Here is a 115,074-nt window from a genome sequence, read left to right as displayed (position 1 = left end):
CTGCGGACGCTGACCGGCCGCCCGGCCCCCGACCCCGGCCCGGCCCCGCTGGCCGAGGCCGTGCAGGGGCATCCGAGGGACACCCGGCTGGTCCCGGTGACCTTCCGGCAGGACGCGGCCGTGCCGCTGCGCTTCAACGGCCCGGCGATGCTGCGCGGCATCGCGGCGGCCGACGGCCTCGCCGTGATCCCGCCCGGCGGGGCGAAGCGCGGCACGGAGGTCGACGTATTGGATCTCCCGTGGTCGGCGAGCGCGGCAGAGCAACCGAGCCATGCGGACCAAGCACGCCAACGCACGGCACAGGCGGCCGATGGCGAGGACATATCCCCCCAGGAGGGCCCGGCGTGAAGCTGCCCAGCCATGACGCGGCCGCCCGCACCCCCGGGGACGGCGGCCACCGCGTCCATCTGCCCCACTTCCCCGCGGGCCCGCTGCGCCAGGTCGGCCGCCGGCTGCTGCTGGCGCTGCTGGTGCTGGTGCTGACGGTGGCCATCGTCTACGTCGACCGCGCGGGTTACCACGACAACGCTGACGACCAGGTCGACTTCCTCGACTCCGTCTACTACTCGACCGTCACGCTGTCCACGACCGGATACGGCGACATCGTGCCGTACAGCGACAGCGCGCGGCTCAGTAACATCCTGCTGGTCACGCCGCTGCGCGTGCTCTTTCTGATCATCCTGGTCGGCACCACCCTGGAAGTCCTGGCCGAGCGCACCCGCGAGCAGTACCGACTGAACCGCTGGAGGTCAGCGTTGCGTGATCACACCGTCGTAGTGGGCTTCGGCACGAAGGGGCGGTCCGCGGTGGAGACCCTTTGCGCGACGGGGCTGCCCAAGAACCGGGTGGTCGTGGTCGACCCCAACCACAAGGTGATCGAGGCGGCCAACGCGGAGGGGTTCGCCGGGGTGGTCGGCGACGCGACCCGCAGCGATGTGCTGTTGCGGGCGGAGGCGCAGCGCGCCCGCCAGTTCGTGATCGCCACCCAGCGCGATGACACCGCCGTCCTGGTCACGCTGACGGCCCGGCAGCTCAACCGGGGCGCCAACATCGTGGCGGCGGTGCGCGAGGAGGAGAACGCGCCGCTGCTGCGCCAGTCCGGGGCCGACGCGGTGATCACCAGCGCCAGCGCGGCGGGCCGCCTGCTGGGCATGAGCGTGCAGAGCCCGACGGCCGGTGCGGTGATCGAGGATCTGATTCAGCAGGGCACGGGCCTGGACCTGGTGGAGCGCACGGTGGTGAAGGCCGAGGTGGGCAAGTCGGTGCGGGACACGGAGGACCTCGTGGTGTCCGTGCTGCGCGGCCATCGCCTCCTCGCGTACGACGATCCCGACGCCAGTCCGCTGCAGGCGGCCGACCGCTTGATCACGATCGTTCGCGCGCCGATGGTCCAGGAGTAGCCTCGCGCCCATGCATGCGATCACGATTCCCGAACCCGGCGGCCCCGAAGCCCTGGTATGGGCGGAGGTCCCCGATCCCGTGCCCGGTGAGGGCGAGGTCCTGGTCGACGTGGCGGCCGCCGGCGTCAACCGCGCGGATGTGCTCCAGCGCCAGGGCCACTATCCGCCGCCGCCCGGAGCCTCGCCCTACGCCGGTCTGGAGTGCTCGGGCCGGATCTCGGCGCTCGGCACCGGCGTCACCGGCTGGGCCGTGGGCGACGAGGTGTGCGCCCTGCTCGCGGGCGGTGGATACGCCGAGAAGGTGGCGGTTCCGTCGGGGCAGCTGCTGCCCCTTCCCGAGGGCGTGGACCTGGTCAGGGCCGCGGCGCTGCCCGAAGTGACCGCCACCGTATGGTCCAACGTCTTCATGATCTCCCATCTCCGGCCGGGCGAGACGCTGTTGGTGCACGGCGGATCGAGCGGTATCGGCACCATGGCGATCCAGCTAGCGAAGGCGGTCGGGGCGCGGGTCGCGGTGACCGCGGGCGGCCCGGAGAAGCTGGCCGCCTGCCAGGAGCTGGGCGCCGACATCCTGATCGACTACCGCGAGCAGGACTTCGTCGAGGAGATCCGCCGGGCCACCGACGGTGCGGGCGCGGACGTCATCCTGGACATCGTCGGCGCGAAGTACCTCGCCCGGAATCTGGAGTCGCTCGCCCTCAACGGACGGCTGGCGATCATCGGGCTTCAGGGCGGTGTGAAGGCCGAGCTGAACCTGGCCACCCTGCTGTCCAAGAGCGCCGCCGTGACGGCCACCGGGCTGCGGGGCCGCTCGCTGGCGCAGAAGTCGGCGATCATCGCGGCGGTACGGGAGCATGTCTGGCCGCTGATCGGCGGCGGCCGGGTCCGCCCGATCGTCGACAGCACCGTCCCGATGCGGGAGGCCCCGGAGGCCCACCGGCTGCTGGAGTCCAGCACGCATGTGGGCAAGATCCTGCTGACGACCTGAGGGCCGCGGCCGGGTCCGTACGGCGGCGCCGCCGCGATCCTCACGGCGCCGCCACGGCCCTTGCAGCCACGGCCCTTACAGCGCCCTCACGGCCCTTACAGCGCCCCCACGGCCGCCCTTACGGCGCTGTCGCGGTCCTTACGGCGGGCGCCGCGGTCCTTACGGTCGTATCGGAGTCCGTACGGCGGCGTTCAGGATGCCCGGTTCCTGCCCTCATGTGACGCTGATCCCGTTACGCAACGGTTCGGCACGGGAGGGTGACCACCGTGAACCCTGCGACGCTTCGCACGCTCCCCGCGGCGGCCCTGCTGGCGGGCACCGCCCTGGCCGCGGCCCCCGCCGCGTCCGCCGCCGCCCCCGCCCCCGCTCCCGCCGACGACGGCGGCGGGCTGGCGGGCACCCGCGCGGGCGAGGGCCGTGCGCACCCCGGCCGCACCGGGACGCCGACCCCCTCGTCGCCGGACGGGGACCCCTCGGCCGACACGGGGGACGACGAGGGCACCGGGCGGTTCTCGGTGGTGCCCGAGTGGACGCCGTCCTCCCTCCCCGTCCCGCAGCGGCCGGACCGGCACCAGGCGCGCGAATCGCTCCCGTCCGGACAGCCTTACGGCGCTCAGCGGACCGCCGCCGAGCCGAGCGGGCGGGCGATGCGGGTGCTGCCGCTGGGCACCGGTCTCGCGCTCACCGGCCTCGGCCTCGGCCTGGCGTTCTTCGGCCTGCGACTGCGCCGCCGCTGATCACCGCGACCGCTCTGATGGCCGCCGCTGACAGCCGTCGCCGGTGATCGTCGCCGAAACCTCGACCCTCGCCCGTCGTACCGGGTGCCGGTGCGGAACAATAGGGGTATGAACCAGCCGATGAACGAACGAGCGCAGGAGAGCCCGCACGTCCTGGTCGTCGGTCCGGACGGCATGGCACTCGGCGGCGTCGCTCCTGCTTCTGGCGAGGGCAGTGGTGACGACGAGTCGCGCGAGGTTCCCGTGACGGACATGGTCGAACAGCCGGCGAAGGTCATGCGGATCGGCAGCATGATCAAGCAGCTTCTGGAGGAGGTCCGCGCCGCACCTCTCGACGAGGCCAGCCGGGTCCGGCTCAAGGAGATCCACTCCAGCTCGGTGAAGGAGCTGGAGGACGGGCTGGCCCCCGAGCTGATCGGGGAGCTGGAGCGGCTGTCGCTGCCCTTCACGGACGATGCGGTGCCCACCGAGGCGGAACTGCGCATCGCTCAGGCTCAGTTGGTCGGCTGGCTGGAGGGGCTGTTCCACGGCATCCAGACCACCCTGTTCGCCCAGCAGATGGCGGCGCGCGCCCAGCTGGAGCAGATGCGCCGGGCGCTGCCGCCAGGGATCGGCGGGGGCGAGGAGGACGAGGACATGCCCAAGCCGGGCGGCGCCCGCTCGGGGCCGTACCTCTGAGCCGCTGAGCCGCTGAGCCGCTGAGCTTCTGAGCCGCTCCCCGAGCCACGCGCCGGACGCGCCCCGGGCACAACGACCGGACACGCAGCGGACACAACGACCGGACACGCGCCGGACACAACGAAACGACGCCGCGGGCCTCACCTTCAGATGAGGCCCGCGGCGTCGTCGGGCTGGAAGCGGAGCGAGCGGGAGCCGCCCTTACCCCGGGTTGCCGGTGGAGACGGTCAGCTCGATGGTGTCCGTCTTGGGGTTGTACGGCTCGTAGTTCCGGTACGTGTAATTGAGGACGGTGCCCTTGCCCCACAGATTCTCGTCCTGGGGCACCACGCGGTACTTCCAGCCCGCCGCGCGGATGCACTTCTTCACCGAGTCGATGTAGAGGTTCTGGAAGTCGGGCACCGAGTACGTGCCCTTCTCGTCAGTGTCCTCGTACGCGTCGGTGCACTTCTTCGCCTCGATGGTCTTGGTCTTGTCGCCCATGCGGAAGCCCGCGGCGTTGTCGGAGGCCGTCGGCGACACCGGCTTGGCGCGGCCGCCCTTCTTGCTCTCGTCCTTGGAGCCGCCGTCGCTTTGGAGCGCGATGACCAGGATCACGGCGATGACCGCGATCGCCGCGACGACGGCCGAGCCTATGATCACGCGCTTGTTTCCGCTGCCGCCGCTGCCGCGGCTCCCGGAGGGCGAGGGCGAGATGTTGTACGGCGGCGGGGTGCTGGGGCCCTGGTACGACGGCGCCGGGGTCTGGTACCCCGCCTGCCCCAGCGGTGTCGTGGACGGCCCCTGGCCGACCGGCGGCGGCGGGGTGGACGGGCCGAAGGCGCCGAACTGCCCGGGGGTGTGCTGCGGCTGGTACGGCGTCTGGACGCTGCCGGGGCCGGGGGCGGGCGTCTGCTGGTCGATCGGCGGGAAGACCGCCGAGCCGACTCCGGAGCCGCTGCGGGCCGGGGGGCCGCCGCTGATGATGATCGGGGAGGCGCCGGTCTGCCCGGTACGGGCGACTCGTGCGCATTCGTCGCGCATGGCCTCGGCGGTCGGGAAGCGCTCGTTCGGGTTCTTCTTCAGGGCGCGGGCGACCAGCGCGTCCACCGCCGGAGGGATGGACTGGTTGATCGAGGAGGGCGCGACCGGCTCCTCCTGGACGTGCGCGTACGCGATGGCCAGCGGCGAGTCCGCGTCGAAGGGCAGCCGGCCGGTCAGCAGCTCGAAAAGCATGATGCCGACCGAGTACAGGTCGCTGCGGGCGTCCACGCCGCGGCCCAGCGCCTGCTCGGGGGAGAGGTACTGCGGAGTGCCGACGACCATGCCGGTCTGAGTCATGGAGGTGACCCCGGACTGCATGGCGCGGGCGATGCCGAAGTCCATGACTTTGACCACATTACGCTTGGTCATCATCACGTTACCTGGCTTGATGTCGCGGTGGACCAGCCCCATCTCATGGCTGATTTCCAGCGCCGCCAGCACATCGCTGGTGATCTTCAATGCCTTTTCGGTCGGCATCGCGCCGTATTGCCGGACATCGCCGTCCAGAACCGAGCGCAGCGGCTGACCTTCGACGTACTCCATGACGATGTACGGCATCAGCGAGCCGTCCATGGCGTCCTCGCCGGTGTCAAAGACCGAGACGATATTGGTGTGCGTGAGTTTCGCCACCGCCTGGGCCTCGCGGCGGAACCGCTCGCGGAAGGACTGCTCGCGTCCCAGCTCGGTGTGGAGCGTCTTGATGGCGACCTGGCGGTCCAGCACGGTGTCATAAGCCAGGTGGACGGAGGCCATGCCGCCCTCGCCCAGCAGGTCACGCAGCTGATATCGGCCGTTCGCCAGAGATTGGCCTTGATACCTGCCCGATGCGCCGTACTGGCTCATTTCGTACTTCCCCCTTGGCGCACTCACTACTCTGACGCGCACGTTTCGACGCATTGATCTTGATGTTCTGGATATCGTGGCCAAGTCTGCCCCAGGCCACGGACACGTCAAGCCGCGTTGCCCGTTCCGTGACCGGATGCGCAAGAACCCGTCACGCGATTTGCATCGCTTCACCGTCAACAGGTTTGATGGCCGGTCCATCACCAACCGATACACGGCGCGAAGGCTGTAGCGTGCCTAGCGGGAACCGTACCGCCCGTGGGCGGGGCGATCTCGACCCCACCCCCACCGAGAACGAGACGGCGAGGACCGATGGCACAGACCCAGGGCGCCCAGGGGCCCTCCGAACCTGACGCCAGTGGGTCCGGAATGCCGGATATGCCCGAGGTGTGGGGTAACGGGGGACTTGTTGGCGATGGTCGATATCGGCTTACCGGTCGACTCGGCCGCGGCGGTATGGCGGAGGTGTTCGCCGCCGAGGACCTCCGGCTCGGCCGTACGGTCGCGGTGAAGCTGCTCCGCGCCGATCTGGCCGAGGACCCGGTGTCCAAGGCCCGCTTCACCCGCGAGGCACAGTCCGTGGCGGGGCTGAACCACCACGCCGTGGTGGCCGTCTACGACTCCGGCGAGGACACGGTCGGCCAGAACACCGTGCCGTACATCGTCATGGAGCTGGTCGAGGGCCGGACCATCCGCGATCTGCTGCTCAACGCCGAGGCCCCGCCGCCGGACCAGGCGCTGATCATCGTCTCCGGGGTGCTGGAGGCGCTCGCCTACAGCCATCAGCACGGCATCGTGCACCGTGACATCAAGCCCGCCAACGTGATCATCACCCACAGCGGCGCGGTCAAGGTCATGGACTTCGGCATCGCCCGCGCCCTGCACGGCGCGCAGTCCACGATGACCCAGACCGGCATGGTCATGGGCACACCGCAGTACCTCTCGCCGGAGCAGGCCCTCGGCAAGGCCGTGGACCACCGCTCCGACCTCTACGCCACCGGCTGCCTGCTCTACGAGCTGCTGGCGCTGCGCCCGCCGTTCACCGGGGAGACCCCGCTGTCGGTGGTGTACCAGCACGTCCAGGACATCCCGGTGCCCCCGTCGGAGACCTCCGGAACCGTGCCGCCGGAGCTGGACGGCCTGGTCATGCGCTCCCTCGCCAAGGACCCGGACGACCGGTTCCAGAGCGCCGAGGAGATGCGCGGACTGGTCCAGTACGCGCTCCAGATGCTCCACGAGGCCGGCGGCCACACCGGTATGTGGAACACCGGCCCGGTCACCCAGCACCTGGGCGCCGCCACCCCCGCCATGGGCATGCCCGGCGTCGGGGCCACCACCGCGCTGCCGCACCCGGGCCACGGCGAGACCTCCCAGCAGCCGATCGTCACCGGCCCCGGTGGCGGGGGCGGCGGCTACCACGGCGGTTCCGGCCGCCGTAAGGGCCGCGGCAGGATGTGGCTGATCGCGGTGCTCGCGTTGATCGCGGTCGCGACGGGGGTCGCCTTCGCCCTCCAGATGGGCGACAAGGACGGCGGGAAGGAGCCGAGTAAGCACCAGACGTCGGTCACCCAGGACAAGACGAAGAAGCCGACCGACAAGCCGAGCGACAACTCGAACGACGAGACGGCCTCGAGCGACGATCAGAACAACTCCGGGGACACGGGCAGCGACTACACCCCGACCACGGATCCGACGCCGACGTACCAGGACAACCCCACGGACGAGCCGACGGACCCGGAGACGGACCCCGGCACCGGCGAGCCGACCGGCGAGCAGACCACCCCGGGCGGCGGCCAGGAGACCACCACGCCGACGGACCCGGAGACGGACCCGGGCACCACCGAGCCCACCGGTGGCACGGCGGGTGCCACGGACGGTGGCGCCGGAACCCCCTGACGGCCGGGGGCGCCCCACGGCGCCCCCGTCACCCGCAGAAGGCGGCCCTGTCATCCGCAGAAGGCGGCCCCGACTCCCGCAGAAGGCGCTCCCGTCACCCGCAGAAGGCGTCGCGGACCGCGTCGTACTCCCGGGTCCACCACACCACCAGCGCGGCGGCCGCCGGGAACTGCGGATCGGCGCGCCCGTCCCCGCGCTGGTAGCGCCAGCGCAGCATCCAGAAGTCGTTGAGCCGCTCCCACCACACCCGGTGCACGGCCGCGGCCATCTCGGAGGTCCCGGCCCCCGCCGCGCAGCGGTACGCCCGCGCGTAGGACCGCACCTTGGTGAGTTCCAGGGTGCCGTCGGGCCGTACGAAGAAGATCGCGGCGGCGCGGACCGCCTCCTCGGCGCGCGGCTGTACCCCGAGCCGGTCCCAGTCGACGATGGCGGCCGGTTCCGTGTCGCGGTAGAGCAGGTTCAGCGGGTGGAAGTCGCCGTGCACCCAGCCGGCGACCGGGACGGCGTCCGCCTCCGGGCGGCGGTGGGCGTGCCGCTCCACCAGCGTCCGCCGCTCGACCAGCCGGTGCTCGGCGAGTTCGTCGAAGCTGTCGCGGTTCCGGCGTCCCCGGATCAGCGTGAGCAGCTCGTCGATGACGGCGAAGGTGTCCTCGGGGTCGGCGGCGGCCTCCACGGGCGGCCTGCGGTCGCCCGTACGGGCCCGCATGACGCGCTCCAGACAGGTGTGGACGAGCCCGAGCAGCCCGCCAAGACGCCAGCACTGCGGGGCGGTCAGCTCACCGCCGTCGCGGTGCCGCCCGTCGATCCAGGGGTGTAACGCGTAGCAGCGGCCGCCGATGACGGCGACCGTACGGCCGTCGGCGTCGGGGACCGGCGGGGCGACGGGCACCCCGAGCGCCTCCAGCCGCTGGGTGACGCGGTGCTGGCGGGCGATGGCGGTGCGGTCGCCGTCGAGGTGGTGTTTGAGGAAGAACCGGCCGCGGGTGGTGGCGAGGCGGTAGCCCCGGTTGAGCAGCCCCTGGGTGAGCGGTTCGCAGGAGACGGCTTCACCGGCGGTGTCATAGCGGCGGAGCAAGGCGCTCAGGGTTTCCCCGTCGGGAGCGGCCTCGGCGGAGTGTACATGTGAGCGCGGCACCTGCCAGATGTTAGATCACCGGGCATCACCGCCACGGCGCGCGAGGACGACGCATGGCCCCCCGGGGCACGGCCGGTTGACCGGGACGGGGCTGATGCGGCTCGGCGCCTGCGGCGGGCTGTTCCCCTACCCGCCCCTTCCCGAAACTGGGGCTCCGCCCCAGACCCCATGCGGGGGCTCCGCCCCAGCCCCCGTGCCGGGGCCCCGCCCCAGACCCCGGGGTCCAGGGGCGAAGCCCCTGGTAACGGGGAGTGGCGCCGCCAGGCCCCGCCACCCTTGCGCGCCGGCGTGCCAGGAGGAGCCGCGATATGCGGCTCCGCCGCGTGGTCCGCCGGACACCTCGTAGCGCTTCCCGGGCCTGCGCCGCGCCTCCTCGCCCGCCAGGGGGCAGCGCTTCCGGGCCTCGTCGCCTACGCGAAGGGGCGCGGGGCTGTGTCGATGTGCGGCTCCGCCGCGTGGGCGCGACCAGCCACGACGGCGCTGCGGTCGGCCGACGACGCATCGCGACACTTCCAGCGCCAAGCGCCAAGCGCCAGCGCTACCGCTTCTGCGCCTGCGTCGCCTGCGTCGCCTGCATCCGGGCGACGTACGCCGCCGCCTGCGAGCGGCGTTCCATGCCCAGCTTGGAGAGCAGGCTGGAGACATAGTTCTTGATCGTCTTCTCGGCGAGATGCAGCCGCTCGCCGATCCCCCGATTGGTGAGCCCCTCCCCGATCAGCAGCAGGATCCGGCGCTCCTGCTCGGTGAGGGCGGCGAGCTGGTCGTCCGGTTGGGCCGCCGTCTGGCCGCGCAGCCGTTCCAGCACCCGGGCGGTGGCCACCGGGTCGAGCAGTGACCGGCCCGCGGCCACGTCCCGGACCGCGGCGAGCAGTTCGTCGCCGCGGATGTCCTTCAGGACATAGCCGGAGGCGCCCGCGATGATGGCGTCGAAGAGCGCCTCGTCGTCGGCGAAGGAGGTGAGCATCATGCAGCGGACGCTCTCGTCCCGGGTGCGGATCTCCCGGCAGACCTCGACCCCGCTGCGGTCGGGCAGCCGGATGTCCAGGACGGCGACGTCCGGGCGGACGGCCGGGATGCGCGCCAGGGCGTCGGCCGCGGTGCCCGCCTCGCCGACCACTTCCATGTCCGGCTCGCCCGCGAGCAGGTCTCGTACGCCGCGTCGGACGACTTCATGGTCGTCGACCAGGAAAATCCTTATTTTTCCTTCTTCGCGCACGGATCCAGTCTCACACACGAAGTCTTCCCGCGTCGTTGCCCAGCGGGATACCGTGCGCTTGTCCGGCGGCCTGCGGGGCTGTGACCAGTGGAAGTTTCCCCACGCACGCGATTTACTTGGAAATCCAAGCAAAATTGCAGGTCAGGTGGGGTTTCGCAGACATGCGACGCACTGGGTAACGTGCCTTGTGCAGGGCCAGCCGCCGGGAACCTGTCACGCCCGGCCATGCTCCGGCGCACCCACCCCGTGCGCCGTGGCGGAACGGGCGAGCCGCAACTGGCCGCCGGCGGATCCCGGGGGCCGGACAGACGGAGGAGCACACGTGACCGTGGAGAGCACTGCCGCGCGCAAGCCGCGCCGCAGCGGAGCCAAGCGCAGCACCAGCGCGCGGGACACCAAGAAGCAGCCTGCGGGCCAGACCGAACTCGTACAGCTGCTGACCCCCGAGGGCGAGCGTGTCGAGCACCCCGAGTACGCCATCGACCCCACCCCGGAGGAGCTGCGCGGTCTGTACCGGGACATGGTGCTGACACGGCGGTTCGACGGCGAGGCCACCACCCTGCAGCGCCAGGGCGAACTGGGCCTGTGGGCCTCGTTGCTCGGCCAGGAGGCGGCGCAGATCGGCTCCGGCCGGGCGCTGAACGACGCCGACTACGTCTTCCCCACCTACCGCGAGCACGGTGTGGCGTGGTGCCGGGGCGTCGACCCGACCAATCTGCTGGGGATGTTCCGTGGGGTGAACCACGGCGGCTGGGACCCGAACAGCAACAACTTCCACCTGTACACCATCGTGATCGGCTCGCAGACGCTGCACGCGACCGGCTACGCGATGGGCGTGGCCAAGGACGGCGCGGACGCCGCGGTCCTGGCCTACTTCGGTGACGGCGCCTCCAGCCAGGGCGATGTCGCCGAATCGTTCACCTTCTCCGCGGTCTACAACGCCCCGGTCGTCTTCTTCTGCCAGAACAACCAGTGGGCCATCTCCGAGCCCACCGAGAAGCAGACCCGGGTGCCGCTCTACCAGCGTGCCCAGGGCTTCGGCTTCCCCGGGGTGCGGGTGGACGGCAATGACGTGCTCGCCTGTCTGGCCGTCACCAAGGCCGCGCTGGAGCGGGCGCGCACCGGGCAGGGCCCGATGCTCATCGAGGCGTTCACCTACCGCATGGGCGCCCACACCACCTCCGACGACCCCACGCGCTACCGCTCGCCCGAGGAGCGGGAGCTGTGGGAGACCAAGGACCCGATCCTGCGGCTGCGCACCCTGCTGACCCGCGAGGGCCTGGCGGACGACGCGTACTTCGCCGACCTCGAGCGGGAGAGCGACGCGCTGGCCAAGCGGGTTCGGGACGCGGTACGGGCCATGCCCGACCCCGAGGACATGGCGATGTTCGAGCACATCTACGCCGACGGGCACGCCCTCGTCGACGAGGAGCGGGCGCAGTTCGCCGAGTACCAGGCTTCGTTCGTCACCGCTGAGGAAGGCATCTGACATGGCCGCCGAGAAGATGTCGCTCTCCAAGGCGATCAACGCGTCCCTGCGGACTGCCCTGGAGACCGACCCCAAGGTCCTGATCATGGGCGAGGACGTCGGCAAGCTGGGAGGCGTCTTCCGCGTCACCGACGGGCTCCAGAAGGACTTCGGCGAGGACCGGGTCATCGACACCCCGCTCGCCGAGTCCGGCATCGTGGGCACCGCGATCGGGCTGGCGCTGCGCGGCTACCGCCCGGTGGTGGAGATCCAGTTCGACGGTTTCGTCTTTCCCGCCTACGACCAGATCGTCACCCAGCTCGCCAAGATGCACGCACGCTCGCTCGGCAAGGTGAAGCTGCCGGTCGTCGTCCGCATTCCGTACGGCGGCGGCATCGGCGCGGTGGAGCACCACAGCGAGTCGCCGGAGGCGCTGTTCGCGCATGTGGCGGGGTTGAAGGTGGTCTCGCCGGCCAACGCCTCCGACGCCTACTGGATGCTGCAGCAGGCCATCGACAGCGATGACCCGGTGATCTACTTCGAGCCCAAGCGCCGCTACCACGACAAGTCCGAGGTCGACACCGCCGCGATCCCCGGCCCGCTGCACGCCGCCCGGGTGGTGCGGCCGGGGGCGGACCTGACGCTCGCGGCCTACGGCCCGATGGTGAAGGTCGCCCTGGACGCCGCCGCGGCCGCCGCCGAGGAGGGCAAGTCGATCGAGGTCCTGGACCTGCGGTCGATGTCGCCGATCGACTTCGACTCGATCCAGCGTTCCGTGGAGCGGACGGGGCGGCTGGTCGTCGTCCACGAGGCACCGGTATTCCTGGGTACCGGGTCGGAGATCGCCGCGCGCATCACCGAGAGGTGCTTCTATCACCTCCAGGCGCCGGTGCTGCGGGTCGGCGGCTTCCACTCGCCGTACCCGCCGTCACGGCTCGAGGACGAGTACCTTCCGGGGCTGGACCGGGTGCTCGACGCCGTAGATCGCGCGTTGGCGTACTGAAGGGCTTGAGGAGATCGTGACGATGACCGCAGTCGAACAGCGCTTCCGTGAGTTCAAGATGCCCGATGTGGGCGAGGGGCTGACCGAGGCCGAGATCCTCAAGTGGTTCGTGGCACCGGGCGACACCGTGACCGACGGACAGGTGGTGTGCGAGGTCGAGACCGCCAAGGCCGCCGTCGAGCTGCCCATCCCCTTCGACGGCGTGGTGCACGAACTGCGTTTCGACGAGGGCAGCACCGTGGACGTGGGCACGCCCATCATCTCGGTGGACACCGACCCCGGAGCGGGGGAGGCGGCGCCCCAGGCCGCTCCCGCCGAGGCCGCCGCCGAGCAGCCGGCCGCCGCCGAGCCCGAGGAGAAGGCGGGCCGCCAGGCCAATCTGGTCGGCTACGGGGCGGCGCCCGCCTCCACCAAGCGCCGTCCGCGCAAGCCGCTGCCGGGCCTCCAGCGGTCCGCGCCCGCCCCCTCCGCCGGGGCCGCGCCCCAGGAGCCCGCCCCCGCGCCCGCGCGCCCCGCGCCCGCGCCTTCGTCTTCGCCCGCGCCCTCGCCCGAGCTGAACGGCAGCGGCCGGACCGCGCGGCCGCTGGCCAAGCCCCCGGTCCGCAAGCTGGCCAAGGACCTGGGCATCGACCTGGAGACGGTCACCCCGAGCGGGCCGGACGGGATCATCACCCGCGAGGACGTCCACGCGGCCGCCGAGGCCGTCCAGGCGGCCCGGGAGACGCCCGTGGCGGCCCCGTCCACGGCCGTCAAGGCCGTCGCGGGCCGGGAGCGCCGGGTGCCCGTGAAGGGCGTACGGAAGGCCACGGCGCAGGCGATGGTCCACAGCGCGTTCACCGCCCCGCATGTGACCGAGTTCGTGACGGTCGACGTGACCCGCACGATGAAGCTCGTGGCCGACCTCAAGCAGGACCCGGAGCTGTCCGGGCTGCGGGTCAACCCGCTGCTGCTGGTCGCCAAGGCCCTGCTGGTGGCCATCCGGCGCAATCCGGACATCAATGCCACCTGGGACGAGGACAACCAGGAGATCGTCTACAAGGACTACGTCAACCTGGGCATCGCGGCGGCGACACCGCGCGGGCTGATCGTCCCCAACATCAAGGACGCCGACGCCAAGACCCTGCCCGAACTGGCGTCCGCCCTGGGTGAGCTGGTCACCACCGCCCGTGAGGGCAAGACCACCCCGGCGGCGATGTCCGGCGGCACGATCACCATCACCAACGTCGGCGTCTTCGGCATCGACGCGGGCACCCCGATCATCAACCCCGGGGAGTCGGCGATCCTCGCCTTCGGCGCGGTCAAGCTCCAGCCGTGGGTCCACAAGGGCGAGGTCAAGCCGCGCCAGGTGACCACGCTGGCGCTCTCCTTCGACCACCGGCTGGTCGACGGCGAACTGGGCTCCAAGGTGCTCGCGGACGTCGCGGCCGTCCTGGAGCGTCCCAAGCGCCTGATCACGTGGGCCTGATCACGTGGGCCTGATCACATGGGTCTGAGCACATGGGCCTGACCACGTGGGCCTGATCACCTTCTGATACTCATCCCCCGTCCGCATCGCGGACGGGGGATGAGTGCGCATGCATCTTGTATCTATGATGTGCGCATCATGAGTCCCGCCGATACGGCCACCAAGCCGCCGCCTGCCGCCGAACGCGTCTACCACCACGTCAAACAAGCCGTCCTCGACCGCCGCTACGAGGGCGGCACACTGCTGAGCGAGGGCGAACTCGCGGACGCCGTCGGGGTCTCCCGCACCCCCGTCCGGGAGGCGCTGCTGCGCCTGGAGGCCGAGGGGCTGCTCAAGCTCTATCCGAAGAAGGGCGCCCTGGTGCTGCCGGTCTCCTCCCAGGAGATCGCGGACGTGGTCGAGACCCGGCTGCTGGTGGAGCAGCACGCGGTCGCCAAGGTCGTCCCGGCCGGTGGGCGGCTGCTGGCCCGGCTCGAGGAGATCCTGGAGGAGCAGCGGGTGCACGCCGCGGCCGGGGACCTGGCCGCCTTCGCCGCCGCCGACCGCTGCTTCCACGCGGCGATCGTCCGGGCGGCGGGAAACGCCATCCTGGCGCAGCTGTACGACCAGTTGAGGGACCGCCAGCTGCGGATGGGCGTGGCCACCATGCACGCCGAGCCCGACCGCATCGCCAAGAACATCACCGAGCACACGGAGATCCTCCAGGCCTTGCGCGCCGGGGACGCCGGGTTCGCGTCCGGTCTGGTGCAGCGCCACATCAGCTGGGTGAACAACCTCGCCCGGGGTGAGGCGCGATGACCTCGGCCCAGTTGCCCGGTGATCCACCCGGCGGACGTCGTGCCGTCGCCGTATGGAGCCTGGGCGTCGCCGTCTACTTCGTCGCCATCACCTATCGCACCAGCCTCGGTGTCGCCGGTATCGACGCCGCCGAGCGCTTCCACATCAACTCCTCGGCGCTGTCGACCTTCTCCATCCTCCAGGTGCTGGTCTACGCCGGGATGCAGATACCGGTCGGGCTCATGGTCGACCGTCTCGGCACCCGTAAGGTGCTCATGCTCGGCGTGGTGCTCTTCACGCTGGGGCAGTTCGGCTTCGCGCTCTCCCACTCGTACCTGATGGCGCTGGTCTCCCGGGCGCTGCTCGGCTGCGGTGACGCGATGACCTTCATCAGCGTGCTGCGACTCGGCTCGCGCTGGTTCCCGGCCCGCCGGGGGCCGATGATCGCCCAGGTCGCGGCGCTCTTCGGGATGGCGGGCAACCTGATCTCCACGCTGGTGATCGCCCGCGCGCTGCACAGCGCGGGCTGGACCACGACCTTCGCGGGCAGCGCGCTCGGCGGGGTGGCCGTCTTCGTCCTGGTGCTGCTCTTCCTCAAGGACCACCCGAAGGGCTTCGAGCCCGCGCCCGCCTCCCATATGGGCGCCGACTACGTCCGCTGGCAGATCGCGGACGCCTGGCGCGAGCCCGGCACCCGGCTGGGCATGTGGGTGCACTTCACCACCCAGTTCCCGGCGATGGTGTTCCTGCTGCTGTGGGGGATGCCGTTCCTGGTCGAGGCCGAGGGGCTGTCCCGGGCGACCGCGGGTCAGCTGCTGACCCTGGTGGTGCTGTCCAACATGGCGGTCGGCCTGGTCTACGGGCAGGTCATCGCCCGGCACCACGCCGCCCGCGCCCCGCTGGCCCTCGGTACGGTCGGCGCCACCGCGCTGCTGTGGGGCACCGTGCTGTTCTGGCCGTCCGCCCACGCGCCCATGTGGCTGCTGATCGTCCTGTGTGCGGTGCTCGGCGCCTGCGGGCCCGCGTCGATGATCGGCTTCGACTTCGCCCGGCCCGCGAATCCGCCCGAGCGGACCGGCACCGCCTCGGGAATCGTCAACATGGGCGGCTTCACGGCCTCGATGACCACGCTGCTGGCCGTCGGCGTCCTGCTGGACCTGACCGGCGAGAACTTCCGGATCGCGTTCGCCTCGGTGTTCGTGCTGCAGGCGCTCGGCGTCATCCAGATCCTGCGGCTGCGCGGACGGGCGCACCGCCGGGAGCGCGAGCGCGTGGTCGCGAGCCGCGTCGAGGCGGTGCACGTACCGGCGTGACGCCGTGGCCCTCCGGTCCCCGGAGCGCTACGGCGTGACCGCGAAGTGCTGGAGGATCGCGTCCGCCAGCTGCTGGTCGCCCTCGATCTTCAGCCGCTCCGAGACCGCCTCGGGCCGCACCCGCCCACAGGCCAGCCGGACGTAGGTCTCCCAGTCCAGGGTGAGGGTCACCGTCGGCCCCAGCGAGACGCTGCCGTCGATGCTGCCCCGGCCGTCCGCGTCGACCCGGACCGTCCGCATGAACTCCATCGGGCCGTGCACATCGAAGACGGCGGCCGACTGGGGCGCCGCGCCCGCGTCCTTGGCGACCACCTTCGGCAGCCCCGACAGCAGCAGATCACGGGTGATCGTGGCGCCCGGCGAGTCGAGGTTGCCCGGCTTGTTCAGGGCCCGGCGCAGATCCTGTTCGTGCACCCAGATGTCGAAGGCCCGCCGCGTCAGGGCCTCCGCCAGCGCCACCTCGGTGCCGCCGGGCCAGCGCACCATGGCGTCCGGCTCGCGCTTCTCGTTCCGCAGCTGGCGGCCCCGCCGGATGACGGTGTACTCCAGCTCGGAGGTCATCTCGGGCGCGGTGTGGCAGCGCCGTACGTCGACCTGGACCTCCATGTACCGCGACAGCTCGTTGGTGACGTGGTAGAGGTCGCGCGGCAGGGTGTGGATGGGGCGGGGATCGCCGAGCATCTCGCATTCGAGGCCGATCACATGCGAAACGACGTCCCGCACGGACCATCCCGGGCACTCGGTGGCGCGGTTCCACTCGCTCTCCGCTAGCGGGTTGACCAACTCCGTTATCGCGTCGATGGAGTGCGTCCAGGCGTCGATGGAGGTCTGAAGGCTGGGATGGACGGTCACGGGACCCCTCGGGCGGTTGGTGCGCGGGCTGGGTGCTGGTGTGTGCGTTCAAGTTACGCTGCCCACGAGCGCACGGGCAGTGCTTTCCGGTCTGATCGTAGGCCCGGATCGGCGGCTCGCGGCCTGCCCGCGATGGTAGTCTGCGCCCGCCCCGGCCTTAACTCCGGACGTACCCGTACGCATCGGTGGAAAGCCGCCGGGGGCGGGGGAATGGCACGACCGGGACTGCTGTTTCATACGGATATGGCTTCACGTGCACGCGTCCGCGCCCCCGAGCTGATCGGCCGGGGCGGCTGGCTCAACACCGGCGGTACCGACCTCGCCCTCACCGACCTGCGAGGACGCATCGTCATCCTCGACTTCTGGACGTTCTGCTGTGTGAACTGCCTGCATGTCCTGGACGAACTTCGCGAGCTGGAGGAGAAGCACCGCGACACCGTGGTGATCGTCGGGGTGCACTCGCCGAAGTTCGTCCACGAGGCCGAGCACCAGGCGGTCGTGGACGCGGTCGAGCGCTACGAGGTGCACCACCCGGTCCTCGACGACCCCGAGCTGGCCACCTGGAAGCAGTACGCGGTACGGGCCTGGCCCACCCTCGTCGTCATCGACCCCGAGGGCTATGTGGTCGCCCAGCACGCGGGCGAGGGCCATGCCCACGCCCTGGAGACCCTCGTGGGGCAGCTGGAGACCGAGCACGCCGCCAAGGGCACCCTGCGGCGCGGCGACGGCCCCTATGTGCCCCCGGAGCCGGTCCCCACCGAGCTCCGCTTCCCCGGTAAGGCGCTGCCGCTGCCCGGCGGCACCTTCCTCGTCTCGGACACCACCCGCCATCAGCTGGTGGAGCTCGCGGCGGACGGCGAGAGCGTGGTGCGGCGGATCGGCGCGGGCGAGCGCGGCCTTACCGATGGCACGGGCGAGCGGGCCCGGTTCAGCGAGCCCCAGGGGCTCGCCCTGCTCCCCGACGGCACCGTGGCCGTCGCCGACACCGTGAACCACGCGCTGCGCCGCTACGACCCGGCCACCGGCGAGGTCACCACGCTCGCCGGGACCGGCCGCCAGTGGTGGCAGGGGTCGCCCACCGAGGGGCCCGCCCGCGAGGTCGACCTGTCCTCCCCCTGGGACGTGGCCTGGTTCGCCGGCCGGCTGTGGATCGCCATGGCGGGCGTCCACCAGCTGTGGACCTACGACCCGGAGACCGGGACCGTACGGGCCGCCGCCGGGACCACCAACGAGGGCCTGGTCGACGGCCCGGCCGAGGAGGCGTGGTTCGCCCAGCCCTCCGGGCTCGCCGCGACCGAGGACCGGCTGTGGATCGCGGACTCCGAGACCTCCGCGGTGCGCTACGTCGAGCGCGACGGTAAGGGCTTCACGGTCCGTACGGCCGTCGGCACCGGGCTCTTCGACTTCGGCCACCGGGACGGCGCCGCCGATCAGGCGCTGCTCCAGCATCCGCTGGGCGTCACCGCGCTGCCCGACGGCTCGGTGGCGATCTCGGACACCTACAACCACGCGCTGCGCCGCTACGACCCGGCCAGTGGCGAGGTCTCCACGCTCGCCACGGATCTGCGCGAGCCCTCCGGCGCGGTCCTGGCCGACGGGGACATCGTCGTGGTGGAGTCCGCCCGGCACCGGCTGACCCGGCTGCGGCTGCCGGAGGAGGCCGTAAGGGTCGAGGCGGTGGCCCACCGCACCCGGCGCGCCGCGACCGACATCGCCCCGGGGACGCTCCGTCTTGACGTGGTCTTCCAGGCGCCCGAGGGGCAGAAGCTGGACACCCGCTACGGCCCCTCCACCCGGCTGCTGGTCAGCTCCACCCCGCCGGAGCTGCTGGCCGGGGGCGACGGCGCGGGAACGGATCTGAACCGTGAGCTCGTCCTTACGGAGGGCGTGACCGAGGGCGTGCTGCACGTCTCGGCGATGGCCGCCTCCTGTGACGACACTGATTCCCATGGCGGCTCCGCCGCGGGTGCGAACGAGTACCCGGCGTGCCATGTGCACCAGCAGGACTGGGGCGTCCCGGTGCGGATCACCGAGGGCGGCGCGAACCGGCTGCCGCTGGTGCTCGCCGGAATGGACGACTGAGACCTGACCCGTGGTCAGTCCGGGCAGTTGGGCAGCGTGGAGTACTGCACCTGGTCCTGGCGGATCCGGATGCCCGGCACCCACATCCGCTTGCCGTCCTTGGCGACGCGGAACCACATGCTGCTGTGCCCGCCCGCCTCGTCGGTCACCGTGACGCCGTTGGCGATGCGGCAGTCGGCGCGCAGCGCATCGCCGTGCCAGGCCCGGCCCACGATGTTCGACGGGCGGTAGGCCTGGTACGGATCCCCGGCCAGGCCCAGGGAGCACTCGCGGACGCGCTTGTGCCGGCAGGTCTTCTCGGCGTTGTAGACGGTGATCTTGGCGTTGCCCAGGTGCGAGGAGCCCGCCGCGCCGCCCGGGGACGAGTCGTCGCCGGACGACCGTAAGGCGATCACGCCGGCCGTGGCCCCGCCGATGACGACGACGGTGCCCACCGCCGCGAGCGTGAGCCGCAGCCGGCGCCGGGACGGCCGGCCCCCCGGGGATCCCTCCCGGGTCTCCTCCCGAGCCGGCGGGGCGGCGCCGGACGCCATCGGCCCGTCGGCGGCCTCAACGGCGGCCTCGGCCTCGGTGGCCCGGTGCAGCAGGGTCACCAGCTCGGGCAGCCGGTCCTCGGCGGTGAAGGAGAGCTTGCCCCACTGGATCAGGAGCCGCTCGTCGGGGAGGCTCTGGCCGCGCAGATAGCGGGAGAGGGAGGACCGGCTCGCGGGCAGCCGCCCCTCCAGTTCCTTGAGGCTGAGTCCCAGTTCGCCGTGCATCCGGCGCAGTGCGGTCACGAATTCCCGTACCGGGCCGGAGAGTTCCTCGGGCAGCGGGGCGAGTGGCTTTCGTCGTGGGTTCTCTGGGCGATTCGGATGCGCTGGCACGTACACCATTGCAGCACGTGGATCATGAACATGCCGAGCGACACGTCCACACCCCCGAGGTGGACGTGCCGCTCGTTACCGGAACCGGATCAGGAACGCGTCAGTCCGTGAACTTCAGCGGCCGGTAGGGCTTGTACTCGCTGCCCGGCTCCAGTCCATAGCGACGGGTCGCGTGATCCGTCCCGAAGTCGCCGCGCTGCTCGTAGGAGGTGTACGAGGTGTGGGCGGCGTCGTTCCACTTCTCGAACATCACGACGTGCCGGGTGTTGTTGTTCCCCGAGGCGTCGATCAGCAGGTCGCCCGGCCGGAGGTCGTTGACGGCGATCGGCTTGGTGATGCTGGAGCCGGTGAGGCCCACGGTGTTGGTGCCGGGCGCCTGGAGGCCCAGCGCCATGGAGACATAGCCCGAGCAGTCCTGGCGGTAGCCGTCCTTCCAGACCTTGGCCTGGCTGTAGGGCACCCGGCCGCCGTTGTCGGCGGTCAGCCAGGTGGCGGCCCGCTGGAGCGCCTCGGCGCGGCTGCCGCCGGGCTGCGGCGGCCGCGGCGGCTCACCGCCCCCGTTCTGCACCGGGACGCCGGGGAGGGAGTCCTGCGGGATGTCCACCGCGACGACGCTCACGAAGCCGTTGACCGGCCCGGTGATATGGGCCATGTAGGTCGAGCAGGCCCCGTCCTCGCAGACCTTCTTCCCCGTGTCGACCTGGAAGTCGGCGGTGATGCGGTCCTGGCCCGGGGCGGTCTTGTTGAGCATGCCCACGGACGGGGAACTGGTGTCGGCGGTCTGGTGGACCACCCAGCGGGTGCCCCAGGTGGGGAAGTCGGCGGTGGCCGCGGCCTTGGTGCCGAACTCGCCCGTGGTCGTCTTCAGCTTGAGCGCGGCGCCCCCGCCCCTGTCCGAGCTCTTGGCCGAGGTGTCGCGGCTCGTCGCGCCCTTCTCGGCGACCTTCCCGGCCTTCGCCGCCTTGTCGGTGTCATGGCCCGCGGTGCCGTCCCCGCCCGAGCAGCCGACGAGCCCGGTGGCGCCGATGCCCGCCGCGGCGATCGCGGGGAGCACCTTGCGCAGCAGGGTCCGGCGGTTGCGGCTGATGGAGTGTGTCATGTCTGGATTCCCCCTAGGTGAGCGTGCCGACCGGGTGTCGGCACCGCTCGGTCGAGGCCGCGGCGGCCGTCCGCCGCGGCGACGGGAACCACTCTGGGCCGCGCGGCGGCGTATTCCGGGGGCCGAGCCGTCCTTTGGGACGTCCCATCCGGACCCACCCCTGACGACCTGCCAAAACGCCCACGGAGACGGCCAGGTGCGGGACGGGGGAGGCCATGCCGTGGGACATGACGAGACGGCCCCCGCCGGAGCGGGGGCCGTCCGGGGCAGGTAGCCGGGGGGAGGCGGCTACCTGTCCGGCTGGGGGGCTCGGAGTCGAGCGGTCACCGGAGCGGAAGGGCGGGGGCGGTCACCGGACGGGGGCGGTCACCGGACGGGGGGCCGTCACCGGACGGGGGGCCGTCACCGGACGGGGGGCCGTCACCGGACGGGCGGTCACCAGAGCAGGGCGTCGGACGCGTCGCTCTGCCAGTAGCCGACCTCCGCCCCGCGGCCGACCTCCACCGAGTCGCCGGGGAGGTCGACGGAGCGGCGGCCGTCCTCGCCGGGGAGGGAGACGGTCAGCCCGGTGGCCTTACGGCTGTCGGCCGGGTCGTCCGCCGCGGAGGTCGTGAGGCCCGCGTAGCCGCTCTCGCCGGGGGCCAGCGTGACGACCGTCTGGGGCCGGGTGTCCGCGGCCTCCGGCACGGCCGGGCTCGCGGCGCCGAACCGCACCGAGGGGAAGCCGGTGAGACGGCAGGTCGTGCCGGACTGGTTGGTGACCTCCAGCAGGAGGTGGTTGACCGGGCGGGGGACGGAGGTGACGCCCACCGACATCGTGTCGAGGCGGCAGACCCCGGCCTCCCTCTCGGCGCCGCTGTCGGCCCGCAGACCGCCCTGGGCCCCGGCGTCGGCCCCGCCCGCCGCCGTGTCCCCCGCGGCCCGCTGGGCGCCGTCCTGGAGGCCATCCTCATGGGCGGCGGGGACGGCGGGGACGGCCGGGGCGATGCTCTCCGCCGCGCCGGCCGTCCGTACGCCCGACGCGTCGGCGGTGCCGCACGCCGCGAGGGTGATGCCCGCGGCGACGACCGTCAGTCCGGCAGCGACCGAGCGCAGGGTGCCGGCGCGGTGGGCGAGGCGGGCGGTGGTGAGCGGCATGGCGGGGTCTCCCCTCAGCGGGCGTTCGGGCGTTTTCCGGTACGGCTCAAGCCTGTCCGGACCCGCTGCCGTTCGGCTGGTGAACGGCTGCCGCCCGCTAACGCCTCGCTAACGCCCCGCTGTTCGCCACTGCTCAGCCCCCTTGTGACGGCCCTTGTGACGGCCCTTGTGACGGCCCGCCAGGGGATCCGCCAGGGGCTCCGCCGGCCGCTCCGCCGGATGCCTCGCCCGGGGACTCGCGGTCGCTGCCGTCGCCCTGGGCGAAGAGCTTCACCAGGTCGCTCATCACGTAGCGGTTGGTGGCCTCCTCGTCCAGCAGGTGCATCTCCGCCAGCCGCTCCAGGGAGTCCTGGATCAGCTCGGGGTCCGCGCCCGACAGCGCGGCCGCCTCGGCGGTGTTGACCTCCCGCGCGAAACCGGCGCCCAGGGCCCGCAGCAGCTGTGCGTCGTCCGCCGAGAGCCGGGCCACCGAATTGCGCAGCGCGGCGGCCACTCCGGTGTCCTCCGCCGACAGCAGCGCGAGCCGGCGGCGCTCGTCGCGCAGCGCGGTGGCCAGCCGGGCCAGCCGCCAGCGGGGCCGGGCCATCAGCTGGGCGGAGGCGGCGCGCAGCGCCAGCGGCAGCCCGTCGCACAGGGCCACCAGCTCCCGCGCGGCCTCCGGGTCCTCGGCGACCCGGGCGGGCCCCAGCAGCGTGCCCAGCAGGCCCACTCCGTCCTCGGGGCCGAGGGCGTGCAGCCGTACCGGGCGGGCGGCGTCGGTGGCGATCAGCCCGTCCAGCCTGCTGCGGCTGGTGACCAGCGTGGCGCAGTGGGGTCCGCCGGGCAGCAGCGGGCGCACCTGGGCGGAGCTGCCCGCGTTGTCCAGCACCACCAGCAGCCTGCGGCGGGCGGCCAGCGAGCGGTACAGCGCGGACGCGGCCTCGGTCGAGGTGGGGATCTGCTCGGCCGGGGTGCCGAGGGCCAGCAGGAACTCGCGCAGCACCTCGGCGGGCACCACCGCCTCGCCGCCGCTGAAGCCGCGCAGATCCGCGAAGAGCCGTCCGTCGGGGAAGGCGGCGGCGCGGGCATGGCCCCAGTGGACCGCCAGACCGGTCTTGCCGACCCCGGCGGGCCCGGTGAGCAGCGCGATACCGCCCGCCTGGGGGTAGCCGCCGGACTCGCCCGAGGCGCCGCCCTGGGCCGGTTCGGCGGTGCCCAGGGTCAGCCGGGTCAGCTCGGCCAGCTCCGCGCCCCGGCCGTGGAAGCCCGCCGGGGGCCGGGGGAGCAGCTCGGGCGCGGGGGCCGGGGCGGCCGCGGACAGCGGATGCTGCGGGGTGGCCGCCGACGGCTGTGCGCCCGGCTGCTGTCCGGCGGCCTCGGCGCCGCCCCGCGGTCCGTCCGCCGTGGGGGCCGCCGTCAGGATCTCCTGGTACGCGGCGCTCAGCCGCTGGCCCGGGTCGACCCCCAGGTCGTCGTCGAGCAGCTGCCGGGTGCGGTGGAACCAGGCGATCGCGTCGGACTGCCGTCCGGAGCGGTACAGCGCCAGCATCAGGGCGGCGATCAGCCCCTCGCGCAGCGGGTTGGCGACGGCGGCGGGGTGCAGGGCGCGCACCGCCTGCTCATACTCGCCCAGGCCCTCGTGGGCCCGCGCCAGGGCCTCCACGGCGCTCAGCCGCCGCTCCTCCAGGGCGTGCGCGGCCGCCGCGAACGGCGGGCTGGCCACGGTCCCGGTGAGCGCCGGGCCGCGCCACAGACCGAGCGCCTGCCGGAGCAGCTGGACGGCCTCGCCGGGGGCGGACTCCGGGCTGGCCTGGGCGGTCAGCTGGTCGAAGCGCTGGGTGTCGATCAGGGAATCGGGGATGCGCAGCAGATAGGCGGAGCTGTGGGTGGCCAGCTCGACGCCGTGGTCCTCGGCGCCGCCCTCGGCCAGGGCCGCGCGGAGCCGGGAGACATGGCCCTGGATGACGGTCCGGGCGTGGGCGGGCGGCTCGTCCTCCCACAGGCTGGATATCAACTGCTCCACGGACACCGTCGCGTTGGGCCGCAGCAGCAGCATCGCCAGCACGCTGCGCCGTTTGGCGGGCCCCAGCGGAAGCTCGACGGGTGCTGCTCGCGGGCCGGCGGTGACAGTTACCGGACCCAGCAGGGAGAAGTCCAACTCAAGCCCCCAGAAAGGCGTTCAGTGCCTTGGCCAGCAGCCGCGGGTCCTGTGCTCCGCACAGCTCCCGGGCCGAGTGCATGGAAAGGATCGCGATGCCGATGTCGACGGTGGCGATACCGTGCCGGGCGGCGGTGATCGGTCCGATCGTGGTGCCGCACGGCATCGAGTTGTGGGAGACGAAGCTCTGCCAGGGGACGCCGGCGCGCTCGCAGGCGGCGGCGAAGACGGCTCTCCCGGCGCCGTCGGTGGCATATCTCTGATTGACGTTCACCTTCAGGATCGGGCCGCCGTTGGGCCGCGGGTGGTGGCCCGGCTCATGGCGCTCCGCGTAGTTGGGGTGGACGGCGTGGCCGGTGTCGGAGGACAGGCAGATGGTGCCCGCGAAGGCCCGCGCCCGCTCCTCGTACCCCCCGCCGCGGGCGAAGACCGAGCGCTCCAGCACCGTGCCGAGCAGCGGGCCGTCGGCGCCGGTGTCGGACTGGCTGCCGTTCTCCTCGTGGTCGAAGGCGGCCAGCACGGGGATGTACGGCGGCTCCTGCTGGGCGGCGGCGATGAGCGCGGCCGTACCGGCGTGCACGGAGACAAGGTTGTCCATCCGGGGCCCGGCGACCAGCTCGCGGTCCCGGCCGAGGTAGGCGGGCGGCTCGACGCTGTGGGTCATCAGGTCCCAGCCGGCGATCTCCTCGGCCGCGACCCCGGTCTCCTCGGCGACGAAGCGGATCAGGTCGCCCTCCTCGACGCCGCCGAGCCCCCAGATGGGCGTCATATGGCGCTGCTTGTCGAGCTTGAGGCCCTCGGCGTTGACCGATCTGTCGAGGTGCACGGCGAGCTGAGGGACGCGCATCAACGGCCGGTCGACGGTGACGAGATGGTGGGAGCCGTCCCTGAGGGTGATCCGGCCGGAGAGCCCGAGGTCGCGGTCGAGCCAGGTGTTGAGCAGCGCCCCGCCGTAGATCTCGACGGCGATCTGCCGCCAGCCGTGCGCACCGGTGTCGGGAATGGGCTTCACGCGCAAATTGGGAGAGTCGGTGTGAGCGCCCACAATCCGGTACGGAGTAGCGGCCTCCGCCCCCTCCGGGACGTACCAGGCGATGATCGCGCCACCGCGCAGCACGAACCGCCCGCCGGCCGTCCCGTCCCAGGGTGCGGTCTCCTCGATCCGGCGGAACCCGGCCTTCTCCAGCCGCTCCGCGGCGCTCGCCACGGCGTGGTACGGCGAGGGGCTGGCGCGAAGGAAGGACATCAGGTCATCGGTGTGGCCGCGGTCGATGCCGGGTTGTGCGCTCATGTGCTCAGCATAGATTCGCCGGGGGCCGGCTCGCCCTGGTACGGGAGCGGCGGCCATCCGTGGGGTCACATTGATCCAATCTGATGAAAGCACGTCAGCTAAGGCGAGAAGTCCGGCGAATCGGTCGATATTCCCCGTGATCAAGCAACGTCGCACTGAGTCGTTACTCGAGGGGATACCGGATGCGCGTTCTTCGACACCTGCTTGTCGTCCTGGGGTCGCTGCTGCTGCTGTGTGCCGGCGGACCGGCCATGGCGAAGCCCGTCACGGACTTCACCGCGGGGCTGGCCCCCGTGGCGTCTCCGGAGCCGGCGGCGCCCGCACCCGGCCCGCGGCCGGGAGGCGGCGGGGACGGCGAAGGCAAGGGTCACCCTCCCTGTCCCAGCACGAACCGCATCGGGGGGACCAACACCGCACCGAATCCTCCGCTCGACCGCTACTACCAGGGCGACTGGCGGCTCGGACCCGCTCAGCTCCCCCGCTACGGCGCGATCGGGCGCATGCTCGAAGGCTATGAACGACTCGACGACTTCCCCACCGCCTACTCGTTCCTCAACTGTTATTGGAATGAGCAGACGAACGGCTGGTGGTTCCCCTACCCCGACGGCTGGGTCCTGCTCAACGGTTCGCCCCTGCACACCACGGTCCGGCTGAAGGTCGGTCAGAAGGTCGACCTGTTCGGGAGCGGTTTCGGCCACTTCCTCGCCCCGGCGGGCACGCCCTACGCGGATCGCGCGCTGCCGCCCAGCAACCTCAACACCCTCGACCCGGCCTATCCGTACGGCTATCACCTCTACGAGGTCACCGAACCCTTCCTGGTCGAGGGCGGCCCCATCCGGCCCTGGTTCGGCCAACCCGGTTTCGGACTCCAGTATCTGACCGGGCCTTCGATCCCCCAACTCGTCGCGGCCGGTAATCTCCGCCCGCTCAACTGAGGGCGGATCCTGGACCGGTGGACAGAACGGAACTCGTCCGGACCCTCCGCGACGAGCAGGTGCCGGAGGCGCTGTACGACATCCCGGGCGTGCGGGACATCCCGGTGCAGCCGGACGCGTACTACTACCTGCGGCCCGCTCCGGACGGCGGCTGGGAGACCGGCCTGCGCGAGCGGTCCCTGGACCGGGACACCAGCCGGTTCGCCACCGAGGACGAGGCGTGCCGGGATCTGCTGGAGAAGCTGAGGGCCCGCCCGCGCCCGCCGGAGGGCGGTGGCGAGTCGATCGACGAGCTCCTCGCACAGGGCGAGGAGCTCAGGCGGTGGGCCCGCGAGGAGGTCGAACGGGCGCTGCGGGAACGGCGGTCCGATGACGACGAGCGGTGACGATGACGACGTGAGCGCGCACAGCCCAGAGGGCCGGCCGCCCCGCTGGAGGATGGGACGGCCGACCCCCTGGTCGCTGTGAGGGAAGCCCTTAGAACGCGGCCTCGTCCAGGTCCATCAGACCCTTGTCGACCGACTCGGCCAGCGAGCGCTGCACCGAGACGCCCGGCAGCATCTCGTGGGCGAAGAACTTCGCGACCGCGATCTTGCCCTCGTAGAAGGACCGGTCCTTGGTGGAAGCCGTGCCCAGCTTCTCGGCGGCCACGGCCGCGCCCTTGAGCAGCAGATAGCCGATGATCACGTCACCGGAGGCCAGCAGCAGCCGGGTCGAGTTGAGCCCGACCTTGTAGATCGAGCTGACGTCCTGCTCGGTGGCGGCCAGGTCGGTGAGCATCGCGCCGACGATCGCCTCCAGGTCCACCGCGGCCTGGGCGAGCTGGTCGCGGGCGACCTCCAGGTCCTCGCCCCCGGCGGCCTCGGCCAGGAACTTCTTGATCTCCTCCGAGACGACGGTCAGCGCCTGGCCCTGGTCCCGGACGATCTTGCGGAAGAAGTAGTCCTGGCCCTGGATGGCGGTGGTGCCCTCGTACAGGGTGTCGATCTTGGCGTCCCGGATGTACTGCTCCAGCGGGTACTCCTGGAGGTAGCCGGAGCCGCCGATGGTCTGCAGGGACTGCGCCAGCTGCTCGTACGCCTTCTCCGAGCCGTAGCCCTTGACGATGGGCAGCAGCAGGTCGTTGAGGCGGTTCACGGCGGAGGTGTCCTCGCCCGCGGCCTCCTTGATCAGGACCTCGTCCTGGACCGAGGCGGTGTAGAGCACCAGCGCGCGCAGGCCCTCCGCGTACGCCTTCTGCGTCATCAGCGAGCGGCGCACATCCGGGTGGTGGGTGATGCTCACCCGCGGCGCGGTCTTGTCGGTGAAGGCCGCCAGGTCCGGACCCTGCACCCGCTCCTTGGCGTACTCCAGCGCGTTGAGGTAGCCGGTCGACAGGGTGGCCATGGCCTTGGTGCCGACCATCATCCGGGCGAACTCGATGATCTTGAACATCTGGCGGATGCCGTCGTGCTTCTCGCCCAGCAGCCAGCCCTTGGCCGGGTGGTCGGCGCCGAAGGTCAGCTCGCAGGTGTTGGAGACCCGCAGACCCATCTTGTGCTCGACGTTGGTGGCGTACACGCCGTTGTGCTCGCCGAGTTCACCGGTCTCCCAGTCGAAGTCGTACTTGGGGACGACGAACAGCGACAGCCCCTTGGTGCCGGGCCCCGCGCCCTCGCGGCGGGCCAGCACGAAGTGGATGATGTTGTCCGAGAGGTCGTGCTCACCGGAGGTGATGAACCGCTTCACACCCTCGATGTGCCAGCTGCCGTCCTCCTGCTGGGTCGCCTTGGTGCGGCCCGCGCCGACGTCGGAGCCGGCGTCCGGCTCGGTCAGCACCATGGTGGAGCCCCACTGCTTGTCCACCATCAGTTGGGCGATCTTCAGCTGCTCCTCGGTGCCCTCGTCGTGGAGCACCCCCGCGAAGGCCGGGCCGGAGGCGTACATCCAGATCGGGGCGTTCGAGCCGAGGATGGTCTCGGCCGAGCCCCACAGCAGCGAACGGGGGCAGGCGGTGCCGCCGAGCGACTCCGGGACGCCCAGCCGCCACCACTCGGCCTCCATGTAGGCCCGGTAGCTCTTCTTGAACGACTCGGGGAGCGGCGCCGTGTGGGTCTTGGGGTCGTAGACGGGCGGGTTCCGGTCGGAGTCGGCGTAGCTTTCGGCCAGCTCGTGCTCGGAGAGCCGGGATATCTCGGCGAGCACGCTCTTGGCGGTGTCGACGTCCATCTCCGCGAACGGGCCGGTGCCGTACACCGTGTCGCGCCCGAGCACCTCGAAGAGGTTGAACTCGATGTCGCGGAGATTCGACTTGTAGTGCCCCATGGCGACGGCTCCGTAGGGATCGGGAGGCCAGGACCTCTGCGTTGACGCGTATCAGATCAGCTGATGCCATGATGCTACCCGTGGGTAATAAAGGGCAACCCTCAACCGGGTAACTGTGACTCAGTACGCTTCTGCGCATGTACGGCTACGACCAGAACGCGAGCGCAGGGCAGGGCTACGCCGCCCCGCCACCTCCGCCGCAACAGCAGCCGCATGCGTCACATCACGCGGCGGGTGCGGGGTACGGCCAGCAGCCGCTCTACCCGGAGCCCTCCCCGCCGTCGCTCGCCGACGCGGTGCGGGCCTTCACCACCGGATCGATGTCGGCCGAGGACTTCCAGCAGATCTTCGCCGGGTCGAAGGTCTACTGCCCGCGCGGTGACAACCCCGGCTTCCTGGCGCTGCACAACACCCAGCAGCCGGTGATCCCCATGTTCACCTCGCTCAAGGAGCTGCGGAGGTACGCGGGCAAGGAGTCCAAGTACTTCGTGATCACCGGCGCCGAGGTGATCGACCTGCTGCCCACCGGCTACGGCTTCGTCCTCGACATGGAGGGCGAGCACCGGATCGTCTTCGACGCGAAGGCGGTGGAGCAGATGGTGGACTTCGCCATGCGCCGCATGTACGGCTAGATCCGCATACGTCCGGATATCACCGGGTTGTCCCAATGGGGTGCCCGGGTGGAAATAAAGACCCTCTTGCGGGTTGTTCAGCGTTCAATTAAGTTGAATGGTGAACGACCGAGGAGGCCGTCATGCCCGCAGTGACCGTAGAGAACCCGCTGACCCTGCCGCGCGTCGCGGCACCCGCCGAGGCACGACAGCGCCCCGTGCTCGCCGTCACGACCGCTCCCAGCGGTTTCGAGGGTGAGGGCTTCCCGGTGCGGCGCGCCTTCGCGGGCATCGACTACAAGCACCTGGACCCGTTCATCATGATGGACCAGATGGGCGAGGTGGACTATCAGCCCGGGGAGCCGAAGGGGACCCCCTGGCACCCGCACCGCGGCTTCGAGACCGTCACGTACATCATCGACGGGATCTTCGACCACCAGGACTCCAACGGCGGTGGCGGCACCATCACCAACGGTGACACCCAGTGGATGACGGCCGGGTCCGGTCTGCTCCACATCGAGGCGCCGCCGGAGCACCTGGTCGTGTCCGGCGGTCTCTTCCACGGCCTCCAGCTGTGGGTGAACCTGCCGAAGCAGGACAAGATGATGCCGCCGCGCTACCAGGACATCCGCGGTGGCCAGGTCCAGCTGCTCACCTCCCCGGACGGCGGCGCGCTGCTGCGGGTCATCGCCGGTGAGCTGGACGGTCACGAGGGTCCCGGCGTCACGCATACGCCGATCACGATGATCCACGCGACGCTGGCGCCGGGTGCGGAGATCACCCTGCCGTGGCGCGAGGACTTCAACGGCCTCGCGTATGTGCTCGCGGGCCGCGGTGCGGTCGGCGCCGAGCGGCGTCCGGTCCACCTGGGCCAGACCGCCGTCTTCGGAGCCGGTTCCGCGCTGACCGTGCGCGCGGACGAGAAGCAGGACGCGAACACGCCGGACCTGGAGGTCGTGCTGCTCGGCGGGCGGCCGATCCGTGAGCCGATGGCGCACTACGGCCCCTTTGTGATGAACACCCGAGCGGAGCTCCAGCAGGCGTTCGAGGACTTCCAGAAGGGCCGGCTCGGCACGATCCCCGCGGTGCACGGGATGTCCGAGGGCGGGCTGTAGGGCTAGGCCTCGCCGGGACCGCACGCGAACGAGCCCCGTCCGGATATGGACGGGGCTCGTCAGCGCTTACGGGCGGATCACCCGTCTTTCCGTGTTGTCTCAGTGTTGCCCGGCGCGACGCTTCCGGGTCACGAACGCGGCTGCCGCGCCCGCGCCGGCGAGCAGGGCACTGAGGGAGACGATCTTCAGCAGGCCGGACGTACCTGTGTTGGCCAGCGAACCGCCGCCTCCGTCAGTCCCCGAGCCTCCGCTGGTTCCCGAGCCTCCGCCTGTCCCTGAGCCTCCGCCTGTCCCTGAGCCTCCGCCGGACTGGGGGCCCGGATTGTTGGGCGGCTCAGAGGTCGGCGGCCCGGACGACGACGGGGTGGGCGTCGGCGTAGGAGTCGGCGGTTTCCCCTTCTGGATGTACACGCCGGCGTCGATCGTGTGATCGACCTCTCCCGGCTTGTCCGGCGCCGTGACGGGTGCGCGTCCGTTGCACAGCGGCCCGGTCCTCGGCGGGGTCACATTCGAGTCATGTGCCCGGTTGCCACCGGCCCGCGGCAGCGTGAACCGCAGCCTGGTGGCCGGCGGCTCGGTCGGCACCTCGGTGGTGTCCGCGGTACACACGTCGAACTGCACCGTGTATTTGGCGCCCGGCTTCAGCTCGTAGGCGGCGCCGACTCCACCGAAGTAGTACTCGCCCGCGGCATCGGTCTTGGTCGTGGCGACCTGCTTGCCGTCGGCGTCCAACAGGTTGATCGTCGCGTCCGGCAGCGGCACTTCGTTGCGGCCCTCGGGATCCTGGATCCCATTGTGGTCGCCGTCGAACCACACCCGGTTGCCGATCTGGATCGGCGCGTTCGCCGCCTCGTAGGCGATATCGCCGAGCCCACCGGCCTTACCGAACCCGCTCTGTGCCTGACTGACGAACTGGTACCCGTTGGCTTTCGGGCTGTTGCCCGGGCCCTGGCCGGTGGTGATGTTGTGGTACCCGGTCCCTGAGGTCGCGACGTCGACGACCGGGTCGAACTCCGTGCTGACGACCCACTGCTGCTGCGGGATGTAGGCCACCGACCCCAGCGCGGTCTCCGCGTGAACTCCGTTGCCATAGAAGTCGCCCGGGAAGTACTCGACGACACTGCTGTCCTGGCTGCCACCGGTGGCGGGGGTGGCGTGGTTGGGGCAACTCCCGGTGCCTTCCCACGAGTACCCGCCGTCGGGATTGGCGCAGGCCATGTTGATGTCACCGCCGGCCATGCCGTTTTCCGGGGTGTCGTTGTTCGGCCTCGGGTCCAGTCCACCCCAGCTCACGACGTCCATGAACCGGTCGCGGAAACCGAGGACCATCGAACCGTCGCGGGCGAAGGCGAGGGAGGCGAGCTCCGGCTGCGGATCGATATGGACGTTGCCCACCTTCCGCTCGTCCCACGTGTCCAGGGAGGTGTTCCACGGGTTCCAGTGGGTGGCCCGGTCGACGTCGTTGGAACCGAAGACGGAACCGCGCTTGGCGGTGAGCGGCTGGGTCAGCACGGTGTCGAACTGTCCGCCGTCGTAGGTGTAGACGACGGCTTTCAGGTCTTCGCGCTTCTGTGTGCTCTCCGCGCTGCACACGCCACCGACGTAGAGCTTGTTGTCGTGGACCTGAAGACCGAACGGCCGCCAGTCACCGGGGCTCGCGCAGCCCGGGTCCGGGATGCGCACCGTCGCCTTGGGCGCGGACGCGGTGGTCCCGGTCGCGTCGAAGCTGACCAGGCGCCGGGTCAGCAGGTTCACCGCGTACAGCGTTGAGCCGTCCTCCGACAGGGCCATGCCGCCGATGCTCTCTTTGCCCGGCGCATTGGTGAACCCGGCGTCCTTGATCATGTTGCTGGCGTCGTGCGGTGTCACCGTGGCGCCCGGCACCTTCGCGAACAGGGTCGGCGCGCTACCGCCGTCGGTCGGCGTGGTGTAGATCGCGTCACCGCCGCCCGGCCCGTACGGGGTGTACCGGCGGGCGAACGCGCCCTGGAAGATCCGCTTCTGGTACTTGTCGTAGGCCAGCGCGAACGTCGTGCCCACCTGGGCCTGGGTGTTGAGCGCGGTCGGGCACGCCGTGTCGGCAGGACACGTACCTCGTTTGTCCGTCCCGAACGCCACCAGTGCCCGGGTGTCCTGCCCGTCGGCGGTGTTCTGGATCGGCACGAAATACCGCGTGTCCGGCAGCGCGTAGTCGGCCGGATTCCAGACCCCGGTAATGACCGAGTCGTCCTTACCATCCGACACGTCCACGAATGTCGTGAAGCTGTCGAAGTGGTTTTCCGCCGTCGAGGCCGGCGCCGCCCGCAGATACTTGTCATACGGCGCCGGGACGGTGACATCGACGCGGTACTGGCCGCCGGTCAGTTCGGTCGACTTCGAGACCACCACCTTTCCGGTGGCATCCGTGGTGCCGGTGACCCGATGGCCGGCAGGGTCGGTTACCCGAACCTTCATGCCCCGCTGCGGCACATCCATGGTCGTGTTGATCACGCCGGTGCCGAAGAAGTCCCGCAGTACCTGAACTGTCAGGGTTCCGTCGCCGGTCGAAGCGGTGGCCGTCCCGGCCGTCGCGCCCATGGTGCTGCCCAGCAGCAAGAAACCGCAGAGGCCCGCTCGTGCCAGCGGACCCGTACGCTTTCCGGCTGTCCGGCGTAACCTTCCACAAACTCTTCGCACAGCCATCACTCTCCCCTCGTGATGTGAACCGAACACCCGTTTGCAGCCGTGTATCCGTTTCTCGGCTCCGGGTGACACATCGGCCATGAAAAGGGCCCACCGCTTTTCGGTGGGCCCGGTCGTTCTTGGTCGTGCTGGCGGCTGTAGCGAATTCAGGGACTCGGGAGTGCCGTCCGCAGGCCAGTCGCACTCGTCCTCGCCTTCCCACGCGGAAACAGCACAAGAGTCTGAATAGCCATCCTGAACCGCCCGACCAGCAGCGATACTGTAGCGGGTGTATGCCAAGATCGGGGGGAGAGTAGGGAATGAATAAGCGGAACGTGTTAGCAAAGCGCCGTCCGCGGAGTACGGAAATCAGACACGTGTTCTCGCGGCGCGCGGCCGGTCGGCGCCGATGGCCGCGGCCACGCTGGTTGGTGGCCGCGGCCATCGGCGGTGTGGCCGTCGCGGTGGCCACGTTCCTGGTCGCGAGCAGCGGCTCCGACCCCACCGGTCCAAGGGAATTGACCTCGGATCAGGCGGGCCGTCTGGCGGCCACGCGGTTCCTCAACTACCAGGCGGGCGGGCGCGCCGTGACGATCAACGTGCCGGGCACCGACGGCGGGCTGACCATCACCGGATCCCTCGACTACCGCGGCAAGATCGGTTACGGCGCGGTGCGCGGCACCGGGCGCGATACGTCCAGCGACGGGCTGATCCAGTGGACGGCCACCACCGTGTTCGTCCACCCGATGGCGAACACTCCGGCGAAGGCACCGGCACGGCCGCCGGGTTCGGGCTGGTACCGCCGTCCGCTGCAAAGGCAGGGCAGTTCGCTGGACAGTTCGCTGGCCATCGCGCTGAAGCTCGGCAGCGACCGGCCGGACAACGCCGAACTGCTGCCGCAGAACGGCGCCGCCTGGGTCGGACAGGACCGGTTGGACGGCCATCGGGTGGACATCATGACCGGGCCGAGCGCCGGGCCGAGCGCCCGTGCCACGTCCGGTCCGGCGGGCGACGTGCGCTACTGGATCGGCTCGGACGGCACGATGTACCGGGTTCGCGCCGGTGTGGCCTCCGCACCGGAGCCCGTGGTCATCGATTTCGACACCCAGAAGTACGTTCCGGTCCGGCCGGTCCCCGGAGCCACCCCGACGCGGTAGCCGCCGCTCAGGACGTCCCCACCCGCGCGCCCGCGACGAGCAGTGACGCCGACGGCAGCCGGATGCCCGCCGTGTCCGGTAGCGCCGGAACGGAGGGAACGGCGGTGGCGCCCGTGGTCGTGGCCTTCGGGAACTGCGGCTGTCGCTTGGGCGCCGCCACCTCGGTGAACGGGATACCGCCGGGTGCCGTCGGCTTCGCCCAGGTGCCGGACGGCGAGAGCGACCGGGCGGGACGCGGGCAGGACGCGGTGGTCGCGAGCCGGGCGGGCTCCGTCGTTCGCAGCTCGTTGCCGCGCAGGCAGTTGCCCCGTCCCTTCGTGGCGGTGGGGAACGTCCAGCCGACGTCAACGCTGTTGGCGGCGAAGGTGTTGTCCAGGATCCGGTTGCCGTTCGGCGGTATGTCGGCGGTCGCGGTGATCACCAGCCCGGCGTTGCTGTTGCCGGTGACCCGGTTGCGGACGAACTGGTTGTCGGTGCCGCCGTCGACGCCGATGCCGATGCCCCACCCGCCGTCGGCCTGTTCGGGGGTGGCCGCCTGCTGGTTGGCCGCGATCAGGTTGCCCGCGATGACGGCATCCCGCTGCGGGAGCAACTTCTCCTGGTGGTCGGAGTTGCTGGTGAGCCCGACCCGGTTACCGACGAGGCGGTTGCCGACCACGTACATGTCGCCACTGGCGTTGGTGCCTTCGTAACCGACCGCGTTGAGTTCGGCGATGTTGTCCCGCACCACGACGCGACAGGGCTTGCACTGTCCGACATAGATCCCCGAGTCGGCCGAGCCCGATGTGTACGAGTGCTCGATGACACCGTTTTGCGCGGAGAACGCGTAGATGCCGTACAGCCCGTTGCGGGTCGCGGTCACGTGGGAGACCAGGAACGACTTCAGGAAGGTGACGGGCTCATCGCCGGTGTCGTAGCCGCCGGACTGCCCCGGCGCTCCGGCGGCCGCCTTCGCCGAGCCGGTGACCAGGACCCCGTTCTGTGTGTTGTTCTCCACGGTCAGGTTCTCCACGGCCACCCCGGGAGCGGCGACGACGATGCCGTTCGGCTGCCGTAAGCGCCCGTCGATGACGACCTTGTCCCGGGACTCGCCGCGCAGAGTGATGCGGGCCGTCGATATCTTCACCGACTCGTGGTACTTGCCCGGCGCGACCAGTACGAGATCGCCGGGCCGGGCCAGAGACACCGCGGCCGAGATCGTCGGGGCGTCGGCCGGCACTTTGATCGTCACATTCTCACCGGACGGTCGCCGGCCGTCGTCCGGTCCGTCATCGTCCGCGCCGCAGCCGACCAGTACGGGGGCCAGGGTGCCGAGCACCGCGGCCATCAGGCGAAGACGGAGACGAGGCATGGCCTCATCCTGGCACGGACGCCGACCGGGTCGCAGGCGCCGATACGGATATGGCACAGTTCACACTGTGTGCCAAGCCGACTCCCGCCCGTCACGCCGTACGTTTCTCGGTGCCACCGGCACCGTGACCGCCGTCGGCCTCTCCGCCGGGTGTCAATCGCGTTCCGCCCCGCCGGACCGGGACGATGCCCCCGCGCCGACCCCGCCGGTGTCACCAACGGGCCGGTACCAGGCGGGCATCACGCTTCCACAGCCGGCCCAGCGGAACCTGCTGGCCGTGGTGGCCGACCTCGTCGACACCGGGCCCGTCCGTCCGCTGCTGGCCGAACTCGGCGAGGCCATCCGCACACTCACCGCGGGGACCGACGCACGACTGATGGGCCTGGAGCCGGGCGATCTGACCGTGACGATCGGGGTGGGCCCCCGGCTGGTGCGCGAGGTCGATCCCGCCCTGCCCGGGGCGAAGGACCTCCCGCGGTTCTCCCGCGAACGGATCGCCTCCCGGGCCCGCGGCGGCGACCTGCTGATACAGATCTGCGCCGACGACGCCTTGGTGATACCGGCCGTGGCCGCCGCGCTTCTGGAGCAGGCCGGTGACCGGATACGGGAACGCTGGCGGCAGTCCGGAGTCCGTGGTGCGAACGTGCCGGTGGACAAGGGCCTCGCCGCACCACGCAACCTGTTCGGTTTCGTCGACGGCATCGTGGGCCCCCACACGAGGGCCGAACAACAACGCGACCTGTGGCTGGCCGGGCCGGCTCCGGTCGCCGGCGGCACCCTCGCCGTACTACGGCGCATGGACCTCGACCTGCCGCGGTTCGCCAAGCTCTCCGTCGCCGAACAGGAAGCGGTCTTCGGCCGCCGCCGAGCCAGTGGCGTGCCCCTCTCCGGTGGCACCATCGCCTCGGGCCCGAACCTCGGTGCCAAAACGCCGGACGGACGCTACCTCGTCCCGGTGGACGCCCACGCCCGCAGGGCGCACGCCACCGCGGTCGGCGTCGGCCTCATGCTCCGTCGCTCCTACAGCATCGACGGACCCGCCCCCGGGCTGCTCTTCATGAGCTTCCAGAACGACCTACGGACATTCACCAACACCCTCACCCGTATGGACGATTCCGACGCCCTGCTGGACTACACGACCACGACCGCCAGTGCGACGTTCCTGATCCTTCCCGGTTTCGACGGGAAGCACCCGCTCGGTGCCCGGCTCTTCCGCTGAACGGCCGGGCCGCCCCGGCGCCATCCCGGCCGAGGGCTACGGGGTGTCCGGCGCGTCTTGCCCCTCCCCGCCCCTTCCCGTTACCAGGGGCTTCGCCCCTGGACCCCCGGGGTCTGGGGCGGAGCCCCAGTTTCGGGAAGGGGCGGGGAGGGGAACAGCCCGCCGCAGGCGCCAAGATCCGCCGGACACCCCCTAGGCCCCGTCGGGCGGGGGCGAGGCCGCGTCCTCCGGCGCGGCCTCGTACAGCTCGTACCAGATGCACTTGCCGTCGCCGCGCGGATCCACCCCCCAGTTGTCCGCCAGCAGCTCCATCAGCAGCAGCCCGCGCCCGGAGGAGGCCAGCTCGCCCGGACGGCGGCGGTGCGGCAGCTCGTCGCTGCTGTCGGCGACGTCCAGCCGCAGCCGCCGGGCCCCGTGCCGCCCGCTGACCTCGGCCACCAGCAGGGCGTCCCCGTCGGTGTGCACCAGCACGTTGGTGACCATCTCGGAGAGCATCAGCACCGCCGACTCCACCTGGTCCGGGTCCGCCCAGTCGTGCAGCATGTCGCGCAGCTGCTGCCGGGCGTCCGCTATCCGCTCCGACTCGGCCTGCGCGACCGTGACCGCCGTACGCCGCACCGGCGCCGAACCGGGCCCGACCAGGCACACCTCCGCCTCCCGGCGGATCAGCAGCAGCGCTATGTCGTCCTCGCGCCGGTCCGCGAGCGGACCGGTGGTGTGGTGGGAGGGCGGCCCGTGCACCGCCTGCACCAGGGAGTCGGCGAGGGCCTCGAGGTCGTCCGGGTCGAGCCCGCCGGATCCGGCGCTGGGGGCGGCGGGCCGCTCGAAGACCTCCCGGATCCGGTCCCAGCCGGTCTCCAGATCGTGCCCGCCGGTCTCGATCAGCCCGTCGGTGCACATCAGCAGCGTCTCGCCGGGCTCCAGCACCACCCGGGTGGTCGGATAGTCGGTGTCCGGGTCGATGCCCAGCGGCAGCCCGCCCGCCGTGGGCCGGAGCATCATCGTGCCGTCGGCCAGCCGGACCGCCGGGTCGGGATGGCCCGCGCGGGCGATGTCCAGGGTGCCCGCCACCGGGTCCACCTCCATGTAGAGGCAGGTCGCGAACCTCGGGTCGTAGCGGCCGTCCGGGCCCTCGGGCTCGGCGAGACCGGCCAGGAAGCGGGAGGCGCGGGAGAGCACCGCGTCGGGGTGGTGGCCCTCGGAGGCGTACGCCCGGACCGCGATCCTCAGCTGCCCCATGATCCCCGCGGCGCGCACATCGTGGCCCTGCACATCGCCGATCACCAGCGCCGTGCGCCCCGAGGGCAGCCCGATCACGTCGTACCAGTCGCCGCCGACCTGGAGCCCGCCGCCGGTCGGCACATAGCGCGCGGCCACCGTCAGCCCCGGGATATCGGGCTTGCTGGCGGGCAGCATCGAGCGCTGGAGCCCGTCCGCCAGCTCCCGCTCGGTCTCCTGGAGCGCGGTGCGGGACAGCGCCTGGGCCAGCATCCGGGCGATCGTGGTCAGCACCGAGCGCTCGTCGGGCGAGAACGACACCGGATGGGCGAATCCGGCCATCCACGCGCCGATGGTGCGGCCCGCGACGATCAGCGGCAGAAACGCCCATGATCGGCGCTTGCGGGGCCGGCCCGGCGACCACGCGGCCGGAAACCGGCCGCGGTACTCCTCCGGTGTGGGCAGATAGACCGCCCGGCCGGTGCGCACCACCTCGGCCGCCGGATGGTCGGTACTCAGCGCGATGTCGTGCAGGGGACGGTCGGCGCCCGCCCGCGGCCCGTGGTGGCCGATCACCGAGATCCGCTCGCCCTCGACGCCGAAGACCGCGAGCCCGTCCGGGGAGAAGCCCGGCATTGACAGCCCCGCCGCCACCCGCAGCACCTCGGCGGTGGACATCGCCTCCGCCAGCGCCCGCCCCGCGTCCAGCAGGAACGCCTCGCGGTTGCGGCGCCAGTCGCCGGTGATCGGCGGGCCGCCGGCCGCGGTGCCCGGCAGCGGGTCGGGGACCTCCTGGAGGGTGCCGAGCAGGTAGTAGCCGTCGTCGCTGCCGCCCCGCGCTATCGGCCGGGAGCGGGTGCGCACGGTCCGCAGTACGGTGCCCTTCTCGTCCACGATGCGCAGCCGGGCCTCGGCCAGGGTGCCCTCGGCCACCGCGAGCTGGACTATCGCCTTGACCTCCAGCCAGTCCGCGGGGTGGAAGCAGGCGCGGGCGGCGGCCTCGGGGAGGGTGACGGCCTCGGCGGGAAGGCCCACCAGCCGGGCGGCCTCCGCGTCATAGGTGACGGCGCCCGAGACACTGTCCCAGCGCCATAGGCCGGTCGCTATGGCGGCCAGCAGGTCCTCGGTGCGCATTGCACTACCTTATGGGGATTTGCCAATGGCTTACCAGTGAGGGTCGCGGCGCCGGTAGGCTTGGCCGGAAGCTTCCCGAGGGTTACGTACGCCTCCCGCTCGACACGACTTGGATGAATGATGCATCGGTACCGGTCCCACACGTGTGGTCAGCTCCGCGCCGCTGACGTCGGCACCGACGTCCGGCTCTCCGGATGGCTCCACAATCGACGGAACCTGGGCGGCATCCTCTTCATCGATCTCCGCGACCACTATGGCCTGGTCCAGCTGGTGGTGCGACCCGACACCCCCGCCAACGAGGCCCTGAGCTCGATCAGCAAGGAGACCGTCGTCCGCGTGGACGGCCGGGTCATCGAGCGCGGCGCGGACAACGTCAACCCCGAGCTGCCGACCGGCGAGATCGAGGTCGAGGTCACCGACGTCGAGGTGCTCGGCGCCGCCGACCCGCTGCCCTTCACCGTCTTCCCCGAGGACGGGGTCGGCGAGGAGCGGCGGCTGGAGTACCGCTTCCTGGACCTGCGCCGCGAGCGTATGCACCGCAACATCCTGCTGCGCTCCGCCGTCATCTCCGCCATCCGGCAGAAGATGACCGCGCAGGGGTTCAACGAGCTGGCGACCCCGATCCTGTCCGCCACCTCCCCCGAGGGCGCCCGGGACTTCCTGGTCCCCTCCCGGCTGCACGCGGGCAAGTTCTACGCGCTGCCGCAGGCCCCGCAGCAGTTCAAGCAGCTGCTGATGATCGCGGGCTTCGACCGCTACTTCCAGATCGCGCCCTGCTTCCGCGACGAGGACGCCCGCGCCGACCGCTCGCCGGGCGAGTTCTACCAGCTCGACGTCGAGATGAGCTTCGTCGAGCAGGAGGACGTCTTCGGCGTCATCGAGAAGGTCATGACCGAGCTCTTCGAGGAGTTCGGCGGCGGCCGCCATGTGACCTCGCCCTTCCTCCGGATCCCGTTCCGCGAGGCCATGCTCAAGTACGGCTCGGACAAGCCGGATCTGCGGGCCCGGCTGGAGCTGCGGGACGTCAGCCACATCTTCGAGGGCTCCGGCTTCAAGGCGTTCGCGGACAAGCACGTGCGCGCGCTGGCCGTGCCGGACACCGCCGAGCAGCCCCGGAAGTTCTTCGACCAGCTCGGTGAGTTCGCCGTCGAGCAGGGCGCCAAGGGGCTGGCCTGGGTCCGGATCGGCGAGGACTCCAAGCTGACCGGCCCGATCGCGAAGTTCCTCACCGACGAGGACGTCGAGAAGCTGATCGCCGAGGTCGAGGGCAAGCCCGGCACGTCGATCTTCTTCGGCGCGGGCGACTTCGACGAGGTCTCCAAGATCATGGGCGCGGTGCGGGTCGAGACCGCCAAGCGGGCCGGCCACTTCGACGAGAACGTCTTCCGCTTCTGCTGGATCGTGGACTTCCCGATGTTCGAGCGGAACGAGGACACCGGGCAGATCGAGTTCTCCCACAACCCCTTCTCCATGCCGCAGGGCGGTCTGGAGGCGCTCCGGACGAAGGACCCGCTCGACATCCTGGCCTGGCAGTACGACATCGTCTGCAACGGTGTGGAGCTGTCCTCCGGTGCCATCCGGAACCACGAGCCGGACGTCATGTACGAGGCGTTCGAGATCGCGGGCTACTCCCGGGAAGAGGTCGAGCGCGAATTCGGCGGCATGCTGCGCGCGTTCCACTTCGGCGCCCCGCCGCACGGCGGTATCGCCCCCGGCGTCGACCGCATCGTGATGTTGCTGGCCGATGAGCCCAACATCCGCGAGACCATTGCCTTCCCGCTCAACGGCAACGCCCAGGACCTGCTGATGGGCGCGCCCAGCGAGGTGGACGACACCCGGCTGCGCGAGCTGCATCTGTCGCTGCGGAAGCCGCCGCAGGTCAAGCAGGCCGAGAAGGCGGGCGAGAAGGCGGCCGAGTAGGCGGCCGAGCAGACCGAGAAGCCCGCCGAGTAGGCGGGTCGGCCGGACGGGATTCACCGGGCGGGGGCGTGCCGAACGGCGCGCCCCCGCCCTGCGTATGAGTGGCCGTGGGTGGCCGGATGCCGCGCTTCGCACAGCCATTCACAGCCCGCACCCATGGGGCTGCCAGGTTGCCTCCCTACTGTCCCGGCCCATGACCGAACAGCAGAGCAGCAACGGCCTCGAGCCGCGGCCCCAGCCGGACATGACGAGGCGACGGGTCGTGGTGGCGGGCGGCGCGGCGGTCGCGGCGGCGGGCCTGGGAGCGGCCGTCGCCACCACCGCCTCGGCGGGCGAGACCTCCGCGTCTCCCTCCTCCGCCACCCCCTCGGCCTCCGTGTCCTCCCCGTCCTCCCCGTCCGGCGAGGTCTGTTACCGGCTCACCTCGGAGACCACCGAGGGGCCGTACTACATCGACGCTGACAAGATCAGAAAGGACATCACCGAGGGCAAGGAGGGCATTCCGATGACCCTCCGCCTCAAAGTGATCGACTCCGACAGCTGCAAACCCATGGCGAAGGCGGCCGTCGACATCTGGCACTGCGACGCACTGGGCCTCTACTCGGGTTACGAGAGCTCCAGCAGCGGTGGCGGCGGCACCCCGCCCACCGGGACTCCGCCGACCGGGACCCCGCCCACCGACGCCCCGACGGGCGCGCCGACCGGTGCCCCGCCCGGTGGCGGCCACCAGGAGCCGACCGACGACAAGCGGTATCTGCGCGGCACCCAGCTGACCGACCGGCATGGCTTCGTCGAGTTCACCACGGTCTTCCCCGGCTGGTACCGGGGCCGCTGTGTACACATCCACACCAAGGTGCACATCGGCGGCAAGCTCACGGACGACGGCTACGAGGGCGGTCACACCTGCCACACCGGTCAGCTCTTCTTCGCCGAGGAGGCGGTGCTCGACTCGGCCAAGGTGGCCCCGTACAACACCAGCACCACCGAGCGCACCACCCTCGACGAGGACGGGATCTACCCCGGCAACGGCGCACAGGGCGGGCTGCTGCACCTGAAGTACCGCAAGGGAAAGATCGAGAAGGGTGTCGTCGGCAGCCTCACCCTGGGGGTCGGCCCCGACGCGACCCACGACGGCACGGACCTCTGAAGTCCTGGGGCCGTCCGAGCCCTGGGTTCGTCCGGGCCTTGGGGCCGTCTGAGCCCTGGGGTCACAGTCTCCGGTCCACGCCGCACGGTGTGCCCCGGTCCGCTCGGGCGGCCCGGTGCACGGCGCGCAGCAGCCGCTTCGGCGTGGTCCGGTGCTGCCATAAGACGGCTTGGACGCCGTACTCCATCACCGCCATCAGCTCCGTCTCCCGGAGCTCACCCGCGATCAGCACCACCCGCTGCCGGCCGCCCCGCACCAGACGGCGCAGCTCCGCCCCGGCGCGGTCGTCGAGGCGCTCGGCGAGCATGACGGCGACGGCGCCGCGGGGTTCGTCGCCGAGCGGGCATGGCCGGTCGACCAGCTCGACGCTGGGCTGATGCTGCAGATGACGCACGACCCCGGCCCGGCTGAGCGGGTCGGGGCCGTGGACCGTCACCGTGACACGCGCGTCCGGCACTGTGTTCCTCGATTTCCCGGTGGCTATGGACTCCACAGGGTCATCGAGGGGGCTAAACGAACGGTTGCCGCGCGATCAACACGTGCGTGAGGGGGCGCATGAGCCGCTATGCCGCGCCGTTGCCGTTCTGCTCGTCGCCGCCGAAGCGCTGCCGGAAGGAGTCCAGGTCCTCCTCGGTGATCTTCGCGAAGAGCACCGGGGGAACCGTGAAGGCCGTGCCCGCCGGGACCGACGCCAGCGTCTTCGCCTCCTCCTGGCCGACCCAGGCCGCGGTGTCCTCGCCCAGCGCGAACGCCGACCGCATGGCCCGCGCCGAGGCCGGGATGAACGGCTCGGAGACGATCGCGTAGAGGTGGATGAGGTTCATCGCCGTACGGAGGGTGAGGGCCGCGGCCTCCTGGTCGGTCTTGATCTCCAGCCAGGGGGCCTTCTCCTCCAGGTAGGAGTTGCCCGCGCTCCACAGGGCGCGCAGCGCCGCCGCGGCCTTGCGGAACTGGAGCGCGTCCATGTGCTCCTCGTACTCCGCCAGCAGCCGCGCGATCTCCTCGCCCAGGCGCTCCTCCGCCTCCCCGGCGGCCTTTCCGGCCGGGACCTCGTCGCCGAACCGCTTGCGGGAGAAGGACAGCACGCGGTTGACGAAGTTGCCGAGGGTGTCGGCGAGGTCCTTGTTGACGGTGGCGGTGAAGTGCTCCCAGGTGAAGGAGGTGTCGTCGGACTCCGGGGCGTTCGCCATCAGGAAGTAGCGCCAGTAGTCGGCGGGCAGCACCTCGAGCGCGGCGTCGGTGAACACCCCGCGCTTGGCGGAGGTGGAGAACTTCCCGCCGTAGTACGTCAGCCAGTTGAACGCCTTGACGTAGTCGACCTTCTTCCAGGCGTCCCGGGTGCCGAGGAGGGTGGCCGGGAACATCACCGTGTGGAACGGGACGTTGTCCTTGGCCATGAACTCCGTGTAACGGACCGTCCGGTCCACGTCGTACCACCACGACTTCCAGTCGCGGTTCGCCGGGTCCAGGTCGGCCCACTCCTTCGTGGCTCCGATGTACTCGATCGGCGCGTCGAACCAGACGTAGAAGACCTTGCCCTCGGCCGCCAGGTCCGGCCAGGTGTCGGCCGGCACGGGCACGCCCCAGTCCAGGTCACGGGTGATCGCCCGGTCCTGGAGCCCCTCGGTCAGCCACTTGCGGGCGATCGAGGAGGCCAGCGTCGGCCAGTCCTTGCCGTGCTCGTCGACCCAGGCGGCGACCTCGCCCGCCAGCTTGGACTGGAGGAGGAAGAGGTGCTTGGTCTCCCGGACCTCCAGATCGCTGCTGCCGCTGATCGCGGAGCGGGCGTCGATCAGATCGGTCGGGTCGAGCACCCGGGTGCAGTTCTCGCACTGGTCGCCGCGGGCCCGGTCGTAGCCGCAGTGCGGGCAGGTGCCCTCGATGTAGCGGTCGGGGAGGAAGCGGCCGTCGGCGTTGGAGTACACCTGGCGGATCGAGCGCTCCTCGATGAAGCCGTTTGCCTTGAGCTCCCGTGCGATCGTCTGGGTGATCTGCACGTTCTGCGCGGAGGAGCTGCGGCCGAAGTAGTCGAAGGCGAGGCCGAAGCCGTCGTAGATCGCCTTCTGCGCCTCATGCTGCTGGGCGCAGAACTCGTCGACCGGCAGCCCGGCCTCCTTGGCGGCCAGCTCGGCGGGGGTGCCGTGCTCGTCGGTGGCGCAGATGTAGAGGACGTCATGGCCGCGCTGGCGCATATAGCGGGAGTAGACGTCGGCCGGGAGCATGGACCCCACCATGTTGCCCAGGTGCTTGATCCCGTTGATGTAGGGAAGGGCGCTGGTGATGAGGTGTCGAGCCATTGCAGGCTGCTCCCGAGTCGATACGGTAGGTGACAATTCGCTCTGCTGAGCCGCCCATATCGTATCCGAGTGACGGGGGCCACCCGCGCGGCGTTTTCTCCGCGGCGGATGGCCCCCGTGTTGTGCCGGGTCGGGTGCGGTCGCTGGTCTGCGGTCGCTGGTCAGCCCTGCGCGCGGGCGGCCAGCCAGCCCGGGAACTTCTTCAGCAGCTCCCGGTACAGGTCGGCGTCGGCGACCGTACGGGGGTCGAGCCCGGCGTGGAAGAAGCCGGTGTTGTCGACCGCCCGCTTCTCCGGGACGGCGAGGGCGGGCGCGGTGTCCAGCTTCCGCAGGAAGTCGAACCCCTTCGCCTCCGGGTCCCCGAACGCCAGGAACTGCCAGAACAGCGGCAGCCCCGCCGCCCCGCACAGCGCCTTCTCGGCGGCGGTCTTGGTGGTGGGCGCGCCGTCCGTCTGGAAGATCACGAACGCGGGGTCGGTGCTGCCGGACGCCTTGTAGTGCTCGATGACGGCGTTGACGGCGGTGTGGTAGTTCGTCCGCCCCATATGCCCGAGCGAGCCGTGCAGCTCCTCGATGCGGCCGGTGTGCTGGTCCAGCTCGAGGTCGGCGGTGCCGTCGATGTCGGTGGAGAAGAACACGACGGGCACGGTGCCGCCAGTGTCGAGCTGTGCGGACAGGGCGAGCGCCTGCTCGGCGAGGTGCTGAACAGTGCCGTCCTTGAAGTACCCCCGCATCGACCCGGACCGGTCCAGCACGAGGTAGACGACGGCGCGCTGCCCACCCAGCCCACTCTCCTGAACGGCCTCCCCGGCCGCGCCGTACGCCCCGACCAGCCCAGGCGCCCGCGACGTGAGGTCGGCGAGGGAGATGGCGGCGGCGGGCGCGTCGGCCTTGGCCGCGGTCGTGGGTGCTTCCGCCTTGGCCGCGGTGGCGGCGGCAGCCGCGGCCACCACGGGCTCGGCCTTGGCCTTGGCCTCGGGCTCAGGGTCGGCCGCGGGCTCGGGGGCGCTCGCGGCTGCGGGTGTGGCCTCCGCCGGGGACTCCGGTTCGGCTTCCGTCTTGGATTCGGCCTCTGCCTCCGCCTTGGCGGACTTGTCGTCGCTCTTGGCTGCGGGCGCGGCCTCGTCGGCAGTCTCTGCCGCTGCCTCGGCGTCGGCACTCGCGTTCGCCACCGGGGCCGACGCGGCGTCGTCGTCAGCCTCTGCGGCTGCCTCAGCCTTGGGCTCGGCCTTGGCCGTGGGCTCGGGCGCCGCAGCGGGCTTCGGCGCGGCGTCCTCCGCAACCTCGGCCTTGGCCGTGGTGTCGGCTTCCGCCACTGGCGCCGTGGCCTCGACCTTGACCTCGGGGGCGCTCGCGGCTGCGGGCTCGGCCTCCGCCTTGGCGGGCTCGTCGCCAGCCTCTGTGGCTGCCTCATCTTCGGGCTCGGCCTTGGCCGTGGGCTCCGGCGCGGGGTCCTCCGCAACCTCGGCCTGGGGCGTGGTGCCGGCCTTTGCCGGAGACGCGTTGGCGGCTTCCGCCACCGGCTCGGCGACCTCCGGGGCGGGGTCGGTTGCGGTTTCGGGCTCAGGCTCGGCCGCAGCCTTCGCTGCGGCGGGCTTGTCGTCGGCCTTGGGCTCGGCGTCGGCACTAGCCTCCGCCGCCGGTTCGACGTCGGCTGCGGGGGTCGTGGCGTCGTCATCGGCTGCGGGCGTGGGCTGGGCGTCAGCGTCAGCGCCGGCGCCGGCGTCGGACGCGGCCGTGGCCTTCGCCTTGGTGGCGGGCGCTTCCTTCTCGTCGGTCGCTGCCGCTGCCTCAACCGGCGTCTCTTCGCCCGACGTTGACGAGTCCTCGTGCGCGGGGGACTTCAGGATCTCGTCGAGGGACTTCAGTGGGGCGGACAGGGCCGGGTCGTGCCCGGATTCGTCGTTCCGGGAGTCCGGGGAGTCCGAGGAGTCCGAGGAGCCCGGGGCCGAGGCCTTGGTGTCCGTGTCCGTGTCCGTGTCCGCGTCCGCGTCCGCGGTCGGCTCGGGCTCCGGCTCAGCCTTCGGCTCAGGCGCAGGCTCGGGCTCGGGCTTGGCGTCCGACTCGGCCTTCCGCTCGGCCTTCTGGTCCACCGTCGGCTCCGCCGACTTGCGCTCCGCCGACTCTGCCGACTCTGCCGACTCCGGCTGGGGGTCCGGGACAACCGCCGCCTCCGGCGCAGCAGAAGTATCGTCCACCCCCGTGGTTCGGGAGCGGCCGAAAACTTTGCGCAGTAGGTCCCGTATGCCCATGGGAGATACCTCTCACGTGTCGAGTGCGGTGCATGGCGGTGCATGTCCGTGGTGCCGAAAGGCTAGCGGGCCATTCGGCGGCCCTCTTCCGCCGATTCCGCTCGCGCTTCGTTCACCTCTGGTTCAGGCGTTCGTCGCCACCATGCGGTTCTACGCCCATAGCTTCGCCGCCAAAGGATCCCGACGTCATGTCGGCCCGGACCGCGTCGGAGTGCTGCCCATGGGGGACCCGGCGAAGCCCATACGTGAACACCCTTACGGAGGGGAAGACGTGCGCAACCTCCTGCCGCTCATCAGCTCACACCCGGGCGGCCGTTCCGCGCTGACGTGCCGGTACCGCTGTGGCGACGCCTGCCTTCACGAGACGCCGAACACCAGCGACAACGCCTATGTGGGCGATGTCATCGCCGGTGCCGCCTCGCGTCGTGCCCTGCTGCGGGCCGGTGCCGTGGTGACCGTGGCGGCCGCGACCGGTGCGGTGGCGGTGGAGCGGGCGCCGGGGGCGTCCGCCGCGACGGGCGGTGCCGCCACGGAGCACAAGGCCGCCGCGCAGAGCGCCGCGAAGGGCAAGGCCGCCCGCGGCCTCCGCTTCGCGCCGGTCGCCCCCAACACCGAGGACGCCGTGGTCGTCGCCGACGGCCACGACCAGAACGTGGTGATCCGCTGGGGCGACCCGATCCTGCGCGGCGCGCCCGCGTTCGACCCGGACCGGCAGAGCGCCAAGGCCCAGGCGGGCCAGTTCGGTTACAACAACGACTACATGGCGGTCCTGGACGTCCCCGGCGAGCGCGACCAGCAGCTGCTCGTGGTCAACCATGAGTACACCGACGAGGTGCTGATGTTCGCCGGGTACGACCCGGCGAACCCCACCCGCGAGCAGGCCGAGATCGGCTGGGCCGCGCACGGCCTGTCCGTGGTCGTGACGGCCGAGGAGCGCGGTCTTGGCCGGCTCACCGCGCTGTCCCGCCACCGCCTCAACCGCCGTATCACCGCGACCACTCCGTTCGAGGTCACCGGCCCGGCGGCGGGCAGCGAGCTGCTGCGCACCGCCGCCGACCCGACCGGCAAGCGGATCCTCGGCACGCTGAACAACTGCGGCGGCGGCATCACGCCGTGGGGCACGGTGCTCTCCGGCGAGGAGAACTTCAACCAGTACTTCGCCAACGGCGGCTCGGTCACCGACCCGGCCACCGCGGCCCGCCTCAAGCGCTACGGCATCGCCGGCGCCGCCTCCGAGCGCAAGTGGGAACGGTTCGACGACCGTTTCGACGTGGCCAAGGAGCCGAACGAGACCAACCGCTTCGGCTGGGTGATCGAGATCGACCCGTTCGACCCCGAGTCCACCCCGCGCAAGCTCACCGCGCTGGGCCGCTTCAAGCACGAGGCCGCCGAGCCCCGGCTGACCAGCGACGGCCGTCCGGTCCTCTACATGGGCGACGACGAGAAGTTCGACTACTTCTACAAGTTCGTCTCCGCCAAGCGGATGATGAAGGGCAACAGCCGCATCGCCCGCGAGCACAACCGCACGCTGCTGGACGAGGGCACGCTGTACGTCGCCAAGTTCACCGGTGACAGCCCGTCCGCCGAGATAGACGGCTCCGGAAAGCTGCCCAAGGACGGCGAGTTCGACGGCGCCGGTGAGTGGATCCCGCTGGCCTGCGGCGACCGCTCCTTCGTGGAGGGCATGACCGCCGAGGAGGTGTACGTCTTCACGCGTCTCGCCGCCGACAAGGCGGGCGCGACGAAGATGGACCGCCCCGAGGACGTCGAGCCGAGCCCGCGCACCGGCCGGGTCTACATCGCGCTGACCAACAACAGCGACCGCGGCAAGGACGGCAAGGCCCCCGCCGACGAGGCGAACCCGCGCAACAGCAACAAGCACGGCCAGATCCTGGAGCTGACCGAGCGCTGGAACAACGCGGGCTCCACCCGCTTCAACTGGCGGCTGTTCCTGGTCTGCGGCGACCCCGAGGACCCGAGCACCTACTTCGGCGGCTTCCCCAAGGACCAGGTCAGCCCGATCTCCTGCCCGGACAACATCACCTTCGACGCGTACGGCAACCTGTGGATCTCCACGGACGGCAACGCGCTCGGCAACCACGACGGGCTGTTCGGCGTGGCCACGGCGGGCAGCCGCCGCGGTGAGGTCAAGCAGTTCCTGACCGTGCCGAACGGCGCCGAGACCTGCGGCCCGATCGTGCAGGACCGGCGGGTGCTGGTGGCCGTGCAGCACCCGGGCGAGATCGACGGCGCGAGCGTGGAGAAGCCCGCGTCCACCTGGCCCGACGGCCCGGGCAAGCTGACCCGGCCGTCCGTGATCAGCGTCTGGCGGCGCGACGGCGACGACATCGGCGCCTGAGACGCCTGAGACATCTGAGACATCTGAGGCGCCTGAGGCGCCTGAGGCGTCTGACCCCGGCGGTCAGCCCTCGCCCTCCGCGAGCCGCTTCAGCCGCTCGCGGGGGCCGCGCAGCGAACGGCCCCTGGTGTCCGTACGGACACCAGGGGCCGTTCGCGTGCCGCTCGCCGCCCTCCTTGGGGAGCACGGCGCGGCGCACCCGGTCCGGAAAGCAGCCGGGTGCGTTCTTCCGCATCAGCGGCTTGCCGCCGATTCCGTCCGGATGGCGTTCCACCATCAAAGGGCGGCCGCGCAACCGCGGAATGGGGCGCCGGGAGACCGAGCGGTAGTACTCGACGAGGTCCCGCTTCGAAGTCGGGTAACCACATGGATCGCTGACTAAACTCTGGAGTCAGGAAAACGGGAGAAGTTGAAAAGCGGGGGAAATCATGGTGAGACCAGGTTCGCTCGGCCCGCCGACGACGGATCGGCGCGGCCGCTGGGCGCAGAGCCCGCTCGCGCTGATGGACACCACGATGGACCAGTTGCGCACCCTGATCATGGTCCATGAGGCCGGTACGGCGCTGGGTGCGGCACGGATTCTGGGCCGCGAACAGTCCAGTGTGCAAAAGCAGATCGACACCATGAACCGGAACTTTCGCGAGCTTTGCGGCGAACCCCTCATACTCAAGCAGGGGCGGGGCAAGGACGTGCTGTTCACCGGCACCGGAGAAGCCCTGGTCGAATTGGCGCGCGGAACTCTCGGGGACTGGCTGGACGGCATCCATGAGTCACGGCGCCGCCTGGGAAAAACGCTGATGGTGGGCACCACCCGATTTACCCTCAGCTATCTGGCGGGTGCCGGGGAGCGGGTGACCGAGGACTTCCGGCAGCGCGGTATCGAGCTCAAGGTCGGCCATGTGCGCACCCGGGACGTGCTGGCCAAGCTGCGCGCCAAGGACGTGGACCTGGTGTGCGGCTCCGTGGTGACCCGGCCCGAGGGCGACGATGAGCTCGCCGCCTTCGATGTGATGGAGTGGCGGCGCAGCGGGGTCTCGCTGCTGACCAATCTCTCCGAGGCCGAGCTGCCCGGCCCCACCGCCCCGACCAGTGCGCTGCGCACCCTGCCGCTGGTGGTCTCGGCGAGTGGGCTGATGGCCGGGGTGCTGCACACCTGGTTCGGCGGCGACTACCGCGGCAAGCTGCGCATCGCCGCCGAGATCGACACCGTCAACTACGGCTTCGAGCTGCTGCGCTCCGGGCTGCTGCGCGGCTGCATGCTGGTCACCAAGGGGGTCGCGGACGCGGCGGGCGATCCCAGGGTGGTGTACGGACGCGGGCTGCGCGCCGTCGAGCTGGTCAATGACACCGGGCCCCGGCTGGAGGTGCTGCTGGGGGCGTTCACCCGCCGTGGGGAGCGCGCGTCCTATGACCCGGCCCATCCGCTCAATCTGCTCTGGGACGCGCTCGCGCAGGAGAACGCGCGCTGGCAGCGGGAGCAGCGCTGGCCGACGGCGGGTCTGGAGCCCGATCCGTTCGAGCTGGCCAACTCCTACGACCCGAGCGAGAGCTGAGACCCCGGCCGGCTCTCGGGCCCCGGCCGGCTCTCGGGCCCCGGCCGGCTCTCGGGCCCCGGCCGACTCTCGAGCCCCGGTCGGCCCTCGAGCCCCGGTCGGACCTCGAGCCCCGGTCGGCCCTCAGCCCTGTGGCCCGTACAGGTCCAGCTCCACCAGCAGCGCCCGGTGGTCGGTGTGCGGCAGATCCAGGAAGCGGGCCGTGCGCGGCCGCAAGCCCCGGCTGACCAGGACGTGGTCGATCTGCGCCCCCAGGACCGGGGTCGTGGCGCTCGGCCAGCTGGGTGTGCGGGACACCCCGGTGGCCCGTGCGCTGTCCCGCAGCCCGGTGTCCAGGACGGCCCGGAAGGCGGCGTGGTCCTGGGTGGCGTTGAAGTCGCCCGCGATCAGGGTGGGTTCTTCGCCCCGCTCGTCCGCGTAGGCCCGCAGCCGCCCCAGCTCGGTGCGCCAGAGGTCCAGTTGCCCCGGCATCGGCGGCATGGGGTGGGCGACCTGCATCCGCAGCCGCTGCCCCGCGACGCGGACGACCGCGCCCGGCATCCGCAGCGTTCCGCGCACTCCCTCCGTCCGGGTCAGCGGATGGCGGCTGAGGATCGCCGAGCCCGCGGCGGCGCTGTTGCCGAGGGCGACGCTCCGGTACGGGTAGGCCCTGCGGACGGCGGCCGAGTCCAGCGCCTCGGCGCACCGCGTATCGCACTCCTGCACCGCGACCAGGTCCGGCCGCTCCCGGCGCAGCGCGTTCAGCAGCCCCTCCCTGGCCTGGCCGAACTCGAGGTTCGCGGTCATCACCCGCAGCCGGGCGAGGACCGGTCCGCGCGGTTCGGGCGGGGAGCCGCCACCGTCGTACGGCTGGATGAACCACCCGGTGGCCGCCGCTGCCGCGAGCGCCCAGCCGCACCCCATCGGCCAACGCGCGGCCGTGCTCAGCAGCAGCCCGAGCGCCGCCGGGACCAGCAGCCAGGGCAGGAAGGCCAGCAGCTGCGGTATGGGGGTGATGCCGTCGGTGTCCGCGGCCCGGCACAGCACCACCGCGCTGACCACGGCCAGGGGCGGCATCGCGCACCAGGCCGCCCACCGCCGGGCCCGTCCGCCGGGGAGCCGTAGCAGTCGGGCGACGGCGCGTAGCAGCCGGGCGACCGCACCGCGGGCGCCGCGCGGTGCCGGTGGGCGGCCGGGGCCTGCGGCTTGGTCCTCCGCGACTGTCGTCTCCACGCTGGGCCTCTCGATCGGGGCGGGGGCGCACATTCTCCTATGAACGGAAGGTCTAGACCTTGACGTGTTCATGAGCTAACTTCCCGGAACACCATAGGAGTTCATGTCGGCATCCGTTGTTCACACATACGAACTCACCGTCAGGAGAGCCGCCCCCATGCGCACCAGAGCCCTGTATCTCGCCCTCGCCACAGCGCTGGCCGCGCTGTTCGCGGGCATCCTCAGCGGCCCGGCCACGGCCGGGCAGACCCGGCGGTCCACCGCGTCCGAGGCCATCACCGAAGCGGCGCCCAAGGCCACGCCCAAGGCCGCCTTCACCCACCCCGGCGTCCTCGTCAGCCGCGCCCAGCTCGACTTCGTCCGCTCCAAGGTGAACGCCGGTGCCCAGCCCTGGAAGGGCGCGTACGACGCGATGCTGGCGAGCCCGTACGCCTCGCTGTCGCGCACCCCCAAGCCCCGCGCGGTCGTCGAATGCGGTCCGTACTCCGACCCCAACATCGGCTGCACCGATGAGCGCCAGGACGCGCTCGCCGCCTACTCGCTCTCGCTGGCCTGGTACATCACCCGCGACAGCCGCTACGCCGACAAGGCCATCCAGATCATGGACGCCTGGTCGGCCACCATCAAGGACCACACCAACAGCAACGCCCCGCTGCAGACCGGCTGGGCCGGATCCTCCTGGCCCCGGGCGGCCGAGATCATCCGCTACAGCTACGACGGCTGGTCCGCCGCCTCGATCGACCGCTTCAAGACCATGCTGCGCACCGTCTACCTGCCGAAGGTCATCGGCGGCTCGAACTCCAACGGCAACTGGGAGCTGGTGATGGTGGAGGCCGCCGCCGGCATCTCCGTCTTCCTGGACGACCGGACCAGCTACGACAAGGCGATCGCCAAGTACCGCGGCCGCGTCCCCGCGTATGTCTACCTGGAGTCCGACGGCTCCCTGCCCAAGACCGCGCCCGGCAGCGGCCTCGACACCCGCGACAAGATCATCAAGTACTGGCAGGGCCAGTCGACCTTCGTCACCGGGCTCACCCAGGAGACCTGCCGCGACTTCACCCACACCGGATACGGCATCGCCTCCATCGCGCACGTCGCCGAGACCAGCCGGATCCAGGGCCAGGACCTCTACCCCGAGGTGGGCGAGCGGCTGCGGCAGGCGCTGGGCTTCCAGTCGAAGTACGAGCTGGGCGAGGCCCCGCCGTCCTGGCTGTGCGGCGGCAGCGTCAAGCGCGGCCTCGGCCCGATCACCGAGGTCGGCTACAACGCCCTGCACAACCGGCTCGGCATCGCCATGGCCAACACCCAGAAGCTCACCGAGCAACAGCGCCCGGCGGGCACCAACAGCCTCTTCCTGGGCTGGGAGACCCTGACCCACGCGGACAACCCGTCCTGAGCCCGGCCTGACCCCGGACCCCGGGCCCCGGACCGCCCCGCGCCCCGCGCCCCGCACCCCGCGGCCCCGGGGTCCTGGGGGGCGGGCGGACCACGCGGCGGAGCTTCCCCTACCCGCCCCTTCCCGTAACTGGGGCTGCGCCCCAGACCCCACGCGGCGGAGCCGCATACCGATGCTTTCCCCTACCTGCCCCTGGACCCCCAGTTGTGGGAAGGGGCGGGGAGGGGAACAGCCCGCCGCAGGCGTCAAGGTCCGGCCGCCGCCCCCGTCCGGCCGCCGCCGCCCCCGAGGGCCCCGTTCACCCACTCCGCAGCGCCAGCACCGTCTCGACCGTGTCCGCCTGGTCCGCCGGTTTGTCCTCCCGGTAGCGCAGCACCCGCGCGAACCGCAGCGTGACGCCCGCCGGATAGCGGGACGATCGCTGCAGCCCGTCGAAGGCCACCTCCACCACCAGCTCCGGCCGCACCCGCACCACCCAGCCGTCGTCGCTGACCGCGATCCCCAGCAGCGCCTCCGTCTGCCACTCCAGCATCACGTCGGTCAGCCCCTTGAACGTCTTGCCCAGCATCACGTACGTGCCGTCCGGCGCCCGCGCGCCCAGGTGGAGGTTGGACAGCTTCCCGGTACGGCGGCCGTGCCCCCACTCCGCCGCCAGCACCACCAGATCCAGCGTGTGCACCGGCTTGACCTTCAGCCAGGACGCCCCGCGCCGGCCCGCGCCGTACGGCGCCTCCAACCCCTTGACCAGCACCCCCTCATGCCCCCGGGCCAGCACGTCCGCCGCGAACTCACCGGCCGCCCGCCGGGTTTCCGGATTCGCCGGGTCGTCGGCCACCAGCCGCCGCACCCGCCGGGGCCCGGGGGCGATCCGGGCCAGTTCGGCATGGCGCTCGCGGGTCGGGAGGTCGAGCAGATCGCGGTCGTCCACCACGAGCAGATCGAAGAAGACGGGGGACAGCGGCAGCGCGGCCGACGCCCCGGCCACATCGAGCCGGGAGCCGACCCGGCCGGAGGTCTCCTGGAACGGGCGGGGCCGCCCCTCCGCGTCCAGCAGGATCACCTCGCCGTCGAGGATCGCCCGGTCCACCGCCAGCTCCCGCGCCGCCGTGACCACCTCGGGCAGCCGCGCGGTGATCTCGTCGAGGGTGCGGGTGTAGATCCGTACCTCCTCGCCGTCCCGGTGCACCTGCACCCGGATCCCGTCCAGCTTCTCCTCGACCGCGCACGCCCCCAGCCGGTCCATGGCCTCGTCGAGATCCTTGGCGCTCTGCGCGAGCATCGGCAGCACCGGCCGCCCCACCTCGAGCCGGAAGTCGGCCAGCGCCTCCGGGCCGCGCGCCAGCAGCGCCTCGGCCACCGTGCCCAGCGACCCGCCGACCATCACCGCCCGGCGCACCTCGGCGGCCGGTGCGCCGACCGCCTCGGCGAGCCCCTCCACGGCCAGCCCCTCCAGCGCCCCCTGCCGCAGCTCGCCGCCGATCAGGCCGAGCAGAAAGCCCTGCTCCTCCTTGGTCGCGGCGGACAGCAGCTCGCCCACCAGCCGCTTGCGGGTCGCCGTCGCACCGGTGCCGGCGACCGCCGCGACCCGGCTCAGGGCCTCGTCCACATCGAGCACCGCGAGCGTCGGCTCGGCGGCGGGTTCCCGCCGGTGGCGCAGGGTGGACCAGCCCACTCCGGTGCGGCGCTGGGGCAGCCTGCCCGCGAGGTAGGTGATCACCACGGCCGCCTCGGCCGGTTCCGTGCGCCGGAACAGCCGGGCCAGTGCGGCGATCTTCTCCGAGCGGGCGGCGGTGGCCGCGACCTGGCGGGAGGTCAGCGCGACATCAGCCAGCAGCATGGCTCCAGCCTGCCCCGCGCCCTGCCGGGAAACCAGGCATCACGTCCCTCAGGCGGTGCGTCCCGCCTCGGGCCCTCCCATCTCCGCGCGTCCCGCGCCGCCACGGCTCGGTCCGGCGCACAGCCCCCAGATCACCAGGGCGTCGATGATGAGCAGCACCGTGGCCCAGACCGGGTAGTAGGGCAGCCACAGGAAGTTGGCGATCAGCGCGAGACCGGCCAGCACCACGCCCGTGACACGGGCCCACATCGCACCGGTGAACACCGCGAACCCGGCGATCACCACGGCGATCCCGAGGGCCAGGTGGACCCAGCCCCATCCGGCGAGGTCGAACTGGAAGATATAGCTCTGCGTGACCAGGAAGACCCGGTCGGTCCGGATGGCCGAGATGCCCTGGAGCAGGTTCATCAGACCACCGAAGATCATCATCACCCCCGCGAAGACAAGCCATCCGCTCACCGCCCGGTGCATATGGCCGGGAGCGGCCCCTGTCTGAACTCCACCGGCGTGACTGGCCATGTCGGGCTCCTTCGTCCGGCGCGATCGGCGCCGCCACGACACCGATTCGCGGCAATAAGGGTGAATTACCCTTTTCTCAGATTTGCATACACCCTCGTCTTCGGCACCTCGCCCGCCGTGAGCCCGCCGTGAGCCCACCGCGAGCCCGTCGCGAGCCCGTCGCGAACGGAAAGTCGCACATCATATGCGGAACGTGATGGCCGCCTGGTCATCGGAAGCGGAGATTCGCCTTCCAAGAATTCCCGGTGTAGATGTATGTGTATGGCCCGGTTTATGGGTCGATCGTGGGCTGCCCGCATGTTCCCCGGTCGGCGCCCACGGAGTCGACGGCGGGAGCACCCGGAGGTGGCGGGCCGGCGCTTTCGATCGTGGCTGAGCGTTCGCAGCGTCGCCGGGCAGGTCTTCATCCTGCAGCTCGTGATCGTGCTGCTGCTCGGCGCGGCGGCCACCGTCGCCCTGGTGCTCCAGGTGCGGCACGACGCCACCGACGAGGCCCGCGGCCGGTCCATCGCGGTCGCCGAGTCGTTCGCCAACTCCCCCGGTATCGTCAAGGCCCTGCACAGCCCCAACCCCACCAAGGTGCTCCAGCCGAAGGCCGAGGCCGCCCGGAAGAGAACCGGGCTCGACTTCGTCGTGGTCCTGAACACCAAGGGCATCCGGCTCACCCACCCCAAGCTCAACCGGATCGGCAAGCACTACGTCGGCACCATCGAGCCTGCGCTGCACGGGCACACCACCAGCGAAACCGGCCCCGGCACACTGGGCGAGGCGATGGACGCGGTGGCGCCCATCTTCGACAGCCACCACAAGGTCGTCGGCGCGGTCGGCGCGGGAATCACGGTCAAGAAGGTGAGCGGGCTCGCCAACCGCCAGCTGCCGCTCCTCGTCGGCGCCGTCTCCGCCTCACTCGTGCTCGCCACCGGCGGCACCGCGCTGGTGACCAAACGGCTGCGGCGGCAGACCCGTGGCCTGGACCCGGTCGAGATGACGCGGATGTACGAGCACCATGACGCGGTGCTGCACTCGGTGCGCGAGGGGGTGCTGATCGTCGGCGACGACGGGCGGCTGGTGCTCGCCAACGACGAGGCGTCCCGGCTGCTCGAACTGCCGCCGCGGCCGGAGGGGCGGCTGGTGGACGACCTGGGCCTGGAGCCCCATGTCGCCGACGTCCTGGCCTCCGGGCGCGATGTCACCGACGAGGTGCTGGTGGCCGGCGACCGACTGCTGGCCATCAACAACCGGCTCACCGACCGCGCCGGCGGCCCGCCCGGCAGCGTCGCCACCCTGCGCGACTCCACCGAACTGCGCGCCCTCTCCGGCCGCGCCGAAGTGGCCCAGAAGCGGCTCAAGCTGCTGTACGACGCGAGCGTGGAGATCGGCACCACGCTCGATGTGAGCCGTACCGCCGAGGAACTGGCGCAGGTGGCGGTGGACCGCTTCGCCGACTTCGTCACGGTCGACCTGGCGGAGCCCGTGCCGCGCGGCGATGAGCCACTGGCCGTCGGCGGTGTCGAGATGTGCCGGTCGGCCGTCCACGGCATCCGGCCCGACCACCCCTTCTATCCGGTCGGCCGGGTGTTCGCGTTCGTCTCGTCCTCGCCCCAGGCGTTCGGGCTGAGCGAGGGCGAGCCGGTCGTGGAGGCCGATCTCTCCGAGGCCACCGGCTGGCAGGCACAGGATCCCGAGCAGACCGCCAAGGTCCTCGAATACGGCGTCCGGTCGCTGGCCACCGTGCCGCTGCGGGCCCGGGGCGTGCTGCTGGGCGTGGTCAACTTCTGGCGGATGAAGCAGCGCGAGCCCTTCGACCAGGAAGAGGTGTCCCTCGCCGAGGAGCTCGCCTCGCACGCGGCGGTCTGCATCGACAACGCCCGCCGCTACACCCGCGAGCACACCATGGCGGTGACCCTGCAGCACAGCCTGCTGCCCCGCGCCCTGCCCAGCCAGAGCGCCCTGGACGTGGCCTTCCGCTATCTGCCGGCGGAGTCGGGCGTCGGGGGCGACTGGTTCGACGTCATCCCGCTGCCGGGGGCGCGGGTGGCGCTGGTGGTGGGCGATGTGGTCGGGCACGGTCTGCACGCGGCGGCGACGATGGGGCGGCTGCGGACGGCGGTGCACAACTTCTCCACGCTCGACCTCCCGCCCGATGAGATCCTCTCCCACCTCGACGATCTGATCGCCCGGATCGACCAGGACGAGGGCCCGGGTGGGCCGAACGGCGACGGCAGCGGTGGCGGAGGTGGCAGCGAGGGCATCACCGGGGCGACGTGTCTGTACGCGATCTACGATCCGGTGACGCGGCGTTGCACGATGGCGCGGGCCGGCCATCCGCCGCCCGCGCTGGTGCGTCCGGACGGTCCGGTGGAGTTCCTGGAACTTCCCGCGGGACCGCCGCTGGGCCTGGGCGGGCTGCCGTTCGAGACCGCCGAGGTGGAGCTGGCCGAGGGCAGCGATCTCGTCCTCTACACGGACGGGCTCATCGAGGACCGCCGACGGGAGATCGACACCGGTCTGGAGATGCTGCGCGGTGCCCTGTCCCGCCCCGGCCGGACCCCCGACGAGATCTGTACCGAGGTGCTGGACGCGCTGCTGCCCAGCAACCCGAGCGATGACATCGCCCTGATCGCCGCCCGGACCCGGGTCGTGGGCGGCGACCGCGTGGCCTCCTGGGAGGTGCCGTCCGACCCCGCCGCGGTGTCCGGGGTGCGCGCGGAGGTCATGCGGAAGCTGGCGGAGTGGGGGCTGGACGAGACCGCGTTCACCGCCGAGCTGGTGCTCAGCGAGCTGATCACCAACGCCATCCGGCACGCCACCGGCCCGATCCGGGTGCAGGTCCTCCGCGACCGCGCGCTGATCTGCGAGGTCTCCGACACCAGCAGCACCTCTCCGCATCTGCGGTACGCGGCGACGATGGACGAGGGCGGCCGGGGGCTGTTCCTGGTCGCGCAGTTCGCCGAGCGATGGGGCACCCGCTACACCGCGGACGGCAAGGTCATCTGGGCCGAGCTGGCGATTCCTTAGCGCCGTCGGGCGGGCCGACGGTGGCGGCGTCAAGGGCCGCGTCAAGGGCCGCGTCAAGGGTGGCGCCAAGGACGGCGCCAAGGGCTGCGTCAATGGCAGCGTCATATGCGTCCGGAACATGACGCTGCTCAGCGGCTCGATTTGACGAGTCGTCATGATCTGTATGCCGAGATGGCAAGGTCAAACCGACGTGACTCTACTAACATGTGGCGCCCACGGCTTGATGTCCGCGTGGTCCAGCCAAAAACCTCAACGCGCCCATGAGGACCTGATAGATGTCAGCACACATATCCAGCCATCCGTACAAAGGGCCTTCGGTGACGCGCGGGGCCCTGACCGTCCCCCTGCTGGCCGTAGTTGTCGCCGCCGGAGCGGGACTGTGGGTGACCACCGCGGTGCCATCCGCACAGCGCGCCTTCGTCGCCGTCTTCTGCGGAGCCGCCGCCGTGCTGCTGGGGGTGACGCTCGCGGTCGCCGCCAGCCGTTCGCGGACCATCGGCCGTCTCCAGGAGCGGGTCACCTCGCTGGAGAGCGCGGCCGCCGCGAAGGAGATCGAGGCCACCCGGCTCGCAGAGGAAACGATTCCGTCCGCGGTGCGGCAACTGCGCGAGGGCGGCTCGGTGGAAACCGTGATCACCCGCATGGAGCGCCCCACCAGCCGGGCCCATCAGTATCTGCTGCGGACCCTGCTGCGCGAGATCGGCGACGGTGAGCGGATGCGCGCCTCCGCGATGGCCGCGTGCGCCAACGCCGCGGGCCGCGTCCAGGCGCTGGCCACCAGCATGCTGGCCGACCTCCGGGAGATGGAGAACCGCCACGACGAGACCGTCCTCGGCGATCTGCTGAAGCTGGACCACACCACCGCCCAGGCGGGCCGGATCGCGGACAGTATCGCGGTGCTGACCGGTGCCCGCTCCGGGCGCCGCTGGACCAAGCCGATCGTCATGGAGTCCGTGCTGCGCGGCGCGATCGGCCGGATCAGCGCCTTCCAGCGGGTACGGGTCCACTCGACCAGCAACGCCGCGGTGGCCGGTTACGCGGCCGAGGGCGTCATGCACGCCCTCGCCGAACTGATGGACAACGCCGCCAGCTTCTCGCCTCCCACCGAGGAGGTGCACGTGTACGTCGAGGAGACGCACGCGGGCATCGTGGTGACCGTCGAGGACGGTGGCCTGGTGATGGGCCCGGCCGCCCTGGACCGCGCCCAGAAGGCCGTCTCCTCCGAGAGCCTGGACCTGATGACCCTGTCCGGCACCCGGCTGGGCCTCGCGGTCGTCGGCTGTCTGGCCCGCAAGCACGGGCTCACCGTCTCCTTCCGGCCGTCCGCGCGGGGCGGCACGGGTGTCGTGGTCCTGATCCCGCAGCAGCTGGTCACGCACATCAACCAGGACGCCGTCGTCCTCGACACGCCGGGCACCGTCCGCACCGGGGTCCCCCGGCAGACGTCCGCCACGTCCACCACGTCCGCCACGTCCGCCACGTCCGCCACCTCCGCCGCGACGAGCGCGTCCACCGCCACGGTCACGCCCGCCCCGACCGCGTCCGCTCCGGCCGCCGCGCCGTTCACGTCGCCGGAGACCGCCCCGTCCCCGTCCCCCTCCTCCTCCCCCTCGCCGTCCCCTTCGCCCTCCCCGTCCCCTTCGCCGTCGTCCGCGCCGGAGCCCTCCGCGGAGCCCTCGCGGGTCAACGGGCTGCCCAAGCGGCGCCGTGGCGAGACGCTGGCCGCCGCCACCCGCGCGGCCGCCCAGCCGGCCGAGACGGAACCCAAGCCCAAGACCAGCCGTCCACGACCCGAGGAAGCCGGAGCCCGCTTCGGCGCCTTCCGCCAGGCGGCCCGCGGTACTTCCGCCGCAGGTGACCCGTGTGACACCGAGCCTTCGATATCCGCAGATCACACCGAGACCGCCGAGTCCGCCGAGCCTGCCGAGTCCGTCGAGCCTGCCGAGAACGACAAGCCGTGACAGAAGGAACGCCGATGAACACCACCGACCGCAGCTTGGACTGGCTGTTGGAGAACCTGCTGGAGAAGACCCCGGGCTCGCGCCACGCCCTGGTGCTGTCACGGGACGGTCTCAAGCTGTGCCTCTCCTCCGGGTTGTCCGTGGACCAGGCCGATCAGCTGGCGGCCATCGCGTCGGGCATCCAGAGCCTCGCCCATGGCGCGTCCATCGAGTTCGGCGACGGAAGCGGCGGCGTACGGCAGTCGATGACGGAGTTCCACGGGGGAATTCTGTTCATCGTCGAGGCCGGCGAAGGCGCCCATCTCGCCGTGGTGGCCCATGACGATGCCGATGTCGGCATCATCGGCCACAACATGAACGAGCTGGTCGAGCAGATCGGCGACCATCTGCGGGCCGCTCCGCGGGTGGAGGCCGGCGACAGCGGTGGCGGGGCGAAGGCATGATCCGAGGGCCGCTGGACAAGGAGGGGCCGGACCGGCTGTACACCGTCACCGGCGGCCGCAGTCGGGCGGACGAGAGCCGCTTCGACATGGTCACGCTGATCGTCAGCGAAAGCGATCCCACCCCCGGGATGCAGTCCGAGCACGTCAAGATCCTGCGGATGTGCCGCCGCCCCCTGTCGGTCGTGGAGATCTCCTCATATCTGGAACTGCCCGTCAGCGTGGTCAAGATCCTGCTGTGCGATCTGCTGGACACCGGCCGGATCACCGCGCGTCATCCGCATGCGGCCCGCCCCGGCGGCCGGCTGCCCGGGCCCGAAACCCTGAAGAAGGTGCTCGTTGCACTCCAGAATCTCTGAGACCACCGTGAGCACCGCGCTCCCCGGCGGCGCCGCGCACGCCCCGCTGCGGGAGAGCGCGAGCGACGGTCTGAAGATCGTGATCGTCGGCGGGTTCGGCGTCGGCAAGACGACGATGGTGCAGTCCGTCAGCGAGATCCGCCCGCTCAGCACCGAGGAGACGATGACGCAGGCGGGCGTAGGCATCGACGACGCCTCGTTCGTGCGCAACAAGACCACCACCACGGTGGCCTTCGACTTCGGCCGGATCAGCCTGGACGAGCAGATGGTGCTCTATCTGTTCGGCGCCCCGGGCCAGGAGCGGTTCTGGTTCCTGTGGGACCGGCTGTTCTCCGGGACGCTGGGCGCGGTCGTCCTGGTGGACACCAACCGGCTCTCCGACTCCTGGTACGCGCTGGACCGGCTGGAGCACCACGGCACCCCGTTCATCGTGGCCCGCAACAACTTCACCGAACCGCAGCACACGCTGGAGGAGGTGCGGGAGGCCCTCGACCTCCCGCCCGAGGTGCCGATGATCGAATGCGACGCCCGCAAGCGCGACTCCAGCAAGGCCGTACTGGTCGCGCTCGCCCGCTACCTCTACTCCCTGTCCACCAACGGCTCCGCCGGGGAGACCACCGCGTGACCACCCCTGACCCCACGTCCCCGCTGGATGCCCCGCCCGGCGCCCAGCCCGAGCCCGTCTTCCCATCGGCCCCCGCGCCGCCCGACGGGGTGGTGCCCCCCGGGTCGGTGCCGCTGGACTACCAGCGGTTCCGGGAAGATCCGATGGCGCTCTACCGCGAACTGCTCCGGGACCACGGCCCGGTCGTGCCCGTCCTGCTGGACGGCAAGATCCCCGTCTGGACGGTGCTCGGCTACCGCGAAGTGGTCCGGGTCACCACCGATCACAATCGGTTCGCCCGGGACTCCCGCCGCTGGCACTCCTGGCATCTGGTGCCGCCCGACTGGGAGTTGACGACCTTCGTCGGCTACCGCCCGACCATGCTCTTCAGCGAGGGCGCCGACCACCAGCGGCGGTCCGATGCCATCTGCGACGGTCTCGCGTCGGTGGACCAGTTCGAACTGCGCGCACAGTGCGAGCGCGTCGCCGACCAGCTGATCGACACCTTCGCGGGCAGCGGCCGGGCCGATCTGGTGGCCGAGTACGCCAGCCAGATCCCGCTGCGGGTGGTGACCCGGCTCTACGGCCTGGACGACACCGAAGCCGCCGCCATCCAGGACGATTCGCTCCACCTCACCGGGAACGACGCCCCCATCGCGCTGCAGAAGATGCAGACCCGGATGGAGGCGCTGATCAAGCGCGTCCGGGAGAACCCCGACCAGGTCAACGTGGCCGCCCGGCTGGTGTCCCACTCCGCCGGGCTCACCGACGACGAGATCATCAACGATCTGCTCGGCTCCATCTACGCCGTTCAGCAGCCCACCAGCGACCTGATCGGCAACGCCCTCCGGCTGATGCTGACGGACGAACGGTTCGCCATCACCCTCTCCGGCGGCCGCCGCAGCGTCGGCCAGGCGCTCAACGAGGTGCTGTGGGAGGACACCCCGGTCCCGTTCTGGATCGGCCGCTGGGCCGCCGAGGACACCATGCTCGGCGGCCGCCGCATCCGTAAGGGCGACTGCCTGATGCTCGGCCTCGCCGCGGCCAACGCCGACCCCGACGTCCGCCCGGACTTCCACTCCGGCGCCGGCGGCAACCAGGCCCATATGGCCTTCAGCCACGGCAAACACGGCTGCCCCCCGGCCGCCCGTGAAATCGCCGAGGTCATCGCCACCGCCGCCATCGAGGTCCTCCTCGACCGCCTCCCGGACGTCACCCTCTCCGTCCCCGCGGACGACCTCGCATGGCGCGTCACCCTGATGATGCGCGGCGTGGCCGCCCTCCCCGTCGAATTCACCCCGGCCCACCTGCACTGACTGCCCGCCGTCCCCCGGTGGTCGCCGTACCGCCGGGGGACCCGCGCTGTCGTCGGTGACGACACATCGGTCGTTCGATGTCGCTACTCCGTGCGGCCGGTGAGCCAGACCGAGGGCTGATGAGCCCTGGAGCAGAGTCGCATCCCCGCCTCGTCCTCGGTCGAAGACGGTTCGAGCCGCCGGGCTGATGTACCGGCCGCGGCGCGCGGACAGACTCGTTCACATGCCCGGACAACGGGACACGCCCTGGCCACCGGACACCGAGCGGGCCGGTCATCCCGGGGGAATCCGCGGCCGAGAGCCGGCCTGACGCCATGAGGACATCAGATGCGCAAAAAAGCCCTGCCCCTCGCCCTCGCCGCCGCGGCGGTGGCGGCGATCGCGATTCCGGGAGTGTCGGCGGTGGCGACGCCGGACAAGGCGACGCCGGACAAGGCGACGCCGGACAAGGCGGCGCCGGACAAGGCGGCGACCCCGGACACCGTGCGGTGGGGCCCGTGCCCGGACAAGGCCGCCGCACCCCGTCTCGAGTGCTCGAAGCTCGACGTCCCGCTGGACTACCGCGATCCCGACGGCCGGCAGATCGAGATCGCGATCTCCCGGCTGGCGAGCAAGGAACCCTCGAAGCGCCGCGGTGTGCTGCTGACCAATCCAGGCGGCCCCGGCGTCACGGGACTCGACTACCCGGCCCTTCTCGCCGCCTCAGGGCTGCCGCGGAAGGTGCTGGACTCCTACGACGTGATCGGCTTCGACCCCCGCGGCGTCGGCCGCAGCACGCCGGTGACCTGCGACCTGACGCCGGAACAGCAGAAACGCGGCAACTTCCCGCCGTACGCGCACACCGCGGCCGATGTCGCGCGGGAGGCGGGGAACGCCCGGACCATCGCCAAGCAGTGCGCCACCTCGCGGACGGCGTCGATGCTGCCGCACACCACCACCGCGAACACCGCGCGCGACATGGACCGGATCCGGGCGGCGCTGGGCCGGCCGACCCTCTCGTACCTCGGTGGGTCCTACGGCACCTCCCTCGGCGCGGTGTACACGACGCTGTTCCCGGAGCGCAGCGACCGGATCGTGCTCGACAGCAACCTCGGCCCCGGCGGCTATGACGTCACGGCCAAGCGGTCGTTGGCCCGTGGACTGGAGGACCGGTTCCCGGACTTCGCGGCGTTCGCGGCCGCGCACCCCAAGTACGGTCTGGGCACCACACCACAGCAGGTGACCGCGAAGTTCTTCGAGCTCGCGAAGCGGTTGGAGACGAAACCGGTCGACGGCATCGACGGGACGGCGTTCCGCGGGATGACGCTCGATCTCCTCTACAGCGATGCGACCATCCCCTCGCTGGCCGGGAACTGGCAGGCGCTCGACAAGGGCAGGCCACTGCCGTCCAAGCCGCCGAAGCACCCGGAAAACTCCATGGCCAGCTACCTTTACGTGGTATGCGGTGATTCGCGCTGGCCGTCGACGGTCCGGGAGTATCAGCGGAACGTCGCGGTCGACCGGCTGAGGTACCCGATGCTGGGCGGGTCCACGGCCGGCATCGGACCGTGCGCGTTCTGGCCGGACAAGCGGGTCGAGCCGCCGGTACACATCGGTGACCGGGGCCCGTCGAACGTGCTCATGGTGCAGAACGAGCGCGACCCGGGGACACCGCTGGCCGAAGCCCGGAAGCTGCGGCAGGCGTTCGGAAAGCGGGCCACGATGGTGACGGCCGACCAGGGCGGACACGGTGCCTATCCGTTCGGCCGCAACACTTGCGCGAACGACGCGGTGACGTCATTCCTGACCACCGGCCAGCGCCCGCCGCGGGACCTCGCCTGCGCGGCGGGATGAAGGGAGCGTGCTGGACCTTCCTTCCCCTCGTGAGGAAGGTCCGGCAAACTCTGCGCCATGTTGGCCTAATGCGCTGTCGCGAGCATTAAGTAACGGGTGTCACACTAGCGAGGGGCGTGTACGCCGTGCAATGGGTTACCCGGCGTTCGGCGCCCGGATGTCGTGAAGATCTGGTGCTCACGAGGGTGGAGGGGCCGTAAAGTCGGCGCGTCATGACAGAGCGACCACCGCATGGGTCGGCTCGCCCCGGGGGGCGTACGGCCCGGACTCGGGCCGCCGTGTTGGCGGCCGCGTACGAGGAGCTCGACCGCGACTCGTTCGCCGCGCTCACCCTCGATCGGCTCGCGCGGCGGTCGGGGGTGCATGTGTCGACCATCCGGCGGCGCTGGCGCACGGTGGAGGGGGTGGTCGTCGATCTGCTGGCCGAGCGCAGTTCGACGCTGCCCACTCCGGACACCGGTGACTTCCGGCGGGATCTGATGGAACTCACCCAGGCCATCGCGGACTTCAACAACGCGCTGCGCAACCGCAATGTCATGCAGGGGCTGATCGCGGCCGCCGCGCATGACACCGAGGTCGAGAAGATCCTCCGTAACGCGTTCGTGCGGCGGACCGAGGAGGTGACCGTGATCGTGCGGAACGCGGTCGAGCGGGGGGACATCCCCGAGGAGACCGACGGGCGGGAGGTCATCGCCTCACTGGGGGCGCCCCTGTACTACCGGGTGCTCATCCTGCGCGGGTCCATCGACGAGCGGCTGGTGCACACCACCGTCGAGGTGACGTATCAGGCGGCCCGGTCCGGGGTGTTCGTGCGGAAGGGGTGATGGCGCCCCCACCACAGGGGCGCCATCGGCGGGGCGTCAGGAGGACGCGCCGCGTGCCTTGAGCATGTCGGCCATCAGCTGGATCTCCGACTGCTGGCCCTGGACCATCGTCCGGGCCAGGTGCTTCTCGGTCGAGTCCTTGACCAGTTCGACCGCGCCCTTCGCCATCTCGACGCCGCCCTTGTGATGGGCGGTCATCAGCTTCAGGTAGAGCACCTCGGCCGCCTTGCCCTTGGCCTTGCGCAACTCGTCGAGCTGGCTGTTGGTGGCCATGCCCGGCATGAGCGAGCCGTCGTGCGGCTTGTACGTGGAGCCCATGCCCTTCATCGAGCCGTGGTCCATGCCCTCCATGCCGTCCGACGACATGTGCTTCATCCACGTCATCGGCGGGTCCTCGGACGTCTTGTCCAGCCCCCACATGTCCAGCCAGCCCTGCAGCATTCCGGCCTGGGTGGCCTGGGTGCTCGCGATGTCGAACGCCAGCCGCCGCACCTCGTCGTCGCCGGTGCGGTCGCGCACGATGAACGACATCTCCACCGCCTGCTGATGGTGGACGGACATGTCGCGGGCGAAACCGGCCTCGGCCGAGGTGTCCTTCGGCGTCCCCGTGTCGGTCGAGCCCTCCGAGCGGTCGCTCGTCAGCCACAGCACCGCCACCGCCACCAGCGTCAGCAGGGCGAGGGCGGCGGCGACCCCCGCCACCAGCGGCTGGCGGGAGGCGCGGCCGACGGCGGTCCCGTCGCTCACGAAGTCTTCCCGTTGGTGCAGTAGGCGCCGGGCTCGGGCGTCTGCTTGCCCTGGACGTACTTCTTGAAGAAGTCGGCCACCCGCGGGTCGGACGCCTTCTCGACGTCGAGCTGAGTGCCCCAGGCGTTGAGGACGATCGGCGCGTCCTGCTCCTGGTAGGGGCTCATCAACGAGTACGGGGTCTTCTTGACCCGCGCCGAGAGGGCGGCGATGTCCTCCTTCGACGCCTTGTCGGTGTACGTCACCCACACCGCGCCGTGCTCCAGCGAGTGCACCGCGTTCTCCTTGGTCAGCGGCTTGGGGTAGACATCGCCGTTGCAGTTCTGCCAGACCTGGTTGTGGTTTCCGCCGACCGGCGGCGACATCGCGTACTTCACCGAGCCCTGGACATGCGTCCGGCCCAGGTTCTTCCAGGTCTTCATGCCCTTGAACTCGCCGGTCTTCACGACCGACGCGGTGACCTTGGCCTCCTTCTTCTCCTTCTTGTCGCTCGCGTCGACGAGGAAGTAGCCCCCGACGGCCAGTCCGGCGACGATCACCGTGACCGAGGTGATGGTGATGATCCGGTACCGGCGCTCGCGCGCCTTCTCGGCGCGGCGCAACTCCTCTATCTTCGCGCGGCGGTCGGCCGCGCCCTTCGTCTTCGATCCCTTGGAGCCCATGGCTGTCCTCAACCTCGCAGTTCGCGCAGTTCGCGCTGTTCGCACACTGGATGGGTGGAGCGGTGCATCGCGGTGACCGGCGTCGGCCTAGGTCCGAAGTACTTGGAGCTGATGGAGGCCGAGGGCGCGGACGGGATGGTCCGGCGGCGCCCGAGCGGGGTGCGGGTCGCGGGGGCCGTCGGGCGGCGGCACCTCGGCGAGGGAGGGCGGGGGTACGGGCGTGGGCACCAGGGCCTGGACCACTCCCGGGGGGCCCGCGACACAGTTGTCGCTTCCGGCGCCGGAGCCGGTGGTGTCGAACGGGCGGTGGCCCGGAGCCGGATACGCGACCGGCTCCTCGTGCCGCTGGGCCGACGCGGTCTCCGCCAGGCGGTGCGGGCACCCCGTCGACAGGGCGTGGTGGGCGGCGGCGGGATGGACGCACGAGGGCGCCACCCATATCGCCGCGGCGAGCAGCAGCACGGCACGGCAGAGGGCGGAGGGCACGGTGCCGCGCACCGGGTCCCTCCGTATGTGGCCCCTCCGTATGCGGGCCTCTCCTCCGCGCTGCGCTCTGCCCATCCCCATCGCGCCAGATCGTAACCACTGCGACTGTCGCGACTGAACGGGTCCATGGCGGAACGGGGCAAACGCCTGGTGGCGGCGTCAGGAGGCGCGGGTCAGTAGACGGTCAGTAGACGCCCTCGATCACGACCTCGTCGTCGAACATCGCCACCGGCCCCACGTCGGCCACCGAGTCCCCGACCGCGCCCTCCGGCGGCGGGACGCGGATCGCCAGATCGCGCTCGAGGTTGCCCGGCAACAGGGCGGACTTGCTGACGTGGTTCATCATCACCTGGCCGCGCTCGCCGTACGGCACCGGCCGCCCGCTCGCCGGGTCCACCACCGAGAAGGTGACGAACGGCGTACGCGGATCGAAGACACACGGCTCGTCCGGGCCGAGCCCCAGCCGCTCGGTGGCACCGCCGAGGATCATGGTGTTGCCGTAGGTGCCGTAGAGCTCACAGCCGGGGAAGACCTCGGTGCGCAGCAGATCGCGGGTGTCGGCGTCCATATGGGCGCCGCCCCACATGATGCCCTTGACCTTCTCCCCGATCAGCTCGACGAGGTCGTCGTGCCGGGCCAGCCGCTCCAGCAGCGGCGGGGTGGTCATCAGCACCCCGATGTCCTGGGTGCGCAGGACGTGCGCCGCCTGCTCCACCAGATGGTTCACATACGCGTCGGTCTCCTCGGCCTTCCCGGTGGAGATCAGCTTCTTCACCCACCGCGGATCCATGTCGACGCGGAACATCAGCCCACCGTGCCGGGCTGCCGTGCCCGCGACCATCTCGCCGACCATATGGGGGCCGCTGGGGGCGATGGCCAGCCAGTCCACCCCGCGCGGGATGCCGAGCCCGTCGAGGTCGGCGCTCAGCCCGTGGGTGAGGCGGTCCAGCCAGTCGCGCAGACACACGATCCGCTTGGGCGCGCCGGTGGTGCCGCCGCTTTCGAAGACCCCGACGATCCGGGCGTCGGCGCCGTAGCCCTGGGGGATCAGATCGCGCACCGGCACCTCGCGCAACTCGCCGGTGACATTGGGGAAGAGCGCGAGATCGGCGACGCCCTTGACGTCCCGCCGCGGATCGAAGGCCAGCGTCTCCGCCTTCCGCAGCCAGAACGGGGAGCCGGTGTCCGGGCCGAAGTGCCACTCCATGGCGGCGCGGATGTACTCATCGGGGTCGGGGCGCTCGTCGAAGGGGATGTCGAGCACCGAAAGGGAAGCTGTCGGCACGGGATGCTCCTCGCGGATGGCGGCAGGACGGATGGCGGCAGGGCGGATGGCGGCAGGGGTGCGGACTCATGGGGTCAGCCGCGGATGACGGCCTTCGTACGCATCAGGAACTCGCCGAGATACGCGTCGTGCGGGATGCCCGGGGCGATCCAGTGGGTGGGATGGTCACCGATGTAGAGGTTCTTGATGGACGGCTCGGCGAGCAGCCCGTCCAGCAGCGCCTCGTCCCCGGTGAGCGCCGTGACCACCAGGCTGTCCCGGAGCGCGGCGACGCCCGCCTCCCGCGTCCAGGGGGCCACCCAGACGCAGGGGAACGACAGCTCCACGCCCAGCCGCGCGTCCCGCGGATCGTCGAGCTGGAAGACGGCGGGGCGCAGGGCGGCGCTGCCGTCGCCGAGGTCGTCCACCACGCCGTCGCCGCCCAGCCACGCCCGGGCGCCCGCGGCCTTGCCGAGCAGCAGGCGCTCGAAGCCGCGCGCGACCTCGAGCGGATGGACGGGCAGCACCGCCTTCTCGTCCTGCGGCGGCAGGCTGGGGAGCGCGGCGAGCCGCTCCGCGAGCGCCTCGGCGACCGGCGCCGGATCGCCCTCGACGAGGACGGCGGTGGCGTTGACGCACGCGGTGCCGCCGTGGCGGGCGATGGAGTCGACGACGACGTCGAGGTGGTCGCGCCACTCCCGGTCGGCGGTGATCAGGATCTTGGAGCGGCCGGGCCCGTTGGGCAGCACGGCGGGATCGGCGGCGTAGCGGTCGATGACCTCCTGCCCGCCGTAGACCATGGAGAGGTCCGCACCGTGCAGGATCTCGCCCGCCGCGTCGTGGTCGGTGGGCAGCAGCACCACCTGATCCATCCCGAACCCCGCCTCGCGCAGGGCGCTGACCAGCCGGTACGGGGTGAGTGGCTCACGGCGGGAGGGGCGTACGGCCACCCGGTAGCCCAGCGCCAGCGCCTCCAGCCACAGGGCGTGCACGGCGGGGTGGTTTCCGGCGGCGTGCACCGCGAAGACATCGCCGCGCCGGATCCACACCGCGGTGCCGCTCCGGGCGTACGGATCGCGCCAATCGCCCACCGCCCCCACCGGGCGGGCCGCCTGGACGCTGCGGTACGCCTCGGTGGCGCTGAGCCGTATCGCCTCCACGGCGATCCGCACATTGGCGAGCGGGGTGCCCGACATCCGGCACACCGCGCCCTCGTACGTCTCGGCCGGCATCCCGGCCACGGTGCCGGTGGCGAACAGCTCCCCCGCCCGCTTCAGCGCGGCCAGCCGCTCCTCCAGCGGCAGGGTGCCGGCGGCGCGCAGGGCGGCCAGCGCCCGGGTGACGAACAGCCGGGGCACCAGGGAGAGTTCGGCCATCGGCGCGCCGGTGACATCGTTGACGGTGAGGCGGTTGCGGGAGCGGTAGGGCCCCTTGGGCCCCAGCGCGTCCAGGGAGTGCAGGGAGTCCAGGGCATTCGGGGCGTCCAGGGCATCCGGGGCGGTGGCGGGCTGGGACACGCTGGCTCCTTCGCGGGCGCGGGACACACCGGCTCCTGGGCGGGAGCGGCGGGAAAAGGGTGAACCAGGCCAATCCCACGGCGCGGACGGGACGGAGTCAATTGGCCCAAAGGCCATGCCCCGGCCCTGCCCCGGCCCTGGGAACGCGCCGCGCGCACCGCGGGGCACGTACCATGCCGGGCCGGAGGTGGTACGGACATGGCAGGCACGGGCAGCGGTCGCGTCCTGGTGACGGACGACGACGCGGCCATCCGGCGGTCCCTGGAGCGCGGGCTGCGGCTCAACGGGTTCGCCGTGACCCTCGCGGACGGCGGCCACGCCGCGCTGGCCGCGGTGCGCGACGGGGCCCCCGATGTGGTGGTCCTGGACATCTCCATGCCGGACCTGAGCGGGATCGAGGTGTGCCGCGCCCTGCGCGCGGACGGCAATGACGTGCCCGTCCTGATGCTGTCGGCGCTCGACGAGGTGGCCGACCGGGTGGCCGGGCTGCAGGCCGGGGGCGACGACTATCTCGTCAAGCCCTTCGCGCTCCAGGAGCTGGTGCTGCGGCTGCACGCCCTGCTGCGCCGCCGTCCGCCCGCCGCCACCGACCGGGTGCGGGCCGGTGCGCTGGAGATGGTGCCGGAGGCCCGGGAGGCGTGGCTGGACGGGGTGGCGCTGCGGCTCACCCGGCGCGAGTTCGAGCTGCTGGACGTGTTCGCCCGCAACGCCGGGATCGTGCTCACCCGCGATCAGCTGCTGGATCGCGTCTGGGGCTATGACTTCGACGTCCGTACGGACGCCGTGGACACCTTCGTCAGCTATCTGCGCCGCAAGCTGGAGGTGGGCGGCCGACCGCGGATGCTGCACACGGTGCGCGGCGTGGGGTTCGTCCTGCGGCCCGCCGAGGCCCCGTAGCTCCGGCCCACAGAGTTTCCACAAAGAAGGTTCCTAGGTTTTTTCCCAGTCCGGGACGGCCCGGCCCCTCCCCGGCCGTCCGGCTCCAAGGGAAGGAACAGCACCATGCACCGTGGAAAGAGCGTCCTCGTGGCGTGCGCGGCCACCGCCGCCCTGCTCGGTCCGGTGGGCATCGCGGCGGCCGACGGCAGCGCCCCGGCCTCGACACCGGCCGCCGCCCCGAGCGCGAAGGCGCCGAAGGGAGCGGGGGACGGCTCCCGGGGGCTGTGCAAGCGCGCCAAGAAGATCGACAAGCGGCTGGACCGGGCGCTGAAGCGGCTGAAGGGCCCGGCGACCGTCCGCGGGTCCGTGGCCCGGCTGACCAAACGGGTCGAGCGGGCGAAGAAGGCGGACCACACCGAGGTCCAGACGTTCCTCGACCACAAGCTCACCTTCCGCAGGTCCCTGGTGCCGACGCTCGAGCAGCGGCAGAAGGACCTCTCGAAGGTCCAGAAGTGGTGCGCCGCGCGTGGCGAGGGATCCGGCGGGGCCAAGGGATCAGCCAAGTGAGGCGCGGCCCCTGGGCCGTGGCGGCCACGGCCCTGCTCTGCGCCGTGCTGGTCACCGGCTGTGGCGGCGGCAAGGGCGGTTCGGACGGCTCGGACGACGCGGACGGCTCATCGGGCACGTCCGCCCCGTCGGCCACCGCACCGGCTCCGTCCGCCTCCGAGCTGGATGAGCTGAACAAGCTGGTGAACGACGCGGAGTCGGCGGCGAACAGGGCGGACTCCGACGCGGCGAACGACAACTGAGCCGATGGGTCCCGGCGCACGGCCCCGCGCCGGGACCCATCCCTCAGACGATCGTGACCGGGGCGATCAGACCCGCGGTGGATCCGGCCGGTACGGGGCCGGCCTCGGCGCTGACCAGATCGCCGTTCTCCATGACCCCGGAGCCGCTGACGTCCACATGGACCCGCAGCCCGTAGTTGTCCCCGGGGACCAGCTCCCCGGGGACGGTGACGCTGAACGGGACATGGCCGCCCGGACTCAGCGGCACATCGGTGAGGACCTGCGCGGCCACGATCGACTCGGGGGTGTCGGAGCGGGACACGTTGCGCACCTCCACCACCACCCGCGCCGCCCGCCCGGCGGGGGCGTCGGGGGGCAGGGTCACGATGCCGCTGAGGACACTGCTCACTCCGGGATGGATTCCCCCGGGGGCGGAGGTCTTGTTCCGCCATCCGGGTGGGACCGCCGTTCGGGCCGGGTGGAGCGGTGTCGTCAGCCCGCGCAGGGGCGGCCGTTCAGGGTGAAGGAGCCGGGCGGCCGGTTGCCGTCGCTCCAGGAGCCGAGGAAGCCCATGGAGAGGGAACCACCGGCCTTGACGCGCTTGTTGTAGTCGGCCGAGGTGGCGGTCACCTTGGGGCCGTGCTGGGTGAACTCCCCGTCCCACATCTGCGTCACCCGCTGGGAGTCGCGGAAGGTCCAGGTGACCCGCCAGTCATCGAGGGAGTCGCGGGAGGTGAGGGTGACGGCGGCCTGGAAGCCGTCGGGCCATTCGTTGACCAGCTGGAAACGGGCCGTGCAGTCGGCGTCGTCGCCGGGCTTCCGGTCGCCGGAGGGCGGTTTGCCGCCGTGGCCGGACGCGGAGCCGGAGCCAGAGTCGGAGTCGGAGTCGCCCTTGGCGGACGAGGAGGATGGGGCGGGGGAGCGCCCGGGTTTCTTCTGGTGCCCCTTGCCGGAGCTCTTCCCGTCCTTTCCGTCCTTCCCGCCCTCGCTCTTCGAGGGGCTGGGGGAGGCGGGGGCGCCGGGGTTGTACGGCGAGGAGGTGGCGGGGGGCAGGCTGCCGGGGGTCACCTCGGGGCCCATGGAACCGCCGGTGCGGTTGTCGGAGTCCGCGGCGGTTCTGGTCATCGCGACCAGTGCGGCGAGGGCGACGACGGCTATCACCGCCAGGATGACCGTCGTACGGGCTCTGCGTAACCGGCGGCGGGCGGCGCGGTTCCGGACGACCCGGTGTCCCCCGGAGCGAGCCCCGCTCACGCCATCGGCCCCGCCCGCACCGGCTCTGCCACCCGTATCGGCTCTGCCGCCCGCACCGGCTCTGCCGCCCGCACCGGATCTTCCGCCGGCTCTGCCCTCCACACCATCGGCCCGTCTGCTCCGCCGCGCCCCGACCGTGTCCAGGACCCGGTCGCGCAGCCGCTCCCAGAGCGGCGCGCGGACCGCGTGCGCGGTGGGCGCGGCGGCGCGGGCGCTCGGCTTGGCGCCCGGGGCCCGCTCGCCGAGCGCGCGGCGACGCTTGAGGTAGAGGTGCGCGCCCCAGCCGATGACCCCGCCCGCCAGCGCGCCGGGCAGCCCGGCGCCGTCCACATACATGCAGGTGGCGGCGTCCCGGCAGGTCCGGCAACGGGCGAGGTGCTGCCACAGGTCGGCGGGTGAGGGGGAGTCGGGCGCCCGGGTGGCGGCGTCCAGCAGCTTGGCGTAGCTGCGGCACTCCTCGTCGGTGAGGGTGTCCACATGGGCGCGCTGACACCGTTCGCGGAAGGCCGCGCGGACCCGGGCGATCTCCTCGGTGGCGTACTCCGGGTCGTACCCCAGCTGCCGCGCCACCGCCTCCGTGGACCGCGCCTCCACCTCGACCAGCCACAGCAGCTCCCCGTCCGCCTCCGGCAGGTCCCGCAGCGCGCGCAGGGCGAGCGGCTGGTCGCGGGGCGGGGCGGCGAACCGGGCGGCGAGGTCGGAGGCCAGCCAGGTCCGCAGCTCCGGGTTGAGCCGGTCCCCGTGCCGGTGGGCGTCCCAGTCGGCGGCGGTCTTCCGTACGGCGGTCAGAAAGAGCGGAAGCCACGGGAGGCGCTTGCCGAAGCCCCGGGTGCGGCGGTTGCGGGTTTCCCGGATGCCCCGCCGGAACGCCTCGGTGGCGAGCCGCATCCCGTCTTCCGGGGTGGTGGTGCACAGTTCCGCGTAATCGGCGACCGCGTCCCAGTACGCGCCCAGCAACGCCGTGGCGGAGGCCGCGCCATCGACATCCTCGCCGGGCGCCTCGGCGACCCCGCGACGCGTCGGGGAGCCGTCCCCGGGCGATTCCCTGGGAGATGAGTGGTCGGGCATGGAGGCAATTCCTCACTCACGAACAGCGGCGCCCCCGCCGGGGGCAACCCTCTCACAAACGGGCCGCGGGGTGGTCAGCCAACAGCACAGCGGTGCCTCGGAGTTGGGGATTCCCCTTACGGGGCGGGGCGAGCCTTTCACGCCGGTGACCTGGCTGACAAGAGACGAAGAGCAGTCCCCGTTTTGGATGATGAGCCACCTGACAAGCCGTGGGATCCGGCCGAATCAACGTGAATAGTAGTCACGTTCACTGTCTCGTGCGACACATTGACCACACCCGCAAAAGGTATAGACCGCACAGTTCGCGCCGTGAACTCCTGTGCGTTTTCGGTGACTTCCGGAGGCCGCAGGCCGGTATCAATTGACGCATGACCTCCCGAAACGCGTGGTTCGGGCGCTAAGGTTCACTTCGCTCACGCGACATGTGCGGCGCGTCACGCATCGCCATGCGGAGGCCGCTCGGGGGGTCCGAGGCGGCTGTCTTTTTTTGGGGGGCCAACCATGCGGGAGATGATCAAGGGTGGCAATGTCGGCCTGGCCGCTCTGAGCGAGGACACGGGATCCGTGATCCTGAGCCTGAACTGGAGCTCGGCGACCGGAGATGGGGACGCCGACGTCTCCGTGCTGCTGCTGAACGGTGACGGCAAGGTCCGTGGCGACGCCGACTTCTACTTCTACAACAACCCGGCCGCCGCCGATGGCAGTGTGCAACTGCTGGGCAAGACGCCGACCGCCGAGGGGAACGAGGACCGCATCAGCCTCGATCTGACGGCGGCCCCCGCGGATGTCGAGCGGATCGTCGTGGCGGCCAGCCGGTACGGCGGCGCCAGGTTCGGCGATCTCGGCGACCTGCGGGTGACCCTCGCGGACCGGGTCGGCGAGACCCTGCTGGGGTTCTCGATCGAGGACGCCGATGTGGAGAGCGCGTTCATCTTCGGCGAGCTCTACCGCCGGGGCGCGGAGTGGAAGTTCCGGGCCGTCGGGCAGGGGTACGAGTCCGGACTGGCCGGTCTGGCCACGGACTTCGGCATCGACATCGACGATGACGCGGCCGACGAGGCGACGGCTGACGAGGCGACCGCCGACGAGGAGACGGCCGACGAAGCGACCGCCGACGAGGCGACCGCCGACGAGGTGGCGGACGCGGCGCCGGAGGCGGTGGAGCAGGCGCCCGCGCCCGGGGCCGAGGGGGCACCCGGCACCCCCGTGCGGACGGCGGCGCCCACGGCCCCGGTGACGGGCGAGGACTCCGCACCGGCTCCGGCCCGCCGCCCCCGTACGGCGAAGAAGAAGGTCACGCTTCCCAAGGTCGCCAAGAAGTCGCTGGCGGAGAACGAGTCGTGGCGGGCGGCTCGGCTCTTCCCGGTTTCCTCGCTCAGATACGACCGGGAACGGGAAACGCGCGCCACGTCCGTCCTGCTGTCGGTGATGACGCAGGTGCCCGAGTTCGGGCGTCGGCTCACGGCGGCCTTCGGCGCGCCCGCCGGTCGTATGGAGACCTTCACCGAGGTCTCCCTGCCGCACGGAGGCAACTCCCCCAAGCGCCCCGACGGCGTGATCCGCGTGGAGCGGGCCGGGAAACTCTGGACCGCCCTGGTGGAGACGAAGACCAACGGCAATCCGCTCAAGTCCGAGCAGGTCCAGGACTACATGGACATCGCCGCCCGGCGGGGCTACGAGGCCGTGATCACGCTGTCCAACGACGTCGCTCTCGAAGGCAGCCCGCTGGTCGACATCAAGGTCGACGGACGCCGTAAGCACAAGGTCGCGCTGTGGCATCTGTCCTGGGCCGAGGTGGCCCACCACGCCCAGATGCTGATCCGCCACGAAGGTGTCGGCAACACCGCGCACGCCTGGCTCCTCCAGGAACTGCTGCAGTACCTCCAGCACGAGAACTCCGGCTGCCACGGCTTCCAGAACATGGGCCCGGCCTGGGTGCCGGTGCGCAACGGCATCGACAACGAGACCCTGTGCCAGGGGGACCGGCGCGCCATCGACGTGGTCGAGAGCTGGGACCGGCTCATCCGCCAGGTCTGTCTGCGGCTGGGCGGCGAACTCGGGCAGAAGGTGCTGCCCGTTCAGCGTGCCAGGCGGGGGACCGACCAGAGTTCCCGTCGTGCGGACATGGCCGACCGGCTCTGCGAGGAGGGCCGTCTCTACGCCGAGCTGCGCATCGAGGGCACCTCCGGGATCCTCGCGATCGTCGCCGATCTGCGCACCGGCAAGCTGCGCACCGCCATCGAGATTCCGGCCCCCGACCAGGGCTATCCCCTCAGCTGGGCCAAACGCCTGGTCCGGCAGCTCGCCGAGGCCCCGGCCGACCTCCATGTGGAAACCCTGGTCGAGGGGCAGGGCGGCGGCCCGCGCGGCACCCTCGAGCGGCTCCGCCCCGAACCGGCCGACATGCTCCCCAAGGGCGGCGCCCGGATAACCGGGTTCCGGCTGTCCCTCTTCAAGGGCATGGGCGGCGCCCGGGGCAATGCCGAGTCCGGCTTCATCCGCAGTGTCGACGACGCCGTGGACCGCTTCCACTCCGGTGTCGTCGCCCGGCTGGGAAGCCGTCCGGCCCGACGGCCGTAGAGGACAGGGGACAGGGGACAAGGGACAGGGGACAAGGAATAGGGGACAGGGGGCAAGAAGGCGGGTCGGGCCACTGTGCAGTGTGACATTGCACTGCTACCGTTGAAAACACAAAGGACAAAGGACAGTGGCCTGGTCCCCCTCCCCCAGGAGGTTCCGCATGCCCGATCTCTCCGCGCCCTGGCGTGGCGTTCATGTCGCCACGGCGCTTCCGTTCCATGACGATGACGAGTTGTCGGTCGACTACGAGGGTTACGCCGCCCATGTGCGGTTTCTCGCCGAGCACGGCTGTGACGGGGTCTGCCCCAATGGGTCGTTGGGGGAGTACCAGACCCTGACGGACGAGGAGCGGGCCCGGGTGGTGCGGGTGGCGGTGGAGGCGGCGCCCGAGGGGTTCGCGGTGATGCCGGGGGTGGCGGCGTACGGGGCGCTGGAGAGCCGGAGGTGGGCGGAACAGGCGGGGGAGGCCGGGGCGCGGTCGGTGCTGGCGCTGCCGCCGAACAGCTACCGCGCCGACCGGGAGGCCGTGGTCGGCCACTACCGCGAAGTGGCGCGCGCCGGGCTGCCGGTGGTGGCGTACAACAACCCCCATGACACCAAGGTCGACCTCACCCCGGAGCTCCTGGCCGAGCTGCACGGGGAGGGGCTGATCGGCGCGGTCAAGGAGTTCAGCGGGGATGTGCGGCGGGCGTACGAGATCGCCGAGCGCGCCCCCGGTCTTGATCTGCTGATCGGCGCCGATGATGTGCTGCTGGAGCTGGGGCTCGCCGGGGCCGTGGGGTGGATCGCCGGGTATCCGAACGCGATTCCCGACGCCACCGTGGAGCTGTACCGGCTCGCCACCTCGGGCGTCGGCGCGGATCTGGAGAAGGCGCTGCCGCTGTACCGCGCGCTGCATCCGCTGCTGCGCTGGGACTCCAGGACCGAGTTCGTCCAGGCCATCAAGGCGTCCATGGACCTCGCCGGGCTGCGCGGCGGAGCCTGCCGCCCGCCGCGTTCGCGGCTGGCCGGGGACGTGGCGGATCGCGTCGTCCGGGAGACCGAGACGGTGCTCGCGCTGGGGTACCGGTGAGGGCCGTGCGGGTGGGGGTCGCGGTGCGGGTGAGGGCCGGGGCACGGGGCAGGGGGCGGCGGTGAGGTCGCGGCGGGTGTTGCACACCGTGGAGTCCCACACCGAGGGCATGCCCACCCGGGTGGTCACCGGCGGGGTGGGGACGCTCCCGGGCGCGACCATGGCCGAGCGCCGGCAGTGGTTCATCGAGCACCGCGACGATCTGCGCACCCTGCTGATGTACGAGCCGCGCGGCCACTCCGCGATGAGCGGCGCCATCCTCCAGCCGCCGACCCGGCCGGACGCGGATCACGGCGTGCTCTTCATCGAGGTGTCCGGCGTGCTGCCCATGTGCGGCCACGGCACCATCGGCGTGGCCACCGTGCTGGTCGAGACCGGGATGGTCGAGGTGCGGGAGCCGGTCACCACCATCCGCCTGGACACCCCGGCGGGTCTGGTGGTCGCGGAGGTCGCCGTGCGCGACGGGTCCGCCACCTCGGTGACGTTCCGGAACGTGGCCGCGTTCTGCCCGGCCACCGACCGTACGGTGCGGGTGCCCGGCTTCGGCGAGGTGCGCTACGACATCGCCTTCGGCGGCAACTTCTACGCCATCGTGGAGCTGGACGCCCTCGGGCTGCCCTTCGACCGGGCGGCCGGGCAGGAGCTGCTGACCGCCGGGCTGAAGATCATGGACGCGGTGAACGCGCAGGACCCGCCGCACCACCCCGAGCGGCCGGACATCACCGGCTGCCGCCATGTCTACCTCCAGGCCCCGGGTTCGACGGCGCGCCACTCCCGCCACGCGATGGCCATCCACCCGGGCTGGTTCGACCGCTCCCCCTGCGGGACCGGCACCTCCGCGCGGATGGCCCAGCTGTACGCACGCGGTGAGCTGGGCCTCGGCGAGGAGTTCGTCAACGAGTCGTTCATCGGGACGCGGTTCATCGGGCGGCTGCTCGAGGAGACCACGGTGGCGGGGCTGCCCGCCGTCGTGCCCTCGATCACGGGGCGGGCGTGGGTCACCGGCACCGCGCAGTTCCATCTCGACCCCGAGGATCCGTTCCCGGCCGGGTTCCTGGTGTAGAGAGGGGAGATCGGTGGTGGATGGGACATGACCGGATCCGCTCCCCGTGGCCACGCCGGGAATCGGCGGCTGGTGGACGTGGTCTCCGAACTCCGCTCCCAGACCCGGCTGCTGGGGCTCATCCCGCTGCTGGAGAGCGGACGGCTCGGCCAGTCGGCGGCCGAGCACCACGCTCTTCTGGACCTGGTGGAGGCGGGGGACGCACGCGGCGCCGAGGCCATGACGCATCGCCATATCGGCCATGTGCGCGGGCTGTGGGCCGGTGGCCCCCGGTGACGCCGGGCGGGAACGACTCGACACACCAAGACTTGCCGAAGACCCAGGACTTGCCGAGGACCCAGGACTTGCCGAGGACCGCCGACCTCGTCGTCATCGGCGCCGGTGTCGTCGGCGCGGCCGCCGCCTGGTTCGCCACCCTGGCCGGGCTGCGGGTCGTGGTGGTCGACCGGGGTGCCATCGCGGGCGGCACCTCGGGCGCGGGCGAGGGAAACGTCCTGGTCTCGGACAAGGAGCCGGGCCCGGAGCTGGAGCTCGCGCGGTACTCGCGGCAGGTGTGGGGCGAGGACCTGGGCCCGTACGGCGAGTGGTGGGAGTTCGAGCGGAAGGGCGGGCTGGTGGTCGCCTCCACCCCCGCCGCCCTGGCCGCGCTGCGGACGCTGGCCGAGCGGCAGCGGGCCCGTGGGGTCGTCGTACAGGAGGTGTCCGGGGCGGAACTCCACGACCTCGAACCACGGCTGACCCGCGAGGCCGCCGGGGGCGCGCTGTATCCGCAGGACGCCCAGGTGCAGCCCATGCTGGCGGCGGCCCATCTGCTGCGGCTCGCGCGGCGGCGCGGGGCGGTGGTGCGGACGAGGACGGAGGTGGTGGGGTTCCTCCGGCGTACGGGTGCCCCGGGCGGCGGTGCGGGTGCCCCGGCCGCCTCCGGAGGCGGTGCGGGTGCCCCGGTCACCGGCGTACGGACACCCCACGGCACCGTCAGCGCCCCCGCCGTCCTGAACGCGGCGGGCACCTGGGCCGGTGCGGTGGCGGGCCTCGCGGGCGTCGAGCTGCCGGTGCTGCCGCGCCGGGGCTTCGTCCTCGTGACCGAACCACTGCCGCCCGCGACCGTACGGCACAAGGTCTACGCGGCCGACTACGTGGACGCCGTGGCCAGTTCGGACGCGGAGCTCCAGGCGTCGCCGGTCGTGGAGGGAACGGGCGGCGGCACGGTGCTGATCGGCTCCACCCGGGAGCGGGTCGGCTTCGACCGGCGGCCGTCCCCCGCCGCCGTACGGGCGCTGGCCCGGGGCGCGATCGGGCTGTTCCCGATGCTGGCGTCGGTGCGGGCGATGCGCGTGTACGCGGGCTTCCGGCCGTACTGCCCCGACCATCTGCCGGTCATCGGCCCCGACCCGCGCGCTCCCGGGCTGTGGCACGCCTGCGGCCACGAGGGCGCGGGGATCGGCCTCGCGGCGGGGACGGGGAAGCTGATCGCACAGGCGCTGACGGGGGAGGCGACGGATCTGGACCTGACGCCGTTCGCCCCCGAACGCTTCGAGTTCGAGGAGGGTGGTGCGGATGAGCCACGCGGGGAGTGAGGAGCGCGCGGGGTCGTCGCCCTACCGGCTGACCTTCGACGGCACGGCGGTCACCGCGCTGCCGGGCCAGAGCGTGGGCGCGGCGCTGGTGGCGGCCGGGATCGTGGCCTGGCGGACCACGCGGCGCGAGGGCAGACCGCGCGGGCTGTTCTGCGGGATCGGGGTCTGCTTCGACTGCCTGATCACCGTGGACGGGCACCCGGGACAGCGGGCCTGCCTGGTCCCGGCGCGGGACGGAATGCGGCTGTCGGCGGAGGGCGATCGCGGTGGTGATGGCGGCGATGGGGACTGATCGGCCGATGTATGACGTAGCGCCGACGTACGACGTGGCCGTCGTGGGCGCGGGCCCCGCCGGGCTCGCCGCCGCCGTCGGGGCCGCCGAGGCGGGCCTGGAGGTGGTGCTCATCGACGCCGGGCGCCTGCCCGGCGGCCAGTACTGGCGCCATGACGAGCACTCCACACCCCCTGCCCACCACCACGGGCGGCTCTTCGCCCGCCTCCGCGCCCGGCTGCACTACCAGCGCCGCCTCGGCCGTCTCCACTACCTCCCCGGCCACCAGGTCTGGCTGATCGACCGCCCCCGCCCGGACTCCGGGCCGTTCACCCTGCGCCTGAACGGTCCGTACGACACGGCCCCCGTCGAGCGGGACCGGGTGCGGGCCCGCTCGCTGGTGCTCTGCTGCGGTGCGTACGACCGCCAACTGCCGCTCCCCGGCTGGGAGCTGCCCGGGGTAATGGCGGCCGGAGGCGTCCAGGCGCTGCTGAAGGGGCATCGGGCGGTGGCGGGTCGGCGCGCGGTGGTCGCGGGCACGGGCCCGTTCCTGCTGCCGGTGGCGACGGGCCTGGCGCAGGCGGGGGTGCGGGTCCTCGCCGTATGCGAGGCCAACCCGGCGCATGGCTGGCTGCGCCACCTGGACGGGGCGGTGCGGGCGCCCGCCAAGTCCGCCGAGGCGGTGCGGTACGCGGCGCTGATGGCCCGCCACCGCATCCCGTACCGGACCCGGGCCACGGTGACCGAGATCCTGGGCGAGGACCGGGTGCGCGGGGTGCGGCTCGACGGCGGCGAGGTGCTGGAGGCCGATCTGGTGGCGCTGGGCTGGGGTTTCACCCCCGCCCTCGAACTGCCCCTGATGGTCGGCGCCGCCACCCGCCGCGACCTCGACGGCTCCCTCGTCGCCGTGGTCGACGCCCGTCAGCGCACCACCGTCCCGGACGTCCTGGCCGCGGGGGAGACCACGGGCGTGGGCGGCGCCGCGCCGGCCGTCGCCGAGGGACGGCTGGCCGCCCTGTCGCTGGCGGCGGCCCACGGACTGCCGGTGGATCCGCGCGCCGTACGGCGGCTGCGCACCGCGATCCGCCAGGGCCGGGCCTTCGCCGCCGCGCTGCACCGCACGTACCCCGTGCCCGATGGGTGGACCGACCGGCTGACCGAACGCACGGTGGTCTGCCGCTGCGAGGAGGTCACCTACGGGGAGCTGTGCCGCGCCCGTACCGACCTCGGCGCCGAGGAGCCCCGCACCATGAAGCTCCTGGCCCGCCCGGGGATGGGCTGGTGCCAGGGGCGGATCTGCGGTTTCGCGGTCGCCGCCGTCACCGCGTCGCTGACCGGCCGCCCGGCCACGGCGGAGGATCTGCGGCCGCTCTCGGCACGGCCGTTCGCGGCGCCGGTGACGCTGGGGGAACTGGCGGGGATGGACGAGTCGGCGGAGCTGGGCGAGTCGGCGGACGACGCGGACGAGGAGCCCTAGCCTCCGCGAGCCCTCGCCACCGGCAGCCTGCGCAGATGCCAGCCCCCGTGCCCAAATCGTTGGACGGATACCACCTGATCGCCATGTACTGGCTCGCAGATGCGGCGCTACCATCGGCGGATGCATACGTACCGGATCGGTGAGGCCGCGGCCCTGATGGGGGTCAGCGTCGACACCTTGCGGCGCTGGGTCGACAGCGGACGGCTGACCGCCGAACGGGACGAGCAGGGGCGCCGGATCATCCCGGGCCCGGCGCTCGCCGCGTTCGCCCGCGAGGTCGCCAGCGGCACGGACCGCGACCACCCCGGCTCCTCGGCCCGCAATCGCTTCTCGGGGATCGTCACCGAGGTGATCCTCGGCGATGTGTCCGCGCAGGTGGAGATCCAGGCGGGCCCGTTCCGCGTGGTGTCCATGATCAGCCGGGAGTCGGCGGAGGAGCTGAAGCTGGAGCCGGGCGTTCCGGCCGTCGCCGTGATCAAGTCGACCAACGTGGTCGTGGAAACGCCGTGAACACGCGCGTCGAGGGCGGCACAGGCAGCAGCCGCAGCAGTCGCAGAGAGGGAGAGACACACCCCATGACGACCCGTTCCGTATCAGGTTCCGGATCCCGACCCCGACCCCGTTGGACGCTCCGTGTGGTGGGTGGCTTCGCGCTCGCCGCCGTGGCGCTCACCGCCTGCTCCTCCGGTGACTCCGACGACTCCGGTGACTCCTCCAAGAAGTCCAGCTCCGGTTCCTCCTCCGAGAAGCTGTCCGGCACGGTGACCGTGTTCGCGGCGGCCTCGCTGAAGGAGAGCTTCACCGCACTGGGCAAGACCTTCGAGAAGGAGCACCCCGGCACCAAGGTCTCCTTCAACTTCGGCGGCAGCGACGCCCTCGCGGCCAGCATCACCTCCGGCGCGCCCGCCGATGTCTTCGCCGCCGCGAGCCCGAAGACCATGAAGACCGTCACCGATGCCAAGGACGCGAAGGGCACCCCGGCCACCTTCGTCCGCAACCAGCTCGAGATCGCGACCCTCCCGGGCAACCCGAAGAAGATCAAGACGCTCAAGGACCTCACTCACTCCGGGTTGAAGGTCGCGCTGTGCGCCAAGGAGGTGCCGTGCGGCTCGGCGGCCCAGAAGGCGCTGGACGCGGCCAAGCTGAAGCTCACCCCGGTCTCGTACGAGCAGGACGTCAAGGGCGCGCTGACCAAGGTGCAGTTGAAGGAGGTCGACGCCTCCGTCGTCTACAAGACCGATGTGAAGGCGGCGGGCGGCAAGGTCGCGGGGGTGGAGTTCCCCGAGTCGAAGCAGGCCATCAACGACTATCCGATCGCCCTGCTGAAGAACACCCAGAACGCGGAGGCGGCCACGGCCTTCATCGACCTGGTGAAGTCCGCACAGGGCCAGAAGGTGCTCGGCCAGGCCGGTTTCCTCAAGCCGTGACGGAGCGGAACGCCGGGGCCAGGCCGGGGGCCGGGGCCGAACCAGCGGGGCCAACCGGCCCCACGGAGGTTCTGGGCAGCGGCACACGGCGACGACGCCCCGGCACCCCCCGCCGCCGCGCGGGCAGCGTCCCGCTGCCGCTGCTGCTGCCCGCCCTCGCCGGCCTGGTCTTCCTGGTGCTTCCGCTGGTCGCGCTGCTGGTCCGCGCGCCCTGGCGGAGCCTGCCCGACCAGCTGACCAGCGTCGCGGTGTGGCAGGCGCTGCGCCTCTCGCTGATCACCGCGACCGCCGCCACCGCCGTGGCGCTGGTCCTGGGCGTACCCCTGGCCTGGCTGCTGGCCCGCGCCCGCTTCCCCGGCCGTCGGCTGCTGCGCGCCCTGGTGACCCTGCCGCTGGTGCTGCCGCCGGTGGTCGGCGGCGTGGCGCTGCTGCTCGCGCTGGGCCGTAACGGAATCGTGGGCCGCTGGCTGGACTCGGCGTTCGGCGTGACCCTGCCGTTCACCACGGCGGGGGTGGTGGTCGCGGAGGCGTTCGTGGCGATGCCGTTCCTCGTGATCAGTGTCGAGGGCACGCTGCGGGCCGCCGATCCGCGCTACGAGGAGGCCGCCACCACCCTCGGCGCCTCGCGCTTCACCGCGTTCCGGCGCGTCACCCTGCCGATGGTCGCGCCCGGCGTGGCCGCGGGCGCGGTGCTGGCCTGGGCGCGGGCGCTGGGCGAGTTCGGCGCCACGATCACCTTCGCGGGCAACTTCCCCGGCCGTACGCAGACGATGCCGTTGTCGGTCTATCTCGCGCTCCAGAGCGACCCGGCCGCCGCGATCGCGCTCAGCCTCGTCCTCCTCGCCGTCTCCATCGCGGTCCTGGCCGGGCTGCGCGACCGCTGGATGGCCGCCTCATGACCAACACGGACACCTCACCCACCGAGAAGGCCGCGCCGCACACCGACGGCCTCGACGCCCGGCTCGTCGTCGACCGGGGCGGCTTCCGGCTCGACCTGCGGCTGACCGCCGCGCCCGGCGAGGTGGTCGCGCTGCTCGGGCCGAACGGCGCGGGCAAGACGACCGCGCTGCGCGCCCTGGCCGGGCTCACCCCGCTCACCGAGGGCGCGCTGCGGCTGGACGGCCGGACCCTGGAGGAGCCGTCGCATCGGCTGCGGACGCCGCCCGAACACCGCCCGGTCGGCGTCGTCTTCCAGGACTATCTGCTCTTCCCGCACCTCACCGCGCTGGACAACGTGGCGTTCGGCCCGCGCTGCCACGGGGTGCCGAAGGCGGAGGCCCGCGCGCAGGCGGCCGACTGGCTGGACCGCATGGGCCTGACCGACCGCGCGGGCGCCAGACCCCGCGCCCTGTCCGGCGGGCAGGCCCAGCGGGTCGCCCTCGCCCGCGCCCTGGCCACCCGCCCCCGGCTGCTGCTCCTGGACGAGCCACTGGCCGCGCTGGACGCCCGTACCCGCCTCGACGTGCGCTCCGGACTCCGCCGCCATCTGGCCGACTTCGAGGCGGTGGCCGTCCTGGTCACCCATGACCCGCTGGACGCGATGGTGCTCGCCGACCGGCTCGTGGTCGTGGAGGACGGCCGTATCGTCCAGGAGGGCGCCCCGGCGGACATCTCCCGCCGCCCCCGCACCGACTACATCGCCAGCCTCGTCGGCCTCAACCTCTACCAGGGCCGCGCGGACGGCCACACCGTGACGCTCGACGGCGGCACCACCACCATCACCACCACCGAAGACCTCACCGGCCCGGTCTTCGTCGCCTTCCCACCCGCCGCGGTCACCCTCCACCGCGACCGCCCCGACTCCAGCGCGCGCAACCTGTGGCGGCTGGAAGTGGCCGGTATGGAGTCCCACGGCGACCAGATCCGCGTCGACCTCACCGGCGAACTCCCCCTCCTGGCCGACCTCACGACGGCGGCGGTAGCCGAACTTTCCCTCCACCCGGGCCGCCCCGTCTGGGCCACCCTGAAGGCCACCCAGACCCACGCATACCCGGCGTGACCTGGCCCCAGCACACCTACGCGCTATCGGAGCCCTCCCCGCAGAGTGGCCGACACACCCACAGCTCGACCTCCCGCGTACTGCTGCCGCAGGTCCACTCGACCGACCCGAGGAACTGATCCGCGAGCAGCCGCCGCCCGCACAGCGCGCAGTGCCAGCCCTCCAGCTGGGGCCCGGTCAGCGTGTCCGGATCCGGCATCTCGATGCCCCGCGCCGCCGCGAGCGACTGCTGGGCGACCGGCCGACCGTCGGTCACCGTTCGTCCTCCTCCCCGATCTCGATCCCGAGCTCGGCGACGACCGCCCGGACCAGCGCCTCGCGGAGCCGGTTGGCGTCCGTGAGGTATCGCCCCGGCCCGAGCGGGACACGCCAATGCAGATACGGCCCGCTGGTCCGGTCGATGGAGGGAACCCCGATGTACGAGGTCTCGACGCGCCCCGTACCGAGCGTCTGCACCTGCCGGATCCGTTGCCAGTGCTGCGCTGCCCCCGGGCGGATGAGCCAGTACATGAGGTTGTAGTCGGCGATGACGGCACCGGTCGCCCCACCGAGTAACCCCAGTGCCCGCTCACCGAGCGCCTCGGGAGCCCGCACGGCGTCCCAGTGCGGACCGACTTGGACCATCCGCACGTCGGCGCCGCCGGGCGGCGCCCATGGTTCGGACTTGAGAGAGTCGGCTGCCATGACTGGTGCTGTCCCATCTGCCTGATTGGTGTGGACAGGTAGATGGTTCTCCGCTGCAAGGGCGACAAGTGACCCGGAGAGGGTCAGCCGGGGTCACTCTCCCGCGTGACACCACTCCGCGAAATTGCTCAAGCTCTCGGCATCTCCGCGCCGCAGGCGGCGTAGCGTTGCGGCGTCCTCTCGCACCCACGGGTGATCACGGGTGTGCTGCGGAGCGATGTGGCGCGCGGCCTTGAGCGACTCGAAAGCATCGCTGGTCAGCCCTGACCACAATTGCGCACGGGCCACCTCGATGTAGAACCCGCTGCGGCGCTCGGCGGGAAGGCTTCGCGGCGGGGCCCAATCGTTGGCCACGTCGAGGGCACGACGCACATGGTCACCACCGAGGCTGACGGCAACGGACACTTCATGGACGCGTACGCTGTCCGGCCCGAACGCCGTGCCCTGATAGACGTTTTCAGGCACTGCGTCCCCCAGGCGCCGAGCCTCCGCAAGGTGCTGGTCGGCGGCTTGCACGAGACCGGCGCGCCCGGCGATGACAGCGGCGCGCATGTGCAAGGCACCTCGGGCGGCCATCGCCGCGTCGTCATCACTGGTGGGCGCGCGGTCCAACGCCGCCTCCAGTGCGCGCAGACCAGGAGCGAACGCGCGGGCGGCGAAGAAGGTCTCGGTGCGAACGTACGCAACGGTGGCGTCCAGCAGCGGGTCGTCGGTGTGCGGCGCTGCCCAGCGCATCAGGTCGACCAAACGGGCGGACAGGTCTCGGGCACCGTACTTGTACGCCACAGCGTCAGCGGTTCGGAGGGCGGCGACGAGCAGGGTGGCGGTCTCGGGCTTCTCTTCCGCCGAAGCGAGGTGGAAGGCGCGCATCAGCTCCCCGATGAGCGAGGGTAAGTAGCCTGCGATCCGGACGTACTGGGAGGCCAGACGCCAGGTCACTGCCTCATCCACTGCTGCGGCCAACTCGCTGAGTTGCCGCACCGGCCCGTCGTCCGGCACTTCGTATGCCGCGATGACGGCCGACAAGGACGGCATCGCGGAGTGGACGCGGGCGTCGGTCCGGTCTCGGCTGCCCAACAAGAGGGACGGATCGACACCGAGAGCAGCAGCGAGGGCCTCCACCACGTTGTCGCTGGCGCCCCGGGCGTTGCGTTCGATCTTTCGCAGGGTGCCGATGTGCACGTCGGCGGCGTCCGCCAGCTCTTGCTGTGTCATGCGAGCGATGCGGCGCTGATAGGCCACACGCTTACCGAGATTGGTGGGCATACCGGTGCTCCGTTCGGCGCGTCCACTCCGAACGGTAGCGAGCGGCCTTGCGGCGGCGGGGCCGCTTGCGTCATCCGGCGGTGAGCCGCACGAGATCGTGCAGCGAGTCGATCTGCCAGTCGGCGGCGGCTGCCTCAGCGGTGCCGGACCACAGATGGCCCCACGGCCCACGGCGCAGATGCGCGACGCGCAGTCCCGCCACCTTTGCCGGGCGGACGTCGTTCGCGGGGTGGTCCCCCACGTACACCGTCTTGTCGGGCGCGGTGCCGGTGAGGTCCAGGACGCGGGCGAAGAAGCGGGGGTCGGGTTTGGCCACTCCCCACTCTCCCGATGTGGCGATCTCGTCAACCGGGAGGTCGAGCTCGCGTAGCAACTCGCCGACGTACGCGGTCTGGTTGCCCGCGATGACGACGCGGAGCCCCTCCTCACGGAGGGCCGCGAGGGCTGGACGCACATCCGGGTAGAGATCGGCTTCGTCCAGTCGCTCACCCGCTCCTGCGGCCTCCATCGCGGCTCGCTCGGCGGCGATGTCGATGTCCGGCCGGATGAGCCGCAGGGCTTCGGCGTTGTCGTGGCCCTGAGCGACGACCGCGCCGACGAGCGCGGAGAGGGTGTGGCGGGGAACGTTCAGCCAGTCGGCCCATGCGGCCCATCCGCGGTCATCCCGGATCAGGGTCTCGCCGACATCGAAGACCACTGCGCGAAGCATGCGGGCAGCGTAAAACACGGTGAGGTGACGAGAGCGGGCTCCGGCATCCCCACCTGCCTGATCCCGCCTCGGTTGGGGCATGCTGGGCCACATGAGGCAGGGGGAGCCCGGAGCGGGCGAGGGGTATTCGGGGCGGGCCGGGAGGCGGCGGGTCATCGTCGCGTCCGTGGTGAGCTGTGTGGCCATCGCGGTGGCCGTCACCCATGTGCTGGCGCCGGATCTGAAGATAGACAACGTCACCGTGGCGCTCCTGGTGGTCGCCGTCGTGCCCTGGTTGCGCGATCTGCTCAACAGCATCGAACTGCCGGGCGGGGTGCGCCTGGAGTTCAAGGAGGCGGTCGAGCGGCGCATCGAGGCCGCCGAGCGGATCGCCGACGCCGCCCTCGTGGGGAGCGGCGACGACGGACCCGAGGCCGACGGCGCGACGGCGCTCACGGATGTGCGCCGGCTGGCCGCCGAATACCTCGAGGTCCGTACGTCGATGTCCAGCGGGTCCGCCCGTACGCAGCGTATGAACGGCATCTTCGCCCGGCTGGTGCGCGCCACCCAGCGGCTCGCCGACCCCGACCTGGGCGGCTGGCTCACCTCGCCGGACGGCGGTCTGCGGCTGGCCGCGTACGCGCGGCTCTACGCGGTGCCGGACGCGGACGCGCTGGCCGCCCTTACGGACGCCGTCGTGAAGGAGCCGCTCGCCTTCAGCCAGTACTGGGGCATCCACGCGCTCGACAAGGTCGTGGACGCCGTCGGGGTCGAGGACGTGCCGCGGGGGGTCGTCCGGCGCCTGGAGGACTGCCGGCCGCGCGGCAGTGACCGGGTGGCCCTGCTGCGGCGGCTGATCGCCAAGCTGCACGGGCTTCCGTAACGGCCCTTGCCTGCTGGAGGCGTCGATCAGGCGGTGAGGGACGGGTAGTCGGTGTAGCCCCGGTGGTCGCCGCCGTAGAACGTGGCCGTGTCGGGGGTGTTGAACGGGCCACCGGCGGCCAGTCGCCGCGGCAGGTCGGGGTTGGCCAGGAACAGCGCCCCGTACGCGACCATGTCCGCGGTTCCGTCCTCGATCAGCTTCAGCGCCTCGGGCCCGGTGGCGTCGGGGTGCGTGAACGGGTTGATGATGAACGCGCCCGGCCACGACTTCCGCAGCCGCGGAGTCAGATCCCGGTTCGGCCCCTCCAGCAGGTGGAGATAGGCCAGGTCCAGACCGGCGAGCCGGTCCAGCAGGGCGAGGTAGACCTCGTCCGGGGCGTCCTCGGCGATGTCGTTGTACGGGTTCCCGGGCGAGATCCGCAGACCGACCCGGTGACTGCCGATCGCCTCGGCCACGGCGGTGGCGACCTCGACGGCCAAGCGGATCCGGCCCTCGGTGTCGCCGCCCCAGCCATCCGCGCGCAGATTGGAGTTGGGCGCGAGGAACTGGTGGATCAGATAGCCGTTCGCGCCGTGGATCTCCACTCCGTCGAACCCGGCCTCGACCGCGTTGCGGGCCGCCTCGGCGAAGTCGGCGATCGTCTGCCGGATGTCCGCCTCGCTCAGTTCCCTCGGCGTCACGAAGTCCTTCGGCCCCTCATGGGTGAAGACCTGGCCGTCGGCGGCCACCGCCGAAGGCCCCACCGGCACCAGCCCGTCGGGCAGCAGGCTCGGGTGTCCGACCCGCCCGGTGTGCATCAGCTGCGCGAAGATCACGCCGCCTTCCCGGTGCACGGCGTCGGTCACCGCTCGCCACGCCCGCACCTGCCCGGGGGTGTGCAGTCCGGGGGTGTCGGGGTAGCCCTGGCCGACCGGCGAGGGCTGGATGCCTTCGGTGACGATCAGCCCGGCGCCGGCCCGCTGCGCGTAGTACGTCGCCATCAGCTCCGTCGGCTCCGCGCCGGGCCCGAAGGCGCGGCTGCGGGTCATCGGCGCCATCGCGACGCGGTTGGCCAGGTGCTTGCCGCCCAGGACGATCGGATCGAAGGGGGTGGTCATGGCTCCTCCTTGGGATGGGTGATGCCTGTCCGAACAAGTAAATCACCTAGCCGAACAAGTAAATGGGGCGGAGCCATTCCTGGAGGTGAATGTGATGTGGGTTACATGCTTTTACCTGGGCGTATGGGGATCAATACATGAAAGGGCGGGCGGGAGTGCCGCTCAGAAGGTAGACTTACCCTGCCCAAGCAGGAAAGTGAGGATGAGATGACGCACTCCACGCCGGAGGCCCGGAAGGGGCCCTCGGTGACGGGGCGGGAGGCCACCGTCCCGGTGCCCGCCGCGGCCGGCGGCGGGCCGGTCAGCCACGCGATCTTCCGCCTGGTCCGGCTGCACCGCATGCTCGCGGGACAGCTGCTGCGCCGCATCGGCCTGCATCCGGGCCAGGAGCTGGTCATGATGCATCTGTGGGAGCTCGGCCCGCAGCGGCAGACCGACCTGGTGCGGCTGCTGGACTCCGACGCCGCCACCATGACCCGCACCGTCCGGCGCCTGGAGCAGGCGGGTTTCGTCCGCCGCAGCCCCTCGCCCACCGACAAGCGCGCGACGATCGTCGAACCCACGGTGGCCAGCCAAGCCCTGCGCCACGAGGTCGAGCGGATCTGGAGCCGGCTCGAGGACATGTCGACGGCGGGCCTCTCCGACGACGAGAGCGCCGCGGCCCTACGCACCCTGGAGCGCCTGGAGGGCAACCTCGCCCAGGCCGTGACCGACTCCGCGGGGGCGGCGGAGACGAAGCGCTGACACCAGCTTTTGAGGGCGCCGTCAATCGTTCGTGATGACCACCTTCCCGAAGTGCCCCCGCCCCGCGAAGTACCGGTACGCGGCGGGCGCCTCGGCGAACGGGAAGGCGCGGTCGACGACGGGGCGCAGCCGGTGGTGCTCGATCGCGCGGTTCATCTGCTCGAACATCTCCCGGCTGCCCACGAACATCCCCTGCAGCGTGACGCCCTTGAGCAGTACGGCGGACGGGTCGGCCCCGCCGTCCCGGGACAGTACGCCGATGAGGCTGATCCGCCCGCCGACGCGCACGGCCTCCAGCGACTGCGGCAGGGTGCCCGCGCCGCCCACCTCCACGACGTGGTCGACACCGCCGCCGGTCGCCTCGGCCACCACGCGGCCCCAGTCGGGGGTGCGGGCGTAGTTGACGCCGTCGGTGGCGCCGAGCGAGCGCAGTCGCTCCAGTTTGGTGTCGTCGCTGGAGGTGGCGAGCACCCTCGCCCCACCGAGGGCGGCGAACTGCAGGGCGAACAGCGACACTCCACCGCTGCCCAGGGTCAGCACCGTCTGGCCGGGGGCGAGCCCACCGGTGACCGCCACCGCGTGCCACGCGGTCATCGCGGCGCACGGCAGCGTCGCGGTCTCGGCGAAGTCCAGCTGCGCGGGGGCGGCGACCAGGGCCTCCTGGTCGAAGAGGACGTACTCCGCGAGTACCCCGTCCGCCGGGCCGCCCAGCGCGCCCGCCGTCTTCCGCGCGGCGGGCGGCCCGGAGAGCCAGCCGGGCATGAAGATCCCGGCGACCCGGTCGCCCTCCCGCCACCGGGTGACCTCGGAACCGGCGTCCACGACCTCGCCCGCGCCGTCGGACAGCGGTACGACATCGGGCTTCAGCGCACGTCCGTACGTGTCCGACGCGATCATCAGGTCCCGGTAGTTGAGCGACCAGGCCCGCATCCGGACCAGCACCTCACGCGGTCCGGGGGCGGGCACGTCGCGCTCGTCCAGCCGGAGGGCGTCCACGCCGGTGAGGCGCGGCAGGTGGTAGTAGCGCGTCTTCATCACACCGTTCCTCTTCTCGTACGGTTCCTCTTCTCACGCGGTCCTCTTCTCACGCGGTCCGCGGGATCGTTCATCGCCCGTTCCGCGGGATCGGGACGGCCTGGCCGCTGACCCGCGCCCGGGGGTCGTCGGGCGTGATGTCGAGCAGGAGGTCGCTGGGGCGGCCCATGTCCTCGCCCTGGCGGATACGGATCCTGGTCCGGCCGCCGACCAGGCCGAGTACCCGCAGATAGCCGCCGAAGGCGGCGGCCGCGGCGCCGGTGGCCGGGTCCTCGACCACCCCGCCGACGGGGAACGGATCGCGGGCGTGGAAGGCCATGCTCTCGGCAGAGCCGTCCGCGGGCTCACGCCACACCAGATGCACCGTCGTCCAGCCGCGCCGCCGCATCACCGCATCGAGCGCGTCGAAGTCGTAGTCGAGGTCCGCCAGTCGCTCGCGGGTGGCGGCGGCGAGGACGAGGTGGTCGTTGCCCGCGAAGGCGACATGCGGGGGCAGGGCCGGGTCCAGGTCGTCCGCGGACCAGCCCAGCGCCGCCAGCGTCGGCTCGAGCTCCGTGTCCGGGTCGGCGGGGCGCGAGCGGGTGGGAACGCTGGTGAGCGTGGCGCGGGGCGGCCCGTCGCCGTCGGCCGTGGTAGCGACGCGGATCTCGCCCGAGGCCGTGTCGAAGACCAGCTCACCCGGGCCGTCACGCTCGGCGAGGGCCACGGCCGTGGCGATGGTGGCGTGTCCGCAGAACGCGACCTCGGCGAGCGGGCTGAAGTACCGCAGCCGGTAGCGGCGCGCGGTCTCGTCCCGTTCGGTGATGAACGCGGTCTCCGAGTAGCCGACCCGCGCGGCGATGGCGGTCATGGCCGCGTCGTCGTCCGCGACGGCCGCGGCGTCGAGGACCACTCCGGCGGGATTGCCGCCGTCGGGGCGGGTGGTGAAGGCGGAGTAGTGCAGTACGTCGACATCCGGGGTGGCGGCGGTGGAGGCGTTGGGCGTCGTGGGCGCGGTGGACGCGGTGGGCGTCGTGGATGTGGCGAACGCGGTGGCGGACGTGGTGGCGGACGCGGTGGGTCCGGTGGGTGCGGTCATGCCGTCCACGGTTCCACCGCCCCCGGTATCGCGTCCAACGATTCCTTTCGCTGGAGTCGATCGAGAAACCCAATGAGAGCAGGTCGGGGCCCCTATCCTGACTCTCGTGGACACACGACTCCTGAAGACGTTCGCGGCGCTGGCGAGAACCGGCAGCTTCACGGCGACCGCCACCGAGCTCCATCTCGCCCAGTCCACCGTCACCGTCCAGATACGCACCCTGGAACGGGAACTGGGCACCCGCCTCTTCGACCGGCTGCCCTCAGGCGCCCTGCCGACCAGCGCCGGACGCCGATTGCTGACGGAGGCCGAGGAGGTCCTGGACGCCGAGGCCCGGCTGCGCACGGTGGCGGCGGCCGGAAACGGCGACGGTGCGGACGGCGCGGTGGAGGGCCCGGTGGCCCTCGGCGCGGGCGAGTCGCTGTGCGCCTCGCACCTCCCCCGCGTGATCGCCTCGCTGCGCCGCAGCCACCCCGGTATCGACGTCCACCTCCACCCCGCGGGCAGCGCGGCGGCCGTCGAGGGGCTGCGTACGGGACGCCTCGACCTCGTCCTCCTCCTCGAACAGGACGTGGCCGACGCCGACCTGGTGGCCCGCCCCATCGCCCGCGAACCCCTCGTCTACGTCGCCGCCCCCGGCCACCCGCTGGCCGGACGCGAGGCGGGCTGGGACGAACTGGCCGGGCAGAGCTTCTTCGTCCATGAACAGGGCTGCTCCTACAGCGACCACCTCGTCCGCACCCTCCTCACCCTCCCCGGCCCGGCACCGCGCCTCACCCGCTTCGGCAGCATCGAGGCCGCCCGCGCCTGCGTCGCCGCGGGCCTCGGCCTGACGCTGCTCCCCCGCGCCACGGTGGAACGCCAACTCGCCGAGGGCTACCTCGCCGAGGTCCACGGCCCGGCCATCCCCCCGGTCCCCGTCCAGCTCACCCGCCACCGCCGCCGCTGGACCAGCCCGGCGGCGCGGGCGGTGGCGGACGAGCTGACGCGGCTGCTGGCCGCGTGAGCCGTACGTCAGACGACCGCCGGACGAGGCGGGCCGTACGTCAGACCAGCGTGACGCCGTCGTGGGCACGGATCGCCGGTGGGGTGGCGGTGTCGAGGGCGTCCAGGACGCGCACGGCGTACGCCTCGTCGGCGAGATCGGGGACCTCGGCGCGGGTGGCCCAGCGCCAGGCGCGGGTGCGGGGGCCGGTGGCGGGGGTGCCGTCGAGGGCCTCGCAGCGGAAGACGAGGGAGACGGTGAGGTCGGTCATGTCCTTGTAGACCCCGGTGAGCGCGGCCGGAAGCGCGATCTTGACGCCCGTCTCCTCGAGGATCTCGCGCTGCAGGGCGTCCGGGATGGTGGCGTCGGGGTCGAGCGCACCGCCCGGCGGCTCCCAGGTGCTGCCGTCGCGCCGCTTGATCAGCAGCGCCCGGCCGCGCTCGTCCACGATGACTCCGGCGACGCTGACGCGGTGCGGGCGGTCAGTGGTCACGTTTCCTCGGCCCTCTCGGCTGGCTGGGGTTTCTCACGGTAGCAACGCCCGGATGGGACCGGGGCGCCTAAGGGGTGTCCCGTGTCCTCAATCGCCGGACGGGCTGAATGCAGCCCGTCCAGGGGGCACCTCCCAGCGGTAGCTGGGGGAGATTGAGGACACGCCCGAAGGGCGTCCGGGGTCTGGGGCGGAGCCCCAGTTGTGGGAAGGGGCGGGGAGGGGAAAGAGCCCGCCGCAGGCGTCACAACCCGCCGGACACCCCCTAACGAACCTCGACCGCGCCGTCGTCCGCCCCGCCCCGCCGCTTCGGCTTGGCCTCGCCCTCCGCGCCCGGGGCACCCATGTTGCGCCGTACCGCGTCCAGGATGGTCAGCCCCTGGCCGACCAGGCCCGCCGCGATCTCGCCCAGCCCGTCCGCCCCGTTGAGGACGTTGACGTTCGCCCCGGAGAGCCCGGAGGCGGCCTCCTTGACGATCTGCGGCAGTTGGTCGATCAGCATGCGGTCGAGCGCTACCCGGCCGTGTGAGGCCGCCGCCTCGGCCTGGATCCTCATCCGCTCCGCCTCGGCCAGCGCCACCACCCGGATCCGCTCGGCCTCCGCCTCCGCCGGCTTCACGATCTCGGCCACCAGCTGCTGCTGCCGCAGATCGGCCGCCCGCTGGGCCAACTCCGTGCGCGCGGACAGCACCTCCTGCTGTGCGTGCGCCTCCGCCAGCGGTCCGGCCTGGGCGGCCTGCGCCTGGGCGCGGTCCACCTCGGCGTTGTACTGGGCCTGCACCACCGCCGTCTGCCGCGCGTACTCGGCCTGGTTGCGCGCCGCCTCCTGCTCCGCCTCGGCCGACGCCTGGCTGGCCTGCGCCTGGGCGATCTGGGCCTGCCGCTGGATGGCGGCCTTGTGCGGGGCGGACATCGCGTCGATATAGCCGGTGTCGCCGTCGTCGATCGACTGGATCTGCAACGAGTCCACGATCAGACCGATCTTCGCCATCTCCGCCTTGGAGGTGTCCAGCACCTCGGTGGCCAGCTTCTGCCGCTCGGTGATGAGCTCCTCGACCGTCATCGAGCCGATGATGGCCCGCAGATGACCCGCGAAGATCCGCCCCGTCAGCACCGCCATCTGCTCCTGGTCGGAGAGGAACCGCTGCCCCGCGTTGACGATGGACTCGGTGTCATTGCCCACCTTGAACGCGATCACCGCGCGCACCGTCAGCGTGATGCCCTGCCGGCTGACGCACTTCTCCGCGACCTCGGCCTCACACATCGCCAGGGTCAGGAAGCGGACCTTGCGGAAGACCGGGAGCACGAACTTGCCGTGCCCGGTCACCACGCGAAACGGCGCACCCCCTTGTCCACGCCTGCCACCCGAGATCAGCATCGCCTGGTCGGGTGCGGGCACGCGGTAACCGAACATCCTTCGTCTCCTCAACCGGCGCCGCCGGCCCCGCCGGACGACGCGTTCAATGGATCGGTCCACTCGATGACGTCGACCTGGCGGGAGCCGCGGAAGTCGATCACGAGGACGGACGCGCCTTGCGGCAGCGGGTCGGAGGACCAGGCGAGGAACGTCTCCGAGCCGCCTCTGACGCGCACCAGGACCTCGCCGGGACCACTGGCACCACGGGTGCCGAGAAGCAGCACCCCGGTGCGACCGATCACAGGATCATCCGGTGTCATGCGGCAGCCGCCCCCCGTAGTTCCGCTGCTGAAATCCGACGTTAGACCGTTTTCCCGGCGCCGGATACGGTTGTGCGCAGCGGGGATCGGGTGAACCGCCACCCGCGGGGGCGGCCGCTACGAGGTGGCGTCCTTGGCGTCGTCGCTCTTCGTGTCGCTCTTCGTGCCGGTGTCGCTTTTCGTGTCGGTGTCGGTGTCGGTGTCGGTGCCGGTGTCGGTGTCCGCGTCGCCGCCGGTGTCCGCGTCGGCCTTGCTCTCGGCTTCCGCCTCGGCCCCGCCGTCCTCCGAGTCCTCGAAATACGCGTCGAGGACCGCGTCCAGCTCCGCCGTCCACTCCTTGAGGAGCTTGCGGGCCGGTGCCTCGACATCGGCGGTGTACCAGCGCCGGTTGGTCGTATAGACGGTGATCCCGAAGCGCTTGCCGAACCGCGGGGTGTCGACCTCCACCGCGCCGATCTCGTCCCACCCGAACTCGGCCTTCTCGCCGTCGAGTTCGAATGTGACCCCGCGGCGCCCGGCTCGTATCGCACCGCGCCGGTCGGACACCTCGAAGACGGCCCCGCCGTCCGTGTCCTCGTCCTCGTCCGCGTCCTCCTTCTCGTCGTCGTCCGCTTCCCCGTCGGACGCGACGACGTCCTTCGACGCGTCGGCTTCGCCGTCGGACTCCGCCTCGGCCTCGACGCCCTCTTCCTCGTCGAGCTCCGGCTCGTCCTCGGCGGTGACTTCCTCCGGCGGCTGTTCCGCCGCTGCCTTGTCCGGGGCGTCCTCCTCCTTATCGGCAGGGCGCGGGGACGTCAGGCCGGGGATGTACCCCGGATCCGTCCCGGCGGTGTGCATGGGCGGGATGATCGGTCCAGTGCTCTGCTCCACGGCCGGAAGTATTGCCGATAAACCTGTGCCGACGACAGGCAACCCCGGGGCCAATCAGGCAGACACGGGAAAGCCGCAGGTTACGCGGAGCCGATTCCGGCGCGGGCCGCAGCGGTCGCCCGACGGGCGCGTCCCTTTACTGTACCTTTACTATGAGTGTGGGGACACTTGACCTACTAGCGCCCTCCCAGCACTTTCCCAGCGACGTAAGGAGCACCGGACCCGCAATGGGCGAACCTCCCAGTACCACCCGTGCCATACCCCGCCCGCACCTCAGCGGAGCCCCCCTTACCGGGCAGACGGGATTGGCACGGTGACCGAGATCCTGCTGCTTCTCCTCGCGCTGGCCCTCACCCTCGCCTGCGCCCTCTTCGTGGCCGCCGAGTTCTCCCTCACCACCGTCGAGCGTGGCGCCCTGGAGCGCGCCGCCGAGGCCGGTGAGCGCGGGGCCGACAGCGCGCTCACGGCGGTGCGCCGGCTGACGTTCCAGCTTTCCGGGGCCCAGCTGGGCATCACCGTCACCTCCCTGGTGATCGGCATGCTCGCCGAGCCCTCGCTGGCCGTCCTCCTCGAAACCCCGCTCACCGCGCTCGGCCTGCCCGAGGGCGCGGCGTCGACGACCGCCGTGGTGCTGGGCGTGGCCGTCTCCACGGTGGTGCTGATGGTCGCCGGGGAGCTGGTGCCCAAGAACTGGGCCATCTCCCGGCCCCTGCACGTGGCCAAGGCGGTCGCCTCCCCGCAGCGCGCCTTCACCGCCGCCTTCGCCCCGCTGATCCACCACCTCAACAACACGGCCAACCGCCTGGTGCGCCGCATGGGCCTGGAGCCCGCCGAGGAGCTGGCCTCGGCCCGTACGCCGGACGAGCTGGTCGCGCTGGCCCGCCACTCGGCCGCCGCGGGCGCGCTGGAGCAGGACGCGGCCGAGCTGTTCGTCCGTACGCTCCACCTGGGCGAGCTCACCGCCGAGAACGTGATGACCCCGCGCGTGGACGTCCAGGCGCTGGAGGCCCACGCCACCGCCGCCGACGCGGCCAACCTCACCCTGGCCACCGGGCGGTCCCGCTTCCCCGTCTACCGCGACACCCTGGACGAGGTGGTCGGCACCGTGCACATCCGCGACGTCCTCGCCCTGGACGCCGCCCGCCGCGCCACCACCCCCGTCACCGACCTGGCCACGCCCCCGCTCCTGGTGCCCGACAGCCTCCCGGTGGACCGGCTGCTGGACCGGCTGCGCCGTGCGCACACCATGGCCGTCGTCATCGACGAGTACGGGGGCACCGCGGGCATCGCCACCCTGGAGGACATCGTCGAGGAGATCGTCGGCGACGTCCGCGACGAACACGACACCGACGAGACCCCCGGCCTGGTGCCTCTCGGCCCCGGCGCCTGGGAGACGGACGGCGGCGTACGGCTGGACGAGCTCACCGGCATCGGCCTGACCGCCCCCGAGGGCCCGTACGAAACCGTGGCGGGCCTGCTGGCCACGGCCCTGGGGCGGATCCCGGCGGCCGGGGACACCTTCGAGACGGACGACGGCTGGCAGCTCACGGTCCTGAAGGTGGACCACCACCGCGCCGACCGCGTACGGATCACGAAGGCCGCCGAGGCCACTGAGCCCGCCGAGCCCGCCCAGCCCGCCGAGGCCGTCCAGACCACTGAGCACCCCGAGGCCGCCCGATGACCGTCGTCCAACTCACCATCGGTGCCCTCACCCTCCTCACCAACGCCTTCTTCGTCGGCGCCGAATTCGCCCTGATCTCCGTGCGCCGCAGCCAGATCGAACCGCGTGCCCAGGCGGGGGAGAAGCGGGCGCGCGGTGTGCTGTGGGCGCTGGAGCACCTGTCCGCGCTGATGGCCACCGCCCAGCTCGGCATCACCATCTCCTCCCTGGTGCTGGGCGCGGTCGCCGAACCGGCCATCGCCCATCTGCTGGAGCCCGGCTTCGACGCCGTTCACGTCCCCGAGGCCCTGGTGCATCCGATCGCGTTCGTCATCGCGCTCACGGCGGCCACGTATCTCCACATGCTCGTCGGCGAGATGGTCCCCAAGAACATCGCCCTCGCCGCGCCCGAGCGCACCGCGCTCCTCCTCGGCCCGCCGCTGGTGGCCCTCACCCGCCTCCTGCGCCCCGTCGTCTTCGGCGTCAACGCCTTCGCCAACGCGCTGCTGCGGCTGCTGAAGGTCGAGCCCAAGGACGAGGTCGAGTCGGTCTTCACCGACGCCGAACTCATCCGGCTGGTACGGGACTCCAGCGAGGCCGGGCTGCTGGACAAGTCCGGTGGCGAGCGGCTGCGCGACGCCCTGGAACTGGGCACCCGGCGGGTCGGCGACATCCTCGTCCCCCTCGACGAGATGGTCACCGTCGACCACCGCGTCACCCCCGACCGACTGGAACGCACGGCGGCCGCCTCCGGCTGCTCCCGCCTCCCGGTCACCGGACCCGGCGGCGCCATCCTGGGCTATCTGCACATCAAGGACACCCTCGGCATCGCCGACCGGGACCGCCCCTTCCCCCGCACCGCCGTCCACACCGTGCCCCGCGTGCGCGCCGACACCCCGCTGGACGACACCCTCACCACCATGCGCGCCACCGGCGCCCACCTGGCCGCCGTGACGGCCGACACCGGCACGGTCCTGGGCTTCGTCACGATGACGGACGTCCTGGACGAACTCGTGGGCCCGGCCACCCCGGCGTAGCGGCGCAGCGGCGCGGCCGGGGGTGTCACACCGCGCCGCTCAGGACGACGGCCGGGCCGACGGATGAACCGACGGATGAACCGACGGACGGTCCGGCCGTACGGAGAACGCCGTGTCCCCGGCCGTCGCCACGATCGCGTCCTTGACGAGCACGACCCTCGGCTCCGCGTCCTGCGCCGCGGTCCCGGGGTCGTTCAGCGCGGCCGTACGCCACGCCTCCTTGCCGTCGTCCACGGCCAGCGCCAGCAGACGGCCGAAGCGGTTGGCGAAGTACAGCTGCCCGTACCGCCGGGACAGCACCGGCTCGGACAGGCTCTCCGTTTCCGTCGCCCGCTGCCACAGCTCCCGGCCGCTGTCCGCCGCCACCGCGGTGACCGTGCCGTTGGGACGGACGAAGTAGACGGTGCCGTGCAGCAGGGTCGGCCTGCCGAGCACGGGGCGCTTCAGCGGGATCCGCGTGGTCTCGCCGGTGCGCGGATCCACCCGCACCATGGCCTTGTACGGGCGCTCGTACCCCGAGTCGTAGACCTCCTTCGCGGTCTGCGGGATCAGGAACAGCGGCTTGCCCTGGACCGCGCCCAGGGTCAGCGTCTTCGCCGGGAGGGTGGTGAGCGTGCGCCGCGTGCCGTCGGAGGGGTCGAGCCGCAGCAGGTCGTACGGGCCCTCGGCGGCCAGGCCGTCGGAGCCGCTGGGCGCGCACAGGGCGTACGGTGCGCCGCCCAGCACCGTCGGCTCGCAGAACCTCCCCTCGAGCGCGGGCGACTGCCACAGCCGCGCACCCGATGGCCCGTAGGCGACGAGCTCCCGGCCATCCGCCGACAGCGTCAGCACCCCGCCGGGGAAGATGCGCACCGAGGCGGAGCCGCTGATGCTCCGCTCCCACCGCTGCTTCTTGGTGGCGGCGTCCAGTGCCACCACAAGCCGCCCGCCGTCCCCCTCCGCCTCCCGGTAGGTGTAGACGATCCCGTCCCGCACCCCGATGGGCCGCGCCAGCTGGGGGCGGGTGCCCCATCGCCACTGGACGCGGCCGGTGCCGGCGTCGACCCTGGCGACCGTGAACCCGCTGCCGCCGCAGTACAGGGTCCGGCCGTCCTCCGGGACACATCCGGGCTCGTCGTAGACGAGGGGCGGCCCCTCGGTCCCGACCCGCAGATCCGTCCGCCATGGCTGCCAGCCCTTGGGAAGCGAGGCGGGCTGCTGGGAGTGCGCGGCGTCGGTGGTGGCGGACGCGTCGTCGCCCGACGAGCCCGTCCCGTCCGGGGCGAAGACCGCCGCGGCGACGATCAGCCCGGTGACGGTCAGGGCCACCCCGGCGGTGGTGACGACGAGCCGCCGCCGGGCGCCTCGCTTCGGCACGGTCCGCCGGGACGCGGGGGGCTGGGGGTCGTGGGCCGGGGCGGGGGATGGGACCGAGGCCGGGACCGGGGATGGGACCGGGCCCGGGGCCGGGGAGGCTGGAGGAGGGCCGAAGGCGGGCGTCGCCGGGCCGTGGGGCGTCGCCGGGCCGTGGGCCGCCCCGGGGCTGCCGACCGCCCCATGCCCGTCGACCGTTACGGAGCCATCGGCCGCCGACGGGGAAGCCGCCGGGAAGTCCGACAGCTCGCGCAGCATGCGATGCAGCTCGTCCAGGACCGGCCGGGCCTCCGGCTCCTTGGCCAGACAGCGCTCGGCGATGGGCCGCAGCGGTTCCGGGACCCCTTCCAGCGTCGGATGCTCGTACATCACCTGGTAGCCCGACAGATAGGGGCTGTCCGACTCGAACGGGCTGCTGCCCCGCGCCGCGTACACCAGCAGCGAGCCCAGCGAGAAGACGTCCGACGCCCCCGTGACGCCGCGCGGACTGCGCAGCTGCTCCGGCGACATGAACGGCGGGGTGCCGAGCACCCGCCCGATGGTGACGGTGAGCGTCTGGCTGTCGACGGCGCGGGAGATGCCGAAGTCGATGACGCGCGGACCGTCCTCGGCCATCAGGATGTTGGCGGGCTTGAGGTCCCGGTGCACCACCCCGGCCCGGTGGATGTCGCGCAGCGCCTCGACCAGCCCGAGGCCGAGCGTCCGCAACTCCCGCCCGCTCAAGGGGCCGTTCCTCCGGACGACCTCGGAGAGGGTCTGCCCCGGTACGTACAGGGTGGCCATCCACGGCCGGTCGGCCTCCGGATCGGCGTCCACGACGGGGGCGGTGAACGCCCCGCTCACCCGGCGCGCCGCCGCGACCTCCTGCCGGAAGCGGGTGCGGAACTCCTCGTCCTGCGCGTACTGCTCATGGACCAGCTTGATCGCGACCTGCCGCCCCGAGGCCGCACGCCCGAGGTACACGACGCCCATGCCGCCCGCCCCGAGCCGGTCGAGCAGGGCGTAGCCGCCTATGGATTCCGGATCCCCGGTGGCCAGCGGCATCGCCGATCCCCTCTCCCGCGCCTCTCCCGCGCTGTTTTTTCCGCGTCTCGAACGGCCCTGTCGAAGACCTACATTAGGTCGGCTGGCGCCCCGGCGGACCATGCCGTCCAGTACGTGGCGGAACGGTGATGTGCGCCAGGGTGACGCACGAGGGTGAACTGGCCGGTCCGGACGGGGAAGTTCCGTTAGCGGCGCGTTAGCGGAACGGTGTCGGGACGGCAGTGATACGGCAGCGGACCACGGAAAGCTCATGGCCATACCGAGGGCCGGTGCGGAACACCGGCCGGACCGCCGACCCATTGGGGGAGCCCGCCATGAACGTCACCGCTTACCGCCGCGGCCGCACCGTCCGTACGATCGCCGCCTCCATCGTGGCCGCTGCCGCCCTGAGCCTGACCGCGGCGTGCGGCGGGGGCGGAGACGGCGGCTCCGACAAGGCGGACAAGGCGAACTCGTCGGCCACCGCCCCCGCGTCCGCCACGGACGGACAGGGCGCGGGCAAGGACGAGGCCGGCAAGGAGAACCAGGCCGGCAAGGAGAACCAGGCCGGCGCGGGGAGCCAGGCCGGCAACGGGAGCCAGGCCGACAAGGGCGGCAAGGAGGGCGCCGCGGGCGTCAAGGACGCCAAGTCGCAGACCCAGAAGTCCGGGGGCGGCTCCGAGGCCGAGCCGGTCGGCGACTGCGACATCAACAAGACGGCCATCACCGTCCAGAACGTCAAGAGCCCCATCAACCACATGCTGCTCAAGGCGACCAACAAGGCCGGCGTGGACTGCAAGCTGGTCGGCTACCCGGGCCTGAAGTTCGGCGCCGACGCGCAGGCCGCCACCCCGGTGAACGAGGACAGCAAGCCGCAGGCCGTGGTCATGCTCGCCCCGGGCGAGAGCGCCTACGCGGGCATCACCACCTCCGCGGCGGACGGCTCGGGCGACGAGGGCGGCAAGGTCGACTCGCTCGAGGTCTTCATCGACGGCAGCGAGGACCCCAAGCCGGTCGAACTGCCCGGCGGCTCGGTCTACGTCGACAGCGCCGCGAAGGTCACGTACTGGCAGACGGACGCGCAGACCGCCCTGACCTGGTAACACCACGCACAAGCACCCCTGTGCCACCGAGTTCACCCATATGAACACTGTCTTGCATAGAAGACAGCCCTCCCTGGAGGATGAAGCGGCGCCGCCGACGCGGCGCACAGGGCACCGGCACAGGGGTGGGGAACGGATGGGCATCGGCTCCGCGGCACTGCTGGTGTCGGCTGGTGTGGCCTCCGGGCTCGCCGGTTCGATCGCGGGGCTGGCCTCGCTGTTCAGCTATCCGGCGCTGCTGGCGGTAGGACTGCCGCCGGTGGCCGCGAATGTGACCAACACGGTGGCGCTGTTCTCCAACACCGTCGGGACCGCGGCCGGATCCCGCACCGAACTCCGCGGCCAGCGCGACCGCCTCCTCCGGCTCGCCGCCATCGCGGCACTGGGCGGCGCGGTCGGGGCCGCCCTGCTGCTGGGCACCCCGTCCTCCGCCTTCGAGGCCGTCGTACCGTGGCTGATCGCCCTCGGCTCGGTGCTGATCCTGGTCCGCGACCCGCTCCGCCGGCTCATGGCCTCCCGCTCACGCCCCCTCGCCCACACCGCCCGCCCCACCCTCCCGCTGGCCTGCGCGGTCCTGCTGGTCGGCCTCTACGGCGGCTACTTCGGCGCGGCCTCGGGCGTCCTGATGCTGGCCGTACTCTCCCTGACGGCCACGGAACCCTTCCCGGTCACCAACGCCGTCAAGAACATCGCCACCGGCGCGGCCAACGTAACGGCGGCAGTCGCCTACGTAGCCGTCGCCCCCGTCAACTGGCCCGCCGCCGCCACCCTGGGCCTGGGCGCCCTCCTGGGCAGCCGCCTGGGCCCCCTGGCCGTCCGCCACCTCCCCGAAACCCCCCTCCGAATCGCCATAGCCCTGGGCGGACTGGGACTGGCCATCTCCCTCTGGCGCTGACCCCGCCGACGTCATTACCTCGGACGTAATCGCACCGAACCGCTGCGCTGGGCAGCATGGTGATCGCTCCCCGCAAGGTTTCCGATCGGAGGGATCACCATGTCCTTGGCCGCGCCCATGACCACCCGCGCCCTGGTGGAGGAACTGCTGCGCCGCATCGGTGAGGGCGACCCCGAGCGGATCGCCGGGCTGTATGCCGAGCGCAGCGACTGGAAGCTGGACTGGCCGGAGGGCGAGCACGGGCGCGCCGCCACCCCGTGGATCCGGCATCGGTCCACCCGTGCGGACGTGGCGGACCACTTCCGGGAGTTGGCCCGGCACCATGTGCCCGGGGAGGCGGCCACCGAGGTCGAGCGGGTTCTCGTCGACGGCGACGACGCGGTCGTGCTGGGCGAGATCCGCCAGACCGCCCGGTCCACCGGGCGGGCCTATCGTGCGCGGTTCGCCCTGCGTCTCACGTTCGAGGGCGGCCTTGTCACCCGGTATCACGTCTACGAGGACAGCCTCGCGGTCGCCCAGGCCTTCAGCACGCCGCAGGCATGAGCAGGCATGAGGCGGGCATGAATCAGGCGGGACGCAGGCATGGATCAGACGTGACGCCGGGCTGTTGAGCGATCAGCGTGCCAGCAGGGGCTCCACCCTGGACAGGGTGTCCAGGATGTTCGCCTCCGTGATCGCCATCCGCGCCTCGTCCGGCGTCAGCCAGCGCAGCGGCGCGTCCGGGTTCTCCGGCCGTACCGCCTCGGGAGCGCTGGTGGCCAGCACGAAGCGCACATCGGCGTGCTCATGCGCCGGCTCCCGGCTGTTCGCGGGGACCGGGACGATCACCAGATGCCGCACCTCGGGGTCCGGCCACGGGGCCAGATCGGGCAGCCCCGTCTCCTCCCGCCCCTCCCGCAGCGCGATGGCGAGCGGGTCGTACTCACCCGGGTCGCCATGCCCGCCGACCAGCAGCCACGACTGGTGGCGCTGGTGCCAACGCAGCAGCACTCGGCCGCTGTCGGGGTGCACGATCAGGGCGGAGGCGGTGATGTGGAGGGGACTCGTCCGGTCCCAGGGCGCGCCCCCCTCGATGACGCCGCGCACCCGTTGGACGTCGGCGCATTCCGCGGTGGTCTTCGGCCGGTAGCCCGTAAGGACGTGGAGGACTGTGTGATCGGCTGTGGCCATGCGCGGATCCTAACGACGCGAGCCCGCCCACGGCGCGGGGTTTTCGAAGAGCCGGGACTCGGCCGGACCACTCCTCCCCGGACAGCTGTCAGGTGGTGATAGTGGCGACGGGTTCGAGACCGTAGGTCCGCGCATAGCCGTTCTCGGTGCCGACGAGAAGGTCGACGACCTCGAAGTAGCGGTCCCAGAAGGGGGTTTCGCGCAGTGCGTCGATGAGGCGCTGGTAGGTGTGGTGGTCTTCGGCCTCCCACACCCAGACGTCGGTGACGCGCGCGGAGTAGAACTCCGTGTCGTAGAAGCGTGACCGGACTCCGGTGGTCTTGGCCTCGATGGCCGGCAGGACCTGGGTGGTGAAGGCGTCCACGCGTTCCTGGACGGTTAGCGCGAGCCATTCCGGTGTGGTCTTGACCAGCATGAACGCCGTGACCGGCGGTTCGGACTTCTCAGCGGGCAGCAACGTGGCTCCTAAGGGACTTCAGACGAGGACGGCGGGCTTGAGGGTCTGGGCGCACCACTGCTCGAAACCGGTGGCGGAGGTGGTGTCCGCGGTGCGGGCGACGCCGGCGTCGAGGCCCTCGTCCTTGGCCCGCTTCATGTCGACGATGCCCTGGACGAATGCCTCGTTGAGGCCGTGGCCGACGAGGGTGGTGGACAGCTCGTCGAGCGGCTGGCGTTCGTAGCGGACGGGGCGGCCGAGCTGTTCGGTCATGATGCGGGCCAGGTCGTTGGGGGACAGGTCCCGCGGCCCGAGGACCGGGACGCTGTCGGTGCCGGTCCACGAGCGGTTCAGCAGCAGGCCGGCGGCGGTGGCCGCGATGTCGGCGACAGCGACCATGGGGGCCTTGCGGTCGGCGTCGACGGAGTCGGTGAAGACGCCCTTCTCGCGGATCGAGTCGGCTTCCTCCAGGAGGTTCTCGAAGAAGGACGGGCAGGCCAGCGCCCGGTAGGCGACGCCGGTGCCGGCGATGAGGTCGTCCATGGCGAGGGAGGCGGTGACGAGGCCGGCCCGGTCGGCGAGCGGGGTGCCGCGGCCGAGCGCGGAGACGCCGACGACATGGCCGACGCCGTGGGCGGCGAGCGCCTTGAGGGCGGGGAGGGTGAAACCGCTGTACGTGTCGTACGGGGTCAGGGACGCGTCCGGGGGGACGAGCCAGAAGACGGCGTCCGCACCCTCGAAGGCCCGGTCGAGGACACCGGCTTCCGCATGCGATCCGGTGACCACCTCGACGCGGCCGCGCGCCGCGTCCGGAAGCCGGGCGGGATCGCGCACGATCACGCGCAGTTCCTCACCCGCGGCGGGAGCGGACTCCAGGAGCCGGGAGAGCAGGTGACGGCCGATGTTCCCGGTGGGAGCAGTGATGACGATCAACAAAACCTCGCAGGTCGTGCCGGTTCGGGTAGGCCCTCATCCTGCTGAGGCTCTCCGTGCTGCCACAATGGGAACTTCGGCACGGAATCATTGCTCGAAATGGAATGATGCTGGTGAACAGCCCGGATCCGGTCATCGACGCCAATCTCGCCATCGCGCTGGACGCTCTGCTGGCCGAGCAGAGCGTGACCCGCGCCGCCGCCCGTCTGCACACCTCACCCGCCGCCATGAGCCGCACCCTCGCCCGGCTGCGCCGTGTCCTCCAGGACCCCCTCCTGGTCCGGGCCGGACAGACCATGGTTCCCACCCCACGCGCCCAGGCCCTGCGCGAGGAAGCCGCCACAGTGGTACGCAGCCTGGGAGCGCTGCTCAGCCCCGGCGCGAGCGTCGACCCCGCTAGCCTCCGCGGCACCTTCACCCTCCAGGCCGCCGACCTGGTCGGCGCGGCACTGGCCCCCGGGCTGCTGCGACTGGCCCGGCGGGAGGCGCCGGGGGTCTCATTCCGGATCCGGGCCGAAGAACTGGAGGCCGGACCCGCGCTGCGCGATGGCCGGATCGACCTGGAGATCGGATCCATCGACCATGTGGACCCCGAGACCCAGGTCGAAGAACTGGTCGGCCTCCGCATGGTCGCGGCCGTCCGGCCCGGCCATCCACTCACCGAGGGGCCGCTGACCCCAGCCCGGCTCGCCGCCGCCCAACACGTCGCGGTCAGCCGCCGCGGCCGGTTCACCGGCCCCCTCGACACCGCCCTCGCCGAGCTGAACCTCCACCGGCGGGTCAGCGTCGTCCTCCCCAGCCACCTGGCCGCGATGACCCTCGCCGCCCGCGGCGACCTCGTCTGCCTCGTACCCGCCGCACTCCCCGGCGCGGCCCCCTCGCCCCTCACCCACGACGCCAACGCCCTCGGACTGCGCCTCCTCGACATCCCGCTGGCGCTGCCACCCCTGACCATCGGCATGGCCTGGCATCCCCGACACACGGCCGACGGCGCCCACCGCTGGCTCCGCGACACCGTCCGCCGCACTCTCCGCACACCGACCATCGACCCCGAGTAGTACGCCACCGCCGAGAAGGCCGGCCAAGCCGCCAACCGGGCCCGGCGGGGGAAGGCCGGCGGAATGGCCGCCCGGTTTCGGCAAGGAGCGCAACACGACCAGGTTCGACAAGTGCGGCTACGTCCAACTCGGCACGGTCACCGCAGCCGCACTCATCATCTGGCTCCGCTGTATTTGGGCTACCGGCTAACTAGTCCCCACCACGCGAGCAGAGTCGGCATGCAGGCAAAAACCGAGTGAAACGTCACTGCTCGAAGCCGGGTCATGGAGGGTTTCAATGTGCGCACCTGTCCTCGCCAATTTCTTTGGGTTCCATGATCATTGCGCCTGCGAGGTTAGTACTCCCCGCGAAGAATTTCAAACGCGCAAGTGATGGACAGGTGTGCGACATCCAGTGCTACGCACTACCGGGGATTAACTTACTGACGAGTCGTGAATTCTGTTTCTCCATGATCGATTCTGGCCAGGAGTTTGTGTAGTCTCTTCGCTTCTCGTTCGTTCAACCCACTCAATACAGAGAGCGCCTGCCGCAGTAGTTCCCGGGCTTCCGCGATATCACCCGTCGTCGCCCGCACCTCCGCGAGGGTCCCCTGTGCTCTGGCCCCCTCATCGCGGGCATTGGCCTTGTCCGCGGCGGCTATGGCCGCTTCCAGGTGCTCGGTCGCGGACTCGAGTCGGCCGCTGGCGAGTTCGCTTTGCCCCAGCCCGCGCAGGGCGCGCGTAATTTCCTGGGTTGTTCCGATGTCGCGGGCGATGTCCAGGGCCTTCGCATGGTTCTCGACGGATGCGTCAACAGAGCCCTTCTTGAAGTGTGCTTCCCCGAGCCCGTTGTATGCTGTCGCCTGACTCTTTCTGTCCCCTAGGATGCGAAATTCTGTCAGCGCCTGTTGATGGAGTGCCAGTGCGCGGTCGGTTTCGCCGGTTTCGGCGAGATTCGCGGCCAAGTTGGTGCGTACCATTGCCTGGGCGTAGGCGTTTCCGGCTGACTCTGTCAGGGGGAGCAATTCCTCGAAAGTCTTCCGGGCTTGTGTGTGGTTCCCTCGGATTGTGTGCAGGTCGCCAACATTGTTGAGCGTTCTCACAACGCTGGCCTCATCGCCTGCGGTCCGGAAACCTGATATCGCGTTCTGGAAGTGGTCAAGCGCGCGATCCGGCTCCCCGAGGGCGAGCAGAGATATCGCGGTATTGTTCCGAGACCTGGCCTGGTTCAGGACGTTGCCCGTCGCCACACCGATGGCCAAAGCCTTTTGGTGCAGCACCACAGCCGTCTCGTTCTCGCCCATATGCCAATGAATCACCCCCAGGATCCGATACGCCTCCCACTCCGCGTCCCGGTCTCCCGTCCCCCGCGCGATCTCCAGTGCCCGCTCGCCCGCCGCCACGGCCTGCGCGTAGCGGCTCGTGTTGGCGTGGTTGGAGCTGAGGTGGAGCAGGGCGTGGCACAGGGCTGGTTGGTCGCCGGTGCGGGACCAGTGGTCGGCGGTGTGCTGGAGGATGTCGGCGGCGTCCTGCCAATGGCACTCGGCCTCCAGGAAACCGGCCAAGGCGTGGGCGAGTCGGGCTGCGGACTCCGGCGAGTCGTGGGTGCGGGCATGGCGCTCGGCGGCCAGCAGATTGCCACGTTCGGTGGCGAACCAGGCGCGCGCCTCATCGGCGTTCCGCATGAGGGAAAGGGCCGGAAGCTGGTCCGCGCCGTCCGCGGCGAGCCGGATCCTCCGTGGGTATGCCACGCGGTCGGCCTGCTCCGCGGCCCGCAGATAGAAGGTGATCAGCCGGACCAGAGCCCGCTCGCGCTCCCACTCATCGTCTTCCGAAAAGGCGAGCATTCGAGCGTAGTCGCCCAGAAGGTCATGAAACCGATACCGGTCAGGTGTCGGTTCCCGGAGGAGATGACACTCCAGCAGGGATTCAATCAGCCGCTCGGTTTCCTTGGCCGGCAGGTCGAGCAGCGCGGCGGCCGACTCGGACGTGAAGTCGAGCCCCGGATGGAGACCCAAGCGCCGGAACGTGGTGCGCTGTGCTGCGTCGAGGGCTCGGTAGGAGAGGGCGAAAGCACGCAAAATCTCCTGGTCGGCGTTGCGGATCTCGCCCAGGGGGCCGGGGCTGCGGGCCAGGCGCTCGCCCAGGGTGGTCAGGGTCCAGGAGGGGCGGGAACGGAAGCGGTTGGCCACCAATTCGATGGCGAGCGGCAGATGACCGCATAGGCGCACAATGCGAGCGGTCTCCGTGATGTCCTGGGTCCGTGCCACACCCGCGAAACTCCGGAAGAGAGTGATCGCGTCATCGGTTGGCAGTACATCCAGGGCAAGCGGCACCGCATGCGGAAGCCCCGTCAGGTGGCGGCGGCTGGTGATGATGGTCAGGGAGGGCGAATTGCCGGGCAGCAGCGGTGCGACTTGATCGGGACCCGCCGCGTCGTCCAGCACGATCACCGCTCGGCGGTCGACGATGGTGGTCCGCCACAGGGCGATCAACTCGTCCAATCGGACGGGAATCGTATCGGCGGGCGTCCCGAACAGCCGCAGGAGCGCGGCGAGGGCCGAGCTCGGACTCAGTGGTTCCTGGGAGGAGGAATGGCCACACAAGTCCAGGAAGACCTGGCCGGCGGGGAATCGAGGAGCCAGAGTCCGAGCGGTGTCCACCGCGACCGCCGTCTTGCCGACCCCGGCCATTCCGCTGACCGTTTCCACCGTCAGCACCGCCCCTTCCCTCGACTCCGTGCCGATGGACGCCATCAAGACGTCGAGTTCGGAGCGCCTTCCGATGAGCGGGGGCTGGTACGGAAGATTCCGCGGCGGAGGCTGAGCGGAGGAATACCCTACGGAGGAAGCCTCGGAGGAAGGCTCGGAGGACGCCCTGGCCGCGGCGGTCCGGACGAGCCTGTTCACCGGTTTCCGGTCAAGAACACTCTGATGGATTCGCTCCAGTTCGGCCCCGGGGCGCGAGCCGAATTCCGACATCAGTAGCTGGCGGGTCTGCTGGTACACCCGTAAGGCGTCCGTATAGCGGCCACTGCCGTAGTACGCGAGCATCAACTGGCCTGCCAGCGTCTCGTCCTCCGGGTGGTCGCGCACCATGGCGGACAACTCGCCGATCGAGTCGGCGAAACGACCGAGCCGGTGCAGAGCCGCGATACGGGAAATGGTCGTGTGGAGACGGCGTTCAGCGAGCATCGCGCGCACGGTTTCGGCCCAGGTGCCGGGGAGTCCGGCGAGGGCCTCTCCCTGCCAGAGGTCTTCGGCTCGGGTGAGGAGGTCCACGACGCGTTCTTCTTCGCCGCTCGTCGCCGCCGCTCCGGCCAGATCGGTGAGGCGCTGGAAGCGGTTCAGGTCGACCGCGTCGGGGTCGGTCTCCAGCACATAGGTGTGGGCCCGGCTGGTGATGCGCGGGGCGCTCGGCCCCGTACCTGCGAGGCGTAGATGTTTACGCACTCGTGAGATGTACGTGTGCGCGTTCTCGCGGGCGCGCGGTGGAGCCTTGCCGTCCCAGAGCCGGTCCATGAGCGCGTTCATGGAGACGGGGCGGCCCACTTCCAGCGCCAACGCGGCCAGCAGGGCCCGTTCCTTGTCCGAACCGAGCTTCAGCCGCCGACCCTCCAGCCGAAGCTCCACCGGCCCGAGTAAGTGGATGTCCACCAGCGTCCTCCCGCTGGTCTGTCCATTTTCAGCGAGCATGGCACGGGGTGTGGGAGGCCGCCATATGCCGTTCGCGGCGTACTGGCCGATTCACGTCATCGGGCGTCCCCGGGTGCATCGCGGAAGCCCCGTTGAGGGTAGGACCGGACTGATCCACACAAACGGCGACCGACTGACCGGGGGGCAGACGGATGGGCCAGGTACCCAGGGACGCTCATGAGAACCTGATCGGTGACCGGGCCCGGATTCAGGGTCCCGCGGTACAGGCGCGCGATGTGCACGGCGGCATCCATGTGCACACCGGCGCGGCCCCCGCGGTGCCGCCACCTCGGCAGCTCCTGCCGGTCCCCGCCCACTTCACCGGCCGTGGCGATGACCTGGCGGCGCTGGACGCACAGTTGACCGGCGGTGGGCGGGACACCACATCACGCTCGCTGGTCGTGGTCAGCGGCCCGGCCGGCATCGGCAAGACGACATTGGTGTGCAGCTGGCTCCACTCACTCGCGCCCGAGTTTCCCGACGGACAGCTTTACGCCGACCTCCGGGGCCACTCGACCGAGGGTCCCGCGAGCTCTGGTGAGATCCTGAGCCAGTTCCTGCGGGCGCTCGGTGCCGGCTCGGTGCCCGCTGATATGGCCGAAAAGGCGTCGCTGTGGCGGTCTTGGACCGCTGACGCCCGGATCGCGGTACTGCTGGACAACGCGTTCACGGCCGCGCAGGTCCGCCCGCTGCTGCACGCGGGGCCCGGTGGCCTCACCGTGGTCACCAGCCGCCGCAGGCTGACCGGCCTTCGCATGGACGGAGCGGCGATGCACCAGTTGGAGCCGCTGGAACCGGAAGCCGGGGCCGAGTTGCTCAGTCGTGCGATCGGTGACGACCGCGTCGCGAACGAGCCGCACGCCGTGCGTCAGGTCGTCATGCTGTGTGCCGGATTGCCCCTGGCCGTCTGCCTGGCCTCCGCGCGCCTGGCGTCGAGGCCACGACAGTCCGTGAAGACACTGGCCGATGCCCTGACCCGGGACGCGGAGCGGCTGGCCGTGCTGCAAGTGGAGGGTGAGACCACGGTGAGCAACGCGCTGGACGCTTCCTACGCCGTACTGACCGAGGGCGCTGCCCTCTTGTACCGCAGGCTCGGCCCGCTGCCCTTGCGCACCTTCGACGCGAGAAGCGCCGCCGCGGCCTGCACCGAGTCCCTGACATGGGCGGAAGCCCGGCTGGACGAACTCGTCGAGGCCAACCTGATGGAGGACATCGGCCCGGGCAGCTGCCGCTTCCACGACCTCGTGCGGGTCCACGCCCACGGCCGGGCGATCGCTGAGGAGAGCGCTACGACTCGTGCCGAGGCGCTGCGGCGGGTCTGCGACTGGTATCTGGAGACGGCCACCGAAGCGGAGAAGCTGATCACACCCGCGCAGTTCACCCTCGACAGGGACGTGGTCCACCCCGCCGGGCTACCCATCCCCTTCACCGACGATCCGGGCGCGCTCGCCTGGCTGGATGCCCACCGGATGAACCTCATGGCGGTGATACGCGCCGCGGCGGCATGCGAGTGGCATGCGATGACCTGGCAGCTCGTGGACGCCATGTGGCCGGTCTTCCTTCGGCTGCGCCACCACGACCTGTGGATCGAGGCCCACGAGATCGGCCTGGAGGCGGCCCGAGGAGACGGCAACGCCGAAGCCGAGCGCCAGATGCTCAACTCCGGCGCCATCGGCTTGAGCGCCGCCGGCCGCGTGGACGACGCGGCCGAGTGGTATGAGGAGTCCCGCCGGGCGGCGCACGAGGCGGGCGACGTACGGGATGAGGGGCAGGCGTTGCTGGGCCTCGGCGGCTGCCACCGCGAGGCCCGGCGGATGGCGCGTGCCGTGGAGTATCTGCACCAGGCCATCGCCTTATGGGAGGCATGCGGCTACCCCCGCGGTGTGGCCCTGGCCAGGATCATCCTGGGCGAGATCGCACTCGCCCAGGATGACACGGGCCGGGCCGTCGAGTACTTCACACATGCGCGCGCCGGCCTGCTGGCCGTCAACGACCCCCATGACGCGGCGCGCGCCTTGGTCTTCCTGGGACGTGCCCGTGCGCGCGCCGGTGAGCACCTGGTGGGTGTGGCGGCGATGGAAGAGGCCCTCGCGGTGTTCACCTCATCCGGCGCCGCCCACTGGCAGGCTCGTGCCCTCGAAATGCTCGGAGACAGCGCCCGGGACCGCGGGGAAGAGGCGGCGGCACGGAACTACCGGGCCCGGGCGCTTGCGCTGTTCGAGGTCACCAGCCCCTCCGACGCGCGTCGGCTCAGGGAATCGCCGGGTGGTACGTGATCCGCGGGCGTGCCTCCAACATTCCGCTCAGCGGGAGCCCCGCCACCAGCCAGGCGTGCAGGCAGGACACGAAGAGCCATTGCTCCGGTGGCACCCGGCACGGCAGGGTCACCACGCCCGGGTCCGTACCGCCGCGCGCCACCCACCCGCCACCGGTCAGCGGTACGGCGGCCAGGCGGCACCCCGGTCCGGCGGGCCCGATCTCCGCAAGCCACCGCACCGCCTCGGCGGGTGGCCGCGGGCGGCTTCCGCGCAGGACGTCGGCGCAGTCCAGCCCGCGTGCGTCGGCGCAGACATCGGCGTCCACCGTCAGATGCTCGTCGAGGACAGCCGCCCGGCGGATGCCCGTGAGACCGGTACGGGCCAGCAGGACGCCTCCGCCCGCCGCCGGGCCTGTCCAGAGACACACGGACGGAGTGGGCACCGGATCCGGTGGCGCCTCCTCCCACCATTCCACGGTGACGAAGCAACCGGCCGGGCGCCTCATGCCGATGCCTCTCCACGATCGGACGACCACGTTCGCAGCGTCGGCGGCTCCGGCAGCGGCATCGCCCGCGGCTCGTGGGCGGGCTGGCCCAATCCCATCAGCCGATACATCAGCCGCCGCATGTTGCGGTGGAAACGGCCGGGCTCGGAGGTGATGCGTGCGGCGATCGCGGCGTACTCCTCCGGGCGGTATTCGGCGGCGGCGTAGTCGAGTTGCTCAGGGAGCGGATGAGCCGGGGACAGCGCCGGGGCGGTGACGGCGAGCGTGGCGGCCGGAGAGCGCGGGTTGATTTCCGGCTCCGGCGACCCGGTCAACAGGATCGGCACTCCGGTGAGCGTTCCGTAGAGGGTGACTGAGCCGTGGTCGCCCATGATGTAGTCAGC

The 115,074-nt window shown here is 71.5% G+C and carries 99 protein-coding genes and 1 pseudogene (2 of these 100 only partly in view); 55 read left to right on the top strand and 45 right to left on the bottom strand.

Going from position 1 to position 115,074, the window contains the following annotated elements; all coding sequences use genetic code 11:
- The 5 genes from JK364_RS28590 to JK364_RS28570 all read left to right on the top strand — a co-directional run.
- A protein-coding gene (locus JK364_RS28590) for a molybdopterin molybdotransferase MoeA (protein ID WP_201854233.1) crosses the window boundary here: on the top strand, positions 1-348 show its 3' portion. The gene continues 1,107 nt to the left of window position 1, outside the view; 348 of the gene's 1,455 nt are visible here — the last part of the coding sequence; its start codon lies beyond the left edge, outside the window; its stop codon occupies positions 346-348.
- Positions 345-1,400, top strand: coding sequence for a potassium channel family protein (locus JK364_RS28585; RefSeq protein ID WP_201854190.1), 1,056 nt, complete (start codon positions 345-347; stop codon positions 1,398-1,400). The genes JK364_RS28590 and JK364_RS28585 overlap by 4 nt, the downstream gene beginning before the upstream one ends.
- A 10-nt stretch (positions 1,401-1,410) precedes the next feature.
- A complete protein-coding gene (locus JK364_RS28580; protein WP_201854189.1) occupies positions 1,411-2,388 on the top strand; it encodes an NAD(P)H-quinone oxidoreductase in 978 nt (325 codons plus the stop codon).
- A 266-nt stretch (positions 2,389-2,654) separates the two neighbouring features.
- Entirely contained in the window at positions 2,655-3,125 is a 471-nt protein-coding gene (locus JK364_RS28575) for a hypothetical protein (RefSeq protein ID WP_201854188.1), read from the top strand.
- Positions 3,126-3,233: 108 nt separating this feature from the next.
- Positions 3,234-3,803 carry a bacterial proteasome activator family protein gene (locus JK364_RS28570; RefSeq protein WP_201854187.1) on the top strand — a complete coding sequence of 190 codons (570 nt, stop codon included), beginning with the start codon at positions 3,234-3,236 and terminating at the stop codon, positions 3,801-3,803.
- A 201-nt stretch (positions 3,804-4,004) separates the two neighbouring features.
- Here JK364_RS28570 and JK364_RS28565 read toward each other — a convergent pair whose 3' ends face one another.
- Positions 4,005-5,669, bottom strand: coding sequence for a protein kinase domain-containing protein (locus JK364_RS28565; RefSeq protein WP_201854186.1), 1,665 nt, complete (start codon positions 5,667-5,669; stop codon positions 4,005-4,007).
- 312 nt (positions 5,670-5,981) lie between these two features.
- Between JK364_RS28565 and JK364_RS28560 the strand changes: the two genes are divergently transcribed.
- Positions 5,982-7,565, top strand: a complete 1,584-nt coding sequence (locus tag JK364_RS28560) for a protein kinase domain-containing protein (RefSeq protein ID WP_201854185.1) — start codon at positions 5,982-5,984, stop codon at positions 7,563-7,565.
- A gap of 94 nt (positions 7,566-7,659) precedes the next feature.
- On the opposite strand, the gene JK364_RS28555 is transcribed toward JK364_RS28560, so the two are convergent.
- Positions 7,660-8,700 carry a phosphotransferase gene (locus tag JK364_RS28555; RefSeq protein ID WP_201854184.1) on the bottom strand — a complete coding sequence of 347 codons (1,041 nt, stop codon included), beginning with the start codon at positions 8,698-8,700 and terminating at the stop codon, positions 7,660-7,662.
- A 538-nt stretch (positions 8,701-9,238) separates the two neighbouring features.
- On the bottom strand, positions 9,239-9,916 hold the full coding sequence (locus JK364_RS28550; RefSeq protein WP_201854183.1) for a response regulator: 678 nt from the start codon (positions 9,914-9,916) through the stop codon (positions 9,239-9,241).
- A 322-nt stretch (positions 9,917-10,238) separates the two neighbouring features.
- Between JK364_RS28550 and pdhA the strand changes: the two genes are divergently transcribed.
- The 5 genes from pdhA (at position 10,239) to JK364_RS28525 (ending at position 15,942) form a co-directional block, all read left to right on the top strand.
- Positions 10,239-11,405, top strand: a complete 1,167-nt coding sequence (gene pdhA / locus JK364_RS28545) for a pyruvate dehydrogenase (acetyl-transferring) E1 component subunit alpha (protein WP_201854182.1) — start codon at positions 10,239-10,241, stop codon at positions 11,403-11,405.
- 1 nt (position 11,406) lies between these two features.
- Positions 11,407-12,387 (top strand): alpha-ketoacid dehydrogenase subunit beta, encoded by a 981-nt coding sequence (locus tag JK364_RS28540; protein ID WP_037964409.1) that lies wholly within the window; start codon positions 11,407-11,409, stop codon positions 12,385-12,387.
- Between the two features lie 22 nt (positions 12,388-12,409).
- Positions 12,410-13,852 (top strand): dihydrolipoamide acetyltransferase family protein, encoded by a 1,443-nt coding sequence (locus JK364_RS28535; RefSeq protein WP_201854181.1) that lies wholly within the window; start codon positions 12,410-12,412, stop codon positions 13,850-13,852.
- A gap of 138 nt (positions 13,853-13,990) precedes the next feature.
- A complete protein-coding gene (locus JK364_RS28530; RefSeq protein ID WP_201854180.1) occupies positions 13,991-14,650 on the top strand; it encodes a GntR family transcriptional regulator in 660 nt (219 codons plus the stop codon).
- Positions 14,647-15,942, top strand: a complete 1,296-nt coding sequence (locus tag JK364_RS28525; protein WP_201854179.1) for an MFS transporter — start codon at positions 14,647-14,649, stop codon at positions 15,940-15,942. The genes JK364_RS28530 and JK364_RS28525 overlap by 4 nt, the downstream gene beginning before the upstream one ends.
- Positions 15,943-15,969: 27 nt before the next feature.
- Here JK364_RS28525 and JK364_RS28520 read toward each other — a convergent pair whose 3' ends face one another.
- Positions 15,970-16,794, bottom strand: coding sequence for a maleylpyruvate isomerase family mycothiol-dependent enzyme (locus JK364_RS28520; protein ID WP_201854178.1), 825 nt, complete (start codon positions 16,792-16,794; stop codon positions 15,970-15,972).
- Between the two features lie 243 nt (positions 16,795-17,037).
- Here JK364_RS28520 and JK364_RS28515 point away from each other — a divergent pair, with 243 nt between their 5' ends.
- Positions 17,038-18,876: an NHL domain-containing thioredoxin family protein gene (locus tag JK364_RS28515; RefSeq protein WP_201854177.1), complete on the top strand. Its 1,839-nt coding sequence runs from the start codon at positions 17,038-17,040 to the stop codon at positions 18,874-18,876.
- Positions 18,877-18,890: 14 nt separating this feature from the next.
- Here the strand turns inward: JK364_RS28515 and JK364_RS28510 are convergent, their stop codons facing one another.
- From JK364_RS28510 to JK364_RS28490, 5 genes are all read right to left on the bottom strand, one after another.
- Positions 18,891-19,751, bottom strand: a complete 861-nt coding sequence (locus JK364_RS28510) for a helix-turn-helix domain-containing protein (RefSeq protein WP_201854176.1) — start codon at positions 19,749-19,751, stop codon at positions 18,891-18,893.
- Positions 19,752-19,842: 91 nt separating this feature from the next.
- Entirely contained in the window at positions 19,843-20,841 is a 999-nt protein-coding gene (locus tag JK364_RS28505) for an NlpC/P60 family protein (RefSeq protein ID WP_201854175.1), read from the bottom strand.
- A gap of 435 nt (positions 20,842-21,276) precedes the next feature.
- Complete coding sequence (locus JK364_RS28500; protein ID WP_201854174.1) at positions 21,277-21,978, bottom strand: DUF4232 domain-containing protein; 702 nt, start codon at positions 21,976-21,978, stop codon at positions 21,277-21,279.
- A 133-nt stretch (positions 21,979-22,111) separates the two neighbouring features.
- Positions 22,112-24,115 carry an AfsR/SARP family transcriptional regulator gene (locus JK364_RS28495; RefSeq protein WP_201854173.1) on the bottom strand — a complete coding sequence of 668 codons (2,004 nt, stop codon included), beginning with the start codon at positions 24,113-24,115 and terminating at the stop codon, positions 22,112-22,114.
- 1 nt (position 24,116) lies between these two features.
- A complete protein-coding gene (locus tag JK364_RS28490; protein ID WP_201854172.1) occupies positions 24,117-25,406 on the bottom strand; it encodes a M18 family aminopeptidase in 1,290 nt (429 codons plus the stop codon).
- Between the two features lie 182 nt (positions 25,407-25,588).
- On the opposite strand from JK364_RS28490, the gene JK364_RS28485 reads away from it, so the two are divergent.
- Positions 25,589-26,341, top strand: a complete 753-nt coding sequence (locus JK364_RS28485; protein WP_230992606.1) for a TNT domain-containing protein — start codon at positions 25,589-25,591, stop codon at positions 26,339-26,341.
- Between the two features lie 17 nt (positions 26,342-26,358).
- The gene (locus tag JK364_RS28480) at positions 26,359-26,727 is read left to right on the top strand and encodes a hypothetical protein (protein WP_201854171.1); all 369 of its coding nucleotides are present in this window, start codon (positions 26,359-26,361) and stop codon (positions 26,725-26,727) included.
- 91 nt (positions 26,728-26,818) lie between these two features.
- Here the strand turns inward: JK364_RS28480 and JK364_RS28475 are convergent, their stop codons facing one another.
- Entirely contained in the window at positions 26,819-28,645 is a 1,827-nt protein-coding gene (locus JK364_RS28475) for an acyl-CoA dehydrogenase (RefSeq protein WP_201854170.1), read from the bottom strand.
- Between the two features lie 137 nt (positions 28,646-28,782).
- On the opposite strand from JK364_RS28475, the gene JK364_RS28470 reads away from it, so the two are divergent.
- Complete coding sequence (locus JK364_RS28470; protein ID WP_020869891.1) at positions 28,783-29,277, top strand: SseB family protein; 495 nt, start codon at positions 28,783-28,785, stop codon at positions 29,275-29,277.
- 122 nt (positions 29,278-29,399) lie between these two features.
- On the top strand, positions 29,400-30,371 hold the full coding sequence (locus JK364_RS28465; RefSeq protein ID WP_201854169.1) for a pirin family protein: 972 nt from the start codon (positions 29,400-29,402) through the stop codon (positions 30,369-30,371).
- A 99-nt stretch (positions 30,372-30,470) separates the two neighbouring features.
- Here JK364_RS28465 and JK364_RS28460 read toward each other — a convergent pair whose 3' ends face one another.
- Positions 30,471-32,948 (bottom strand): SdrD B-like domain-containing protein, encoded by a 2,478-nt coding sequence (locus tag JK364_RS28460; protein ID WP_201854231.1) that lies wholly within the window; start codon positions 32,946-32,948, stop codon positions 30,471-30,473.
- A gap of 548 nt (positions 32,949-33,496) precedes the next feature.
- Here JK364_RS28460 and JK364_RS28455 point away from each other — a divergent pair.
- Positions 33,497-34,189 carry a hypothetical protein gene (locus JK364_RS28455; RefSeq protein WP_201854230.1) on the top strand — a complete coding sequence of 231 codons (693 nt, stop codon included), beginning with the start codon at positions 33,497-33,499 and terminating at the stop codon, positions 34,187-34,189.
- Positions 34,190-34,196: 7 nt separating this feature from the next.
- Here the strand turns inward: JK364_RS28455 and JK364_RS28450 are convergent, their stop codons facing one another.
- Entirely contained in the window at positions 34,197-35,540 is a 1,344-nt protein-coding gene (locus JK364_RS28450) for a right-handed parallel beta-helix repeat-containing protein (RefSeq protein WP_201854168.1), read from the bottom strand.
- A gap of 67 nt (positions 35,541-35,607) precedes the next feature.
- On the opposite strand from JK364_RS28450, the gene JK364_RS28445 reads away from it, so the two are divergent.
- The gene (locus tag JK364_RS28445; protein ID WP_201854167.1) at positions 35,608-36,759 is read left to right on the top strand and encodes a Dyp-type peroxidase; all 1,152 of its coding nucleotides are present in this window, start codon (positions 35,608-35,610) and stop codon (positions 36,757-36,759) included.
- A gap of 192 nt (positions 36,760-36,951) precedes the next feature.
- Here the strand turns inward: JK364_RS28445 and JK364_RS28440 are convergent, their stop codons facing one another.
- Complete coding sequence (locus JK364_RS28440) at positions 36,952-39,111, bottom strand: ATP-binding SpoIIE family protein phosphatase (protein WP_201854166.1); 2,160 nt, start codon at positions 39,109-39,111, stop codon at positions 36,952-36,954.
- A 120-nt stretch (positions 39,112-39,231) separates the two neighbouring features.
- Here JK364_RS28440 and aspS point away from each other — a divergent pair, with 120 nt between their 5' ends.
- Positions 39,232-41,031, top strand: a complete 1,800-nt coding sequence (aspS, locus tag JK364_RS28435; protein WP_201854229.1) for an aspartate--tRNA ligase — start codon at positions 39,232-39,234, stop codon at positions 41,029-41,031.
- 193 nt (positions 41,032-41,224) lie between these two features.
- The gene (locus JK364_RS28430) at positions 41,225-42,178 is read left to right on the top strand and encodes an intradiol ring-cleavage dioxygenase (RefSeq protein ID WP_201854165.1); all 954 of its coding nucleotides are present in this window, start codon (positions 41,225-41,227) and stop codon (positions 42,176-42,178) included.
- 61 nt (positions 42,179-42,239) lie between these two features.
- Here JK364_RS28430 and JK364_RS28425 read toward each other — a convergent pair whose 3' ends face one another.
- From JK364_RS28425 to JK364_RS28415, 3 genes are all read right to left on the bottom strand, one after another.
- A complete protein-coding gene (locus JK364_RS28425; RefSeq protein ID WP_201854164.1) occupies positions 42,240-42,635 on the bottom strand; it encodes a DNA-binding response regulator in 396 nt (131 codons plus the stop codon).
- A gap of 106 nt (positions 42,636-42,741) precedes the next feature.
- Positions 42,742-44,475, bottom strand: coding sequence for a methionine--tRNA ligase (gene metG, locus JK364_RS28420; RefSeq protein WP_201854163.1), 1,734 nt, complete (start codon positions 44,473-44,475; stop codon positions 42,742-42,744).
- A 161-nt stretch (positions 44,476-44,636) separates the two neighbouring features.
- Complete coding sequence (locus tag JK364_RS28415; protein ID WP_201854162.1) at positions 44,637-46,727, bottom strand: VWA domain-containing protein; 2,091 nt, start codon at positions 46,725-46,727, stop codon at positions 44,637-44,639.
- Between the two features lie 271 nt (positions 46,728-46,998).
- On the opposite strand from JK364_RS28415, the gene JK364_RS28410 reads away from it, so the two are divergent.
- Positions 46,999-49,086 carry a PhoX family protein gene (locus tag JK364_RS28410; RefSeq protein WP_201854161.1) on the top strand — a complete coding sequence of 696 codons (2,088 nt, stop codon included), beginning with the start codon at positions 46,999-47,001 and terminating at the stop codon, positions 49,084-49,086.
- On the opposite strand, the pseudogene ligD reads toward JK364_RS28410, so the two are convergent.
- Positions 49,046-49,423, bottom strand: a pseudogene (gene ligD, locus JK364_RS58140) (non-homologous end-joining DNA ligase LigD); the annotation flags it as partial. The gene JK364_RS28410 and the pseudogene ligD sit on opposite strands and share 41 nt — an antisense overlap.
- Positions 49,424-49,601: 178 nt before the next feature.
- Between ligD and JK364_RS28405 the strand changes: the two are divergent.
- The gene (locus JK364_RS28405; RefSeq protein ID WP_201854228.1) at positions 49,602-50,639 is read left to right on the top strand and encodes a LysR family transcriptional regulator; all 1,038 of its coding nucleotides are present in this window, start codon (positions 49,602-49,604) and stop codon (positions 50,637-50,639) included.
- A 123-nt stretch (positions 50,640-50,762) separates the two neighbouring features.
- On the opposite strand, the gene JK364_RS28400 is transcribed toward JK364_RS28405, so the two are convergent.
- A complete protein-coding gene (locus JK364_RS28400) occupies positions 50,763-51,851 on the bottom strand; it encodes an endonuclease/exonuclease/phosphatase family protein (RefSeq protein ID WP_307841405.1) in 1,089 nt (362 codons plus the stop codon).
- A 157-nt stretch (positions 51,852-52,008) separates the two neighbouring features.
- On the opposite strand from JK364_RS28400, the gene JK364_RS28395 reads away from it, so the two are divergent.
- Entirely contained in the window at positions 52,009-53,247 is a 1,239-nt protein-coding gene (locus JK364_RS28395) for an alginate lyase family protein (RefSeq protein ID WP_201854159.1), read from the top strand.
- A 298-nt stretch (positions 53,248-53,545) separates the two neighbouring features.
- Here JK364_RS28395 and JK364_RS28390 read toward each other — a convergent pair whose 3' ends face one another.
- Positions 53,546-55,084 carry an ATP-dependent DNA ligase gene (locus JK364_RS28390; protein WP_201854158.1) on the bottom strand — a complete coding sequence of 513 codons (1,539 nt, stop codon included), beginning with the start codon at positions 55,082-55,084 and terminating at the stop codon, positions 53,546-53,548.
- 48 nt (positions 55,085-55,132) lie between these two features.
- On the bottom strand, positions 55,133-55,603 hold the full coding sequence (locus tag JK364_RS28385) for a DUF7144 family membrane protein (RefSeq protein ID WP_201854157.1): 471 nt from the start codon (positions 55,601-55,603) through the stop codon (positions 55,133-55,135).
- Between the two features lie 261 nt (positions 55,604-55,864).
- On the opposite strand from JK364_RS28385, the gene JK364_RS28380 reads away from it, so the two are divergent.
- From JK364_RS28380 to JK364_RS28345, 8 genes are all read left to right on the top strand, one after another.
- Positions 55,865-58,621, top strand: a complete 2,757-nt coding sequence (locus JK364_RS28380; protein ID WP_372462004.1) for a SpoIIE family protein phosphatase — start codon at positions 55,865-55,867, stop codon at positions 58,619-58,621.
- A gap of 275 nt (positions 58,622-58,896) precedes the next feature.
- Positions 58,897-60,582, top strand: a complete 1,686-nt coding sequence (locus JK364_RS28375) for a sensor histidine kinase (RefSeq protein WP_201854155.1) — start codon at positions 58,897-58,899, stop codon at positions 60,580-60,582.
- A gap of 14 nt (positions 60,583-60,596) precedes the next feature.
- Positions 60,597-61,025 carry a roadblock/LC7 domain-containing protein gene (locus tag JK364_RS28370; RefSeq protein ID WP_201854154.1) on the top strand — a complete coding sequence of 143 codons (429 nt, stop codon included), beginning with the start codon at positions 60,597-60,599 and terminating at the stop codon, positions 61,023-61,025.
- Positions 61,022-61,381: a DUF742 domain-containing protein gene (locus JK364_RS28365; RefSeq protein ID WP_020869869.1), complete on the top strand. Its 360-nt coding sequence runs from the start codon at positions 61,022-61,024 to the stop codon at positions 61,379-61,381. The genes JK364_RS28370 and JK364_RS28365 overlap by 4 nt, the downstream gene beginning before the upstream one ends.
- Positions 61,362-62,006, top strand: a complete 645-nt coding sequence (locus tag JK364_RS28360) for a GTP-binding protein (protein ID WP_372462003.1) — start codon at positions 61,362-61,364, stop codon at positions 62,004-62,006. Before JK364_RS28365 ends, JK364_RS28360 begins: the two co-directional genes overlap by 20 nt.
- On the top strand, positions 62,003-63,301 hold the full coding sequence (locus tag JK364_RS28355; RefSeq protein WP_307841404.1) for a cytochrome P450: 1,299 nt from the start codon (positions 62,003-62,005) through the stop codon (positions 63,299-63,301). The genes JK364_RS28360 and JK364_RS28355 overlap by 4 nt, the downstream gene beginning before the upstream one ends.
- 327 nt (positions 63,302-63,628) lie before the next feature.
- A complete protein-coding gene (locus tag JK364_RS28350; RefSeq protein WP_201854152.1) occupies positions 63,629-65,134 on the top strand; it encodes an alpha/beta hydrolase in 1,506 nt (501 codons plus the stop codon).
- A gap of 212 nt (positions 65,135-65,346) precedes the next feature.
- Complete coding sequence (locus tag JK364_RS28345) at positions 65,347-65,958, top strand: TetR-like C-terminal domain-containing protein (RefSeq protein ID WP_201854151.1); 612 nt, start codon at positions 65,347-65,349, stop codon at positions 65,956-65,958.
- A 36-nt stretch (positions 65,959-65,994) separates the two neighbouring features.
- Here JK364_RS28345 and JK364_RS28340 read toward each other — a convergent pair whose 3' ends face one another.
- The 5 genes from JK364_RS28340 to JK364_RS28320 all read right to left on the bottom strand — a co-directional run bounded on the left by JK364_RS28340 (position 65,995) and on the right by JK364_RS28320 (position 70,634).
- Positions 65,995-66,705 carry a DUF305 domain-containing protein gene (locus tag JK364_RS28340; protein WP_201854150.1) on the bottom strand — a complete coding sequence of 237 codons (711 nt, stop codon included), beginning with the start codon at positions 66,703-66,705 and terminating at the stop codon, positions 65,995-65,997.
- Entirely contained in the window at positions 66,702-67,367 is a 666-nt protein-coding gene (locus tag JK364_RS28335; RefSeq protein ID WP_201854149.1) for a thioredoxin-like domain-containing protein, read from the bottom strand. Before JK364_RS28335 ends, JK364_RS28340 begins: the two co-directional genes overlap by 4 nt.
- Before the next feature lie 87 nt (positions 67,368-67,454).
- Positions 67,455-67,865 carry a hypothetical protein gene (locus JK364_RS28330; RefSeq protein WP_201854148.1) on the bottom strand — a complete coding sequence of 137 codons (411 nt, stop codon included), beginning with the start codon at positions 67,863-67,865 and terminating at the stop codon, positions 67,455-67,457.
- Positions 67,866-68,037: 172 nt separating this feature from the next.
- Positions 68,038-69,138, bottom strand: coding sequence for an AMP-binding protein (locus tag JK364_RS28325; RefSeq protein ID WP_201854147.1), 1,101 nt, complete (start codon positions 69,136-69,138; stop codon positions 68,038-68,040).
- 74 nt (positions 69,139-69,212) lie between these two features.
- Positions 69,213-70,634, bottom strand: a complete 1,422-nt coding sequence (locus JK364_RS28320; protein WP_372462002.1) for an aldehyde dehydrogenase family protein — start codon at positions 70,632-70,634, stop codon at positions 69,213-69,215.
- 198 nt (positions 70,635-70,832) lie between these two features.
- Between JK364_RS28320 and JK364_RS28315 the strand changes: the two genes are divergently transcribed.
- The 3 genes from JK364_RS28315 (at position 70,833) to JK364_RS28305 (ending at position 72,322) form a co-directional block, all read left to right on the top strand.
- Entirely contained in the window at positions 70,833-71,531 is a 699-nt protein-coding gene (locus tag JK364_RS28315; RefSeq protein WP_201854146.1) for a response regulator transcription factor, read from the top strand.
- A 105-nt stretch (positions 71,532-71,636) separates the two neighbouring features.
- Positions 71,637-72,080 (top strand): hypothetical protein, encoded by a 444-nt coding sequence (locus tag JK364_RS28310; RefSeq protein ID WP_201854145.1) that lies wholly within the window; start codon positions 71,637-71,639, stop codon positions 72,078-72,080.
- Complete coding sequence (locus JK364_RS28305) at positions 72,077-72,322, top strand: hypothetical protein (protein WP_201854144.1); 246 nt, start codon at positions 72,077-72,079, stop codon at positions 72,320-72,322. Before JK364_RS28310 ends, JK364_RS28305 begins: the two co-directional genes overlap by 4 nt.
- A 43-nt stretch (positions 72,323-72,365) precedes the next feature.
- Here the strand turns inward: JK364_RS28305 and JK364_RS28300 are convergent, their stop codons facing one another.
- The gene (locus tag JK364_RS28300; protein WP_201854143.1) at positions 72,366-72,710 is read right to left on the bottom strand and encodes a hypothetical protein; all 345 of its coding nucleotides are present in this window, start codon (positions 72,708-72,710) and stop codon (positions 72,366-72,368) included.
- A gap of 83 nt (positions 72,711-72,793) precedes the next feature.
- The gene (locus tag JK364_RS28295) at positions 72,794-74,623 is read right to left on the bottom strand and encodes a cellulose-binding domain-containing protein (protein WP_201854142.1); all 1,830 of its coding nucleotides are present in this window, start codon (positions 74,621-74,623) and stop codon (positions 72,794-72,796) included.
- 510 nt (positions 74,624-75,133) lie between these two features.
- On the opposite strand from JK364_RS28295, the gene JK364_RS28290 reads away from it, so the two are divergent.
- The 11 genes from JK364_RS28290 (at position 75,134) to JK364_RS28240 (ending at position 86,089) form a co-directional block, all read left to right on the top strand.
- Positions 75,134-77,203 (top strand): TerD family protein, encoded by a 2,070-nt coding sequence (locus tag JK364_RS28290; RefSeq protein WP_201854225.1) that lies wholly within the window; start codon positions 75,134-75,136, stop codon positions 77,201-77,203.
- Positions 77,204-77,363: 160 nt separating this feature from the next.
- Positions 77,364-78,275 (top strand): dihydrodipicolinate synthase family protein, encoded by a 912-nt coding sequence (locus JK364_RS28285; protein WP_201854141.1) that lies wholly within the window; start codon positions 77,364-77,366, stop codon positions 78,273-78,275.
- A 61-nt stretch (positions 78,276-78,336) separates the two neighbouring features.
- The gene (locus tag JK364_RS28280) at positions 78,337-79,338 is read left to right on the top strand and encodes a proline racemase family protein (RefSeq protein ID WP_201854140.1); all 1,002 of its coding nucleotides are present in this window, start codon (positions 78,337-78,339) and stop codon (positions 79,336-79,338) included.
- 27 nt (positions 79,339-79,365) lie between these two features.
- Positions 79,366-79,614 carry an FCD domain-containing protein gene (locus JK364_RS28275; RefSeq protein WP_201854139.1) on the top strand — a complete coding sequence of 83 codons (249 nt, stop codon included), beginning with the start codon at positions 79,366-79,368 and terminating at the stop codon, positions 79,612-79,614.
- Positions 79,615-79,682: 68 nt separating this feature from the next.
- Positions 79,683-80,915 carry an NAD(P)/FAD-dependent oxidoreductase gene (locus JK364_RS28270; protein ID WP_230992604.1) on the top strand — a complete coding sequence of 411 codons (1,233 nt, stop codon included), beginning with the start codon at positions 79,683-79,685 and terminating at the stop codon, positions 80,913-80,915.
- Positions 80,896-81,207 carry a (2Fe-2S)-binding protein gene (locus tag JK364_RS28265; protein WP_201854138.1) on the top strand — a complete coding sequence of 104 codons (312 nt, stop codon included), beginning with the start codon at positions 80,896-80,898 and terminating at the stop codon, positions 81,205-81,207. The genes JK364_RS28270 and JK364_RS28265 overlap by 20 nt, the downstream gene beginning before the upstream one ends.
- A gap of 7 nt (positions 81,208-81,214) precedes the next feature.
- Positions 81,215-82,663 (top strand): FAD/NAD(P)-dependent oxidoreductase, encoded by a 1,449-nt coding sequence (locus tag JK364_RS28260; protein WP_201854137.1) that lies wholly within the window; start codon positions 81,215-81,217, stop codon positions 82,661-82,663.
- A gap of 120 nt (positions 82,664-82,783) precedes the next feature.
- Positions 82,784-83,173 (top strand): TOBE domain-containing protein, encoded by a 390-nt coding sequence (locus JK364_RS28255; RefSeq protein WP_166484036.1) that lies wholly within the window; start codon positions 82,784-82,786, stop codon positions 83,171-83,173.
- 65 nt (positions 83,174-83,238) lie between these two features.
- Positions 83,239-84,090, top strand: a complete 852-nt coding sequence (gene modA, locus JK364_RS28250) for a molybdate ABC transporter substrate-binding protein (RefSeq protein WP_201854136.1) — start codon at positions 83,239-83,241, stop codon at positions 84,088-84,090.
- Positions 84,091-84,161: 71 nt separating this feature from the next.
- Entirely contained in the window at positions 84,162-84,989 is an 828-nt protein-coding gene (locus JK364_RS28245; protein ID WP_230992644.1) for an ABC transporter permease, read from the top strand.
- Complete coding sequence (locus tag JK364_RS28240) at positions 84,986-86,089, top strand: ABC transporter ATP-binding protein (RefSeq protein WP_201854134.1); 1,104 nt, start codon at positions 84,986-84,988, stop codon at positions 86,087-86,089. The genes JK364_RS28245 and JK364_RS28240 overlap by 4 nt, the downstream gene beginning before the upstream one ends.
- A gap of 16 nt (positions 86,090-86,105) precedes the next feature.
- Here the strand turns inward: JK364_RS28240 and JK364_RS28235 are convergent, their stop codons facing one another.
- The 4 genes from JK364_RS28235 to JK364_RS28220 form a co-directional block, all read right to left on the bottom strand.
- Positions 86,106-86,345 carry a hypothetical protein gene (locus JK364_RS28235; protein WP_307841403.1) on the bottom strand — a complete coding sequence of 80 codons (240 nt, stop codon included), beginning with the start codon at positions 86,343-86,345 and terminating at the stop codon, positions 86,106-86,108.
- On the bottom strand, positions 86,342-86,773 hold the full coding sequence (locus tag JK364_RS28230; RefSeq protein WP_230992603.1) for a hypothetical protein: 432 nt from the start codon (positions 86,771-86,773) through the stop codon (positions 86,342-86,344). Before JK364_RS28230 ends, JK364_RS28235 begins: the two co-directional genes overlap by 4 nt.
- Positions 86,774-86,866: 93 nt before the next feature.
- On the bottom strand, positions 86,867-88,039 hold the full coding sequence (locus JK364_RS28225; RefSeq protein ID WP_201854133.1) for a helix-turn-helix domain-containing protein: 1,173 nt from the start codon (positions 88,037-88,039) through the stop codon (positions 86,867-86,869).
- A 70-nt stretch (positions 88,040-88,109) separates the two neighbouring features.
- Positions 88,110-88,748: an HAD family hydrolase gene (locus JK364_RS28220; protein ID WP_201854132.1), complete on the bottom strand. Its 639-nt coding sequence runs from the start codon at positions 88,746-88,748 to the stop codon at positions 88,110-88,112.
- 91 nt (positions 88,749-88,839) lie between these two features.
- Between JK364_RS28220 and JK364_RS28215 the strand changes: the two genes are divergently transcribed.
- Complete coding sequence (locus JK364_RS28215; RefSeq protein WP_201854131.1) at positions 88,840-89,610, top strand: hypothetical protein; 771 nt, start codon at positions 88,840-88,842, stop codon at positions 89,608-89,610.
- Between the two features lie 26 nt (positions 89,611-89,636).
- On the opposite strand, the gene JK364_RS28210 is transcribed toward JK364_RS28215, so the two are convergent.
- A complete protein-coding gene (locus JK364_RS28210; protein WP_201854130.1) occupies positions 89,637-90,707 on the bottom strand; it encodes an alkene reductase in 1,071 nt (356 codons plus the stop codon).
- 207 nt (positions 90,708-90,914) lie between these two features.
- Between JK364_RS28210 and JK364_RS28205 the strand changes: the two genes are divergently transcribed.
- Positions 90,915-91,451 (top strand): MarR family winged helix-turn-helix transcriptional regulator, encoded by a 537-nt coding sequence (locus JK364_RS28205; RefSeq protein WP_201854129.1) that lies wholly within the window; start codon positions 90,915-90,917, stop codon positions 91,449-91,451.
- 21 nt (positions 91,452-91,472) lie between these two features.
- On the opposite strand, the gene JK364_RS28200 is transcribed toward JK364_RS28205, so the two are convergent.
- Entirely contained in the window at positions 91,473-92,486 is a 1,014-nt protein-coding gene (locus JK364_RS28200) for a zinc-dependent alcohol dehydrogenase family protein (RefSeq protein WP_201854128.1), read from the bottom strand.
- A 70-nt stretch (positions 92,487-92,556) separates the two neighbouring features.
- Positions 92,557-93,564, bottom strand: a complete 1,008-nt coding sequence (locus JK364_RS28195) for a PhzF family phenazine biosynthesis isomerase (protein WP_201854127.1) — start codon at positions 93,562-93,564, stop codon at positions 92,557-92,559.
- 106 nt (positions 93,565-93,670) lie between these two features.
- On the opposite strand from JK364_RS28195, the gene JK364_RS28190 reads away from it, so the two are divergent.
- Complete coding sequence (locus JK364_RS28190; RefSeq protein WP_201854126.1) at positions 93,671-94,570, top strand: LysR family transcriptional regulator; 900 nt, start codon at positions 93,671-93,673, stop codon at positions 94,568-94,570.
- 40 nt (positions 94,571-94,610) lie between these two features.
- Here JK364_RS28190 and JK364_RS28185 read toward each other — a convergent pair whose 3' ends face one another.
- From JK364_RS28185 to JK364_RS28170, 4 genes are all read right to left on the bottom strand, one after another.
- Positions 94,611-95,042, bottom strand: a complete 432-nt coding sequence (locus JK364_RS28185; protein WP_201854125.1) for an NUDIX hydrolase — start codon at positions 95,040-95,042, stop codon at positions 94,611-94,613.
- Positions 95,043-95,304: 262 nt separating this feature from the next.
- Complete coding sequence (locus JK364_RS28180) at positions 95,305-96,453, bottom strand: SPFH domain-containing protein (RefSeq protein ID WP_201854124.1); 1,149 nt, start codon at positions 96,451-96,453, stop codon at positions 95,305-95,307.
- 11 nt (positions 96,454-96,464) lie between these two features.
- Entirely contained in the window at positions 96,465-96,716 is a 252-nt protein-coding gene (locus JK364_RS28175) for an NfeD C-terminal domain-containing protein (RefSeq protein ID WP_044572350.1), read from the bottom strand.
- Positions 96,717-96,833: 117 nt separating this feature from the next.
- Positions 96,834-97,586 carry a hypothetical protein gene (locus tag JK364_RS28170; protein ID WP_307841402.1) on the bottom strand — a complete coding sequence of 251 codons (753 nt, stop codon included), beginning with the start codon at positions 97,584-97,586 and terminating at the stop codon, positions 96,834-96,836.
- Between the two features lie 313 nt (positions 97,587-97,899).
- On the opposite strand from JK364_RS28170, the gene JK364_RS28165 reads away from it, so the two are divergent.
- A complete protein-coding gene (locus tag JK364_RS28165; protein ID WP_307841401.1) occupies positions 97,900-99,267 on the top strand; it encodes a hemolysin family protein in 1,368 nt (455 codons plus the stop codon).
- Complete coding sequence (locus JK364_RS28160) at positions 99,264-100,283, top strand: hemolysin family protein (protein WP_201854123.1); 1,020 nt, start codon at positions 99,264-99,266, stop codon at positions 100,281-100,283. The genes JK364_RS28165 and JK364_RS28160 overlap by 4 nt, the downstream gene beginning before the upstream one ends.
- Before the next feature lie 39 nt (positions 100,284-100,322).
- Here JK364_RS28160 and JK364_RS28155 read toward each other — a convergent pair whose 3' ends face one another.
- Positions 100,323-102,680: a serine/threonine-protein kinase gene (locus tag JK364_RS28155; protein ID WP_201854122.1), complete on the bottom strand. Its 2,358-nt coding sequence runs from the start codon at positions 102,678-102,680 to the stop codon at positions 100,323-100,325.
- A 314-nt stretch (positions 102,681-102,994) separates the two neighbouring features.
- On the opposite strand from JK364_RS28155, the gene JK364_RS28150 reads away from it, so the two are divergent.
- The 3 genes from JK364_RS28150 to JK364_RS28140 all read left to right on the top strand — a co-directional run bounded on the left by JK364_RS28150 (position 102,995) and on the right by JK364_RS28140 (position 105,200).
- A complete protein-coding gene (locus tag JK364_RS28150) occupies positions 102,995-103,762 on the top strand; it encodes a DUF4232 domain-containing protein (RefSeq protein WP_201854121.1) in 768 nt (255 codons plus the stop codon).
- Positions 103,763-103,898: 136 nt separating this feature from the next.
- A complete protein-coding gene (locus tag JK364_RS28145; protein WP_201854120.1) occupies positions 103,899-104,657 on the top strand; it encodes a sulfite exporter TauE/SafE family protein in 759 nt (252 codons plus the stop codon).
- 99 nt (positions 104,658-104,756) lie between these two features.
- Positions 104,757-105,200: a nuclear transport factor 2 family protein gene (locus JK364_RS28140; RefSeq protein WP_201854119.1), complete on the top strand. Its 444-nt coding sequence runs from the start codon at positions 104,757-104,759 to the stop codon at positions 105,198-105,200.
- Between the two features lie 72 nt (positions 105,201-105,272).
- Here JK364_RS28140 and JK364_RS28135 read toward each other — a convergent pair whose 3' ends face one another.
- From JK364_RS28135 to JK364_RS28125, 3 genes are all read right to left on the bottom strand, one after another.
- Positions 105,273-105,827: an NUDIX hydrolase gene (locus JK364_RS28135; RefSeq protein ID WP_201854118.1), complete on the bottom strand. Its 555-nt coding sequence runs from the start codon at positions 105,825-105,827 to the stop codon at positions 105,273-105,275.
- A gap of 88 nt (positions 105,828-105,915) precedes the next feature.
- Positions 105,916-106,281, bottom strand: a complete 366-nt coding sequence (locus JK364_RS28130; RefSeq protein ID WP_201854221.1) for a darcynin family protein — start codon at positions 106,279-106,281, stop codon at positions 105,916-105,918.
- Positions 106,282-106,302: 21 nt separating this feature from the next.
- On the bottom strand, positions 106,303-107,196 hold the full coding sequence (locus tag JK364_RS28125; protein WP_201854117.1) for an NAD(P)H-binding protein: 894 nt from the start codon (positions 107,194-107,196) through the stop codon (positions 106,303-106,305).
- Between the two features lie 104 nt (positions 107,197-107,300).
- Here JK364_RS28125 and JK364_RS28120 point away from each other — a divergent pair, with 104 nt between their 5' ends.
- Positions 107,301-108,254, top strand: a complete 954-nt coding sequence (locus tag JK364_RS28120) for a LysR family transcriptional regulator (protein ID WP_201854116.1) — start codon at positions 107,301-107,303, stop codon at positions 108,252-108,254.
- A gap of 419 nt (positions 108,255-108,673) precedes the next feature.
- Here JK364_RS28120 and JK364_RS28115 read toward each other — a convergent pair whose 3' ends face one another.
- Entirely contained in the window at positions 108,674-111,928 is a 3,255-nt protein-coding gene (locus JK364_RS28115) for an AfsR/SARP family transcriptional regulator (protein ID WP_230992602.1), read from the bottom strand.
- Between the two features lie 152 nt (positions 111,929-112,080).
- On the opposite strand from JK364_RS28115, the gene JK364_RS28110 reads away from it, so the two are divergent.
- Entirely contained in the window at positions 112,081-114,204 is a 2,124-nt protein-coding gene (locus JK364_RS28110; protein WP_201854115.1) for an AAA family ATPase, read from the top strand.
- Here the strand turns inward: JK364_RS28110 and JK364_RS28105 are convergent.
- Both JK364_RS28105 and JK364_RS28100 read right to left on the bottom strand, forming a co-directional pair.
- Positions 114,179-114,691: a hypothetical protein gene (locus JK364_RS28105; protein ID WP_201854114.1), complete on the bottom strand. Its 513-nt coding sequence runs from the start codon at positions 114,689-114,691 to the stop codon at positions 114,179-114,181. The genes JK364_RS28110 and JK364_RS28105 overlap by 26 nt on opposite strands.
- Positions 114,688-115,074, bottom strand: the end of a protein-coding gene (locus tag JK364_RS28100) for a hypothetical protein (RefSeq protein ID WP_201854113.1). The gene runs 840 nt beyond the window's last position; 387 of the gene's 1,227 nt are visible here — the last part of the coding sequence; the start codon falls outside the window, past its right edge; it ends in the stop codon at positions 114,688-114,690. Before JK364_RS28100 ends, JK364_RS28105 begins: the two co-directional genes overlap by 4 nt.

Origin of the sequence: Streptomyces endocoffeicus, from assembly GCF_016741935.1 — a bacterium.
Taxonomy (GTDB): Bacteria; Actinomycetota; Actinomycetes; order Streptomycetales; family Streptomycetaceae; genus Streptomyces; species Streptomyces endocoffeicus.
Note: the sequence above shows the minus strand (reverse complement) of the source record. Positions and strands in the feature narration are given on the sequence as shown.

Excerpts from the sequence above, each read along its gene's own strand:
- JK364_RS28580 (WP_201854189.1), top strand. The coding sequence starts at position 1,411 with ATGCATGCGATCACGATTCCCGAACCCGGCGGCCCCGAAGCCCTGGTA.
- JK364_RS28570 (WP_201854187.1), top strand. The coding sequence starts at position 3,234 with ATGAACCAGCCGATGAACGAACGAGCGCAGGAGAGCCCGCACGTCCTG.
- JK364_RS28565 (WP_201854186.1), bottom strand. The coding sequence starts at position 5,669 with ATGAGCCAGTACGGCGCATCGGGCAGGTATCAAGGCCAATCTCTGGCG.
- JK364_RS28560 (WP_201854185.1), top strand. The coding sequence starts at position 5,982 with ATGGCACAGACCCAGGGCGCCCAGGGGCCCTCCGAACCTGACGCCAGT.
- JK364_RS28540 (WP_037964409.1), top strand. The coding sequence starts at position 11,407 with ATGGCCGCCGAGAAGATGTCGCTCTCCAAGGCGATCAACGCGTCCCTG.
- JK364_RS28535 (WP_201854181.1), top strand. The coding sequence starts at position 12,410 with ATGACCGCAGTCGAACAGCGCTTCCGTGAGTTCAAGATGCCCGATGTG.
- JK364_RS28530 (WP_201854180.1), top strand. The coding sequence starts at position 13,991 with ATGAGTCCCGCCGATACGGCCACCAAGCCGCCGCCTGCCGCCGAACGC.
- JK364_RS28525 (WP_201854179.1), top strand. The coding sequence starts at position 14,647 with ATGACCTCGGCCCAGTTGCCCGGTGATCCACCCGGCGGACGTCGTGCC.
- JK364_RS28515 (WP_201854177.1), top strand. The coding sequence starts at position 17,038 with ATGGCTTCACGTGCACGCGTCCGCGCCCCCGAGCTGATCGGCCGGGGC.
- JK364_RS28510 (WP_201854176.1), bottom strand. The coding sequence starts at position 19,751 with ATGGTGTACGTGCCAGCGCATCCGAATCGCCCAGAGAACCCACGACGA.
- JK364_RS28505 (WP_201854175.1), bottom strand. The coding sequence starts at position 20,841 with ATGACACACTCCATCAGCCGCAACCGCCGGACCCTGCTGCGCAAGGTG.
- JK364_RS28500 (WP_201854174.1), bottom strand. The coding sequence starts at position 21,978 with ATGCCGCTCACCACCGCCCGCCTCGCCCACCGCGCCGGCACCCTGCGC.
- JK364_RS28490 (WP_201854172.1), bottom strand. The coding sequence starts at position 25,406 with ATGAGCGCACAACCCGGCATCGACCGCGGCCACACCGATGACCTGATG.
- JK364_RS28485 (WP_230992606.1), top strand. The coding sequence starts at position 25,589 with ATGCGCGTTCTTCGACACCTGCTTGTCGTCCTGGGGTCGCTGCTGCTG.
- JK364_RS28475 (WP_201854170.1), bottom strand. The coding sequence starts at position 28,645 with ATGGGGCACTACAAGTCGAATCTCCGCGACATCGAGTTCAACCTCTTC.
- JK364_RS28470 (WP_020869891.1), top strand. The coding sequence starts at position 28,783 with ATGTACGGCTACGACCAGAACGCGAGCGCAGGGCAGGGCTACGCCGCC.
- JK364_RS28465 (WP_201854169.1), top strand. The coding sequence starts at position 29,400 with ATGCCCGCAGTGACCGTAGAGAACCCGCTGACCCTGCCGCGCGTCGCG.
- JK364_RS28460 (WP_201854231.1), bottom strand. The coding sequence starts at position 32,948 with ATGGGCGCGACGGCCGGGACGGCCACCGCTTCGACCGGCGACGGAACC.
- JK364_RS28450 (WP_201854168.1), bottom strand. The coding sequence starts at position 35,540 with ATGCCTCGTCTCCGTCTTCGCCTGATGGCCGCGGTGCTCGGCACCCTG.
- JK364_RS28440 (WP_201854166.1), bottom strand. The coding sequence starts at position 39,111 with ATGCGCACCGAGGACCTGCTGGCCGCCATAGCGACCGGCCTATGGCGC.
- aspS (WP_201854229.1), top strand. The coding sequence starts at position 39,232 with ATGCATCGGTACCGGTCCCACACGTGTGGTCAGCTCCGCGCCGCTGAC.
- JK364_RS28430 (WP_201854165.1), top strand. The coding sequence starts at position 41,225 with ATGACCGAACAGCAGAGCAGCAACGGCCTCGAGCCGCGGCCCCAGCCG.
- metG (WP_201854163.1), bottom strand. The coding sequence starts at position 44,475 with ATGGCTCGACACCTCATCACCAGCGCCCTTCCCTACATCAACGGGATC.
- JK364_RS28415 (WP_201854162.1), bottom strand. The coding sequence starts at position 46,727 with ATGGGCATACGGGACCTACTGCGCAAAGTTTTCGGCCGCTCCCGAACC.
- JK364_RS28405 (WP_201854228.1), top strand. The coding sequence starts at position 49,602 with ATGGACCAGTTGCGCACCCTGATCATGGTCCATGAGGCCGGTACGGCG.
- JK364_RS28395 (WP_201854159.1), top strand. The coding sequence starts at position 52,009 with ATGCGCACCAGAGCCCTGTATCTCGCCCTCGCCACAGCGCTGGCCGCG.
- JK364_RS28390 (WP_201854158.1), bottom strand. The coding sequence starts at position 55,084 with ATGCTGCTGGCTGATGTCGCGCTGACCTCCCGCCAGGTCGCGGCCACC.
- JK364_RS28385 (WP_201854157.1), bottom strand. The coding sequence starts at position 55,603 with ATGGCCAGTCACGCCGGTGGAGTTCAGACAGGGGCCGCTCCCGGCCAT.
- JK364_RS28380 (WP_372462004.1), top strand. The coding sequence starts at position 55,865 with ATGGCCCGGTTTATGGGTCGATCGTGGGCTGCCCGCATGTTCCCCGGT.
- JK364_RS28375 (WP_201854155.1), top strand. The coding sequence starts at position 58,897 with ATGTCAGCACACATATCCAGCCATCCGTACAAAGGGCCTTCGGTGACG.
- JK364_RS28370 (WP_201854154.1), top strand. The coding sequence starts at position 60,597 with ATGAACACCACCGACCGCAGCTTGGACTGGCTGTTGGAGAACCTGCTG.
- JK364_RS28365 (WP_020869869.1), top strand. The coding sequence starts at position 61,022 with ATGATCCGAGGGCCGCTGGACAAGGAGGGGCCGGACCGGCTGTACACC.
- JK364_RS28350 (WP_201854152.1), top strand. The coding sequence starts at position 63,629 with ATGCGCAAAAAAGCCCTGCCCCTCGCCCTCGCCGCCGCGGCGGTGGCG.
- JK364_RS28345 (WP_201854151.1), top strand. The coding sequence starts at position 65,347 with ATGACAGAGCGACCACCGCATGGGTCGGCTCGCCCCGGGGGGCGTACG.
- JK364_RS28335 (WP_201854149.1), bottom strand. The coding sequence starts at position 67,367 with ATGGGCTCCAAGGGATCGAAGACGAAGGGCGCGGCCGACCGCCGCGCG.
- JK364_RS28315 (WP_201854146.1), top strand. The coding sequence starts at position 70,833 with ATGGCAGGCACGGGCAGCGGTCGCGTCCTGGTGACGGACGACGACGCG.
- JK364_RS28310 (WP_201854145.1), top strand. The coding sequence starts at position 71,637 with ATGCACCGTGGAAAGAGCGTCCTCGTGGCGTGCGCGGCCACCGCCGCC.
- JK364_RS28295 (WP_201854142.1), bottom strand. The coding sequence starts at position 74,623 with ATGCCCGACCACTCATCTCCCAGGGAATCGCCCGGGGACGGCTCCCCG.
- JK364_RS28290 (WP_201854225.1), top strand. The coding sequence starts at position 75,134 with ATGATCAAGGGTGGCAATGTCGGCCTGGCCGCTCTGAGCGAGGACACG.
- JK364_RS28285 (WP_201854141.1), top strand. The coding sequence starts at position 77,364 with ATGCCCGATCTCTCCGCGCCCTGGCGTGGCGTTCATGTCGCCACGGCG.
- JK364_RS28275 (WP_201854139.1), top strand. The coding sequence starts at position 79,366 with ATGACCGGATCCGCTCCCCGTGGCCACGCCGGGAATCGGCGGCTGGTG.
- JK364_RS28265 (WP_201854138.1), top strand. The coding sequence starts at position 80,896 with ATGAGCCACGCGGGGAGTGAGGAGCGCGCGGGGTCGTCGCCCTACCGG.
- JK364_RS28260 (WP_201854137.1), top strand. The coding sequence starts at position 81,215 with ATGTATGACGTAGCGCCGACGTACGACGTGGCCGTCGTGGGCGCGGGC.
- JK364_RS28255 (WP_166484036.1), top strand. The coding sequence starts at position 82,784 with ATGCATACGTACCGGATCGGTGAGGCCGCGGCCCTGATGGGGGTCAGC.
- modA (WP_201854136.1), top strand. The coding sequence starts at position 83,239 with ATGACGACCCGTTCCGTATCAGGTTCCGGATCCCGACCCCGACCCCGT.
- JK364_RS28240 (WP_201854134.1), top strand. The coding sequence starts at position 84,986 with ATGACCAACACGGACACCTCACCCACCGAGAAGGCCGCGCCGCACACC.
- JK364_RS28230 (WP_230992603.1), bottom strand. The coding sequence starts at position 86,773 with ATGGCAGCCGACTCTCTCAAGTCCGAACCATGGGCGCCGCCCGGCGGC.
- JK364_RS28225 (WP_201854133.1), bottom strand. The coding sequence starts at position 88,039 with ATGCCCACCAATCTCGGTAAGCGTGTGGCCTATCAGCGCCGCATCGCT.
- JK364_RS28220 (WP_201854132.1), bottom strand. The coding sequence starts at position 88,748 with ATGCTTCGCGCAGTGGTCTTCGATGTCGGCGAGACCCTGATCCGGGAT.
- JK364_RS28215 (WP_201854131.1), top strand. The coding sequence starts at position 88,840 with ATGAGGCAGGGGGAGCCCGGAGCGGGCGAGGGGTATTCGGGGCGGGCC.
- JK364_RS28210 (WP_201854130.1), bottom strand. The coding sequence starts at position 90,707 with ATGACCACCCCCTTCGATCCGATCGTCCTGGGCGGCAAGCACCTGGCC.
- JK364_RS28205 (WP_201854129.1), top strand. The coding sequence starts at position 90,915 with ATGACGCACTCCACGCCGGAGGCCCGGAAGGGGCCCTCGGTGACGGGG.
- JK364_RS28200 (WP_201854128.1), bottom strand. The coding sequence starts at position 92,486 with ATGAAGACGCGCTACTACCACCTGCCGCGCCTCACCGGCGTGGACGCC.
- JK364_RS28195 (WP_201854127.1), bottom strand. The coding sequence starts at position 93,564 with ATGACCGCACCCACCGGACCCACCGCGTCCGCCACCACGTCCGCCACC.
- JK364_RS28180 (WP_201854124.1), bottom strand. The coding sequence starts at position 96,453 with ATGTTCGGTTACCGCGTGCCCGCACCCGACCAGGCGATGCTGATCTCG.
- JK364_RS28175 (WP_044572350.1), bottom strand. The coding sequence starts at position 96,716 with ATGACACCGGATGATCCTGTGATCGGTCGCACCGGGGTGCTGCTTCTC.
- JK364_RS28160 (WP_201854123.1), top strand. The coding sequence starts at position 99,264 with ATGACCGTCGTCCAACTCACCATCGGTGCCCTCACCCTCCTCACCAAC.
- JK364_RS28155 (WP_201854122.1), bottom strand. The coding sequence starts at position 102,680 with ATGCCGCTGGCCACCGGGGATCCGGAATCCATAGGCGGCTACGCCCTG.
- JK364_RS28150 (WP_201854121.1), top strand. The coding sequence starts at position 102,995 with ATGAACGTCACCGCTTACCGCCGCGGCCGCACCGTCCGTACGATCGCC.
- JK364_RS28145 (WP_201854120.1), top strand. The coding sequence starts at position 103,899 with ATGGGCATCGGCTCCGCGGCACTGCTGGTGTCGGCTGGTGTGGCCTCC.
- JK364_RS28140 (WP_201854119.1), top strand. The coding sequence starts at position 104,757 with ATGTCCTTGGCCGCGCCCATGACCACCCGCGCCCTGGTGGAGGAACTG.
- JK364_RS28135 (WP_201854118.1), bottom strand. The coding sequence starts at position 105,827 with ATGGCCACAGCCGATCACACAGTCCTCCACGTCCTTACGGGCTACCGG.
- JK364_RS28120 (WP_201854116.1), top strand. The coding sequence starts at position 107,301 with ATGATGCTGGTGAACAGCCCGGATCCGGTCATCGACGCCAATCTCGCC.
- JK364_RS28115 (WP_230992602.1), bottom strand. The coding sequence starts at position 111,928 with ATGCTCGCTGAAAATGGACAGACCAGCGGGAGGACGCTGGTGGACATC.
- JK364_RS28110 (WP_201854115.1), top strand. The coding sequence starts at position 112,081 with ATGGGCCAGGTACCCAGGGACGCTCATGAGAACCTGATCGGTGACCGG.
- JK364_RS28105 (WP_201854114.1), bottom strand. The coding sequence starts at position 114,691 with ATGAGGCGCCCGGCCGGTTGCTTCGTCACCGTGGAATGGTGGGAGGAG.